Genomic DNA, 115,343 nt, shown 5'->3' with positions numbered 1-115,343 from the left:
TGGTAAAACAACTGTCAGCCAGTATTTGAAAGAACACTATAACATGCCACAAGTGATTACGCACACAACTCGCCTCCCAAGAGTTGGCGAACGCGATGGGGTCGACTATTATTTTGAGACGCCAGCCAGTTTTCGTACCAAGCATTATTTAGAACATGTGACCTATAGTGGTAACCAATACGGTTCATCGCGTGAAGGCTTAGCAGCAGGCTGGCGAAAGTCGCCGTTGATTAGTATTGTGTTGGATACGGCAGGCGCCGTGACTTATGCCCATGAACTTGGTGAACAGGCCGTCGTGATCTACTTAGAAGTCAGTGATCAACAGGCTTTGATTGAACGCCTAACCAAACGTGGTGATCAGCAAGTTCGGATCGAACGGCGCGTTGCGAGCAAAGAATATTTGCGGGATCAGCAGTTACCGGCAGGGTTAGTTGGTCACGCCCAAGTTATCGTCAATGATGACTGGGCGCAAACGCAACAAGAATTGGATCGGTTGATTGCCCAGTACCAGTCCGATCCACAGTCGGCGAATTAATTCACTTTCAGAAGCGGGTATGCTAAACTAAATAGTAATGATTATGATTTAGTAAACGGAGGCCGGCAAGATGGAAGCGACACTGGAACAAGCGGTATCAATATTACGGCGTAACCAATTAAAAATTACGAAGCAACGGCAGGCACTATTGGATTATCTAGTGACCTATCAGGATCACTATGTAGCGATTTCAGCCGTTGATGAGCATATGCGGACGTTGTTTGCCGGCATGAGTCATAATACGATTTATCGTAATATCAAAGAATTTGAGACACTTGGCTTGTTAGAAGTGAAGTCCGCTGACAATCAGACCTTGGTGAAATATCAGTGTGATTTTGAACACCAACATCACCATCATTTTGTTTGTTCGAATTGTGGTCGCGTTATTGAGTTACAGGCGTGTCCATTAGATGCCTATGAAGCACAGCTCCCTGGCTGTAAAATAACCGGTCATCGCATGGAAATATATGGCTTGTGTGAGGACTGCACCGCAAAAGCGGCCCAGAAAAACTAGTCGACACGCTGTCGGCTTTTTTCTTGCCCAAAAGGCGATTGAGACGTGGTAAGCTTGTCCTAAAGACTTTATTAATTTCGACCACTTTTAATGCATTTGACCCATAAGCATGGTTTAATTAGAGATTGAGAATATCGCATGGAAAGATTAGAAGGGAATGACATCGATGGCTTATCGAACACCACCATTTATTTCACCATTTGCAATTGTTTCGATCGTTTTAGCACTGGGCGCCACCAATGTGGTTGTCAATAAAACAACGAATACAGTTAATGGTGCCAAGGCTAGCAGTAGTCGCGTCGTCTCGACTTCTAGCAGCACAACTAGTGATAAAAATGCTAGTGATAAAAACAGTGATAGTAGTTCATCAGACTCGAGTAACGAGTCATCTAATTCAGATAATCAAAGTTCACAAGAAAGCAGCAGTTCAACGACTGATACGCAAACGACCAGCAGTTCTTCGGCTGAAAATACCAATTCTGCCAGTTCAACGACGGATACCAGTTCTAGCTCAGCCGCAAGCTCGTCGACCAATAGTGGGACGTCTGATGAGTCTTCGTCAAGTGCCACAAGTTCTGCCACGACGACGACGGACAATACGAACGATACCACAACAAACGGGGGCGACTAGGCAATGTTTAGTATTTTAGATATGATCAACCATGCCCTCGGCTACGTTAATGTCAATTTAAAAATCAAGAACCAAATCTATATCGCAATTGGGATTGCTGGGAACTTGTATCTCGGCTATGTTGCCATTCAGTTGATGCGCAATGGTGCCTGGTTACGGGGCTTGCTCTACATGCTAGTTTTCTTGGTGCTTATTTATTTCATTACGCTGAATGTGATTTATTATTTCACCGAGAAAAAGGCCAAGTATGATTTATCACCAAAAATTGAAAAGTTATTAGGAGGTAAGCCTAAAGAAGCGCTTGCCGCCGAAAAGCAAGCCCGCCAAGGTGCCCAACAGCCTTATATTCCGGCTAATGGTATTTTTGACGGCCAGGAGTTGTTACCAGCCGCGGTCAAAACGTCGCGTGAAGAACAACGAAATGTGCATCAAATTGTTGATCAACTGCAAGCTGCTAATATTGTACGCTTGGATTATGGTGGCATGAGTGATCAAGATATCATGCAACAAGTTAAGGCGACTGGTGATCCGGTTGCTGCGATTGGTCAGGGCATTCAGATTCCTTATTCGCAATTAAAGCTTGAGAATCATCGAATGACGGTGTACGCCGGCATTAATCAAATTGACCAATTACCAGTTGGACACATTACGCGCGTTGGGCTAACCGATGTCCACGATGCGCATGAAGATTATAAGTTATATCTGGCTTCCACAGTCATTACTGGCGGCATGGAAAAGATTGCGGGACGTTCAGCAACGATTGAACAGCCCGGCGATTATCAGATTACAGCGCAAGTTGCTTTTGAAGATCGTGAAAATTAGCCGTTAAAAAACAGGATTCTGGGTCGAAAAATCGACTTGGAATCCTGTTTTCTTTATAGACCATTTTTGATAAGTTGCCAAAGGCGTTCAAATCGTGGCTGATAGTCGGGCTCATTCCAAGTCTCTTTAAAATTGGGTAGTGTGAAAATTGAGAAAGCGGCCAGAATGAGCTCTGCCCGTTCATAATTTTCATCATGGTAGTTCATGAGTGTATCAATGATTCGATAGGCGTCTTTTAAGACTGTGCGCAGAGCCATTGGCTGGTTATCAATATATTGCGTGTTGAGTGTAAACATTTGAGGATTGGTGTTGTAAGTTCTTTTTTTAGCAGTCACGAAGGCCCACAGCCAATCATGCAGTTGTTCAGCTGGGGTCCCAGTTGCTGTAATTTGGATCTTATCAATGATTTCACGTTTAAACCAAGTGGCGGCGACCGCTTCCCAGAGCTCCTGTTTGTTGCGGAAGTGTTTATAGATAGCGGCGTGGGTCATGCCGAGTTGTTCAGCAATCTGGTTGAGTGTAATTCCGGCATTGCCAGTTTGGCTGATGAGCGCTTCGGCCGTTGCAATAATTTTGGCACGGGTGTTTTGAGCCATAAAACCCCTCCTTGACTAATTGATTAAACCTAGTCTAACACAAATCAATTCGTAAAGTTACTTTATTTGCTTTTTGTAACTTAGCTTGTTATACTGTGTCCAGTTACAAAATAGAGAAAAAGTTACTTAAGTCGGGTAAAAAAGGGGCTTATTAAAAATGCAAGCAGCGCAATTAATGAAATATGAAAAAGCGTTTAAATTGGTCGTACAGGACCTGCCCAAACCAGTTCCTAACAATAATGAAGTTCTTGTTCAGGTTAAAGTGGCGGCAGTCAATCCGTTGGAACATCTGATTGGGAGTGGCAGTGTGAAGTTGATTCAAAATTACGCCATGCCAGTCACAATGGGAAATGAGTTATCTGGCATTGTGACTGCAGTCGGTTCAAAAGTCCAGCGTTTTCACGTTGGTGATGAAATCTATTCACGGTTGCCATTGACTAAGATTGGTGCATTTGCGGAATTTGTGACGATTGATGAACAAGCAGTCGCCTTAAAACCTAAAAATTTGGACTTTGAACACGCTGCTGCGGTTGCTTTAACCGGTTTAACCGCCTATCAAGGTTTCAAAGAAGAGTTGGGGGCGCAACCTGGACAAAGTGTGATGATTCCAGGTGGCTCAGGTTCCTTTGGTCAGCTGGCCATCCCAATTGCTAAAGAATTAGGCTTGAAAGTGATGGTAAGTGGCAATGCTCGCGGAGAAGAAACTGCAACTGCCATGGGTATTTCACAATACTTTAACTATAAGAAAGAAAATTATTGGGAAAAACTCACGCCAGTTGACTATGTGATTGATACGATTGGCAAACGGGAATTGGTTCACGAGCTGTCGGTTTTGAAACCAGGTGGTCGCTTACTTTCACTACGGATGGGACCTAATCGGCGGTTTGCACAAGATCATCAGTTATCAGTGGCTAAAACACTGCTCTTTTCAATGGCTGGTGCGCAACTTGATCGCCAAGCGAAAAAAGCAGGTGTCCAATATCATTTTATTTTTGTCCGCAGTGATGGGACGCAATTGGCAAAAATTACTGAAATCGTTGAACGTGAGAACATTGTTCCTGCAATTGATCCAACTGAGTTTAAACTCGCACAAGTTAATGATGCGTTAGCCTTAGTTGCTAATGGCCGGACTAAAGGCAAAGTTCTGATTAAGTTTTAGGAAGGTGACGGATATGAAAAATTTTGATTACACTAAGGTACCAACTCAAAAAATTACGGGCGACAATGGTGTTACTTATGCTTATCGAGATTTAGGTGAAGCTGTTGGTGTACCATTGATTGCATTGACCCATCTTTCCGCCAATTTAGATAATTGGGATCCCGAGGTGATTGATGGTCTTGCCAAACATCAGCGGGTGATTACGTTTGATTATCAAGGGGTCGGGACTTCGACTGGAAAAGTGCCAGGTCGTATTCAAGGTATGGCTAAGGATGCTTGGCAGTTTATCGAGGCACTTAAACTTACTAAGGTTAATCTACTTGGTTTTTCAATGGGTGGAATGGTTGCTCAAGAAATGTTAGAGCAGCATCCTGAAGCCGTTCAGCGAGTAATTTTGGCTGGAACTGGCCCTCGAGGTGGCGAAGGAATTGAAAATGTCACTCGTATTTCAGATCTGGATTTAGTTCGGGCCTTGGTCACCTTCAAGGATATTAAAACAACATTATTCTTTACACGAACAGTCAATGGTAAAACCAGTGCTGCCCAGTTCTTGAAACGCTTAAAACGGCGTCAACAACAACGCGACAGTACGATTTCTTGGTTTGCCTATCGGCGTCAATTAAAGGCGATTAATCGTTGGGGATGCGCACAACCGGCTGATTTGTCGGAAATACGGCAACCAGTTTTGGTTGTGAATGGTGACAATGATCGAATGGTGCCAACTGAGCCCAATATGTATGACTTGCATCGGCAACTCGCTAATAGCGAATTGGTTATATATCCGGATGCCGGTCACGGCAGCATTTTTCAAAATGGTTCAGATTTTGTTGAAAGAGCAAACCGATTTTTGGCTTAACGGTCAAAAATTGAGATTAAGCATGGTTACTTGTTGATGTGACAGTATTTGCGACAGTTTTTAACTTTTTAGTCTTTGGTTGGCTAATCATACTTATGGCCCAAAAACTCGTTGACAGTGTTTCGTCAACGAGTTTTTTGCGTAAAAGAGTTTCAAAATATCTAAAGGTTGCACGTTTTGTTGATGGTTAGCATTCGGATTTGTTCTTTCGATTTTTTATACCAAGATTGTTAGTAAGCATTAATTTAATGATTGATGATTTGCTCGAAACCTTGCTGGCGGCATGCCGTTTTCACGTTTAAAAGTCCGAATAAAGTTTTCATCATTGTTGTAACCGACCTCGGCACTGATTATCTTAATCTTTTTATCGGTACTTTTTAATAATTCGGTCGCAATCTGCATACGACGCTGTAGTAAGAATTGGCTGAAAGACAATCCTGTTGCATGCTTAACACGTTGAGAAATATATTGAGTTGAGTAGTGAAATTGATGTGCGAGTTTTGATAAGGTAATTTGTTGATAGTTCTTTTGAATAGCAGTAATAATTTTGAAGTCAATCAGATCTTGTTTCTTATTAGGCTTTGGGATAATAGCCGTTTGCATGAAATGCCTCAGTAAATGACTAAAAAGCAATAGTAAATATGAATGAATCACTTGAGTGTAGTACTGTGGCTTATTTAAAATTTCTAAGTACATTTTAAGAATAAGATCTTGTGTTTCATGTTCACCTAGTGTTTTGAAAATAATATAAGTATTGAGCTCTTCTGAAAAAAAGTCATTCCGAAAGAAAGTAGAAAAAGTACTATCTCCGACTAAATCGTTGAAAAAAATAGATTCAAAGGTATGACGCTCAATCAAAATATTTAGCACGATGCTGTAGTTATCAACATCTAGTGAATGATAGACGCCTGGTTGAATTAAGCAGATTTCACCAGTATGCATGGTCATTGTTTCGTGATTGATATGTTGGATGAATTCGCCCTCATAAACATAAAACATTTCGTAAAAATCATGTTTATGCAGGATGGGGGTTGAGTAGCGCGTGTGTTGTGTCATTTTTACTTTTAACGGATCATCTTCGGAAAAGAAAAAGTCAGCCGGAAAGGTACTTGGTTCACTGGTGTCAGATTCATTAATGATTGGGACTAGCATCTTATCAGTTTCATCAGGATTTAAATGCTGATTAAAGTTGTTGATAAGTTGTTGATTATTCCGAATATCTCTGTGAGTCATTAAGTATTTTTCAATTTTAGTGTAATTGTGCATTTGAGCTAGCAATTCGGTTAAAGTCATTTGAACCACTTCTTTTACATATTTTTTGGTGAATTGTGTTTGCATTTTATCAATATATTGGCAAAATACACGCTGATATATGATATAAGATCAATAAAACCTAACCAGTACGTACATTGTATCCGATTTTGAAAGCGAATACAATTATTGGCGTGAGGAGGAAAGTTTATGAATGCAAATGATACTTCAGGTTGGATCTGGACACCGGATTGGACAGCTAAAGATCAACAAATCCCAAGGTTAGTCTTGTTTAGGCGTTCTCTTGAGATTACAAGTCCCATTGAATTGGCAAAAATTAAAGTGACCGCAGACTCGCGCTATAAATTTTATGTGAATGGAAAATTAGTTGAAGTTGGACCTTTAAAGGGCAATCAGAAAAAATGGTATGTTGATACATTAGACATTAGTAATTACTTACACGTTGGGCTTAATGTGATTGGGGTAAAAGTATTACGTTATCCAGATATTCATCTTGCCGGCAACTATGGTGTTGTGAGAACCGAAATGCCTGGGCTGTATGTTCAAGGCAAAGTTGTGACTGAACAGATGCGCTATGACTTAAAAACTGATCCTAACTGGCTTACATTTACTAATCGTCATTTTGAAATTGTAAGTGAAGCAAATGACTTTGCTCCCTTACAAATTTATGAAAAAAGCAGTAGCACACTGATTTTACAAAAATGGCTGGACACAGATGCTGATTTAACTGGCTGGCAACAAGCAAAATCGTATCGACAAAATGAAATACCAAACGTCTTGAAAGTGAAAAATTTAGTGGCTCGGACAGTCCCGTTTATGAAACGGAAGCTTGCTCGTTTTGGTGGCATAAAGCAGTTGGTTCAAACTAACAGTACTTTAACGAGTTGGAATGCATTTTTGTTGGATGACCAGCCGTTAACGATTCCGGCTAAGCAACATGCAATTGTCGAGATTACGGCCAATGCTGAACAAACGGGCTATTTACGATTATCAGTTGTTGAGGGGAAACAGGCACGGATTAAAATTTTACAATCCGAAGCTTATGTGAAGCCCGAAACTGAAATGGTGAATGGTTTGACCATCCATGTTAAAGCAGATCGAGAAGATGCCAAAAACGGTAATTTGGAAGGCTTTTTTGACACTTATACGGTTAACGGTATGGGAACCATTAGTAGCCCAGAAATGTATGTGCCGTTTTGGTTGCGGACATTTCGATTTATTCGATTAAAGATTGAAACCGGGCAGCAGCCGTTGACCCTGACACAATTTAATTATGAGTCCACTGGTTATCCACTTGAAGTCCAAACACAAGTTCAGACATCGGATTCAAGTTTGCAAGACATTTGGCAATTGAGTGAACGGACTTTGCGGCGGTGTATGCATGAAACTTATGAAGACTGTCCTTACTATGAACAACAACAATATTTAATGGACACGCGGGCACAGATTTTATACACATATGCGATTTCGGCTGACGACCGATTGGCCAGAAAAGCGATTGATGACTTTAAATGTTCACAAAATCCAGATGGAACCTTAAATGCATCCTCCCCAAGTTTTGAAGAAAATATCATCCCAACATTTTCGATTTATTATATTTGGATGATCTATGATCATATGATGTATTTTGATGATCATCAATTATTGCAAGACAACCTACCAACAATTGAACGGATTTTAGCCTATTTTGACAGGCATGTCACCGATCAAGGCTATTTGGATAACTTGGGTGGTTTAAATGGTATTTCTAGGTATTGGTCATTCATCGACTGGGCAGTGGAATGGAATCAAACCAGTGGCGTGCCAAGTGCTGTGAAAAAAGGTCCGGTTACCCTTGAAAGCTTGTTGTACTTGTACGGTTTACAAGCAGCAATTAAGATTGTTGCACATTTAGGATTTGACAAGCTTGCAGATAAATATCTCGATCAAGCAAGCAAACTGAGAATAGCTATTAAGAAATATTGCATGGGTAAGAATGGCATGATTCAAGATGGTCCCAACTTGGAAACCTATAGTCAGCATGCACAAGTTTTTGGCATTTTGACGCATGTTCTTTCATATGAGCAAGGTCAACGCAACTTGAAACGAACCATTGACCATCGACAGGAGTACGCCCAATGTTCGGTTGCAATGTCATTTTATTTATTTGCAGCTTTAAAACAAGTTGGCTTATATGCTGAAAGCAATCAGTACTGGGAGATTTGGCGGCGGATGATTGCCAAAAATTGTACTACTAGTGTTGAAGCTGAGGCTGGTGAACGAAGTGAGTGTCACGCGTGGGGCGCATTAGCTTTGTATGAGTTGCCAACCACGATTCTTGGAGTGTCACCGGCAGAGCCAGGTTATCGAACGGTGGCAATCAAACCAACACCAGGATATTTGCAGTGGGCGAAGGGCTCAGTCAAGACACCAGTGGGCATGGTCAATGTTGATTGGAAGGTTCAGAATGAGCGACTAGTGTTGAACTATACCGCACCAGTGGCGGTGGTGTTGGAGGAAAGTTAATTATGAGCGTTTCGTCTAAGATTAATAAACCAAACAGCAAAGATATTAAGCTCCCGGAAAAGGTTTCGTATGGACTGGGCAACTTTGCTGCTAATTTATTGTTAACGACTGCGAATACGTACATGGTATTTTATTATACTGATGTGGTTGGTATTACGGCGGCAGTTGTGGGAACACTGTTATTGGTTGCAAAAATCATTGATGGGCTGTTTGATCTGGGAGTGGGCGCGTTTTTAGACGAGCAGGATGACAATGGTCGTGAAAAAGCGCGACCATGGCTTAAACGCCTAGCCGTTCCATTCGGAATTGCGCTGATATTAATGTACAGTGTTCCTGATTTTAGCAGTGGTTTTAAAACTGTTTACGCTTTTGTAACTTATATTTTTGCCATGTTTATTTTTTCTGCAATCTCAGTTCCCTATAATACGATGATTTCATTATCTTCAACGAACCCAATTGAACGCAGTGAATTGAGCAGTTATCGGAATATGTTAGGCAGTGTTGGTGGCTGGGGGTTGACAGTTGTGACGTTACCACTAGTAGTATTTTTTGGTAATGGACGCCAGGGATGGTTTTTCTTAGCTGTGATCTACGGAATTATCGCGAGTCTGGCATATTTACTGTGTTATCGAAATACTAAAGAACGGGTGGTTGCAGTATCAAGGGTTACCGATACTGGAAAATTACGAGATAAAATTAAAGTTGTTTCCAAAAATAAATATTGGTGGATCGTGCTAGTAATCATGATCTTAACATTTATTACCGCTGGACTTGGTGGGGTCAACGTGTATTTTGCAAAATATATTATGGGAAGTGCGGACTATGTTGGTGCCCTAGGAACCGCAAACTATATTCCGATGATTCTAGGGTCAGTGGTGTTAATCCCGCTGGCTGCAAAATTCAGCAAAAAGACGATTGTGATGAGCGGATTAGGGTTAAACACTTTGGGGTGTTTAGTCATTTTAATTGGTAGTCATAATGTACCCTTGATTATTGCTGGTAATGTCTTAAAAGGAACTGGTTCCGCAGCAATTTTTGGCCTAATTTATGCGATGTTTGGGGATACAGTTGATTATGGCGAATGGAAGTTTGGCAAACGTGCAGAAGGGCTAACTTTTAGCGCGGGGAGCTTTTCCGAAAAAATCGGTTCTGGTATCGGTGTCATTATTTTAGGTTTTGCTTTAAATATTGGTGGCTACGTAGGTGGCAAAGCTGTTCAGACTGCCTCAGCCCTGCAGGCGATAAATTTCATCTTTATCTATTTGCCATTACTAATTGATATTATTTGTATTGTTTTACTAATGTTTTATGGCCTGGATAAAATGTATAACTCAATTCGGGCAGACCTAGATGAATCAGCTAAATATCAAGCCTAAGAATGTGATTTATTCAATCATTTGCGTCGCGACATAGCTTAGTTAAAGACGTATTGAGCGAAGTATAGGATTATGCGTCAAAAATTAATAGGAATGAGTGATTATGATGGCTTCAAAATCTAAAAATTTTCAGCAGTACCGGCCAGTTGCAATGGCGGCCGGATTGGGATCAATGCTAGGATCAGGAATTATTGTCGGGTTATCGGCAACTATTCCAGTGTGGCAACAGGGACTGAGTCTGACCAATTTACAAGTTGGGATAATTTCAGGGGCTTTAACATTTGCAATTGCTTTTGGGTCATTATTCGGTGGTCGTTTTGCAGAATCCTTCGGGCTGATAAAAACTTTTAATTGGACGAACTTATTTTATGGCATCGGGACGTTGGTGTGTGTATTTTCAACGAATTTTATCACGTTGCTCATTGGTGCAGTTATTGCAGGAATTACTTCCGGTTGTGATCTGCCAATTTCGCTAACGGTTGTTTCTCATGATGCGCCAGACAACAAAACATCATCAGAATTAGTCTCATTTACTCAAGTATTTTGGCAAGTTGGTATTTTTATCTCTTATTTCTGTTCATTTATTGTTTCAAAGATGGGCGGTTTACTGGGAGCAAGAGTGGTCTTTGTAATTTTATCAGCCATCGCCATCGGAACTTGGGCTTGGCGAACATTTTCATCAAAATTACAACAATTTCATGTTGAAGGTCAACAGCGATATGCAAAAATAGCTGCCAAAAAAGGTTCGATTAATACTAAATCAGTCTTTAAAGCGTTATTTGGTTCAGAAAATAGTGGCAAACTTTTTAAATTCTTCTTAGCAATTTTGGTGTTCTATGTTGGCTGGAATTTACTCGCTAATACTTGGGGGCAATTTCAAACATTCATGTTAGTCAAGGCGAACGCTTCACAGAGTTTAGCAACCGGTTATGGAATTATCACGCAATTGTTAGGTTTACCATTAGTTGCTTTATATGCCTGGATTGCTGGAAGTAAATATCGTAACTTGGCCTTTAGTATTGGGTCAATGGTCATGTTTATTGCCATCGCGGCGATGGCAATGGGCGGTAATATCCTTTGGGTTATCATGGGAGCTATTTTCTTGTATGGCCTTGGGAGTAACTTTAGTGGCGAGGCTTTGTATAAGGTCTGGACGCAAGAATCATTTCCAATAGAAATCAGGTCGTCGATTCAAGGAATCATTAATGGTATTTCGCGAATTTGTTGTGCATTATTTGCTTTTGTTACACCAAGTTTGGTTGTTCCGTCAGTTATTAAAACAACCATGTGGTGCTTTGCTGGTATCGTCTTAGTTGGTTGGGGTGCCGGATTACTAATGATTCATTGGCAAAAGAAATATGGCTTGGAATAGCTTATTGAGTTCAAAAATTGGGAATCAATGATGCGATGAGACCATATAGACAAGAAAACTCGTTGACAGTGTTTCGTCAACGAGTTTTTGTTTAAAACAACTTTAAAATATCTAACGGTTGTTCAAAACGATAAGCAGTCTGCTGATGGTCAGCATTAGGATCCATTCCCCAAACGGCCAAACCAAAATCAACGTTGGCGGCCGCGGCAGTTTGTTCATCACTTAGCGAGTCGCCAACAAATAGGGCGTTGCTTGGTTCAACATTAATTCGGTCGATTGCCGTCAATAATGGCAATGGATCGGGCTTCCGTTTGGGCGTATCATCGGCGCTAATGGTGACAGCCATCTTGGGCATGAAGTCATACTGAGCCATGCCACTGACCATTTCGTTACGGCGTTGCGAGGTCACAATGCCTAATTTTACTGACGCTGGTAATTGTTGCAACAAGTCTGTGATGCCTGGATAAAGGGTAATATCTTGGTAATGGTCGGCCATCACTGCTTCATAGCGGGCTTGAAAATGGTCGAAGTCCGTCGCGGCGATTCCTAGATGGGCCATGGCTTGCTCCGCGGCCATTGGGAAGGTTGCTTGGGCGTCCGCGGCCGTAAAAGATTTGTCGTATTCACTTAAAACTTGTCCCATCACTTTAGCGTAAGCTGGCTGGCTATTGGTGAGGGTACCATCAATATCAAACATAATTGCTTGATAAGTCATGGATCATCATCCTTTCAATTGCAATTTACTTTCAGTATATCAAATTAACCGTTGACAGTGATTATTTGGATTGTTATAGTTAGATTAATAATTGATGAGGAGCTAATGATATGTCATTACGATTGAATCGCCCAAAAACTTCAACTAGCTTTTACTTTTGGTATTTTCGCTAGTGTTTGTGCCCGCTGCATAGGTGCAAACACGAATCCGATGTTTGCATCGATGCGGCTTGCCAAAGGCTTTTTGCGATTCAATGGCGCCCATGGATGTTCGAAAATTCCTAGGGCGGCTATAAATAAGATTTTTTAAGCAACACACCCTTTGAATTTTTGACGGGTGTGTTTTTTGTTTTCACAGAAAACACGCATGGACACAGATCAAACCCCTAACCAACAAAAAATTCTGGGAGGAAACCCATATGTCAATTGATTCTGAAACTTTAGTACAACACATGAACAACCAGCTTAGTGCCATTCAACCATCCGATATTCTTGCTTTTAATGCCGAAATCGCTAATATTCCTGGAATTGTCCGGCTAACCTTAGGCGAACCGGACTTTAATACGCCGGAACATGTCAAAGACGCCGCCATTCAGAGTATCAAAAATAACGAAAGTCACTATGCCCCTTCAAATGGGACCATGGCACTGCGTCAAGCCGCAGCCAACTTCTTAGCGAAAAAGTACGATGTGCATTACGATCCTGAAAATGAAGTTATTATTACGGCCGGTGCGACTGGTGGGATTTACACCGCGTTGAGTTCAATTTTGAATCCTGGTGATGAAGTCTTGATTCCAACGCCAATTTTCCCATTGTACATTGCGATTGCTAAGCTTAATGGTGCGGTACCAGTGTTCATGGATACGTCGGAAAATGACTTCGTCTTGTCACCAGAACAATTGACGCAAACTTTAGCGGCGCATCCCAAGGCCAAAGCGGTCGTTTTAAACTTTCCATCGAATCCAACCGGTGTGACATACCGGCGTGATGACTTAAAGGCGCTGGCCGACGTTTTAGCTGACAAACCAATCTTTGTGTTATCCGATGAGATCTACAGCGAGTTGACTTATGGTGACGCCCACGTGTCAATTGCCCAATACTTGCCAGAACAAACGATTTTGCTGAATGGGGTCTCAAAGTCGCACGCGATGACCGGGTGGCGGATTGGGGTCATGTGTGCCCCTAAAGCAATTACTGCCCAGCTTGGCAAAATTCACCAATTCACTGTCACTACGACCACGGCCAACGCGCAAGCAGCGGCGGCGGAAGCCTTGAGCAACGGTATGGATGATGCACAAGTCATGAAGAAAGAATACTTGGCTCGGCGGGACTACTTATACGAAGCCTTAAATAAGCTTGGATTCAAGTCCGCGAAACCTGAAGGTGCATTCTACCTATTCAGCAAAATTCCAGCTGGCCTGCCACAAGATAGTATGGCATTCTGCCGTGAATTAGCTCATGAAGCCCGGGTTGCTTTAATTCCAGGGAGCTCATTTGGCCCTGGTGGTGAAGGCTATGTGCGGATTAGTTACGCCGCTTCCATGGCAAACTTGGAAACGGCCGTTAAACGGATTGGTGACTACGTCGCGAGCAAACAAACTGAAACGGAGACGAACTAATGAAAATTTTAATGTACAGTGTACGCGATGACGAAGAAGCAGCAATCAAAGATTGGGCCGCCAAAAATAAGGTACAGGTCGATACTAACGCTTTAGAATTCCATCCAGATACCGCTGAGTTAACTAAGGGTTACGATGGGGTGGTTATTCAACAACGGAGTGCGATTGGCGATGATCCGGCTGTTTACCAACAATTGGCAGACTATGGTTTGAAGCAGATTACCAGTCGGACGGCCGGTGTCGACACAATTGACATTCCAGCGGCCAAGGCTGCCGGACTCGCGGTTACCAATGTGCCAGCCTACTCGCCCAATTCTGTCGCTGAAATGGCCGTGACCCAAACGATGCGCTTGATTCGGAATCTGGAACTATTTGACAGTCGGATTAGTCAGCAAAACTTCCAGTGGGCCGGCTTACAAGCACGAGAAATCCGGTCGTTAACGGTCGGGGTCATCGGTGCTGGCCGAATTGGTGGGACCGTCGCGAGATTATTTCACGGCTTAGGCGCTAAAGTAATTGCTTACGACCTAGTCCATCATGATGAGTTGACGGATGTTTTGACATATGTTGATTCTAAGGAAGACTTGTTGAAACAAGCTGACGTGGTGACGTTACATGTAGACTTGAATGAGACTTCTAAAGCCTTGATTGATGGCCCTGCTTTGAAATTAATGAAGTCGGATGCTTTCATTATTAACGCCTCGCGTGGGCCGGTCATTGTGACCGAAGCCTTGGTTGCCGCCTTGAAAGCCGGCGAAATTGCAGGTGCGGCCTTGGATACCGTTGAAGGCGAAGCGGCATTATTCAACCAAGATCATCAAGGTGAAGTCTTGACGGATAGTTTGATTGCGCAGTTATTACAAATGCCAAATGTGATTTTGACACCACATGTCGGCTTCTACACGAACCTTGCTGTTAAGAATATGGTCGATATTAGTTTGGATGATGTGTTGACTATTCTGAATGGTGGGGAAACTGAGCATACTTTTTAGGGTTAGCTTAAAGTAGTAAAGCTGAAAAGCGGCACTAGTTTGGCTGTATTGCAAAGATTGTCTCAATTGAAAGGAAATGGTCGCTATTAATTTAGCGGGCGTTTCCTTTTTCATCTGGTGACAAAATTTAAGATTGACCGTGAAAGTGCGTTCGAGTTTTGAAAAGCGTGGTAACATTAAAGCTAGTGGCAGCGTTTTACAAAGATCAGATGGTTAAAAATAAGTGATTTAACGCGTTTTTCAGGTCGTTGATTGGAAAAATTTCAGGTCATCTTGGGAACAGACGACTGCTAAAAAACGAACATTTTCATGCGATGACACGGGTTTCAGTCGATAATCACGATTAATTCACCTGACTTTCGGTTAAATTAACTTAAAAACGCCGCATGAATTACCACTATTTTGGTTAATACGGCCAATATTTGACCGTTTTTTGACAGAATAGCTAATTATGTATTAAACTATTTAAATAGCATTAACGAAGAATAAGGATTTATTAACAAACAGATTAATGCGATTAAATAAAAATGTCAGAAGTTGAGCTGACAAAAGAAAGCGATGGTGACGCCATGTCAATGATCGAATTTCATAACGTGGAAAAGTATTATGGAGAATTTCACGCGCTTAAAAATATTAATTTAACGATTAACGAAGGCGAAAAAGTGGTCTTAATTGGACCGTCTGGTTCTGGTAAAAGTACGTTAATTCGAACGGTTAACGGTTTGGAACGGGTTCAATCTGGGCAGTTATTAGTAACCGGTTTTGATTTAGCTGATAAAAAAACTGATATGAATAAGATTCGTAAAAATGTTGGCATGGTGTTTCAACACTTTAATCTCTATGCGAATAAAACAGTCTTAGAAAATATCATGATTGCACCGCGACTGGTTTTAAAGCGACCGGAAGCTGAAAACAAAAAGTTAGCGATGGATTTGTTGGACAGTGTTGGTTTAGCCGATAAGGCCGGTAATTTACCGAGTCAACTCTCCGGTGGCCAATCACAACGAATTGCCATTGCACGGTCGTTGGCAATGAAACCAAAATGTTTGTTATTTGACGAACCAACCTCAGCGCTAGATCCAGAAATGATTGATGATGTGTTGAACGTCATGAAGAACGTCGCCGAAGATTCAAGTATGACGATGCTCGTTGTGACGCATGAAATGGGCTTTGCACGTGAAGTTGCCGACCGGGTTATCTTCATGGCCGACGGTGAAATCTTGGAAGATGATCGCAAAGAAAAATTCTTTGACGGTGAACCGACCAATGAGCGTGCCCGCCAATTCTTGAGTAAAATTTTGACACACTAGTCAGCCGGGGAGGGTCGTCTATGAAAAAGTTTACACGATATCTCGGGGTCATCGGCATGCTAGGCCTGCTGACAGTGTTTTTAACCGCTTGTGGCTCACGAAAATCCTTATCACAACAAGATGTTTTAACGAATGACCGGGCAAGCAATACGATTACTTGGGGTGTGAAGGCCGATACAAAATTATTTGGTTTGATGGATGTGAAAGATAACACCATTAAAGGCTTCGATGCTGATATTGCGACCGCGATTACGAAGAAAATCTTAGGTAAAAATGGCAAGGCCAAATTTGTCCAAGTCACGAGTCAAACGCGGATTCCGCTGCTGAAAAATGGGAATATTGATGCGATTATCGCGACGATGACGATTACGCCGGAACGTGAAAAACAAGTCAACTTCTCAAATTCTTATTTTGATGCTGGTCAATCGTTGCTCGTCAAGAAGGGAAGCTCAATCAAGTCGGTGAAAGACTTGAATAAGACTGGTACGAAAGTCATCGGTGTGACCGGTGCCAATTCAGTTGCGAACATTAAAAAATTCGCGCCCAAAGCACAAGTTTTGGAATTGTCCGATTATGCCCAAGCAATGACAGCTTTAAAGTCTGGTCAAGGGGTCGCTTTAACGACTGATAATGGGATTCTTTATGGGATGGCGTCACAAAATCCTGGTTACGAAGTTGTTGGTGGCGCCTTTACGAAGGAACCTTATGGGATCGCCATTAATAAGGGCCAGGGACCATTCAAAAAAGAAGTTAACCAAGCCCTGAAAGAAATTGAAGCAGATGGGACTTACAATCGTATTTTGAAGAAATGGTTCGGTAATGTTGCTGGTTTTGATTATAAGGAGGCGTCGCGCTAATGTGGTATATTCTAACGCACTACTGGTCAGAACTCGTTCAAGGGCTCGGCTATACCTTATTATCAAGCATTATTGCATTGGTTTTCAGTACGATCATCGGGACGATGTTTGCGATTTTTGAAGTCTTGCCAAATCGCGCCATGCGGATTATTGGCCGCGTTTACATTGAATTGTTCCGCAATATTCCACTCTTGGTTATTGCGATGTTCTTCTACGTGATCATTCCAATGTACGTGGCAAAAATTGATGGGTTCACTGCCGGGACGATTGGGCTGACGATTTACACCTCATCTTTCATCGCCGAAACGGTGCGTGCGGGAATTCTATCCGTGGATACCGGTCAGATGGAAGGCGCACGGTCAAATGGGCTAACTTATTGGCAAGCGATGCGTTATATCGTTTTACCGCAAGCCTTTAAAATCGTAATTCCACCGTTGGGTAACCAATTTATTAACTTGGTAAAAAATTCATCAGTTCTGGCCTTTGTGGCTGGGTTTGATTTGATGTACCAAGGAAATTCAATTGCGTCCTTGTCACTGGATACCATTAATAGCTACATGGTTGTCGGGGTCTTCTACTTGATTATCACGTTACCATTGAGCTATTACATGCGGCACTTAGAAAAACGGTTAGCGTAAAGGAGGCGGCCAAATATGCAAAATTTTATTGATGCTTATTCTTGGGTTAATATTCGATTCTTACTCGATGGCCTCTGGGTGACCGTTGAAGTGTCATTGATTTCGATTATTGCGAGTTTCATTATCGGGTCAATTTTAGGTGTTTTACGTTACGTTAAAATTAAGTACTTATCCGCAGTCGTTGGTTTCGTTGTCGATATCGTCCGGAACTTGCCACTGATTTTGATCATCTTCTTCACTTACTTCGGGTTGCCGCATCTTGGTTTCAAACCAGGGATCTTGTTTGCCGCGATGCTCGCCATGACGATTTTCGAATCGGCGATGTTGGCAGAAATCGTGCGATCAGGAATCTTAGCCGTGGACTATGGTCAGATGGAAGGCGCCCGTGCCAATGGGATGACCTATGTGCAAGCGCTCTGGCATATTGTCTTTCCACAAGCGATTAAGAAGACGATTCCAACTATCGTGAGTCAGTTTATCTCACTTATTAAGGATACGTCGTTAGCAACAATCATTGTCTTGCCGGAATTGTTGAACCATGCGCAAATTATCTACGGCCAAAATTCAGCGTTTATCATTCCAATGTTCTTGATGGTGGCATTTATGTACTTCGTCATCTGTTATGCATTGTCGGTATTGTCACGAATTTTGGATAAAAAATTAGCTTAATGGTTGTCGCTTCCGACTGATAACATGCGGTCGTGGGACCGGTCCAAGCCAGACACGTATTGGACCTCGCCCGCAACCCTTGCATAAATCGCAAGTGTCCCGGACCGTCCGTGGCGTAACGTCGGCAAAACCAGCCGATGTAACGCCACCATCACGACCGATGTTATCAGTCTCAACCTTCAGCTATTAAGCTTAGCGTAGGCAGGCGGAATTGTTGTGCCGTGTCGGTAAGATTGGCCGGCGTTTTTAGCCGCCTAATCTTACGGGGCGATTCAAAGACGTGGGTTATCGGCTTTGAATCGAAGTTCCAGACCGCGCTTTGGCTGGGGCTGTCCCGCATGGCACAACGATTCTGACTGTCGGAGCGGTCTAGTTTAGTAACAATCGTTGCTGATATGATATTGTTCACGATTCTTTTTGTACTTGCAGTTTTCAAAAATTAACATAGAAAATGGTACCCACAGTTGATCAGCTGTGGGTACCATTTTTTTGCAGTGCGTTCTTATAAGGTCAATAATTCTGCTTGTTGTTCGGGTTGCGCGGCTAATTCGGCGGCACTGAGGTCCGCTTGAATTTGGTGAGCAACGTTGAAGATCACGAAACGTGGTTCGATGGCTTGCACTTGTTTGAAATTATGACTTGCCATAACAATCGTTTTACCAGCTGCCCGCAGTGCTTGTAAGAGCGTCAGCATCTGTTGCTGAGCGGCAATGGTTAAGCCATTTAGTGGCTCGTCTAAAAGTAATACTTTCGGATTCAATGCGAGGACGCTAGCTAACGCGACGCGCTTTTTCTCACCACCGGATAACTGATAAGGGACACGCTCGCGTAAGTCTGAACTGTGGGTTAGGTCTAAACAATCCGTGACCCGCTGTGCAACCTCGGCATCGGATAAACCGAGCTGACGGGGACCAAAAGCGACCTCCTCGGCGACCGAAGTGTTGAAAAGTTGAACATCGGTATTTTGAAAGACGAGGCCGATTTGTTGATGCAATCGTTGCCGGTCTTGAGGGTTCGCTAAATAGTCAGCGGTGATGGCCTGACCATCGAAATGATAGTCGCCCTGACTGGCATTTTCGAGGCCACTTAAAATTCTTAACAAGGTGGATTTCCCAGAGCCATTCGGTCCCATTAAACAAACGAAATCACCACTGTTGATTTCAAGGTTGAGCTGGTCTAAGCCACGCGTATTCGGATAATCATAACTCAATGCTGTCAATTTAATTAATGCCATAATATCTCCCAAAGATAAACAAGGTGACCAAAACTAAGTAAGGCGTCAGCGTCAAAACGTCATGCCAACGATTGGTAGTGGTTGGCTGATTAACGTAATGACCATTAAAGCCGCGCGCTTCCATGGCGGCGTAAAGTTCTAGCGCATAGGCCTGACTTTTCAAAAATAGATTGCCAAAAAGGGTTCCAATTAAACGATAGGGATGCTTAGCCGGCGCAACCAGCCGCATGTCTAGTGCCTGCATCGTTTGCAATAAATAATGGCCAAGCATGCGTAAGTATGTGATGGCGATGGCCAAGGTCATAATTAGTATATTAGGACAGTGTAAGGCTTTTAAGCCGGATAACAGGGCTTGAAAGGTCGTCGTCAGACGATAATACTGCGTGCTGGCTAAAATCAAGCCAGTTTTAAATCCAAACAATAAAACTGTTGCTGATCCGACCAACCAGTAACTGGGTAAGACGATGAGTAAGGCGATTACGGTACTCATCAGCCAACTACGGCAAAAACGCCGGAACTGGGACGGGGATAGTAACAGTAAATGACCGGCGATCAGCAGTCCCAGTAGCCAAAGCCAGCCGGTATTGTTCGTTAACGCAATCAATAGCACTAAGATTCCTAAGCGCACTAAACTCATGGCCGGACTCAGTTGCCATTTTTTTGATTGCACTGCGGGTAGCGGTTGTGAAAGTCGGGCTAATAATTGCTGTAAATGTTGTTGATTATGCGCCAAAAAATTATGCCGTTGTCGCTGACTGCTAAGTTGATTGGGTTGTTCAAGCCAATCTGGTAGTTTATTTGGTTGTTTGAGTGTCATGTTGAAGCCCCCGCATTAAAAGCAAGAAGATTAGAACTGCCGTAACTGCTGACAAGATATAGCCAACACTAATTGGCAAATTACCAATCGTATAGTCTTGGAACAACGCCTTAAAATGTAAGCCTCGAACCATCCCTTGTGGGCCTTGCTGACTAAGATGTTGTGCCACCAAGCGTTGTTTTAATTCAGCGGGAGACCACTCGCCCCAAGCCGTGTTGCTAGCAAGCAATCCAAGTGGTGAAAGTAGGACCAGACCACCTAATAAGTAAGCCCATGGCCGCCGTGATTGGGTTGGCGTGGGGGTGTAGAGATTAGTTGGGGCAACTTTAGCGACAAATTGATAAACGAGTATTGTAAAAATAGCTTCCACCCAGCCGGCAACGAGTAAATGTGCCGCCAACATTGCTGGAACGGTCACATTTAACCCATATGGACAGTATAACGGCGCGCCACTAGCGGTGTGGGCGAGCAGCGGCTGGAGGCCGAGTTCGATTCCCGCGACTAAGGCGGCCACATTAATGCCTAAATAAGCGCCAACAAAGAGGCCAATTTTAGGATGACGCCATTTTTGTACCAGTCGATAGCAGGCATAGCCGACCATTGGCATGATAACGGCCATGTTAAGTGCATTGGCGCCAAAGGCCAAGATCCCACCATCACCAAATAATAGTGCTTGCAATAGTAAGGTGACGGTCAGCGCCAGAACAGCGGCCCAGGGCCCAATTAGGACTGCTAACAACGTGCCACCGACGGCATGGGCGGTCGTGCCTCCTGGAATTGGTAAGTTAAACATCATGATTAAGAAGGCTAACGACGCGGCAATGCCAAGCATCGGTAACGTTTCACGTTTGGCTTTGACCTGGGCTTTAACTTTAATGACGGCGACAGTCCAAACGGGCGCCACTGCTAAAACTAATGTGCCACAGGTGGCAGGACTTAAATAGTTATCCGGGATATGCACGGATGAGCACCTCTTCTAATTTGCGATTTGATCTAAGAGGTAACTGAGGTCCTGAATAATGAATTTATGATTTTTAACAAGTAAAACCCCATCGGCGCGGAGCTCAGATAACATGCGGTTGACACTGCTGCGAGAACTGATGCCGCAGAAGCCAGCAATATCATCATTAGTTACCACGAAATCAATCAAAAGGCCCCCCGTTGTTTTTCGGCCAAACAGATCCACGAGGCTATAAATAAAGGCACAAATTGCGCCCTTTTTACCATTCATGACCATCCGTTGTAGACGAGAAATATTTTCGGATAACTTTTTACGATAGTAGTTTTTAACATAATTTTGCAATTCATCGGTGCTGTTCACATATTTCCAAAAATCAACCCGATTAATCTGGTAAAAAGTCGCATAGTCAGATTCGATGCGCACATTGAAGGGCTGATCAGTTGAACGCGAGACTTCATCTCGTAATAAAGAGATGACATCTGGTTTCGCAATGTAGGAGAGGTTGAACTCGCGACCATCTTGCAAAATAATGCTATTTTTAATCACACCATCTTTTAAAACATAAGTATAATGTTCCGCTAATCCGTGATACGTCAAATAAGTATGGCGCTTTTTGCGAATCGTGGGGACGTGGTGGACTTCCAAATAACTCAATAAATATTCAATATCAGTTAAAACCATCTTAGGTCAGTTCTTTCATTAGTAAATTTGGGTGTCGCCCGGCACTAATTTTACTTAGTTGTCAGGTGCGGGCCAAATTACTTTAGAAAAGCATACTAATCTTTCGCAATCGTGGCTACCGCATTTAAAGTATACATTTGTTAATCGTTTTTGAAAACTTTAAATGTAACAGACAGCAATTAAAAGGACGTGTATAACAATGGTCATGCGCAAAAAATCATTATTTTGAAAGAGGATGCCCATAAACATGGTTAAAATTAAGTTACCCTATGACAAAAAGACCATCACGGTTGAAATTCCGGATGAAAACTTTGCCGGTAAGCTTGTTTCTGAAGCAGCAACATATCATAACAAGTTAACAGAAGCGGAAACGGTCGAGAAGTCATTAGATCATCCGATCGGTTCAGCGTCATTAGAAACGCTCGCTAAAGGAAAGCAGAATATTGTCATTATTAGTTCTGACCATACGCGGCCTGTCCCTTCACATATCATGACACCAATCTTATTACGGCGCTTGCGTTCGGTTGCGCCAGACGCACGCATTCGCATTTTGGTGGCAACCGGTTTTCATCGGCCATCAACCCATGAAGAATTAGTTAACAAATATGGCGAAGAAATCGTTGCTAATGAAGAAATCGTGATGCATGTGTCTACCGATGATGACGCCATGGTTAAAATTGGCCAGTTGCCTTCAGGTGGCGATTGTATTATTAACAAGGTTGCCGCAGAAGCCGACTTGTTGATTTCAGAAGGATTCATTGAATCCCATTTCTTCGCTGGTTTTTCCGGTGGACGGAAGTCTGTTTTACCTGGGGTTGCCTCATATCGGACCATTTTAGCCAATCATTCTGGCGAATTTATTAATTCATCTAAGGCTCGGACCGGGAATTTAATGCATAACCCAATTCATAAAGACATGGTTTATGCTGCCCGGACCGCCAATTTAGCCTTTATTTTGAACGTGGTTTTGGACGAAGATAAGAAAATCATCGGTTCTTTTGCTGGTGACATGGAAGCGGCCCATAAAGTGGGTTGTGACTTCGTTCAAGAGTTGTCGAGCGTTCCTGGTATCCAAAGTGATATTGCCATTTCAACGAATGGTGGCTACCCATTAGACCAAAATATTTACCAAGCCGTTAAAGGCATGACCGCTGCCGAAGCCACGAACAAAGAAGGCGGCACAATCGTTATGGTTGCCGGTGCACGTGACGGACACGGTGGTGAAGGCTTTTTCCACAACTTGGCCGATGTCGACGATCCTAAGGACTTTTTGGATCAAGCGGTTAATACGCCACGTTCAAAGACGATTCCTGATCAATGGACGGCTCAAATCTTCGCCCGGATTCTTGTACATCATCATGTTATTTTTGTGTCAGATTTAGTTGACCCAGCGTTGATTACTGGCATGCACATGGAATTAGCAACTTCAATTGAAGAAGCTATGGCCAAAGCCTATGCACGGGAAGGTCAATCGGCGAAGGTCACAGTTGTCCCTGACGGCTTAGGTGTCATCGTTAAGTAATGAAAACAACCCTGGAAATTTTAGAAGCAGTCGCCGCTGGAAAAGTTAGTCCAACGCTCGCGACCCAACAATTGGCCGGAACTCAAGTGGCTGATCTAGGTTTTGCCGCAGTTGACTTGGATCGACAACGTCGCAATGGTTTCCCAGAAGTCGTTTATGGTGCTGGGAAAACTGCTGAACAGATCATCGGGATCAATCGAGCCATGTCAGCGCAGAGCGCGCCGATTTTAACGACTAGACTGTCTGCTGAAAAATTTGCAGTGATTAAAGCCGCACTCCCGCAGGCCGTCTATGATGAAACTGCTCGCTGTATGATCGTTGGCGCGAGACCAACACCAGCCAGTGATGATTATATTGCAATTGTGACGGCTGGCACGTCGGATGTACCGGTTGCAGAAGAAGCAGCAATCACGGCCGAGACTTTTGGTAACCGCGTTGAACGGGTTTACGACGTTGGCGTTGCGGGTATTCAGCGGCTTTTTGCCCGGTTGGACGTGATTCGCGGCGCAAAAGTTGTGATTGTCATTGCCGGCATGGAAGGGGCGTTAGCAAGTGTGGTTGGGGGCTTAATTGACAAACCACTGATTGCTGTCCCAACCAGTATCGGCTATGGCACTAACTTTCAAGGCATGACGGCATTACTCACCATGTTAAATAGTTGTGCGTCGGGAATTACGGTGGTGAACATTGATAATGGGTTTGGTGCGGCCTATTCCGCTAGTATGATCAATCAATTGTAGAGGAGGACAACTAAAAAAATGAGAACACTTTATTTGGACGCCTTTTCTGGCATTAGTGGCGATATGTTTTTAGGCGCCATGTTAGATTTAGGACTCGACTTTGAAGCTTTGAAACAGGAACTCAAAAAATTGCCAGTGGCAGGTTACGAGTTAACTCAAGAACGGTTAGCCAAAAGTAGTATTTATGGGACTAGTTTTGATGTGGTTATCGCGGGTGGTAAAGACCACGGTTTCGTTGAAACCCATCATCATGCCGGTCATACCGTAGATGCTGGCCACCATCATCATGATGCGCGACATTTAAGCGATATTTTGGCCTTGATTGATGCTAGTGAGTTATCACCAGTTGTCATTAAACAGGCCAAAGACATCTTTACTGAAATTGCGCGGGCGGAAGCAACGGTTCACCAAATGCCACTAGCCGAAGTGCATTTTCATGAAGTTGGGGCACTGGATTCAATCGTAGACATCGTGGGTTGTTGTGTGGCGTTAGAACTGATGAAGATTGATCAGTTGATTGCGTCACCATTGACGGACGGCTCGGGATTTATCAACGTGGCGCATGGGCAAATGCCAGTACCAGTTCCTGCCGTGATGCAAATGCGCGTTGACAGCCAGGTGCCAATTAAGCAACGGTTAGATATTCAGACGGAACTGATTACCCCAACTGGGATGGGGCTAGTTAAAACCTTAGTGTCTGAATTTGGGCCACTCCCCACGGCGGCAACGCCAACCAAAATTGGTTATGGCTTTGGCAAACGTGATACCGGTGGCTTTAACGCCTTACGCGCAATCCTTTTTGAAAAAAAAAACTAAGTCAGCAAGTCGTCACGCAGACTAAAGACGCCGTTTTGTTGATTGAAGCTAATTTAGACGATCAAACTGGCGAGGGCTTGGGTTATGTGATGGCGAAACTATTAGATGTGGGCGCATTTGACGTGTACTTTACGCCGATTCAAATGAAGAAGAATCGGCCGGCAACTAAACTATCTGTGTTGGGCAATCCTCAGGCGCGAGAATTGTTAACAAAGATCATTTTGGCAGAGACGAGTACGGTTGGGGTCCGCTATCAAACTTGGCAACGGACCATTATGAAACGACATTTCATCGTTGTTCAAACGGCTTTTGGTCCCGTTCATCTGAAGGTTGCCAGTTATGGTGATCTTGAAAAAAAGACACCCGAATACGCTGATTGTGCCCGCTTGGCTCAAGCTGCGAATATCCCGTTGATGACCGTTTATCAGGCGGCCTTAGCCGCCGCTGGTCAGACAAGCAAGGAGAAATGAGTTTTGTTACATCAATTAATTGCAGAATTTATGGGGACGGCCCTCATGATTATTTTTGGAGTCGGGGTTCATTGTAGTACCGTGTTGAAAGGCACTAAGTATCGTGGCTCTGGACACATTTTTGCCATTACGACTTGGGGATTTGGGATCACCATTTCATTGTTCATCTTTGGAAATGTGTCAATTAATCCGGCCATGGTCTTGGCTCAGTGTTTATTAGGAAATCTTCCGTGGACGGTGTTTGTGCCGTATTCAGTGGCGGAAGTCTTAGGCGGTGTGGCCGGCGCTGTGATTGTTTGGTTCATGTATGCCGATCATTTTAAAACTTCGGCTGGTGAAATTTCACCGATTACGATTCGTAATTTATTCAGTACCTCACCGGCAATTCGCAACTTACCACGGAACTTTTTTGTGGAGTGTTTTGATACCTTTATTTTTATTGCGGGTATTTTAGCGATTTCAACCGTTAAGACGCCAGGGGTCGTGCCAATTGGGGTTGGGTTACTTGTTTGGGCAATCGGGATGGGACTCGGTGGCCCAACTGGATTTGCGATGAATTTGGCCCGGGATATGGGACCCAGAATTGCGCATGCGATCTTACCGATTACGAATAAAGCCGATAACGATTGGCAGTACGGTATTTTGGTGCCCGGGATTGCGCCATTTGTGGGCGCAGCATTAGCAGCATGGTTCATGCATGGCTTTTTCGGCATTAGTTAACGACTGCTGATTAGTCGGTTTAAGTTATTTGGCAATTATTTCAGCATTATTTTATAAATAAAATAGAAGAGGGTCAATTTATTATGACAGGATTAGCAACGAAAAAAGCAGCATTGAAAGACTCATTGAAACAATTAGCAAAGGTAACGGTCGCTTTCTCTGGTGGGATCGACAGTACCTTAGTTTTGAAAATGGCCTTAGAAACGCTAGGTCGCGACAATGTCACTGCAGTTATCGCCAATTCTGAATTATTTACGGATGAAGAATTCGATAAAGCCGTTAGTTTGGCTGAAGAATTAGGTGCCAACGTTAAAACCACAACTTTGGATTACTTAAGCGAAACGCACATTGAACATAACACGCCAGATAGCTGGTATTATGCGAAAAAGATGTTCTACGACCGTTTGAACGACATGGCCGCTGCTGAAGGCAGCCACGCGGTCTTAGATGGGTTGATCAAAAATGATGAACAAGATTACCGTCCCGGGATGAAAGCGCGGACCGAAGCTGGTGCACGGAGTTTGTTACAAGAAGCTGATTTTTACAAGGTAGACGTCCGAGCCTTATCACAAGAATTGGGCTTAACGAACTGGAACAAAGTTGCTTCATGTTCAGTTGCGTCACGCTTCCCTTATGGCACGACCTTAACGCATGAAAATGTCGCCCAAGTCATGGCAGCTGAAAAGTACTTACGCAGCCTTGGTTTCCCAACGGTGCGGGTTCGTTACCATGAAGACATCGCCCGGATCGAATTACCAGAAGCCCGGATTGGGGACTTCTTAGTCTTCAATGACCGCGTCAATCGTCAATTACAATCATTAGGCTTCCGCTATGTCACCTTAGATTTGGGTGGCTTCCGTAGTGGTCGTATGAACGAAACCTTGACGAAAAAGCAATTAGCAACTTTTGCCTAAAGTTTAAGCGTACCGAGTTCAAAAAGTCTGAGTGCAATCTCAGGCTTTTTTTGTGGCCCGATAAATCATCGCGCAGGGGTCATAGGTTATTCATATTCATTCGTTACAGTATAACTTGATTGTTAGGTGAACTTATTAACTATTGGGGCAATAACTGATGAATAGGAGTAATAACATGAGCCATAAGCGGAAACGGATAACTTTAGTGGCAATCATTGGACTCGTGCTAGTTGCGGTTGGCCTGACTTGGTTTCAACTGAACCGATCGACTAAAACTAGTGCGACGCAACTGCCCTTAACTGAAACACAGATCAAGAAGAACCTCGCCTCTAAGAAGGTGACGACGCGTGCGAATCAACAAAAATCAGCCACGGCAACTTATCAAAAGGCTACGACGAATCGGCGCTATACCCTAGCTAATCCTTATATCAAGGTGAACCCATATGGGACGTCACCGCTGACAGCGTTAGTTATTTTTAGAACTTCCCAGGCGGCCAAGGTTAGCTATACCGTTGTCGGGAAGTCGGCTAAAACGAGCATTACGAATACCGTCAATGGTGGTTATCAGACGACCCATCAAGTTCCAATCGTTGGGTTGTATGCCAATACGACCAATACGGTTAGATTAACCGTGACGTTGAAAAGTGGTGAGGTTATCAAAAAGACCATTCAGTTAAAGACTGGGGCGTTACCAAAATACGTGAAGAGCGCTACGGTCACAGTTTCAAAGTCAGATAAGACAAAAATGTCAATCGGTAATAACAAGTTAACCATTATTGATCGGACAACCAAGGAACCATTTGCCATTGATGCCGATGGTAATGTTCGTTGGTACAGTACAAATTATTCACAACATACGATTGAACAGTGGACCGGTGGCCATATCATGATGCTGACGAAGAAGAAACAAAGCTCCGATGTTTATAATGACCTCATTGAAACGGACTACTTAGGTCGTGTTTATCGAGAATATACGTTTAGCGGTAGCACGAGTAGTACGGATGGTGGGACCGAAACGACCGTGATTCACCATGACTTAATCGAGTTGCCTAATCATAACTCATTAGCAACGGTTTCGGATGGTTCTAAGTATAAAGAAGATACGATGGTGGAAATTTCGCATAAGACTGGGAAAATTGTAAAGGTTATTGATCTGAAAAAACTATTACCGAAATCAATGTGGTCGGCCTTTAAGGCGGGGTCTGACGGTAAAATTGATTGGTTCCATCAAAACTCGATCGAATATGATAAGACTGATAATAGCATCCTGATTTCCGGTCGTAATCAAGATATGATTATGAAAATTGATTATGCGACGAAGAAAATTAAGTGGATTTATAGTGGCAAAAAGAAAGCCAGCTGGCCGAAAGCTTATCGAAAATTAATTTTGACGCCAACGAGTGGCACGACCATCACCGGCGGGCAACATGGCTTGACCTTGCTAGCTGATTTAACGCGCAATGCCAGCAGTGAAAATATTATGTTGTATGACAATAATACTGCGGTCAGTAATGGTGATAAGTCGACGTCTGGTAAATATTCACAGGCGGTCAAGTATCATATTGATACGACTAAGATGACGATTACTCAGACTTGGGCCTATGGTAAATCGCTTGGCAAAACCAACTTCACGAATATTATTGGCTATGCCGAAGAAGAATCGAATGGCAATGTGTTGATTGACTTCGGGATGAAGAAAAATGGTCAAGAAAGTAATGTGATTGAAGTCGACAAAAATGGTAATCAGGTTTTCAACGCGACGATTAAGAATGCGTCTGCGAAAGCTTATGCTTATCGCGCTTACCGGGTCGCCTTTTATAATAATAATTATCAATTCGATGCAAATAAAGACTAAAGTTCGTAATACCACACGTCACAATTAATTTTGTGGCGTTTTTTTGATTAATTTGCTGAAAAATACGAACGATTCCGGTATAGTAGTCTTATTAAGATGAGATGGAGGTAGCAGTAGTGACGAACCCGGAAGTGATTTTACAGACAAGTATTGAAAAAGGTGTGAGCAAGGTCAACAAGCCTTGGTTGGCCAAGTGGCTATTAGGGTTTGTGGGTGGGGCAATGATTGCGCTTGGGTTCTTGGCGGATATTCGTGTCTCGGCCGCAATTCCGGCCAGCGGTGGTAGTACCTTGATTGGCGCCAGTGTGTTTCCGATTGGGCTAATCGTGATTTTGTTAGCCGGTGGTGAATTGGTGACGGGTAACATGATGGCGGTCAGTACCGCCGCTTTCGCTAAACGCCTTAAATGGCCGGCTTTCTGGAAGAACTTGGCGATTATTACAGTTGCAAATGTGATTGCTGCGGTTGCGGTGGCCTTTTTCTTCGGCCATTTTGTCGGACTCACACATAGTGCTGTCTTCAAAACGGCTGTCATCACCATGGCCCAAGCTAAAATTCAGGCTAGCTTTTGGCAGAGTCTGGTTTCAGGTATTGGTTGTAACTGGTTTGTGGGCTTGGCAGTTTGGTTGTCCTTTGGCGCCAAGGACGCTGCCGGTAAGCTGCTCGGCATTTGGTTTCCAATTATGATTTTTGTGGCGACCGGTTTTCAACATAGCATCGCCAATGCGTTTCTAATTCCAGCAGCTATTTTTGAGGGTGGCGCAACTTGGTCCCAGTTTGCGATGAATTTGGTTCCAGTTTACCTCGGAAATATTATCGGTGGCGCGATATTTGTTGGGGCGCTATATTACTATAGCTATCGGCAAGCCCTAAAATAATGGTTAAAGCGACAAGATAAAACTAAGAAGCGCAATCAGTCCAGCAAGGCTTATTGGGTTAAAGGTCGATTCTGTTTGGGGGCCGTTGGATTAACAAAAAATCAGTCAATCATTACTTGAAGAAGTGGACTCTCAAGTAATGATTGACTGATTTTTTTGGCACATGATTAACTTATTGTTCGGTTTTACCGTTTGACCGTTGTTTGTAATAGTAAACGGGAATTCCCAGTGCCACAATCACGAGTGATAGCAAGACGCCCGGTAAATCTGAGCCAATTTCACTGATGATGACGAAGAGTGCACCTAAGATGGCGATCAGTGGTGTAATCGGAAAGCCCGGCGTTGAGAAGGGCCGTTTTTCACCCGTATGCCGTTTACGCAGTAGAAATACGCCAATGAAGGTCGCCACATAGAAGCAGTAAACGGTAAAGATACATAAGTCTGACAGGCGATCTGGGTTGAAGAAAATGATCATAATACTGGCATAAACGAGAATGAACAAGGTCGCGATAATTGGTTCGTGTGACTTTGGATGTAAATAACTTAATTTATTTGAAAATGGCAACTGTTTTCGTTCCGCCATTGCGTAAATAATACGTGGAAAGGTCATGATCTTCCCATTCAAACAGCCGACCATGGAAACGATGATTCCGATGTTAAGTAATCGACCGCCGATCGTGCCAAAAGCGGCCTGAGCAAAGTAGATGGTCGTTTGCTGACCGAGCTTGTGGATCGTTTCAGCGGGAATAAAATGAAGAATACCATATGTAACTAGCGTGTATGCCACCAACACGAGCGAAATTCCTAGGATAATTGCGCGTGGCAATAATTTTTGTGGTTCTTTGATTTCGCCACCTAAATTTGCGACGAGAATCCAGCCATCATAAGCGAAAAGTGTCGCGAGGACCGCAACCCCAAAGTTCCCGGTCGACTGTTGAACTGTATGTAAGGTTTGACCGAAGGCGTTCTGATCACCGAAAAAGAGACCAAAGATGATAATTGCCCCAATCGGTAACAGTTTGCCAAGTGTGGTGACAATTTGAAATGCGGCACCCCAACGATTTTCTACCATATTTAGTAGGCCAATTAAGACGATCACGCCAATTGAGAGTGGCGCTTGCCAGCCATTACTCAGATGGAAAAAGCCGACGAGTAAAATACCTAAGTAAGCCGCAATTGAGGCAATGATGGCTGGACCATATACTGCGATTTGCATCCAGCCGGATAAAAATCCCCAGAGCTTGCCGTAGATATTTTCCATATAGACGTATAACCCGCCAGTATGTGGCATTTGTGCACCGACTTCGGCAATCGTTAAGCCAGCGGTTAAGGTGATGATCCCACCGAGAAGCCAAGCTAACAGTGCGTTTGACGTGGAGCCAGCACTATCTAGGACAGAAGATTGTTTGAAAAAAATACCAGAGCCGATGACGGTTCCGACGACTAGTGATAATGCGGACCAGAACCCTAACGAACGGTTAAGTTTGGTCTCAGTTTGTGCAGTTTGCATGGCAATTCTCACTTTCATTGGCGCACATAATTTTTAACTGTTTTTAGAATACCAGAGATTCTAGTGGCTCGCAATTGTAAAAGCCTGTTAAAATCGCAATTTCAATGCAATAGACGAACGAAAACGAAAAACTAATATTGGAAAGTTCGATAAATTGGCGTGTGTGTTTATTTTTCAAAAGTTGGCATCCTTTTTAATAAATATTCTAATATCTGGGACAATGGCGATTCTTTTGGCAGCCATGTAGAAGACGGGTATAATGCTAACAGGATGAGAGAGAGGAACAGAGATGGTAATTGCAATTGTAACGATCCTGACACTGAGTAGTGTGGGGTTATTTGTTTTGTTGGTCCGCGGTGCTCGAAAACAGCATTATCGCCCAACTTTGCGTCAATTTAGTGTTGGCCTATTAATTGGGGCCGTGACGGATTTTTTAGACACTTTGGGCATTGGCAGTTTTGTCACGTCAACCGCAATTTTTCAGGCGACCCATTATTTGAAAGATGAACGGCAACTACCCGGAACGTTGAATACCATGCATGCGATTCCGACGGCCTTTGAGGCGCTATTTTTTGTAACGGCCATTCGAGTTGAGTCTTGGACACTAATTAGTTTAGTGGTCGCAGCGGCAATTGGGGCCGTGCTGGGTAGTGAAGTGATGACCAAACTTAATCAGCAACGGATTCAGCGTTTGATGGCAGTTGCCTTGGTGATAACGGCAATTTTAATGGCTGCGAAATTAATTGGTTGGGTTAGCTTGTTAGGCATGGGCAATCAAGCCACCAGTCTTCGTGGTTGGCCCTTAGCTATCGGAATCGTTGGCAATTTCATTTTGGGGTTGTTGATGGCAGCCGGTGTTGGACTGTATGCGCCTTGCATGGTGATGGTGTACTTTTTAGGTTTGACGCCGATCGCAGCTTTTCCAATTATGATGTTATCTTGTGCGTTACTGATGCCAAGTTCGGCAGTCAACTTTATCCGACATGATCGGGTCGACTATCATGGTATCTTTGGCATTATTCTTGGCGGGATCGTGGGCGTGATTGTTGCGGCGACGTTGGTCAAATCATTATCCATGACGGCGATTAGCTGGCTAATTGTGTTAGTGAGTTTGTGGACCGCACAATCATTATGGCAGGCCGCAATTAGATCAAAACGGGCCGTTCGTTAAAATTTGTATAATTAAAAAGACCGCTGACATTAAGTCGGCGGTCTTTTAAGGTTGTATCATTATGGGATTTTTCAATAGGATCCACATGTTAAAACAACCAGGTCCCACAAAAAGGTTCATCACGCCTAATTGCTCCTTAAGTGTAATCGAACAGGGGTAACAATTGCAAGCGGTAACGACAAATTATGACGTTATTTAACCGAAAAGCTAAGAATTGTCCCCCTTAATGCGAGAGTTTTAGCTGCTTATCTAACCATTGATTCGAAAGACTAAGACTTGCAAAAGTAATGAGAACTGTCATCACGGCTAATGCCATTCCTTGCGACGCCTCACCTTGTTCGAATGATTGGTAAATAAATGAAGAGATTGTTGTCATGCCGGATGGCAGTAATAATAACGCCACCACTAATTCGCGACTAGTGGCAATGAATGACATTGCGAAGCTGTTGACGAGTGCCGGCATCAAGATTGGAACAACAATTTTAAAAATAATCCGACTGGAACTTGTCTCAAAAATTCGGGCACTATTGAGGTAGTTATCATTGAATTCCTGAAAGGCAGTCGTCATGTACTGAACGGTTGTCGGCAAGAATAAAACCACGTCAGCGATTAAAAGGACCGAAATCGTGCCATACAGTTTCGTAAAGGCAAACAGTTGTGAAAAGAAAATCATTAAACTTAAGGCTAAGACGACGTTAGGAATTGCCAGTGGTAAGGACCCCAATAGATGTAAACATTTTCGTAACCATCGTGGCAATCGTTTTGTCGTGCTTGCAACACTAATTAAAGTCCCAATGACCAGATTGGCGAAACTAATCACAATGGCCATGCCAAATGTATTAATAAGTGCCTGAAAGGCTGGGCTATCGAACCGGAGTAGTGCCAGATAGTGTTCTAACGTCAAGTTACTGCTTGTAAGACCGGCACTTCTTTGCTTTAACAATGACTGAAAAACTATCGAAACAGCCGGAATCCCGATTGCGGCCAACAATAAGACCGTGATTGCTAAACCGGCGGCTAATGTCACATGCCAATGCCTATTGATAACTGAGTGCTGATTGTGGGTCATTTGAATTTTCGGTTGTTTCAGTAAGGTCTGCTGGACAACCCAGGCACACAACGCAATACTCAACAAGATTGTTCCGGCAAGCACGCCACCTTTAAAATCGAGCGGCCATTGGCTCAAGTCTCTTTGAATGGTCGTGGTTAAGACGTCAAAGTGAATATTACGGCCAAACGTTGCCGGTGTCCCAAATTCGGCCAATGTTTTCGTGAAGACCAGTACCCACATTGCTAAGTAAGGTACCAATAAAATTGGCAGTGTCACGCGGGTCAAGATCCGCCACCGAGAGACTGCGTGAACTAATGCGGCCTGTGTCCAACGCTGGTTAAATTGGGCCAGCGCATTTCGCAATAATAAGTAGGCAAATGGATATAAATGTAAGCTCATAATTAGAATGATCCCCAATGGTGAAAACAGGCCTTTGAAACTTAAGGCACTGTTAGGGAAGACCTGTGCCCAGAGACCGTGTGGTTGGAAAAAGTAAATCCAACCCATGGCATTAATATAAGGTGGCGTCATGAATGGTACTAGTAACAACCAATGTAACCACGAATACTGGGCGAGTTTAGTTCGCGTCATGATGAAGGCCAATGGTGTAGTGATTAATGTGGTGCCAATAATTGTCCCAACCCCCAAGGTTAAACTATGGCGCAGGCTGGTTAAGATGGCAGGGGTCGTCAAGCGATGACCCAATTCGACCAGGTGGCTGCCAAAGAGCGTGCTGCTCAGTAAGGCAGCCAAGGGTCCCACAATAATTAAGGTTAATACGGTAGCAAAAACAATTGCAGGGACAACCCAGGAGCGACGCTTAGTCATGACCTAAGACCTGATTGAACTTTTTAATATTGGCTTCTAACGCTTGGTTAGCGTCATGCCAGTTCACGGTGTAACTCTTGATGACTTGATCATTCAATGGATTCGTTAATTTGTCAGTCGTTCCTGGAATTAAATAACTTTGTTTGATCTGTTTTTGAACCGTATCAGAAAGCAAGTAGTCAATGAATTTTTTTGCGGCTGTCGCATGTTTTGTTGATTTTAAAATCATGGCTGGTCGTGGATTGACAAGGGTGCCGCTTTTAGGATAAGCGAAGCCAATTTTTTCACCTTTTTTGATGGCTGCGATACTCATGTAGTCGACACCACCGACGACGGCTTTCTTTTGACCAGTGACGACGGCATCGAGAACTTCTTTATTAGCGCCACCAATTTCAGCGCCGTTTTGCTTGAGCTGTTTGAAGTAGCTTTGGCCATGCTGCATTTGGTAGACATTGACGAAGTCTAAACTTGAACCAGAAGTTTTGGGATCAGGAATAGTTAACCCATTTTTATAGCGTTCATCAGTTAAATCTGACCAATCAGTTGGCGGCGTCTTAACTTCTTGTGTGTTATAGGTGATCCCCACCGCGGATGCACTGTAATTGAAAAGTTGGTGCTGGTTGTCTTTAAACTGTGTGTTCAACTTAGTGCTGTTTTTAGCGTCATAAGTGAGTAATTTTTTGTGAGATTGTAAGTCAACTCCGGCGGCCATTGAGGCAAGGATGAGCACATCAGCCTGAGGATTACTTTCTTCGGCCTTAAGTTTGCTTAAGATTTTACCGGTTGTCCCATCGAAAGTTTTCACTTTGATACCAGAGTCCTTTTCGAAACCTTTAACGATTTTATCGGATAACTTCTTGGGACCGGCTGCGTAGACTGTCAGAGATTGTGTCGACGTTTTATCGTTGGTAGCCGCTTTTCCGTGGTGATTGGCAGCATAAATTGCACCACCTAAGGATAAAATAGCGATTGCTGAGATTGTCAGAACGATTTTTTTGTTTTTCATAGTTAAATAAACTCCTAATTAGTTAAGATGGCTTGAGGATCGACAAAGACATGGGTGGCCTGCGGTTGACAACATTTGATCGTATTCACATGCCACAATTGATTGGGTAATTGGACGATCGTATCGTAGTGACTACCGGCGAAGGTGGAGCTAAGAACGCGCCCCTCAAATGATTGCCAACCAGCTTGTGGCACTAAACTGACATGTTCTGGCCGAACCGCGGTTTGGGCATTAATAAAGTTCAACGGGCCAATAAAACTTGCAGCAAATAAATTGGCAGGGTCGTTGTATAGGGTCGTTGGCGTGCCGGTTTGAACGACTTTCCCGGCTTTAATTAACACGATGTTGTCCGAAATACGAAGGGCCTCATGGCGATCATGGGTCACAAAAATTGCGGTCAAGTGATTGCGATGAATCAGGTCACTGATTTCAAGTTGCAAGGACTCACGGAGCTGCGGATCTAAAGCACTTAGCGCCTCATCAAAAAGAATGATCTTTGGTTTGACGGCGAGTGCGCGGGCCAATGAGACGCGTTGCTGTTGTCCCCCGGAGAGTTCACCGGGATAGCGGTTGCTAAAGTCAACCAGACCGACTTGTTCGAGTGCCCATTGAACCCGCTCAGTCAGTTCACGCTTTTTAAGCTTGGGTTCTAGGGCGAATGAGACGTTTTTGAAAACGGTCATGTGTGGCCAGAGCGCAAAATCTTGAAAAACCATTGCCAAATGACGTTTGGCTGGTGCTAGATTGAGTTGCTTTTCAGCATCGAAGGCTACCGTTTCATCAAAGGTGATTCGGCCACCGGTTGGGAGTTGCAGCCCGGCAATCATATTGAGGATAGTTGATTTGCCAGAACCGGAAGGCCCAATTAAAGTGGTGATTTGTTGATCTGGCAAGACAAGATCAAGTTGATCAATCACCGTATTTTGTTCGTAACTTTTCCGAATATTGCTTAGCTTTATTTGAACCACAAGAAAACTCCTTTTATTAATCTGTTCGTATTGTAACGAAATTTCGGTTCGTAAAAGTATATTTCCGGTAAAAAGTGGGTAAAGCTTATGTATTTTTCCATGCAAAAAACGTGTGACAAAAGGCGTTGTTGCATTGCCTTTTGTCACACGTTGCGACGATGAAAAAAATTTAGAACCTTAGGCTGGGGTAACTTCGTAGTGGGCGTAACGTTGCGCGTCTACTGCGGTCAGTTCAACTTTAAGCTGAGTGCCGTCGGCTAAGTAATCAGTTTTCAAAATGTTGGCATGGTCATTCAAGTAGGCCACGACGTCACCATCACTGAATGGAATCAGCAAGGTTGTGGTGACATAATTTTTGAAGACTTTTTCTTTAATGATTTTGGTTAAAAGCTGTAAGGACTTTTCATCCTTGGCAGCGTAAATTAATTGATCATCTTGTAAATTTGGATAAGTGGCTTCCGTTAAATCAGCCTTGTTATACGCATAAATCATTGGGACATCATGGACGCCAATGGCTTTTAACGTCGTCTCGGTGGTTGCCATCATTTCTTTATAATGAGGGTCCGAATAGTCGATGACTTGAATCAGCAAGTCCGCATTGGCCGCTTCCGATAGTGTCGAACGGAAGGCATTGATCAGGTTATGTGGTAAGTTGCTGACAAACCCAACGGTATCACTCAATAACAATTGCTTGTTATCGGGGAAGGTGAGTTGGCGGATACTCGTATCCAAGGTCGCAAACAACATGTCTTTTTCGAAGACTTGCTTATCTTCACCTTTACCAAACAGGCGGACTAAGCCGTTCATCGTCGTTGATTTACCGGCGTTGGTGTAACCAACCAAGGCGACATTTGGCAAACCAGCTTTGTCACGTTGGGCGCGACGAACTTCTTCGTCTTTATCCAGTTCTTTGAGTTCATGTTTGGCATGACTAATCCGGTCTTGAATCGTTCGGCGATTCAATTCGATTTGTGTTTCACCAGAACCACGGTTAGTATAGCCACCGCCACCACCAGCGGCTGCCCCAGCTTGTTGGTCAAGTCGGTTAGCCATACTCGTTCGTAAGCGTGGCAATTGATATTGAAGTTGGGCAATTTTAACTTGCAGTTTGGCTTCTTTACTCCGCGCACGGTTACCAAAAATTTCAAGAATCAAACCGGTGCGATCAATAATTTGCAGGCCAGTTTCAGTTTCCAAGTTGCGGACCTGGCTAGGGGTTAGGTCGGCATTGATAATCATAATGTTGAGGTCATTTGCCTCGCCCATTTCTTTGATTTCAACGACTTTTCCTTTACCAAAGTAAGTTGCGGGATTAGGTTTTTCTAAGCCTTGATCAATTCGCAACGCGGCATGCATATTGTTGGCTTCAACTAAGGCTTCAAGTTCAGACATGGCATAGTCATAGTTGGTGACAGTTTTGGACATACCGGCGATAATAACATTTTGAACGCTTGGTTCGGACATTCAATCACTCCTGACGTGTTATAGTTATGTTAATTATAACATGCCTAATCAGATTATTATTGGTTGGGGGATTATGGAAGTGATCAGGATGGGATATGTCTTAGACCTACGAAAACAAGTTGGTCATCAAGCATTAGTGGTCGCTGGCGCTGCGGTGATTGCCACGAATGCAACTGATGAGCTCTTGTTGGTTAAACGAACCGACAATCAGCTCTGGGGATTACCGGCCGGCTCGACTGAACCCGGTGAAACAACTGTTCAAACGGCGCAGCGAGAATTAACAGAGGAGACTGGGCTAACGGTTGGTAAACTCACACTAGTGGACGTGCTCAGCGGGCCTAAGTTTCATTATGTTTATCCAAATGGCGATATCATTGATAGTGTCACGATCTTGTATCGGGGCGCCATTACGGGTGGTCAATTAGTGACAACCACGAATGAAACGAGTGCTGCCCAATTTTTCGCCAAGTCAGCATTACCAACGGCGCTGACGCCCATCACCAAGCAGCTGTTATTAGGCCAGTAAACTTGACCACAGCTATTAGATTTGCTATATTAGATGGCATTAATTAAACAGAACTGTCACCGGACAGCGTGTCGTTAACTTCCTTAGGTCATTGCGGAAGTTGATGGGACGCTGTCTTTTTATTTTGAGGAGGAAAATTAATATGACCTGGATTTATTTAGTGGTTGCTGGAATTTTTGAAGTGTTTTGGGCAACGATGATGAAGTTAAGCGATGGGTTCAGTCAGTTAGGCTATGCGGCGGCGACGGTCGTGGGGATGATTTTAAGTTTTGGATTTTTAGCCTTAGCAACCAAGCACTTGCCATTGAGCATTGCCTATCCGATTTGGACGGGAATTGGTGCAGTTGGGGCCATTTTAGTTGGCGTGATCTGCTTTAAAGATCAGATTGCACCTGTGACCTGGATTTTTATTGCGATGTTGATTGTGGGAATTATTGGGATTAAAGTGACGAGTTAAAAAAGCTGCCGCGCGAATTTGCGTGGCAGTTTTTGAAATTATTCAGTTAACTCTTCAGCGTAACTCAGCACTTTGACCTGATCACCGTCAATGTCTAAGCGGGTGACACTACCGTTTTTGGGGCCTTGTGAGATATCAAATTCTGGGCCGAAGTGTGACACAATACTGCGAATGGTGGTGCCGTGAGTCACAATGAGAATCTTTTCGTGGCTATCATGATGTGCTTTGAGATAGTCAAAGCCATGGTTCACGCGTTCCCAGTATGTTTGATTGTTTTCAGCTTCGTGAAACGGATCGAGTTCATGCATCAAATCTTTAGTACGTTCAATCGAGATATGATCGAGTAGCTCGTGCAAACTGGTGACACCGTATTCTTTGCCAACCAGCGACCAAGTTCGGCTGGAATCATCACCTTCATAATAACCATAGAACTCTTCTCGGAAACTTGGCAAAGTCGTTAACTCAGCATCCGCCTTACCCGCACCAGCCTTAATCAGCTGAGCAGTATCCATGGCACGTTTTGAATCACTTGAGTAATAGTGGGCAAAATCGACTTGGGCTAATGCCTGACCGACTTGTTTAGCCGTTTTTTTGCCTTGGTCAGTCAACGGGGAATCTGACCAGCCTTGCATCCGATTGAAGACATTAAAGATAGTCTGACCATGCCGGACGAAGTAAATTGAAAATTGTGACATCATAGTCCTCCTTAATTAGGCGATATGGTCCTTACGACCAAAATAGTCGACGTGGATCGACTCGTCAGAAATCGTGAACTTAGTGACACTCCCGTTTTGCGGGCGCGCAGGTGAAGTCAACTGCATATACTCAGCTGCAATACTGAAAATGGTATTGCCATGACTAACTAATAGGAGTTTATCCCCGTCGTGTGCTTGGGCACGTAGGTCGGCGATCCCGCCGTTCACACGTTGCCAGAATTCGTCATTATTTTCGGCCTGATGGAACGGATCAGCTTCTTTAGCAAAATCCTTGGCCTTATGAATACCATATTTTGCAATAATGTCTGATAGTGACGGTGCTTGATGCGGCGCCCCAATCATGTACCAAGTTTGCGAAGTGTCGTCGCCTTCAAAGTAGCCGTAAAATGCTTCACGGAAAGCGGACATTGGTGTTACCGCTAAATTGTCGTTACCACTGGCAGGTAAGATCAATTTGGCGGTGTCGATTGCACGGGTCATATCACTGGCGTAAGCAGCGTCGAAATGAATGCCGGCCAGCATTTTGCCAGCGTTACGCGCGTCTTGTTTGCCGGCCTCGGTTAGTGGCGAATCGCACCAACCTTGCATGCGGCGATATTTATTGAAGTAAGTTTGACCATGACGAATCATGTAAACTGAAAATGTAGACATAGTGGGCTCCCTTAAATTTAATGATAAGTCTATCTTAGCATATTAGTTCGCAGTCGCTAAAGCTTGCCGAATGCGGGGTGCATCTTGTTTGCTCCCAGTAAAAATTAATCGGTCGCCGTACTGAATCAAAGTACTCCCATTTGGCACGATAATTTTACGATTGCGAATGACTTGGCTGATCGTAATATCCTTAGCAAATTGAAGATTCTTAATCTGCACGTTGGTATACAAGTGATTGACGACACGAACTTCGTAAATACTGTTTTCGGTATCACGCAGCATCAGCAAGGTTGATGGTGATTCAATCAGCGACCGCAACAATGTGATGTTCGCTTCTGGCGTATTGTAAACTTCAATGCCGAGATCACGCAGTTCGTCTTCATGTTCGTTCAAGACGTTGCGGTCTTCGAAACGAACAATGATTCGTTTGACCCCATATTCCTTCGCCGCCTTGGCTAAAGTGTAGTTACGTTCGGCGTCAATATGGCCGAGTACCAAAATGTCGGCATCGAAAACACCTTGAGCTTCCAATTGTTCCGCAGAAAAGTTTTCCATCAATTGGACTGGGGCTTGGGCATGGTAAGTCTCGTAATTTTGCGGATGGTTCGTATACATTTTGACGTCGTACCAGCCTTTACGTAATTGTTGGGCGACTGGTACCGTGCTTAAATTAGCGCCGATAAAGTGAACGGCAGTTTTGACCAGGTCTTCTTTTTCGGCCGAGTAAAATTTGTTAAAAATCAATGGTGAAACGATACAAGTGAGTAGGGCGGCCAATAAGAAGGCCCCCGACTGATCACTCGTAATGGTCTTCATTGACTTGGCGACCCGTAAAACCGCTAGCACCATCGTCATAGTTGTGGCGGTCAGTGCGGTACCGGCAATCGCGTTAGCTTGCTTGAACCGCAACTTCAATACCCAGTAACCACCCAACTTGGCCAGCATATAGGCGAGGAAGAACAATGGAATTAAGAGTAATGTCTTACCACTAGTCAAAATCGTGCGTAAGTTTAAATCAACCCCGGTGGAAATGAAGAAGATTGGGATAAAGAAGCCATAGCCAATTGAATCCAGCCGTTCGCGCGTACTTTCGCTTGGTTGCAACAGTTTCAGCACGATGCCGGCAACGAATGCACCGAGAATGTTTTCCGCGCCGACCGTTTCCGCCACGGTAACCATGGTGACGATCAAGAAAAAGGCTAAGCGGATGTCTAGTTGTGTCGTTGATTTATTAATATTTTGATAGAAGTTAAAGAACGGTTTGAACCGTAATAAGAGCAAGGCTGCAACGGCCAGAATGAGTAATAACAACCATAAGCTTTGCGAATTATTGCCAAAGATTGAGGCATAGAGCGTTAAGCCCATCATTGGCACGATTTCACCAAAGACTGAGATCAACAGAATCGTTTGTCCAAAGGCTTTGCTGAGTAATTCTTTTTCTTTTAATGCGGCAATCACGATCCCCAGTGAAATGGTGCCGAAGAGAATCGTCGCGAGCCAAAAATCGCTGAACAGACCAGTCACTTTGAAGGCGGCCGCGAGTAGCAGCGATAGGATGATGATGGTGCTGTACGCGTAAACCGATAAGCGGACTGGCGAATATTTTGGTAAGTTGCCTGATTGCTTTTGTTCCAACGGTGTCAGCGCAGTTCGACGCTTTTTGAATAAACTAAAGTCGATTTCCAAACCACTCAAGAATAAGAGCACAATGACGCCGATGGTTGAAAGTTGTGAAATTGAGGCGTTCATTGTGACGATGTTGAGTAGACTCGGTCCAAGAATGATGCCGACGATGATTTCCATGACGGCAGTTGGGAGACTATTGATTTTGAATTTGGCCATCACTAACGGGATTAGTAAGGCGGCAAATAAAATGATGACTAATGAGACTTGATCCATGATAATTCCTCTCTCTTAGCTAATAAACATTAAGTTGATTGTCTTCAGCGCCCCAAAACGCTTCGTTGAGGTTAGGGTTGGTGAAGACTTTTAAGATTTGGTCGATGCCTGGTGCTAATTTTTCAGGAGTCAGGTCACTCAGCGGCCGCCATCCGATGGCGCCTTCATACGACCCAGCCAGCAGGTCACCGCGGTAATCGGTCGTGGTGTAGAGCGTACCCAGCGACACGTCGCCGGCGTCATTTTCGACCCAAGTGACCGTGCCGACTAATTTTAAATTGGTGACGGTTAGGCCGGTCTCTTCAAGCACTTCGCGTTTCATCGCATGCAGTTGTGATTCACCGGGATCGACGTGACCGCCGGGAAAAGTCAGGCCGGACCACTTTGCGTCAATTTTATTTTCCACGATGACTTCATGTGTCTCAGGGTTCATGATGAGGCACATGTTGACGAGTTCAGCGCGAACCATGCGGTCATGGGTCTCATGTGCATCTTTGTTGGCGAGCCAGTCACTGGCTTTACCGTTGAGACTGGTTACAAAATCGGTTTTAGCGGCATCATAGTTCTGGCTAGTCAACGCCATTTGCCGCACGGCCGTGTATTTGCGACCGTCCGTCCGGTGAGCGTTGAGATAGTCACGAAAGTTGATGAGTGTTTGATAGGCCGTGTCATCGTTAAACAGCATTAATTTAAATGGCTGATCTTGCCACATCAGTTGATAAGTTGTCGGTTGTGCTGACAAGGTGCTTAAGTCAAATTTAGCGCTTAAGTTGTTTTGAGCCGTCGACAAGTCGGTGACTAGTAGCGCCAAGTCAATCACGGGAATCGCTGGCACTTTTGGAATGGCCGTACTGCCAACATGACTACTACTAATGAGATTGGATCCTAAAATTGGTTTAAGTTCTTTTTGAAAATCAGCCGCCAGCGTTTGCCAAATCGGTTGGTAGCTGACGAGTGTTTTGGTTGTCATTTGGGTGACACCTCCATGAGTTTGCTTCTATGAAAGGATACACTTTTTGTTACTTTTATGAAAGAATTTGTTCAACACACAATGTTTGAAGGTGATTTTTATGTTAATCAATAAATTATATAGCAGACAGATAATCTTTGAAGATATAAGGGTTAGTATATATTGAATGATTTTGGATTACAGAATATAATAATTTACAACAATTGGAGGGTGTTGCATGATGGCTGAGTTTCAAGTGAGAGTTGCCAGTGAAGTGATATATTATTTTGAGCAACTAAAAAAAATCTATAATGATGATGAGAATTCTGAGATTACTAGAAGTCAAATTCTAATGAGGGCATACAAAGAAACCAATAGTATTGACGACTGGACTCCAATTATCGAAAAAAAAATGGTTTCACAAAATGATTTTGATTATTTGAGTGGGCATGGAACTAATATTAAAGTTCAGATAAGTGATGAAGCTGAAAAAGGTATTAGAAACTTAAAATATAGAATGCCAGCGTTTACGAATACGAGAAGTGTGACATTGGGCGTTACAGTTAAGTATGTGTTGAAGGGGGCATTAGTTTTAAATAAAACCGGGCAAGTTGTTGTACCACAAGTGGATTCTATAAACACACAAATTAAGCTTTTAGAAACTGATCTCAAGGAGATTGTTGCTAGTGCTAATTATGACCGATTGGAAACTATAATCTCAACCTTCAAAATTGGCATTATCAAAAAAAAATAATTTTTTCAAAAATAAAAGAGACATCCAGATTCTTATCAAACGGAATCTAGATGTCTCTTTTATGATAGTATTGTGCACTTGCTAGGACATTATATTAATTGGTATTTCACCCGCGAGGTTCTGTGATCTGAAATGAAATTGGCCGGGCGTGTTTCTGAACTTATTACGGGAAGGTCTGAAAAGATATGATCAAGACGTTTAGTTTTATACGTGGCATCACCGCTATTATCTTTCAGTAAGGTATTTAGAGTGCGAATGTCGGCAATACATTGTGTATTGTCTTTCCGTAGGTACGAGTCATTCAGGTCTCCAGCTAAAATTAACGGCACATTGCTATTGGTTGTGTATGCTAATATATCTTGCCAATAGGTCCTTTTTCCTTTCAAATCCTTAGAACTGAGGGGCAGGTAAACACTGTGAACAAGAACTTCTCTGCCAGCGACCAAGAACCGAGCACCGATGTGTCGATTGGGATATTGTGAACTGATAGTTTCCATGTTAAGAAGCTGGATATCATCCGTTCGTTTGTAGAATAGGCGAACGTTTACTGGGAATATGCCATCTTTGTGCGGTGAAAGCGTGCCGTATCCAATTTTAGCAAGAGCTTGTTCAATTTTTTCTCCGTCAAGATCGTGGCTGTAAGACATTCGACCAAATTCTTGCAGAGCGATGAAAGTATGGCTATCGCCTAACTCTTTCATTACATCTCCAAAAGTACGAGGAGATTTGTGTCCCCCGTTTTTATCGTAAAAATTCATGTTCAGAGACAGAACGTCAATATTAATGTGCTTGTTCGACATACGTTCATCCATATTGATTCCTCCATTCAAGTTTTAAACTATGAGTTTAGATTACTATTATGAGTTTAGGTTACAATATCAAGGTCAAATTGTCAAATAATATTCAACACTAAGTAAAATTGGAGTTATATTGATGATTAACGCGATGTGAGTCTGGCTGGCGAGAAGAACTTCAGCAATAATTGGGGCATCTAAGTGGATTGTTCAGGTTAGCTTTAACTACGGCCAATACAGATATTAGTGTAATGCTTTACGAACCTAATTTAAGCATAAACTCGTTACTCAAGCATTCGGATCAATGAATTATGCTGAACTCAATTAGTGAAACAGAGGTATATACCATGATGATGAAAATTTCTATGAGCCTAGCAAAACGCCAACGACCACATCATATTTTTGCTTGGTTCTAATGAGATATTAGTTGTTGGGTATTTCCGGTTGTCAATCAACAGGCATACTTAATTTGTTTTTTAAGGATCCGGAAATAGAGCTAGGTTGGAGTGTGCGTCAACATTTTATTTCTGAATCCGAAATTACTGAGATTGTTCTAAATATATTGAGTATCTTATGAATGTGCCTCAGTTATCGGTGATTGTTAGTCAGGCGCAACTGAAGGCTTGTTTGCCATGGCCTGAGCAGTTACTAGAAAATTGGATTAAATATAGTTAACCCCCTGTTAGTTACGTACTTTGTGACTAACGGGGGGTGTTTCAACACACAATCTTATTTACTGATTATCTTGTAGTGTTTCAAATAATAAGAGGTACGAAGCAAAATTCTGGTATTTGATACGTGATTCGCCTAAAAGAGACAGCCATTCTGAGTTATTATCTTTCTGTGGAAATGCAGTAGCCAGTTCCTGCAAGGCATCTTTAAACGTGTCCAGTGATGCAGCGGTTGCTGAGGTTTGGTTTTTAGAAACCAGCATTGCTTCGTTATGAGATACGGCGTAGGTAGTTGCTGCATTAATTACGGTTGCCCACAATGCCGAAAATTCTGGACTGTTTCTGTGTTCCAATGGTGCAATACGCGTATATATGGCTTGTGCTTGCACAATGGACAGTGAGACATGACTTCCCAAGGGTGGAAGGTTGGTAGCACTGGTTCTTATTTGTTTGCGCAAGCCAAATTGCTGATAACGTTTGGCAATAGCATGCAATAGAGCCAGCTCTTGAAGAGCGTATTGATATTCAAAGCCAGTAATGGAGAAGTGTTGGGGATCTTTAGCAAACGCAGAAAGAATTTCGTCAAAGCCGTGACAATGCCATAAGACGAGTTTTTCCTTTGATAACGTATGGTAATAGTAAGTTAGACCCGATGCATCATGCCCGGTAAATTCGTCCATCACCCACGACAGTTGCCCAGTTGTAGCACTTTCACCAAACCTGTACTTCCATCTTGCAGATTTAGGCTTATTGTCAGCCCTTTTTATTTGCCGCTGTTGCCGAGAAAATTCGGTGTCTACTACCCACGTGTCATAGGCAGGGAGATAGACTGGAATTGTTTGTCCTTCATATTCAAGGGAGATAGCTCTATCTGAGTAAGATATCCTGTCATACCAGTGATCCCTTCGATATCGGCCAATTCTTTTCTTTCCAGCTTTGTGCATGACTATCCTTGATTCATTTAGTGATAAGTTTCTGTATTTTTTTCCTAGTTCAATAGTAAATGATTGCTCAGCCATCTTATCGTCATCCACAGCTGAATTTGATTGTAATGAGTCGCAAAATAGGCAAAATCCAGCAAATTCTGTGCATTCTTGTCGATCAGGTGTCGAATCTTTATTTTTGAAAAGCCAGTTTATCTGAAACCATCGTTTGTCGTACTCATTTCTATTTTGTTGTGTAGCCTTCGCTAAGGTATCCAAAGTGACAATAAAAGTGTGTAGCGATGCAGATACATCAGATTCCTGATGTCTTGAGGACATCATCGATGCACTATAGAGATTAATGTATGATGCTGCAGCAGTAATGACGTTGTGCCACATGTTTGAAAATGAGGGTTCATACCGATTTCCAAATATGTGAGCATAGATTCCTTCGATAGCAGATCCGGTATTAATCATCGTAATTACGATTGAGTTATCAGTTTTTACGTGTGTGCCGTATCGTTGATAGCATTTTGAAATATCTTGTAGATAATTTAGTTCTTGAGAAGCATATTGTTGCTCAAAACCAGCAATTGAAAAATTCTGTGGATCTTTTGCAAAGGCTTCAATTATGCCATCGAAACCAGTTTTTCTTTCAACAAAAACTTGCATGACACCTTTTTTTGATAATGCCCAGTAGTTGTAGTATGGATCAGTGTTTGTGAATTGACTCATGATATACCAAGCTGAACCAATTTCGGCACCGCTCTCAATAGTTGACTTTCTAAAATTTCTCTTGCGGCCTGAAGTTTTTATTTCTTGTCGCAGCTTTTTTTTATAGGGTGTATCAACGACAAAAATGTCAAACTCTTCAAGTAATAATGGAAACATTTGGCCTTGATATTCGGTTGCGATTGTTTTGTATGGTATTCCTGTCAACAGTTTTCGCCATTTGCTCATTGGTTGTTGGCCAAGACGTTGGTCAAGTTTGCGCATTAGTTTTCCTCGATTCATTTAATTTATGATTTTGTTTCGAATGACGTTCCAACCAAGATTTGAAACTTTGTCATATTGGGGCTAATGGTGTGTTTAATCTTAGCAGTTAGGTGATGAATGTAGATTTGGTGGCATTTTACAGCTATAACTTAGGTTTCTAGCTTAGTAAAGCTATAGTACATCATCAATTTAAAATTGTATATTTTTTTATCTACTTTTTTTATAATGCATTGATATATGCTTAGTGATGTGAAATTGTATTAGGCTATTAATGATGATTTTGATTGATTAAATGTTGTAAAAAAGTATATTGTGACGGATGACATGGAATGCTTTTTATAGTAATTCTAAGAAATATGATTTTTATTCATTGATATGTACGGGGATTTAATGTAAGATAAATGCTAAATAAGTGTCTAAAAAGGAGATAAGAATGAGTATCGTAATTGCACTTGGCGATCTTCACGGTCAAATTGGCGTGATGTCACGCTTAAAGTATTTGAAAACAAAGTATCCGACGGCACTTACGGTTTTTATTGGTGATTATATTGACAGTTACGGTGAAAATTTTGGTTTTGAGTTATTGGATCAGATTCGAGCAATGCAATTAGCTGATCCTGATCATACAATTGTTTTGATGGGAAACCATGAACAAGCAGCAGTAGATTTTTTTGAAGATAAAAGCCAAGATGCGTGGCTAAGGTTTGGCGGTGATAACACGTTATGGACAGCAACGGTTGACTTGGGTGGTGCTGATGAAAGTGTTGGTCAGGAACGTCGTTATGTTTTAAAACGTAAACGCAACTTGATTAGTTGGATGAGCCAATTACCCTTAAGCTATACGCGAGACAAGCTCTATTTTGTACACGCGGGGTTAGACTTGTCTTTGCATGATCCGATTTCTGAAACTTCTGATCATGATCGTTTGTGGTTACGCGCTAAATATTGGTATAGTCCCAATGACTGGGGAACTTTTGCTCAAAACAAACTAGGGATGAGTATTATTACTGGTCATACAGCTAACGGAATGATTATGGGAAGTTATGATCAGAGATTGACACAAAAACCTGATAAATGTGAATCAGAGCATAGTCCGATATATACAATCAAGTATCCAGGTGAAATGCCACGCTATTTAATGGATGGCGGTGTGGGTGAAGGTAATCCAGATATATTAGGAAATATTGGTATTTTTGATAGTAAGACAGGATTGTTGATTGACGCCATAGAAGATTAAACTTTTTTGCGGATATCAGCACACTTGTTGAATTAGGACAATAAAAAACCGAAGATGACTAGTCAAGTTGACTAGTCCTTCGGTTTAAAGTGAAAATCAGTTGTTAATGGTGCAAATAAGGCAGCAATCTCACGTCCCTTATTTGTATAGGCATCGAATAGTTGTGTAACCTCTGAGTCAGTGTACGAGTAGTTACTTTTGTCTGATAGATTGACTAGTAGCCGCAAGTCACGCAATACCCGGCTCATCCGATTTTCTGCTAACCGTCGAAAGCGAGCATGCGCTGAAGTCAACTCGGGTGCAACCGTGACAGTGTTGGTGAACATGAAACTACTGGGCATTTCGTTGTATCGTGTGAGACCTTGAAAATAGGTTTGGGCCGCATTCCCCATTGTTTGATACATGTTGAATAGTTCCGTAATGTCTTCTGAAGTATAAACATATTGTGGAGCGCTGAGGTTTGCAATCAGATTCATGGTTTGTAAAATCCGACCTAGGCGCAATTCTGCAAGTCTTCTGAATTTTTCGTTTCTAGTCTCCATAAAAAACCTCCATATGACCTATTTTAGAGTTGACATGAAAGCCGGTCAATATTTTAAACAAATATTTGCCATTTGATTTTTTGATTGGAACTAATTATATGCAAAAAAATAACGATTACTTACGAAATCGTATTCGAATACCAGAATATGATGTGACGCACTCAGGTTTGGGACGGTCAATATCCACATCTCTCGATGTATTGGAGCATTTTAAAATTTCCTATAAAAATATTAAATGGGATTTTATTGAGTCATTTATCGAGTCATCTGCTGAAATTATTCCCATTGAAGGTGGTTGGGCAGCCGCCATCGATACATCCGGATATGACCAATTTCAGGTACCCCGTATCCTACTCACTGGGACTAGGGATTTTGATCTTGACTCACTATCAAGACTTATCGATAAGTTGACTCGTTCCGAACAATTGCCAAGGCACTTGGCTACCGCCTGGAGTGATTGCATTTACCGAGAATTTAGTAGCCTTAATATGAGTTTGATTCCAATTGTTGATCAAGCCAGTCGCCCTAAAAGTTTTATGATGCCGATATTTTTATACAACCTCAGTCGATACTATGAAGGAAAATCAAACCAGCTATTTGAGACATATATAGCTGTTGAAAAGACTATGCTGAGGGCATATTTGGACAGCGCTTTTGAGGAACCAACATTTGGAAATAAACTAAATCATCTTGAAAATTATTGTAGTCGGGTACTCTTCATAGAAGATCCACAGATAATAAATGCATTAATAAATTTTGGCGAGTTAGCTCAGAATAGATTAAATCATAGTGAAGAAATTATCCAAAGCGTTGATGAACTTGAAAGTTTCATCCATTTAGTACTTTGGTATTGGGCAGAAAAGGAAGTAAATATCCTTATGGTTACTTTGTAATAAATGTTTTTAAATCAAAAGTATGAGCAACAGACATTTTTGTCGAAATTTATTAAAAAGGAAGCTTGTGAAATGCATCCAGTAATAGCCTTATCTGATATACATGGTCAGCTATTAGTTTTTCCAGCATTAGCTAAGTTACGTCTCAAGTATCCAGAAGCAGAAGTTGTTTTTTTAGGCGATTATCAAGATTCATTTCATCATCATACTGGCGTTTCTGTGGCACAAAAGATTCAAGCGATGCAGGTAGCTAATCCAAATAAAATTTTTGCCATTCAAGGTAATCATGATGCTGCTGCCTGGGAGAGCCTGACAGGCCAAAATGAATATTGGTTAGAAATGGGTGGGGAGGATATTATTGCTGAAACGATGGCAATTGAGGGCCGTTCGCCAGCAGATATGACTGAAGCAATCACCATGTTTAAGCATGAGCATGTTGGGTTGTTTGACTGGATTGGGGCACTACCATTGAATATTCAAATTGGTAAGTTGTTTTTCGTGCACGCTGGGCTTGAATTGTCGTTGGCTGATCCAATTGAAGATACATTGCCACATAATAAATATTGGTTACGTGAAGACTATTGGTATGGTAAAAATGCGCCTAATTATGCCCATAATCCATTAGATTGTGCGATTGTTACTGGTCACACACCGACTGGCTTAATTACTGGATTGTATGATGGCTCTGCAGCTGCGACGACTTTGCGTAATCGTACAGTTAGTCCACGTGGTGTATTGACAGTCCAATATGAAAATGAATATGCTCGTTTTTTTATTGATGGTGGGAATCATTCCAGCACAGCGGCCCATATCGGTAATATTGCCGTTTTTGATGCTGATAATGGGACATTGCTTGAAGCTATTGAAGATAACTAGTTCAGTATCAAGATGGCAAAAGATACTTGGGACAGACTTGTAATTGATTTAATTGTCGGACTGAATTCGTTGCTTTCCAATGAGAAAGGATATTAAATGTCAAGTAGCAAGGTGATATATGCTTATCTTGGTTTACCCACGATGATGAACTGGTTGTATTCTAATCCAAGCTTAGAACCTTATATTTTGTCAGAACAAAGAATCCGCATGGCAGTGAGTAATCCAAGTTTGTTTCTGCAAGAAAATGGCACAATCATAACAGACGTTAAGCAATCTTCAGAGGCACTTGTGCGAAAATCTTTAGACTTGTTTATGCGACAGCGTGTTGATACACAAGATCCAATTATCCTAGTAGTTAACTTATTATCGCGGAAAACATTAAGTTGGTTTCGACGTTTAATAAAAGATGCCTGGGGTTATGAGGTTGTCATTGTGGATGCAATGGCTGTACCGTGCCAAGCGTCATTTTGGAAAAACTATGATGATCCTAAAGGACGGGACGCCAAGTATATCGCACGGTATATGTCGGTTAATTGGCCTAGCTTAGGACGAGTCATCAGCCCCGCTGAATTGTTAAATGAATTAGAACGACCAATAGTATTCACCAAGATTCGTCCTGAAGTTAAACGATTAGTAATATTCAGTGACGTTCATGGTGATTCGAAAAAATTAAGGTCGACTATGGCTGAATTTTCTACACCAGAGACAACGTTTGCGTTTTTAGGTGATGCTATTGATCGTGGCACAGACTCTGCCGGGGTTATCCGAACTTTATTGGCTAGTAATAATTGTTTGCAGCTTTTAGGGAATCATGAACACCGGTTAATTGCTTGGTATCAGCAGCAGCGAATCAGTCACCCAGAAGTAAGTGACTTTGCCAGAATGACTCTCCCGCAGTTAGAGATGGCAGGGGTGACTAAGTCAGAGATTAAGCAATTCATTAGTGAAATGGGAACTTATTTAGCACTTGAGTTTGGTAGGAAAAAACTGTTGCTTAGTCATGCTGGCCTTGAACCTGAACAAGTGGCTAGATGGCTGCATCCCGCGAAACTAACAGATAGTGTTGCACTTGCGCCATCAGATGCATTTGTTCACGGCTTAAGTAGTGGTAAAGACTCAGTATATTCACGTGACATTGATAAAGTATGGGCCAATTCGACTAAGTTTCAGGGCATTACCGCCATTCATGGCCACCGTAATCAGTTTGATCGTGATGTGATGGTCGGAAATAATCGCAGTTTCAATCTAACTGACAGCGATGATTCGACGTTTCGCTATTTGATCTTGAATTCGGAAAACCATGAATTTGAATTGCATATCGAGTGGCGTGATGGGAGTCGTCAGCAGGTGTTAAACGGTAACTTTTAGAATGTGAGGATGAAATTTTGAAATATTTCATTGCTGATACCCACTTTTACCATGCAGCGGTTATTAATTTTTGTCAGCGTCCGTTTCGAGATGTTGATGACATGAATGAACAGCTGATACGAAATTGGAATACGGTCGTAAGGTCACCTAAAGACGAAATTTATATTTTAGGTGACTTTGTTTACCATGGTACCGGTAAACAAGCAGAGACAATTTTAAAACAATTACGAGGAAAAAAGTATTTAATCAGAGGGAATCATGAAAAGTATTTGAAAGACCAAGATTTTAATGTTTCGCTGTTTGAATGGGTGAAAGATTACTATTCATTTAAATATGCCAAACGAAAATTTGTGTTATTTCACTATCCAATTTTAGAATGGGACGGCTATTATCATGATGCAATTCAACTATATGGGCATGTTCACAACACGCGGACTGAGTACTTTGAGCACGTGCTAGGGAATAACGCTTTAAATGTCGGTGTTGATGTGATTAATTATCAGCCAATCAGTATTGATGAAGTCATGGCCATTGTTAATAGTACTAAGCATCCACGATAAATTTTGAGGAGGAACTAATCATGACCTCGACTAACTTAGGACCAATGAAGTATCGTATTGGTGATCAAGTCCGTTTCAGTCCCCAGGGCAATTGCCAGGTTGGTGAGATTAAGGTTGCCGATTTTGGTGGGTCGCTTGAAATGTTAGGGAAATGTCATTCGTATGACATTATGGGTCAATTTAACGGTCGGGCGTGTTTATATAAACATAGTCCTGAAGCCGACATTGAGGAAGTATTGACCTCGAAGTAGCTCTGGTCAGAGCATCGTGACTGTCTAAAGTTGCGCAAAAAAATAACTGCCAACTGACAGTTATCAAATTAATCAAATTTAGTTTTAAGCGACCGGATGTCGGCGTACTGTCTTGACGAGTGTAATCATAACCGCTGGAATCAGTGCAAACGCCATGATACCTAAGAAAAAGAGGGACAAATGATCTTGCACGAAGCTGATTGAACCGAAGAAGTAACCTAATGAGCAACCAACGGTGACCCAAATTCCGACGCCGAGTAAATTCCACAAGGCAAAGGATTTCTGCGGCATCTTAGACGCGCCCGCACTCAACGGGACAAAGGTTCGAATTAATGGGACGAAACGGCCAAACATCACCGCTTTTGAGCCATACTTGGCGAAGAAGTGTTGTGCTTTGGCTTGTTTGTCTGGTGGTAAATGGCGTTGCAGCCAAGGAAGCTGAATTAAATGACGGCCGATTTCGAAGTTAACCGTATCGCCAATGACTGCGGCAGCGAAGAAAACTGGGACGAGCACTTGAATATTTAAGCTCGTGTGGGTCGCGGCCATGGTGCTGGCGAGAAAAATTAACGATTCGCCGGGGAGAAATGGAAAAATCACCATGCCCGTTTCGAGGAAGATGACGGCAAAGAGGGTAATGTAACTCCAATTGCCCAGAGTGGTCAAAATGGGGACAATGAAGTCCTCCAGATGGGTTAGAATTTCGATTAAATTGGCCAACGGCGCCACCTCCAATAAAGTTAAATCTAGTTTAGTCGGATTCATGCGCAAATACTAGTGTAAGCGATAACATTTTCATCGATTTAAACGAATCATAACTTTGATAATAGAATGTTCATACTTCCTTAATTAAACCGTTGAAATTGTCCGGCTTAACGTGTTATTGATTGAGTCAGGCCTTGGATAGTGATAAGATTGTTTATCGAGTTTTAGGAATGGAGGCCGCTGATGGCTAAGTCGATAAAAGCTTCAGAACAAGAACATCTTGATTATGTGGTTGATAAGATTCGGGTCGAGCAAACGAAACAGAGTGAAACGATTGAACGGTCCGAAAATGATCAAGCCGATATTAAACAGAACTTTTATAATGATGTCAATATTAAGACGGATAGTTATGAAGGCATGATGGAAACGGGTTTGTCCGTCCGGCAACAGCAACAAATGTTGGACGAGCGGCAGAACAGTTGGCAACATGCGACGAAACAACTGTCAACCTTAAAAAAGTTGGAAAAGAATGCTTATTTTGCGCGCCTTGATTTTCATGAAGCGGGTGAACCGGCCACTGAGACCATTTATATTGGCCTCAGCTCATTTTCTGATAGTCCAGATCACTTTTTGATTTATGATTGGCGGGCCCCAATTTCGAGTATTTACTACGACGGCGGTCTCGGCAATGTCACTTATCAAACGCCGGATGGCTTGCAGTCGGTGGATGTCCAACTTAAACGGCAATTAATGATTGAAGACGGCAAAATTGTGACGGTGTATGACACGGATGAAGCCGTGGGCGATTCGATGCTCCTTGAAGTGTTGGATGAAAAGTCCGATGTGAAGATGAAGAGCATCGTCACGACGATCCAAAAGGAACAAAACACGATTATTCGTGATACTAGCTCGGACCTCTTATTCGTTCAAGGGGCTGCGGGATCTGGGAAAACATCGTCGGTCTTGCAACGGGTGGCGTATCTTCTATACCGTTATCGGGGCAATTTAACGGCGGGACAAGTCATCTTGTTTTCACCAAACCAATTGTTCAACGATTATATTAACCAAGTGCTGCCTGAATTGGGTGAGCAAAATATGGTCCAGATGACCTATTACCAATATGCGTCTTATCGGTTGCCACGGATGCAAGTGGAAACGCTCCAACAGCGGTTTGAAACAGAAAACACCCCTGCGATGGCCAAGATTACTAAATTGGAAGGTAGTTTAGCCTTCTTCAACGCGGTTACGGCGTATGGTCGTCATCTGGAATCGGAAGACATGCGTTTTCGCAATATCATGTTGAATGATGAAGTGCTCATTCCACGGGACAAAATTAAAGAAATCTACTATTCATTTAATGAAAATTATCACTTAGGCAACCGGCTGTCCGCGACTAAGGAAGAATTAGTCAAAATTTTGAATCGTAAAGTTGCGGCTGAAATGCGGACGAAGTGGGTTGAAGAAGCCGTTCAAGATTTATCCAAAGAAGAATTGAACGACCTCTATGACAATCAACCGCGTGAATTCAAGAATGGTGATGAAGAATTCAAGTTCTTGGCACGCAAGATTGTCATGCAACGGTTAGGTACCGCGCGGACGCAAATCGGTCGCAACCGTTTCTTGAGCATCAACATGCAATACGCGCACTTTTTACGGGAAGTGCCCGCCATCTTGAATTTGGCGAAGTATGATATTACGCAAGCCGATTGGGATGCCGCGGTGGAAGCGAAGCTCGCGGCCATTAAAGAACGGCACATTTCGCTCACCACTGTTTCAGCTTACATGTATTTGCATGATTTGATGACCGGTAAAAAAGGCCAGCGTGAGATTCGCTTTGTCTTTTTAGATGAAATTCAAGATTACAATGCGTTCCAGTTAGCTTTCTTGAAATTCAGTTTCCCAAATGCGCGCTTTACCATGCTCGGAGACTTGAACCAGGCCATTTTCACTAAAGAAAATAGTCATACCTTAATCGGTGAGCTGGAAACGTTATTTGATCCAGAAAAGACGCGAGTGGTTCAATTGACGAAGTCTTATCGGTCGACGCAACAGATTACCGATTTCACCAAAGAAATTCTCGTCAATGGTGAAGCCGTCACGGCGTTTGATCGCCAAGGTGATTTACCAAACATCGCGGTTACGACCGATTTTGATCAAGCGGTTGATCAAGTGGTCCAGCAATTGGCTGCCAATGATTCAGATCGTGATACGACTGCCATTATTGGTAAGACGTTGGGCGAAAGTGAACGCTTAACCGAAGCGTTGCAAGCTCGCGGCGAACACGTCACCTTGATTCGGACCGAAAATCAGCGGCTAGCACCAGGAATTATTGTGGTGCCGTCGTTCCTAGCTAAGGGGTTGGAATTCGATGCGGTGATCGTGTGGAATGCGAATACTGTTAACTATCAGCGTGAAGATGAACGTCAGCTGCTCTATACAATTTGCTCACGGGCAATGCATGAATTGACCGTGATTGCGATTGGTGAGTTGTCACCATTATTCTCGCGGGTTAAACCAGAATTGTATACAATTAATGAAACAACTGTTTAAAAAAGTCCTGACATTTTCTGGAAAATTATGTTAGGCTAGTAATTACATTAATAAATCGTGCGTATAATTGATCAGCGCGACAACTGTTAACTCAGCTGTCGTGCTGATTTTTTTTCGCCGTAAAAAGGAAGAGGTTATTTGATGGATTTTGCTAAACGGTTACCACAGAACTTGAAAGAAACGCTGATTTTTATGGCGGTCGTATCGATTATTTCAGTTAATTTAATTGCCCCGGTGATTACTGGGTTGGAAGTTGGTTTTTCACTCAGTCATTGGCTGATGGTCTTGCGCCAATTACCGTTGTTGTGGGTCAGCGTGGTGATTTTGGTCGTGCTCACGCAACAGCCCGCCGCAAAACTAGCGGGATATTTCTTAGGTGAACAACCTAGTTTTCGGTCAGCAATGCTCGTTACGGCGATATGTAATGTCTTTTTAATGTCACTCGTCTTAACGATTTTGGGGACATGGATTGGTACCGGGCAAGTGACGCTTGAGCCAATCGTACACTTTGCCAGTAAATGGCCGCGGAATTATACGATTGCCTTAATTGTGGAAGCCTTTATTGCCCAGCCGATTGCGCGCAGTGTGATGGCGTGGTTGCATCGGGATTTAACAGTGACGACTGAGGATTAAAATCAGTGCCTTTTATGCTATAATTAGCCCATTAATTTAATGATGGTGGCAGATAAATTATGGAAGAGCAACTGAACTATTATCGCTTCTCACGGGAGCAATGGAAACGATTCTATCGGGGCGGACACGTGCCGTTGACCGCTGAAAATCTACATGAAATTAAGGCGTTCAATGATCAGATCAGTATTGATGATGTTCGCGAGATTTATTTACCGGTGGCGCATTTACTCCAAGCCAAGTTCGAGCACTACTTGTCGTGGCGGGAAACAGAATCGGTCTTCTTACAACGCAACAATAAGCAATCGCCGTTTATTATCGGCGTTTCCGGGAGCGTGGCAGTTGGCAAAACGACCACGGCCCGTTTACTAGAAATTCTATTTAAATATTTATATCCAGACCGTCGAACGCAACTCATTACGACGGATGGGTTCTTATATTCGAATGCCGAACTCAAGCAACGCCAATTAATGGAACGGAAAGGTTTTCCGGAAAGTTACGATATGCCGCGCTTGATTCAATTTTTGAATGATGTCAAAAGTGGCAAACCGATTGCAAAATCACCGGTGTACTCGCATCAGACTTACGATATTGTGCCAAATCGTTATAATGTGATCACCCATCCCGATATTTTGATTATCGAAGGGATTAACGTGCTGCAATTGCCGACGAATCAACGGATCTATATTAGTGACTTTACTGACTTTTCGGTGTATGTTGATGCGGAAGCTGACTTGATTGAAACTTGGTATCTGGATCGCTTTGAAGCGTTGATGAAGACGGCCTTTCAAGACCCGCAGAACTATTTTTATCCTTGGGCGATTGGGGATCATGCGGATGCGATTGCAATGGCCAAGCGCGTTTGGGAAGATGTTGATCTGAAAAACTTGAATGATTATATCTTGCCAACACGTAATCGTGCGGATTTGATTTTGCACAAAGTCGCGCATCATCTGATTGACGCCGTGTATTTTCGTAAGTATTAGCGCCTAAGAAATTTCTCATAGTCATTGACCGAACGTTTAGAAATCAGTATGATAGACCTATTGAACATTAATTAATCCAAAGGAGTGAACAACTTGGCAAAAACGGACACCGCGTCTTTCGACTCAATTCTTGTGTTGGATTTTGGGAGTCAATATAACCAATTGATTACCCGGCGCATTCGTGATTTCGGTATTTATTCGGAATTACTTCCAAATACGATTTCCGCTGAAGAAATCAAAGCCCGCCACCCTAAGGGAATTATTTTCTCCGGTGGCCCCAATAGTGTTTACGATGATGGCGCCTTTCGGGTTGATCCCGAGATTTTCAATTTAGGCTTACCTATCTTGGGGATCTGTTACGGGATGCAGTTGATGACTTACATGCTTCCGGGCGGTAAGGTTGAATCAGCTGATAACCGTGAATACGGTAAAGCTAATATTCAGATCACTAGTGACGCGTCAACCTTGTTTGATGGGACGCCTAAGGAACAGTCAGTTTGGATGAGCCATGGTGACTTGGTTACCCAAGCACCTGAGGGCTTTGACGTGGTGGCAACTTCGAAGAACTGCCCAATCGCAGCGATTCAAAACGTTGACAAAAAGTTTTATGGGATTCAATTGCACGCTGAAGTTCGGAATACGGACTACGGCGAAAACATCCTGAAGAACTTTGCGTTTAACGTCTGCCAAGCGGAAGCTAACTGGTCCATGGACGATTTTATCGACATGCAAATCGAAAAGATTCGGGCCGAAGTTGGCGATAAAAAGGTTCTACTCGGCTTGTCCGGTGGGGTCGACTCCAGCGTTGTTGGTGTCTTGTTGCACAAGGCGATTGGCACACAATTAACGAGCATTTTCGTGGACCACGGTCTGTTGCGTAAAGGCGAAGCAGATCAAGTCATGGCTAGTTTGGAAGGTAAATTCGGTTTGAACATCATTAAAGTTGATGCTAAAGACCGGTTTATGAGTAAATTAGCGGGTGTCAGTGATCCCGAACGTAAACGGAAGATTATTGGTAATGAATTCATCCAAGTCTTCGATGAAGAAGCCACGAAGTTAAATGGGATGGAATTCTTAGCGCAAGGGACGTTGTACACCGACGTCATCGAAAGTGGGACTTCCACGGCGCAAACGATTAAATCACATCATAACGTCGGCGGCTTGCCAGATGACATGCAATTCAAGTTGATTGAACCATTACGGACTTTATTTAAAGACGAAGCCCGTGAATTAGGCGAAAAGCTTGGCATGCCGTCAGCGCTTGTCTGGCGCCAACCATTCCCAGGTCCCGGTCTTGGGATTCGGGTGATTGGTGAGATTACCGAAGATAAGTTGGCAATCGTGCGTGATAGTGATTACATCTTACGTGATGAAATCAAGAAGGCCGGTTTAGACCGCGAAATCTGGCAATACTTCACCGTATTACCAGGCATCAAGTCCGTCGGTGTCATGGGTGATGGTCGGACTTACGACTACACCGTTGGTATCCGGGCCGTGACGTCAATTGACGGCATGACCGCCGACTTTGCGCGGATTCCTTGGGACGTCTTACAGAAGATTTCGGTGCGGATCGTCAATGAAGTCGATCATGTTAACCGCATCGTGTATGATGTTACGAGTAAGCCACCTTCGACTATTGAGTGGGAATAACAGGTATATTTAAATTGAAGCCGGAATGTTGATTTAACGGCATTTTCGGAAGATACAAAGGATACGATTGGCGGGGAAATGATTACATTTTCCGCCAGAATCCCCGCCAAGTTTGGGCCGAATGAGGACTGAGCTGGCGGGGATTTTGCGTCTAGTAGGATTGTGTAGCGGCCGACATTGGCTTCACCAATGCGTATACCGGTCACGAATTGCAACAGAGGATGAAGAAACAGAAGTGCTGATAGTACGCTTTGTTTTAAAATATTTTGCTGACCTTTTCGAATTCCTGCTTGCAAGGTCATGGGCTGGAAGGTTCCTGGTGAAGTATACCAAGGAAAAATGTTGCACTTAAATCTGACAAATCGTTATGTATGCAATTATGGTTTGTAGTGTACAATTGACGTTAGTATTTACACGAACTGATTCGTAAATGGGGGAGTTTCCATGAGTAGTAATTTTGAATTTTTAAAAGAAATTGAGGATGCTGAACAATTTGTTGGACCACTTGAAACAGCTGAACTTATGTACGCGAATCAAAAGTATCAGCAGGTACCAGGAATTGTGCGTAACGTACCCGAGGGTGTGGCCCGCTACGTTCTAAAGAAACGTAATCATGATTTTTCAGGGAGCTTTTTCGAGGCGCTCTCCTTAATTCGGCAAAATGGTTATGTTGCGCAGGACGTAATGGACATATTGGATGGTATTCGGCGCAAGGGTAACAAGGTTTTACATGACGCGAAGGCTCAAGTGTCCAAAGATGACGCATATGAAGCACTGTTTAATTTGCACAAACTAATGTATTGGTTTGTGTACTCTTACTGTGGTTTCCGACAAGGCGTTTCCAGCTTCAAGGAACCTGTCTTATACACTACATCAGCTAAGACATTGGTATACTCATTTACGGCGGATGATCTTGAACAGTGGCCACAGTATGCCGGACGGCAAAAAATTGGCAAAGCCACGTATCATGGTGAAATTGTTGACACTACGCCAAACAGCCAATTTCTACATACTGCAGCGTTAAAGCGTATCAAGTCGTACGCTGGAACGATGGGCGTTAAACCAAATATTGAATGGACCGAGGCAGCTTATCGGGAAGTCAATGGGCATGGTGAATGGTTTGACGACCACGCAGTCCATGATGTTCTTGATAACTCAAACATCAAGAAGGATTCTAAGTTGGTCGAAGGAGCTGCTCGTGAATGGTATGTTACGGATGTTGATACCGTTAAGAATGCCATTGCGGCGGTTCGGGCGGGAAAATCGTTTATAAACGCACCAACTGTTGTCGAATCAAAGATTAAACTACGTCCTGAACAACAAATCGCTATCGACAAGACTGAAAGGGTCTTCAAGACGAAAAAGAATGACGACAAGAAGATGCTTTGGAATGCCAAAATGCGTTTTGGTAAGACCCTTAGCGCCTTGCAGCTAATCAAGAACCAGCAATACGAACGTGTGCTTATCATGACACACCGCCCCGTTGTTCGTGATAGCTGGTTTGAAGATTTCGATAAGTTAAGTATGCCTGGATACCGCTATGGTTCGAAACAAAAGCATGACGCTTCTTTGGAACAATTAGTTGATGATGGTGGCAAGTTCCTTTACTTTGCTAGCATGCAGGATCTGCGTGGTTCCGAATGGGCCGGGGGCAAGGCCGGAGACAAAAATGAGCTCATTGCCAAATTGAATTGGAATCTAGTTATTATTGATGAAGCCCACGAAGGAACGCAGACAGGTTTAGCGCAGTCCGTGATTAAGGGCGTGGTGAAGGATACAACTCGTGTCCTCGAACTTTCGGGAACTCCGTTCAACTTGATTGACGAGTACGAACCTGATCAAGTTTTTACTTGGGACTACACGATGGAACAACAAGCCAAAGCACGTTGGAACGTTGAGAATCCCGATGAAGTAAATCCTTATGCTGTATTGCCGAAGGTCTCCATGTTCACGTTTGAAATGAAGGATAAGTTTGAAGATAATCGGTTCCTTGATTTTGACCAAAAGGCGTTCAATTTCCACGAATTTTTCAAGGTGGATGATAAAGGCCGCTTCGTATACGAAACAAAAGTCAACCAGTTTTTGAACAACATTACGTCACCATCTAAAGACACTAACTTCCCGTACTCAACTGAGCAATTTAGAAATGAATTGCGACACACATTGTGGTTGTTGCCATCTGTTGATTCAGCTAAGGCACTAAAGACACTGATGGAAAAGCACCCCGTATTTGGTATGGGCTACACCATCGTTAACGTGGTTGATGATGGCAAAGAAGACGGTGCTAGTGAGGGAGACTTGGAACGCGTTCGTGCCGCTATCACTAAGCACCCAGCGCAAACCAAGACCATTACCTTGACTGTGCGTAAATTGACAACCGGGGTTAATATTCCCCAATGGACTGGCGTTATGTTTCTGTCCAATACCAACAGTGCGATGCAATACCTACAGGCTGCATTCCGGGCTCAGACGCCATATGCAGATAAGGAATTGGGGATGAAGACGGATTGCTATATCTTTGATTTTGCCCCTGATCGTGCTTTGAATGTTATGGCTGCGTCGTCTCAATTGAATACTGGTGCGGGTAAACTGCAAACCGACGACCAAAAGGAGAAAATGGGAGAGCTGCTTAACTTCCTTCCAATTATTGGTGAACAGGATCAGGGAATGGCGCTGTATAATGTTGATAGTTTGATGACCCAGCTGAAGAAAGTGTATGCTGAAAGGGCGGTTCGTACCGGGTTCGATGATGATTCGCTGTACAATGATGAATTGTTGAAAATGGATGAGGCCGACCTTAAGGACTTTAACGATCTTAAGGCAGAAATTGGGACTACCAAGGCCCAAAAGAAGCCCAACACAATTAACGTTAATCATCAGGGACTTACCGATGAAGAGTATAACAAAGCCGAAAAGACAAAGAAAAAGAATAAAAAGGATTTAACTCCTAAGGAACAAGAACTTCTGGAAAAGGAACGTGCTCTCAAGAAGCAACGTAAGACAATGATTTCAATCTTACGGTCCATTTCTATTCGTATCCCGATGATGATTTATGGAATGGATATTCCAATCGAAAAGAATATTGATATCCAAACTTTTGTCGACAAAGTTGATGCTGAATCATGGGCGGAATTCATGCCAAAGGGTGTGGACAAGGCAAAGTTCAAGAAGTTTTCCAAGTATTATGATGCGAATATTTTCATTGAGGCCGGTCGAATTATTCGACAGCGAGTTAAGCGAATGGATCGCCTGGAGCCGTTGAAGCGCACTGCAGATATTGGTGAACTATTCGGAACCTTTAAGAACCCAGATAAAGAAACTGTGCTTACTCCATGGCGTGTTGTGAACATGCAATTAGGCAAGACTATTGGAGGGTATTCCTATTTTGACCCAACGTATAATTACACCTCAATAGACGGCGTCGATGCTACGCACTGGGTTGATACTGAAATGACGAAAGATATTTTTAAACGAGATACTCGAATACTTGAAATCAATTCTAAGACTGGGCTTTATCCGCTATATGTAGCTACCTCGTTGTACTATCAAGAACAGGCACGGCTGAACGAACGTACTGGTGGCAGATTTACTGCCAAAGATGAGGACGAAATATGGCGAAATATCTTGGCTAAAAACATCTTCGCCATTGCTAAAACTCCAATGGCCAAGCGCATTACAAACCGTACTTTGTGCGGATACCACGAATTCGGCACAAATGTTGTATATGTTGATGGCGTTGTTGAGAAGGCCAAAAATTCAAATGATGAAACCGTTCAGCACGTGCTTGATGCATTCAAAGAAAGGATTACTAATCAAATGAAATTTGATGTGGTTATTGGTAACCCACCATACCAGGAAACAGAACGTGGTGATAGCAAAAGTAAAAAATCAATTTATCAGTATTTCATGGAATTGTCATATCAACTTTCAGAAAAGTCAGTAATGATTACGCCTGCTCGATTTCTATTTAAGGCTGGGGATACGTCTTCAATCTGGAATGAGAAGATGTTAAACGATCCACATTTACGAGTGGTTATGTTCGAAAAACATAGTGGAAATATTTTCCCGAAAACTAGCATAAAAGGTGGAGTTGCAATTACTTTACGCGATACCACAAAAAAATTTGGTAAAATTGGCACATTTACGCAGTTTGACGAGTTACGTCCCATTTTGGATAAGGTTCGATCTAAACGAAGTGATACTTTGAATAGTATTGGCTTTTCTCGAACTATTTACAGATTAACTGATAAGCTGCATCAAGACTTTCCGGATGCTGTTGAACGATTAAGTAGTGGTCATAAATATGATATGTCATCAAATATAATGAAATTGCTTCCTGAAGTATTTTATGAGAACAAGCCTGATGACGGAAATCAGTATATTCGCATACTTGGCAAGCCAAAAGACGATAGAATAGAAGAATGGATTCGGCGGGATTATGTAACTGACCGTCTGGGGTTAGATAAGTACAATGTCTTTCTGGCAAGTGCTATTGGTAGTGGTGAATTTGGGGAGCCCTTAAGTGATATGTATATTGCCGAACCTGGCGTTGGACATACTGAAACGTTTATTAGCATTGGAGCATTCGATACTAGGCTTGAAGCAGAATCAGCTGAAAAATATCTGAAAACAAAATTTGCAAGGACCATGTTGGGAATATGGAAGGTTACGCAAAACGGACCAATATCAACGTATCGTGAAATACCTGTACAGAATTTTGCGCAGAACTCTGATATTGACTGGAAAGCTCCTATTAGTGATATAGACAATCAATTGTTTGCAAAGTATGAATTAAGTGACGATGAGGTCCAGTTTATTAATACCCATGTAGAGGAGATGAACTAATGGCTGACGAAAACCTCATAAAATCAAATAAACGAGTCAAGGAGCATGGTGAGGTTTTCACCCCTAAACGAATTGTAAATCAAATGCTCAATCAGCCGGAGCTAGTCGAATCCTTGAATTCCTTATCTACCACATTCATGGAACCGGCTGCTGGAGAAGGGGCGTTTTTAACTGAGTTGTTGAGAAGAAAGTTGATCTTGGCAAATAAGCTTAGCACAGACCTAAAGTCATATGAAGCAAATGCGGAAATTGTTCTTTCATCGCTGTATGGTATTGAGCTTTTAGAGGATAATGTCAAAGTTCTAGTGATGCGTATGTACAATATTTTTAGTCATCATTACTTTCAAGCTATTCAGAAATGGAGTGGCAAGAAAAATCCCAAGGTGACTAGTAGTGCCATGACAATCATTGAGGCAAACATGCGGCAAGGGGATGCATTAAAAAAGGCTACCAAAGATGGCAGATCGATAATTTTTAGCGAATGGAAATTGTTACCGGTTAGGAATGGCGTACAAAAGGTGCAGCGAATAGAATACACATTGGACGCTATTATAAATGATAAAGGGCCATTAGATGAATCGGTACCAAGCCGAAAGGTGGAACAGTTGGATCTGTTTGGATTTGATGATGAGGTTGATGAAGAACCAAAGAAACGGTTCAAGGCGTGCAAATTGGTCGATATTTACAAGGAAGAGATGGAGGAAGTCACGGATTAATCGGGTAAATAATTCGGAATTATCTTTCAATACCAAAAATTATAGACCCGAATGTTCTTGGGGCATAATTCTCACTTGCCTTTACTTTGGTTGGTACTGGTGGTGCATTTGAGGATGTGTCCTTTTATTTTACAAAAAAATTGGTATCACTGGAATTTCATAGTTATGAGCGCCGGTTTTCGAAACCGGCGCTTTTCTTTAGTGCGCCCGGCATGGGTGATAACTAGGCGGTGTAAGTCCGCTGTGGGCCGTAGTAGTCGGAACCACGAGTTGAGGGCAAGGGTGTCCGCCGTGAGACGGAATCTGAAGGAAGCCTAAAGCAAAGTACCGAACTGATGAACAAGAAGTGGCTATAAGGCTAGAACCATCTGGATAAGGTTGCTAAACAAATCGAAGTCCAATACTACTCGAAGATGATTAGAGTAAAGCCAACAGTTGCATGGTACGAAAGCTATCATTCTTACCCGGGGAGGCCTGATTTACAAGTTTCCGACTAGAACGCCGATATGGTGTACAGGAACAACCTAGCCAGTAATGGTTAATTGAGTATTTCAGGAGTCAGCCGAGTCATAGTAGTCCGCCAAACGGCGAACGAAGGACCGAACAATAATAATTTTCACTGATACTGGAGGTGTCGACAATGCAAAGATTGCAGAAAACAGAACAAGCTGACGATCGTCTGGAAGGCAAATCCTATCTTGAGGCGCATAGCATTGTTGGCGGTGAAAGTACGGTGCAGAATGGTATTCAATTTGTAGACTTGGTTCTTGCACGAGGTAACTTGAACCTCGCTTTTAAGCGAGCTAAAAGTAATAAAGGAGCAGCTGGAATTGATGGTATGACCGTTGAACAGTTGTCTGAATACCTCTATGAGAACCGAGATAAACTCTTAACGAGTTTAAGAAACGGAACTTACCGTCCGAAACCGGTCAAGCGTGTTGAAATTCCTAAGCCAGATGGTTCGACCAGAAAGCTAGGTGTGCCAACAGTAGTAGACCGACAACAGGCGGTGGTTCAAGTATTATCACCAATCTATGAGCGTGTATTTTCTGATAATAGCTATGGCTTTCGACCAAATCGAGGGGCACACGACGCCATCAAAAAGGTCACGAGTCTTTATAATCAAGGGTACCATTATGTGGTAGACCTAGACTTGAAGGCCTACTTTGGTATGGTCAACCATGACCTACTGATGAACTTCATTGAACAGCAAGTCCAAGATCCGTGGCTATTACATCTAATCCGTCAGTTTTTGACGAGTGGTGTCCTAAATGGTGGACTGTTTAAAAAAACTACGAAAGGTACCCCGCAAGGTGGTAACCTTTCTCCGCTACTGGCCAATATTTATCTAAATGAATTGGATAAATTGTTGACCAGTCGTGGCCATTCATTTGTGCGCTATGCCGATGATTGTAATATTTACGTCAAAAGCAAACGGGCTGGCGAGCGGGTTCTTCAAAATGTGACGAAGTTCCTAGAGAATAAGCTAAAAGTGACAGTCAACCAAAAGGAAACAACGGTCGGCTCGCCGCTGAAACTAAAATTTCTAGGATTTACACTTGGAGTAGACCGCAACGGCGCATATCCAAGGCCACATCAAGTAGCCAAGAAACGTGTTAAACAGTCCCTTAAACAAATGACAGGTCGAAGCCGTGGCATCAGTTGGCAACAGCTAATGAAGGAAATCAGTCAGAAAATGCAAGGGTGGCTACAATATTACGGTATCGGAAAGATGAAAAAGTTTGTCCAGCAATTAGACCAATGGCTAAGAAGTCGAATTAGACAATTGATTTGGAAACGCTGGAAGAAGTTGAGAACTCGGTATCGGCAACTAATAAAGCTGGAAATGACCCCAGAACAAGCCAAAACCAATGCCAATACCCGCAAGGGATACTGGCGAACTGCTCATAGTAAAACGATGTGTTATACCTATACAAATGAAAAGCTAGAACGCCTTGGACTGATGAATCTGTCCAAAACGCTCCAGCTTATTCAGAATACTTAAGTTATTGAACCGCCGTATACGGATCCGTACGTACGGTGGTGTGAGAGGTCGGTAATTGAAATAATCAATTACCTCCTACTCGATTCTGATTGATGTGTGAAATTTAAGATGTGATGATGAATCAATGTAGGTTCACGAAGAAGGTGGATTGAAAGCATGTTGTCATAATGGTATGTTTGATTCCACAGATTATATTGACATGACCAAGATGTTAATTGAACATAATAATCCTGGTACGTGTATATGCTAGCTAATAAAGAAAGGAACCCAAATGAGAATTTTAAATGTAATTGACCATATCCTAGATAAGGACTCCGGTAATGTTGTTCTGTCTCAAAAAGAGATTGCTAAGGACAACTTGGGAATTACCAAGTACGTTGAAAAGGCCATTGATAAATTTGAAAAAAGTGAATATGTTGAGCTAGAGTTATCTCGGATTTCCATGCTTGAACAGTTCTGGAATAGTCGCGGTGATTTTCAACAGCTGACGGAAAAGTTTGCATTGGATTATTTTGACAGTATCAAGGTTAACGAAAAGATTCCTGGTGGCGATCTATTATTCTTTAATGTCGAACTAGATGACTTAAGCCAAGTGATTGGTATTGCTAAGTTAGATTACACGCAACGCTACATCCATAACGTGGAGTATGACGAAGACGTGCTGGTTAATAATATCGTTCAAAATAACAGCATTTTGCCGTCGCCTGGGCAGGGAGTCAAAAACATGATCCTGATTGATGCCGATAAAGTTCAGTTACGTGAACAATCATATACCGGTGCTAGTGGGAAATGGCTGATGTCCAAGAATTTTCTACAAGTTGCGGCGGTACCGGTCAAAGTTTCAAATGACGTGAAACAAATCAAGAAGTCGATTCAGAAAATTTCTGAGAAGTATGATGATGAAGACGACTTCGCGGTCACATCGAAAACGCAGCAGGCGATACATGATAGCCTTGAGACGGATGGCGTTATTGATAATGACTATATTGCGAACATGGTGTTTGATAAGAAAGAAGAAGCCAAGGCAGAATTTAAAGATGAATTAGCCAAGAAGGCCATTGAATCAGTGGTTGCCGTGCCAAACGCTAACTATTTTGAAAAGAAGTACGAGCGTCAAAAGATTAAGCTGGATAACGGTATTGAAATCAATGTGCCGATTAGCTTGTTGAAAAATCGGGATGCCATTGAATTTGAGACGAATCCAGATGGCAGTACTTCGGTTGTGATTAAGAATGTTGGGAGTTTGAAGAGTAATTTTTAACAGAAGTTTCACAGAATGAATTGTATCTTGAAAAGTGGAAGGCTAAAAACGGACACGAAGTCTAAACTTGGCTTTGTGTCTATTTTGAATTATCAGAGAACATTTATAGCTGATGTGCAAAGATTTAATTGCACAGTTTTCGAGAAAAAGCTCAGAGTACCGATTTGTCAATGTAGCATTTGCTGTGTTAATTGACATGTTGTGGACAGTGTTGCTTTCAGTGTGATATGTGTTCCCTTGATTACAATATCAATTTTACCACTCGTAGCCTTACTGTTGTATTTTTTGCGTAATTAGTCGTGCTGTAACGTATGAGGTGCTAGCTCTAACAGGTTCATGCTACCTACTATCTGAGTTGAGATTAAGGATGATTTCTATTGATAATCGTTGAAGCTCCTACCATATTCACGATTAGAAATAGTATTAACTTTGTCAGGGGCAATTGTAGTTGTTTTTTGAGGTGCAAGAACTTTAGTACATCTTGCAGATTAGTCGGCAGTTGTTGAGACTGCACAAGTTTCGCTTGGTCTGCTTTAATCGTATTTTGAGTGTCAGTCCAACTCTGTTGTAACATGGTAACACCGGACTGTTCATTGGATAACTTTTTTTGCTTATCATCAGCAGTGCTTATGTTTATTGACAGTATCGTTATCGTAAGTAAAGCATTGCTGTAATCGGTTGTTTTATCAGTATCATTGTGAGGGCATTATCAATGAAGCCAATACTTTAGAGAGAACGGTATAGTTCTATGTATAATTGAGGTTCTTGATGCGAATAAGAGTATCAAGAACCGAACAAGTTTGATTTTAAAAAAAAGAACAAAAGTTCCCACCAAATATAGTGGGAACTTTTGTTCTTTAAGCACTCCATGTGGTATACTTGCTTTTGAATAATAGCATGGAGGAACAGAGATGAAAGATACTTCTTATATTTTAGAGCAGATTTGCCAAAAAATTGTATTGTCTGATACGGCGAAAGAAACGGTCGTACGTGAATATACTGCGTTAGGAAACTTGATTTCAAGTGACAATAGGGTGTCGAATGCTGTGGATATCAAACCACAAGGATCGTACAATCTTGGGACTGCTATCAAACCAATTAACGGCTCCGATGATGATTTTGATATTGATTTGGTTGCCATTGTTCATGGTGAATCATCGCCAAAGAAAATAAAACATTTAATTGGGAATATTCTTAAAACCAGCGATGCGTATGCGTCAAAATTGCAGCCAGAGAAAAATCGTGCTTGGACGATTAAGTATTTCAATTCACATGTAGACGTGGTTCCAGCAACTGATAGCCAGTATTCAGATGTTTTAATAACAAATCGCCTTAGTATCCAGAACTATGGGTTTCGACAAAGTAGTCCGTTCAAATTTAAAAAGTGGTTTGCACAAAAGGGACAGGATGTTTACCAATATTCGGATATTGTGAGTAATCGTTTTAGTGACGAAGTTGAAACGCCAGAAGAATATCATGAGTATACAATCCTTCAAGAGGTTGTTCAGCTACTCAAATATCATCGAAATAAGATGTTTGAAAAGCGCGACGATAAGAGTAAGCCGATTTCAATGATCATCACTATCTTGGCAGCAGAAGCCTATACTGGTCAAGATGATCTTTCTGAAGCGCTTGTGGCTGTGACAAATGGCTTGAGAAATCAGATTAAATATGATTCGCAAGGATTTCCACATATCCTGAATCCTACAAACAAGGATGAAGATTTTACTGATAAGTGGAGATTACATCCTGAAAGGAAAGATGCTTTTTTTGAATGGCTACAAGTGGTAGAGTCAAATCTTGGTACTACTAATCAAACTGAAATGATTCCGTGGAAGTCTACCTTAGCTGACATTTATGGGAAGACACGTGTTCAGGAGGTATTTGAATATCTGGGTAAAAAACGATCGGTTATGCAACTTCAGGGACAAGTTCCACTGAGCTCTGAAGGAGTTTTCGGGGGGGAAATCAGTGACAAGAAAGTTCGGCCACATACGTTCTGGGGGGATTAAAAAATCCAATATGACTTGGTTTAGGTATTATTATGAACTGTCAATTCTGTTTCCAAATAAATATAATTCAATGAAACAAAATGGTTGTTTTCATGTTTACGGCTTGCTTAGAGCAAATGAGCATAGTAGCGAATATAAGATAGAGTTTTGTTTAAAAAGAAACAGAATTATAATTTTATTACACGGCCTCAACGTTCCTGAACAAGATTTGAACCGAATCCCTCATATTTTTGTCAGTCAATCTGATGCGAATAGTGGGACGGTATCATTATGCTTGTTTAGAAATAAAAAAGAAAAGCGAGAATTCAAATTCGGAGACAATCTCCGGGAAACCATAATTCCTTGGATACAGGAGTGGCTTTATTTTTATGAACTTTATTTAATTACTGGAAAGTGGTATGGCAATGGTGAACATCCTGAAAAATCATGACAATCGAGTAATACGTAAATATAGATTTTTGATTACACGAATTATAGGACCTATCACGGTGCTAGTTATCTTGGCAGATGTGACAACAATTAGTATCCCTAGAAAAATAGTATTTGCTATTGGAGAACTTATTCCGATGATTAGTGATAAGTGGAAGTCCCTAATTGGACAGATCCCGTTAGCATATTTTCCATTCATTTTGTTGTGCTATTTTGTACTGTATCTAGTTGTTATTCACAAAATTTTAGGACAAAAGCAGATTCTTCCAGCTAATCATTATTTTCTTGTACCTTCTTGGATGATTAAGTGGGCATCTTTTATTAATCGGCAACATTCAGGAAGCGCGACAAGTATTCCAACTTGGCAATTTTGTGAGTATTTATACTATCAGTCAACCTTTGGTTGGAGAGAAATGACACTTGAAATTCCAGAAGTAATGCCTGCCGAATCAAATGTTGAGGTCACAATTACTGTAAGCAATCCAAGTCACTCAGAATTAGATACATCTGTACTCTCGCTAGTAGTTTCAGATACTTATCCGGCTGATCTCAAAAGTTTGCCATGTTTTGTTATTGATCATAGATATGAGGTTTTTCAGACTATGAAAGATGGTCAGGTAGATCGAGTTAGGAGATATAATTCTGACTTAGTATCCGTAATTGTTAAACGAGTACGGCGTGCAGAAACTGAAGGCGTCAAATCACTATACTTACTTTTGAATACCAATCCAAAACAAATAAGTGAAATATTTCGTGAATTATTTACTGATGCGGGAAGAAACCCAATCGAGCACTTGTATGTTTACGAAAGCCAAAGTAATCCACCATATCATTTCTTACATGCACACCGTATTTTTTGATTTGTGGATATGGAGATAGAAAAACATATAGTTTCTTGAGGTGAACTTTCTGAATGGATTCTTCCATCTTGGGAGGCTCATATTTTTGCGTTAATAGTTGTTATCTTAAAGATGTATTGGCATATGTGGCAAAGATTTTTATCAGGTTGAAACGTGACGGCATGAACAGTATTTTGATAAATGATGCCTGAATTATTCGGAAGGTCCTTTAAAAAAGTACAGTTGCTCAAGGGTGTCAGGACTAGTGAATTATAATCGTTGCTTGTAACAAAAATTAGAGTATTGTGTTTAGAAAAAGTCAATAGATTGTCTTGTTTTTCAATTGATGGATGTTTTTTAGTTTATATGAGGTGGGATTAGATGTTGAATTGAGAATACCGGTATCAATATTCTTTTCCCGGGATAATGAACTTTACTAAATAATACAACATTCCATATTGACATTCCCCCCAAAAATGAGTACCTTATAACACAAGAAGATAAAAGTCATCTCGACCTTTATCTTTTAAACTAATAAAAGTAAAAACTACTTTTATTGCAATTTGGGGGATTCTTATGCAATTATTGAAGGAATACCGGTTGTTAGCCATCATTGGCACAGCCTGGTTGTTTGACGCGATGGATGTCGCGATGTTGTCTTTTATCATGCCACTAATTAAGACGGAGTGGCATTTAGCTCCGGCACAATTAGGATTAGTTGGTGCAACGACCTCATTGGGGATGGTCGTGGGTGCGCTGATTTGTGGCGCTTTGGCTGACCGGATTGGGCGAAAAAATGTTTTGATTTTAACATTAGCCTTATTCTCAATTGGTAATTTGTTATTAACCGTAACGCCAAACATTGCGGCGTTTATCGCGGTCCGGTTCTTAACTGGGATTGGTCTTGGTGGTGAATTGCCAGTTGCAGCTACTTTAGTTGCAGATAGTTATCAGGGTACGAAACGGTCGAAGATGTTAGTACTCGCGGACAGTTTTTGGGCAATTGGTTGGATTGTGGCCTCATTGCTTGCATTCTGGGTCATGCCAGTGATTGGTTGGCGGTTAACCGTTTTAATCACGGCGTTGACGATTTTATACACGCTATTGTTACGGCGTCATTTGCCAGATACGCCGATCGAACCACAAACGCGGCCGTCATATAAGACATTATGGCGAACGCCAGTCTTTCGAAAGAAGACGTTATTGTTGGGAACACTTTGGTTCATTGTCATGTTAACGTATTACGGGATGTTTTTATGGTTACCGAGTCTCTTAGTCATGCGTGGCTTCTCAATTGTCCACAGTTTTAGTTATACCTTGTTGATGAGTTTGGCTCAATTACCAGGTTATTACTTAGCAGCTTATCTCATGGGTAAAATCAGTCGTAAGTCAGTATTAACGATTTATTTGAGCGGGACGATTGTGAGCGCTTTGGCATTTAGCTTAGCCAGCAGCAACTTTGCCGTCTTAATGAGTGGCGCTTGGTTATCATTCTTTGATTTAGGGGCATGGGGAACTTTGATTGCCTTGACACCTAGTCAATTTCCACAAGCCATTCGTGGCACGGGAATGGGGGCGGCGCAGTCGATTGGTCGCGTCGGCGCGATGATTGGACCGTATGCAGTCGGAGTTTTATTACAAATGAAGACGCCGTTAACTGGTATTTTTGGCAGCTTTGTTGTCCTACTGTTATTAGGAATTGCGATCCTAACTTGGGGGATTCAGGATGTCGATGCTCAGCGGAAAGAAGGCGTTTCTGGTGAAGCTAAGGCCTAGACAAATTCAACCAGCAATTACTAGTTTTCTAGTGGAAGATCTCGGACGCGGTGATATCAGCACATTAACTTTGCCAAACCGGCGAGTCACCGGTGAGATTGTCGCACGTGAAGCTGGGATAATTGCTGGACAAGTATTGCCGGCAGTCGTCTTGCAGACGGTAAGCAATGATAGCCATTATGAACAAGTTATCGCGGATGGTGCTTGGGTGCAGGCTGGAACGGTCATCGGTCGCGTCACGGCACCAGTCGTCGACCTATTAGCGGGTGAACGAGTGCTGCTTAATTTGATGCAACGGATGGGTGGAATTGCCACGGCTACGCATGCGGCGATTGAAACGTTGAATGACCCTAGTATTGCAGTACTGGATACCCGCAAAACATTGCCAGGTTTACGACAATTTGACAAAGCCGCTGTGGTTATTGGTGGTGGCCAGAATCATCGCTTTGGTCTGGATGACGCCGTGATGATTAAGGACAACCACTGGGCGTTGATTAGAGATTTACCAACCACCATTCGACAATTACGTCGGCAAATTGGGCCGACGAAGTTCATTGAAGTCGAAGTGGAGACAGAATCACAATTACAAGCTGCGGTGGCTAGCCAGGTGGATATGATTCTGATTGATAATCAAACCCCAACGACTGTTCAGGCGTGGCGACAATTGATTCCGACACCAATCAAAGTCGAGGTTTCGGGTGGCATTACGCCGGCAACGTTGGCACAGTATGCACATACTGGTGTTGATTACATTTCGCTGGGGTATTTAACACACAGTGTGAGGGCATTAGATTTGGCACTGGAAATTGAAGCTTAATAATCGGTTTTTCATGTGATAATCGAATACTGATTCGATGGTCAGGATAAATGATGCCGGCTATAGTTTGAAAATTCTAAAAGCGTCACTCACTTTTTTTCGTGAGTGACGCTTTTAGTAAGTTTAGGCGGATGCATTCAGCTTATCGGCCTGAGCCAACATGTGATAGGTGGCTTCAAATACTGGGCAAACGTCATCGGGAATCGCATAATCATGGGTTGTTTGACGTAATTTTGCAAAATTATGATCTAATCGGTGTCCTGCACTGGCATCAGCTCGCAGCTGAACGTACTGGTCACGGACCGTAAATACTTCTGGATGATTTTGACCATGGGCATTCGTGATAGCGTGAGTATAAAAATCTAATTTGTCGTAATGGGTTGCTAGATAAGCTTTAACAGTTGTCATATGAACCACCTCTTGTATTTGATGAGTCAAGTATAAGATGGCAGCCGGTTAAATAACTTGATGGCAGTCAAGCGGGATGATTAATCTTAATTTAGAAAAGTCAGTTGCGGCATTGTGGGGAAATCCGGACACGAGTAGAATAAAATTGTTGAAACTTTAGAATCTTGTATTTAATTTTCACAAAGGAGGGTGTACATATATTGACTGAAAATAATAATCATAGCGATAAAAACTATCCAATCGGCGAATTTGCGACCATTAATCATATCAGTGCCCGGATGCTGCGACACTATGACAAAATTGCGCTCTTTAAACCGAAAATAGTATTGGCGAATGGCTATCGTTACTACGCTTCTGACCAAATCCCAACGGTGGCACTAATTAAAAGGTACCAGGCTTGCGGCTTTACATTAGCGGAAATAAAAACGTTGCTCGATGCCAGTGATGCGAAAATTAAGGCTATGGCGAAGGCAAAGCAGCTGCAATTAGCGCAACAAGATATTGCCCAAGATAAGGCTGATGAGCTAATTTTAAAGTTGTTAGGATCCGATGATGATCATTTTCCAAACGAGTACGTGGTTGCCACAACCCAACAGCCGGAACGTCAGTTGGTCTGTAGCGAGCCATTAGCGGACGAAAGCAAAATTGATGCCGCGTTTGATCAGCTTTATCGCAGGATCGACAATGCGGACATTAAGCCGATGGGATTACCGATGTTACTCAGTGGTGCTGAAACGGCATTGTATCAAGCGGCTGTCCCAGTTCAGTCGAACGACCTGGCGACAAAATTAACGCCACGAGTATTGCCAAGTGGCAGTTATCTTTCAACGATGCATTATGGTGATTATGACAGCATCGGCGCAGCATATGATTGCTTATTGCGTGAGGCCGAGCAGCGACAACAAGTGCCAGTCTGGCCCTTTATTGAACGTTATTTCTTAGATCAAACTTACACGACGACTCCCAACGATTACATTACGGAAATTTCCATCAAAGTAACCCCTTGACCTTAACACAGTGTCAAGGGGTATTCTTTTTTTGAACCAGAAAGGAATACGATGATGAAACCGTTAAGAATCGTCTTATGCTTAGTTTTACTGTTGTTAAGTGGCTGTCAGATCAATCGAAAGGACGCAACAATGACAACTAATTATTTTCCACCAGAAACGGCCCAACATGAAGGAACTTGGTTGACTTGGCCGCACCGATACACCTATGGCCGTGGCTATCGAAATGAAATCGAACCGATTTGGATTGCGATGGTCAAAGCCTTGGCACCAGGCGAAAAAGTGCATATTGTGGCATATAACGAGAAGGAACAACGAAGAATTTCGAAATTATTAACGAGACAACATATTGAGATGCGCCGTGTAGATTTCACGATTGCCAAAAGTGATGATGTTTGGTCGCGTGATACCGGACCAATATTTATACGGAATGCTGCCGGTAAGCTTGCAATCGCCGACTTTGGCTTTAATGGTTGGGGTAAAAAGACGGCTTATCAGCATGACAACCAACTCCCAGAAGCTGTTGCTAAAAGTAAAAAGCTCCCGATCATACCGATTTCAAAATTTGTCCTAGAAGGGGGTGCGGTGGAACTTGATGGTCACGGGACCGCGATGTTATGTAAAAGTTCAGTATTGAATGATAATCGCAATCCCGAGATGAGCCAAAGCACGGCGGAAGCGAACCTGACAAAATATTTTGGCGTGACACATTTCATTTGGCTTACCGGAGTTACTGGTGAGGATATTACGGATGCCCATATTGATGGTATGGCTAGGTTTCTCGATGATCGGACTATCTTAACGGTGTCCAAGGCCGACTTCGCTGAGTTATATGATGGCATTAAAATGAAAGATTATCAGGCGTTACACACCGCTACGAATGCCCAAGGTAAGCCGTATCAAGTCGTGACGTTACCGATGACTGCTAAAAACGTGCGTGGCTTAGATTATAAAGGCAATTATCTTAATTATTATGTTGGTAATGACGTTGTGCTAGTTCCAACTTATCATGATAAAAATGATCAGGTTGCCATGAAACTTTTAGGGCGGCTTTATCCAACCCGAAAAATGGTAGGAATTGATGTGACCGAATTATATCAATACGGGGGCATGCTTCATTGTGTGACACAACAGCAGCCACAGAATTAGTAAGCAGTATGCTGATGCTATAAAAATAGCAGTGTGGGTTGCAATTTGTAAACGTTTGCAGTACGATTGTCCTTGTTGAAGGATCATTACTCCTCGGAGGTGTCACCTTCTAAAGAAAGTGTTGCAGCAATGCAGTAGCGTTCTTTGGATTTGGTGTAACACTTTCGGGAATTTTTTTTTGAAGGGATGATCCATGATGTTGAATATTTTTAAACGAGAAAAAAAGATTGAACTTTTTGCGCCAGTAAGTGGTACGTTCGTTGCACTGACTGCGGTACCAGATAAAGTTTTTGCGAGTGGCATGATGGGAAAAGGAATTGCGGTAAATCCAACCAGTGATATGGTAGTCGCACCTTGTGTCGGTAAAATAACGCTTTTGCCTGATTCAAAGCATGCATTTGGCATGAAGACAGCTAATGGTGCTGAAATCTTGGTTCATATTGGCCTTGATACAGTTAATCTAAAAGGTGAAGGATTTGAGGCAATGACTCAAGCCGGGACTAAAGTTGAAGCGGGAACGCCTATCATCAAATTTGATCGTGAGCTGATTGAACAAAAAGGTTATCCGTTGATCACAATGTTGTTAGTGACAAATAGTTCAGATTTTGAAGTAGACGTCAGTGAAATTACGGAGGTAACTGCTGGAAAGACCAGCGTCGTAACCGTAACCAAATAGTTAAAGGTGGAGGGGTTACCATGAAGGCTATCAAAAAGATTAATAACAACACTGCAGTTTGCCTTGATGCTGATAACCACGAGTTGATTGCAATTGGCCGAGGTGTTGGTTTTCCTGAGATGCCGTATGAAATTTCAGATATGAAGCAGGTTGAGCGGACATTTTATGATGTTGATTCAATGTACATCGATCTTGCGAGTCAAATTCCGGAAACTGTGTTGAATGTTGCTATTAAGATTGTTGATATGGTACGACTACAGATTACGGAACCGGTTAGTTCAAATCTGGTTTTTACACTAGCGGATCATGTTAATTTTGCGATTGAGCGTCGAAAGAAAGGTATCGTGATTACAGCGCCATTGCAGTATGACGTTCAGAATCTGTATACCGATGAATACAACTTGGGATTGCGAGCATTAAAAATTGTGAATCAGGATTTAAAGGTTCGTTTGCCAGAAGAGGAGGCCACCAATCTGGCGCTACACTTTATCAATGCTGAAACAGTGACTGTGAAACAACTTGAAAATCAAGATAATAATACATTAATTAATCGAATTACTGAAATTATTTCTGGTTATTTTAATCTATATATTGATAAACATAGTTTTAATTACTCTAGGTTCGCCACACATTTGCAATATTTACTGAAGCGTCAAAGTCGTGGGCAAGGAATTAAAACGGAAAATAACGTAATGTACCAGGAGATGGTTAAACAGTTTCCTGATACTGATAAATGTGTTCAAAAGATTTCATTGTTTTTGAATGACGAAGCGAACATGCAATTATCCGATGAAGAAAAATTATATTTAATGTTACATGTGAATAGACTTTGCTCACGCGAGGATTTGTAACCTATGCGGGCATCACCCTCTAGCAAAGATTAGACACACCATACGATTGACTGTTTGGTGAGAATGTCTAGTTTTTGTTAGGGGGATTTTTATTGGAATTTGGCCTATCTCAAAAAATTATATTGAAGTTATTAGTAACTGGGAGTTGATGATATGAAAAAATATGCTGAATTATCGAGTAATGTACTAGAACTGATTGGTGGTGCACAAAATGTCTCATTTTTAACTCATTGTGTTACTCGTGTCAGAATAAATGTAAAAGATAAAAGTTTGGTACAGGATAAAAAAGTCGAAAAATTGGATAAAGTTATTGGGACACAATGGTCTGGCGAGCAATTTCAAATAATTATTGGTCAAGGAGTCGAAACGGCATATGAAGAGATTTTAGCGGAAACAGGATTGCATGGAAATGATGCTTTAAATGATGCTGATGATACAGAAAAAAAGAGCGGAATAATTAATCAAATATTTGATGTTCTGTCTGGAACATTTGTGATGTTTATTCCCGTTTTAATTGCCGCAGGGATGATTTCGGCGTTATTGTCACTTTTAACTACTTTTGGTTTAGTGTCAGCTAAAGATCCAACGTATATTGTATTTTCAGCCGTTCAATCTGGAATATTCTTTTTCTTACCGATTTTTGCGGGCTATGCCGCCGGTACGAAAATGAAAATGAATCCGTTTGTTGGTATGGCTTTGGGGGCAATTCTTTGCTATTCAACGATTAATGGTGCAAAGGGCCTGGCAATTTTTGGCATTAAATTAATGTCAATTACGTACAGCTCAACGGTATTTCCGATTATTTTAGGTGTTTGGTTTATGGCTTACGTTGAAAGAGGATTGAAGCGAGTCATTCCAGATATGTTGAAAACAATTGTGGTACCGGCAGTGACATTACTCTGTGGGCTAATTGCGACATTATTAATATTAGGACCAATTGGTGCGATTGCTGGGATTTATCTCGGGAAATTTATTACCATGTTGAACACTTATGCAAGCTGGTTTGCGCCGGCGCTAATTGCGTTGATTTATCCAGTGATGGTGTTCACTGGTATGCACTATGCGTTGATACCGATGGTTGTTGCGGCGCTTGCTAATCCTGGCTATGACACACTCTTGATGGTTGCTGGTTTTATTAGCAATATGAGTGAGGCTGGAGCAGCGATGTCAAGCGCTGCGTTAGCAAAGAATGCTAGTAAACGTGCCGAATTGTTAACAATCGGTGTAACAGCGTTGGTTGGTGTTACTGAGCCTGCGTTATTCGGTATAACCTTACGAAACAAGAGAACGTTAGTAAGTGTTGGTGTTGGCGGTGCATTAGGGGCTTTATTTGCGGGATTATTTTCTTGTAAGGCGTATGGATTTGTAAGTGGTTTGCCATCTTTGCCTTTATTCTTGGGAAAGACTGGTTTTGTGAATTTAGTAGTGATTATCATTGCTATTTTGATTAGTTTTTCAGTTACTGCAATATTGAATTACTTACTTAATAAGAGGGGGACTACAAATGACGCAATTTCCTAAAAACTTCTTATGGGGTGGCGCAATTGCTGCAAATCAGGCAGAAGGTGCATTTGATCGTGATGGTAAGGGTGTCTCAATTCTTGATGTCATGTCAGTTGGTTCTAAAAATCAACCGCGCCAACGCCGTTCTTTAGATGATCAAACTGCTTTTTTCCCAAGTCATGATGCGATTGACTTTTTTGATAAATATGAATCAGATATTGCGTTATTAAAACAATTAGGTATTAAATGCTTGCGCACATCAATTAATTGGACACGTATTTATCCGACGGGTGTCGAATCTGTGCCAAATGAAAAAGGGCTGGCCTATTACGACAAATTGTTTGATTGTATGATTAGAAATGGAATTACGCCAGTTGTAACTTTACAACATTCAGACACGCCAATTTATTTAGCAGATCATTACGGTGGGTGGAAAAATCGGAAAGTAGTAGATTACTTTTTAAATTACGTCCGTACGATTTTTAAGCGTTTTAGAACTAAGGTAAAATACTGGATTGTGATTAATGAAATTAATTCTGTCAATTTTGTGACATGGTTTGGCGCAGCTGGTGAAAATCTTACTGAATCCGAGAAAGAGCAAGCGTCGTATCATTTATTATTGGCAAATGCGAGTGCAGTTAAAATTGGAAAATCAATTAATCCTAACTTTAAAATTGGTGGAATGGTGACTGATTGTTACAGTTATCCGTATTCATGCAGACCAGAAGATGTTTTGCTATCGGTTCGAGATAAGCATAAAAATATCTTTTTTGCTGATGTGATGGTCCGTGGTTATTATCCAAGCTATAAGATTCAAGAATTGAAAAGAAAAAGTATCAGTATTAAGCAGGAAGCTGGCGACGATGATATGTTACACGCGGGAACAATCGATTTTTTAGCGTTTAGCTATTATTCGTCACATGTTTCATCAACTCAAAAAGATGAAGTGATTCAAGGTAATCTATTGCAAAATATTATTGGAAAAACGAATCCTTATCTCCAAACATCCGACTGGGGGTGGCAAATTGATCCGTTAGGGTTGAGAACATCTTTAAATGATTTTTATGATCGATATCAGATTCCATTATTTATTGTTGAAAATGGCCTAGGGGCCGTTGATAATATTGACGATAATAATTATGTTGAGGATGATTACCGTATTGATTATTTAAAACAGCATATTCAGGCGGTTAAAGACGCGATTGATTATGATGGTGTGAATGTGATGGGATATTTAGTTTGGGGCATTATTGATATTATTTCTGGGACGACGGGTGAAATGGCTAAAAGATATGGGCTTGTTTATGTGGACCGAGATAATTATGGTAAAGGGACAGGCAGACGATATGTAAAAAAGTCTTTCGATTGGTATAAGCAAGTAATCAGAACAAACGGCGAAAATTTATAAAGTTCCAAAAAACGCTTAAACAAGTGATTTTAAAGGCACTTGTTTAAGCGTTTTTGATTACAAATCATCCCGATGCAGCAACGTAATCGCTTCGCCCTGTTCGCGCCGCAGATCAATATTCTCTTCGCCCCAAACGCAGAGCTGATGCAGTACCCCCGACAAACTGTGTCCGTAGTCCGTTAACCGATAGTCAACCCGTGGCGGCACTTCTTGATAAACGTGGCGTTGCACAATATTAGCGGCTTCTAACTCCCGTAATTGCTGTACTAACATTTTCTGAGAAATTTGTGGAATGGCACGCTCCAGCTCGCTAGTCCGCATTGGTTTTAAGCGTAAATGGCAAAGAATAATGGACTTCCATTTACCACCGATAACTTCCATTGTTGCTTCAACGCCAATCTGATAAGTTTTTTCAGGCATGTAATTTCACTCCTAATTCATACTTACTTTTTAGTGGGTATACCACTTTAAAGTCGGTACTTGTTCTTAAGTTACTTGCTAGTATAATCAATATTTATCACGTTAGCAAGTACAGGAGGAATTTTAAAATGAGTCAAAAAGTAAATCCAACCTGGACACTTTTAGCACTCGCGATTAGTGCGTTTGCGATTGGGTCCACGGAATTTATTAGTGTCGGCTTGATGCCGATGCTCGTTAGCAGTTTTCACATTGATTTGGCCCAAGCCGGGTTAACGGTTTCGGTCTATGCATTGGGTATTATGGTCGGTGCCCCGGTGATGACCTTATTAACTGGTCGTTTAAATCGTCACCGCTTGATGATGCTCATCATGGGATTATTTATTGTGGGCAACTTATTGGCGGCAGTGGCACCGACATTTAATGTGCTATTGCTAGGGCGGATTATAGCGGCGTTAGCGCACGGTATTTTCATGACGGTGGCGTCGGTGATTGCGGCCGATGTCGTCGCACCTGAAAAACGCGCGTCTGCGATTGCGGTCATGTTTACCGGCTTAACCGTCGCAACAGTAACTGGGGTGCCATTGGGAACGATGATTGGTCAACTCGGTGGTTGGCGTTGGTCGTTCATCTTTATTAGTGGCATTGGTGTCTTAGGCTTATTGGCGGACTACTGGTTGATTCCACGAAACTTGCCATTACCGACCAAAGCGACTGCCCGTGGGATTATTCGCGTGCTAACTAATCCACAATTGTTACTCGCTTTGTTAGTCACTGCACTAGGTTATGGTGGGACATTCGTGGCCTACACGTATTTATCACCTTTATTGGAACAATCAATGGGTTGGTCGGCCAGTGCGGTGGTCGTGATTCTCGTCGTCTATGGCTTGATGGTTGCGTTAGGCAATACATTGGGTGGTCGTTGGGCCAATCAACGGCCGTTAGTCGCACTGTTCAAAATGTTTGTTGGGTTATTGGTGACATTATTAGTCTTGGCAGTCACCGCGCACAGTCATTGGTTGGGACTACTGACCGTTCTAGTGATGGGAATCTTTGCTTTCATGAACGTGCCAGGCTTACAACTCTACATTGTGCAATTGGCGGAAATTCACACGCCACAAGATATTACGATGGCGTCGGCTTTGAACATTTCCGCTTTCAACGTTGGAATTGCTTTGGGATCAGGAATTGGCGGTCAAGTCACGACCCAATTTGGTTTAGCCTGGACGCCGGTCTTTGGGGCGTTGATGGTGGCCGTCAGTTTGATTCTGTTGGCCGGTTTGATCTGGTTAGCACGACCAGTTGAAAATGAGCTGCCTGAGGATTGCGAAGATTAAAGCAGAAAATTTCATTAAACGGGTGACTAAAATTGGCTCTGGCAAAACTGTCAGGGCCTTTTTATTTCCATGATAATTAAAAAAAGGTAAAGTTCAAAAAATAGTGTCATACCGCTACTGATAACGGTTGCAATCGCCAATATAAGGGCTAAAATTAAGTTAGGGACAATTAAAATGAGTAGGGGGGAAGAATACTCAGAATTGTGAGCATTCGTAGATTATGAAAAAATTATGGGCAGTTGCATTAGTTGGGGCATTATTGTTAACCGGATGTTCTGGAAACAAGCAGCAGCAAGCTTCTAGCAAATCAAGTGAATCAGTCAGAAGTGCTAAAAAGGTCACTAAGTCAACTAGTGTGAAAAAATTGACTAAGGCTGCGGCCGCTACCAAATCAGCCAACGCCGTTGAATCAAGTCGTCAGGTGGACTCAGTGACAAGTCAGTCAAAGGCAGTCAGTCAAGCACCAGCGAGTTCTCAGGCGTCGTCACAAGCTGCCACTCAGGCCAGTCAGTCGACAACGCGTGCGCGCCAAGCAACCACAACTTTGTGGAACGCGACTAAGACGCAGCAATTATCCGCATTTATGAAACAGTGGCAAACTGCCATGGGTCAAACTTATCAGGGCACTTATGATGGCGCTAATCCTAATCATCTCGGGTTTGTTTTCCCATATGCAATCACGAGTGGTGAGATGGCCGGCCGGGTCAGCTTGGGTAATCAACCAGTTAACTTAACCTGGTCAACTAATGGTGAAAATGGTCAGGCTTATCAGGTTGTTGCTGTCGCAACTGGCAATAAAACCAAATTAGGTTTCCCAACCACTTATCTATTCTGTTTACACAATCAACAGCCAGTGGTTTACATGTCACAAACGACTAACGGCAATATCTTCTACATTCAAAGTACTCAGAATGCCGAATTGCAAGCCGGTTTTGCAAACATTGTGAATGGTCAAAATTAGAAATTAAAACTGGTGCTAATTATCTTTTAAAACTGATCAGAATACCGTTATGTGTGATGACAACAACATAACGGTATTTTTTTGTCAAAACGCTTGTGCCACGCAACTGATAACGATTGCAAAAAATAGCACAAAGGTTAAACTGAATACAAGTCAATTAAATGAAGTAGGGGGGAGAATGCTCAAAGTGGGCGAGCATTCGCAATCAATATGAAAAAATTATGGCCGGCGGCACTAGTCGGGGCACTTTTATTAACGGGATGTTCAGGTAAGCTGACTAAACAAACTAGCAGCAGTAAAACGAGTGAGTCAACTAGCGTGGTGAAAAAGTCGGCGAAATCGACGTCATCAGCGACTAGTCAGGCAAAATCGACAAGTAAGGTCACCGTCCAATCGGCGACTAAATTGAAAAAGACCGCGACAACATTATGGAATGCTAGTAAAGAAAAGCAATTATCAATTTTCATGCAGTCATGGCAAACGAAGATGGGGCAAACTTATGAGGGAACTTATGATGGTAAGCAACCTAATCATCTCGGCTATATTTTTCCTAAAGCCATTACTAGCGGTGAGATGAACAATCGGGTGAGCTGGGGCAATCAACCGGTTGACTTGTCGTGGTCAACGAACGGCGAAAATGGCAAAGCGTTCCAGATTGTCGCAGTTGCGACTGGCAATAAGAATGGTAATGGTTACCCAACGTCTTACTTATTTTGCTTGCATAATCAGCGACCGGTCGTCTTTATGTCGGAAACGACGAATGGCGATACCTTCTATATTCAAGATACGCAAAACGCTGAACTTCAAGCGGGATTTGCTAAAATTGTCACTGGCGTCAAGCCAGCAATTAAAACGGATGCGAGCTTGAATGCAGATGTTGAATCGGCGGTTAACGCCTCACCACAACGGATGCCAGCTGGGTACAACGGGACATGGTACTATAAAGATGATTATGCGATTGAAACGATGCCCGCACTTAAGGAAAGTGAGATAAAGCTAACTGTTGTCGACAACATGACGCCCAAGATGCTGAATATTAGAGGAATCAATCAAACTGCCGGCGACGGGACTTTCGAATACTTGCGTTATAAGTATTATGATGGTCGACAAATTCCGGTTATGATGATTGCTGGTGGTGCCGGCGTCTGGTTTTATGGTAACGGGTATAATAGTCGCACAATCGCAACTCAACTGGATGGGTTAAAATACGGTGACGAAACTAAAACCCAAGATGAAGATACAGAATAATTGATTAAGTAACTCGAATTTATCAAAATTCGGGTTATTTTTGTTAAAGTGAGTTTGGTTAGTCAACCCAAGCGCATCCCGTGATAAAGTGTCGTATAATGAAACTAATCTAATAATGTAGGGGGAAACTCATGAGTGACTCAACGCGTCTTTTAAATAAATTCCAACCAAAGCACTACAATATCTATTTGGATATTAACCGTGCACAGAAGTTAATCACTGGTCAAACGACGATTACTGGTGATGCTAAAGTTAAAACCATTAGTATTAATCAAAAAGGGTTAACCGTTTCAGCGGTCAAAGCTGATGGTCAAGCGGTAAGCTTTAAAGATAATCCGGCCCAAGAAGCCATTGATATTGATTTAGCCAAAACTGGTGATGTGACCTTAGTCATTGATTACACCGCAGCGTTAACCGATTCAATGATGGGAATTTATCCTTCTTATTACGAAATTAATGGTGAAAAGAAACAAATTATCGGGACTCAGTTTGAAACGACCGCGGCCCGTCAAGCCTTCCCATGTGTTGATGAACCAGCGGCAAAAGCCACGTTTGACTTAGCCATCAAGTACGATGAACATGCTGGCGAAACGACAATTAGTAACATGCCAGAGCTTAAAGTTGAAGCTGGTGTGCACTACTTTGACACGACGGTTAAAATGTCGACTTACTTGATTGCCTTTGCTTTTGGTGAATTGCAAAGTAAGCTCACCACGACTAAGAGCGGGGTTAAAGTCGGCGTTTTCGGGACGAAGGCACATCAAGCTAACGAACTGGACTTTGCCTTAGATATTGCCAAACGTTCGATTGAATTTTATGAAGATTTTTATCAAAAGCCGTATCCATTACCACATTCATGGCAGTTGGCCTTGCCAGACTTTTCTGCCGGTGCAATGGAAAACTGGGGCTTAGTCACTTATCGGGAAGCATACTTGCTCCTTGATCCTGACAATACTGCTTTAGAGATGAAGCAACGCGTTGCGACCGTGATTGCCCATGAATTGGCGCATCAATGGTTTGGTGATTTAGTCACCATGAAGTGGTGGGACGATCTCTGGCTAAATGAAAGTTTTGCCAACATGATGGAATACGTGGCCATTGATGCGATTGAACCTGATTGGCACATTTGGGAAACGTTCCAAACGTCCGAAGCGCCGGCTGCATTGCAACGTGATGCGACTGATGGTGTTCAATCTGTCCACGTTCAAGTCGAAGACCCAGCGGAAATTGATTCCTTGTTTGACAGTGCCATTGTTTACGCGAAGGGTGCGCGGATGCTAGTGATGGTACGGGCACTAATTGGTGACGACGCGCTACGCAAGGGTTTGAAGCAGTATTTTGAGGCCCATCAATATGGTAACGCGGCGGGCGCCGATTTGTGGCAAGCACTGGGCGATGCTTCTGGGATTGATTTAGGTACCCTGATGAAGTTGTGGCTCGAACAACCCGGCTATCCAGTGGTGACGGCAGCGGTTGTGGATGGTCAACTGACCTTAGCGCAACGCCAGTTCTTCATTGGCGATGGTCATGACGCTAACCGTCAATGGCAGATTCCATTGAACAGTAATTATGATGCGGCCCCACAAATTTTGGCCGATGAACGGGTGACGCTTGGTGATTATGCCGAATTACGGCAAGCTGCGGGCAAACCGTTCCGCTTAAATGTTGGCAATAATTCGCATTTTATCGTTAAATACGATCAAACGTTACTTGACGATATTTTGGCCGATACCGAGAATTTAGATGCGATTTCACAATTACAAACGTTACAAGATTTGCGGCTCTTAGCTGAAGGTCGTCAAATTTCATACGCAGCTGTGGTACCGTTGTTAGCGCGGTTTGCGAATAGTGGTTCAACTGTCGTCAATGTCGCGTTATATCGGGTTGCCGGTGATTTGAAACGCTTCGTTGATCCTGATTCAGAAGCAGAACGCCAATTGAAAGCTTTGTATGATCAATTAAGTCAGGCTGAAGTGAAACGTTTAGGCTGGACTGCCAATGTGGACGATGCGATTGATGACCAATTGTCACGACCAGTGGTTTTAAATGCGGCCTTATACGCTGAAAATGCTGGGACGATTTTAGCGGCACATGAATTATTTGAAGGTCAAGCTGGTCAATGGGTAAGCTTGCCAGCCGATGTTCGAATTTTAATTTTGCGGAATGAAGTCCAACATTTTGGTAATACCGCTTTATTCGAAACGTTATTAAAGGCTTATCGACAAACCTCAGATGCCAGCTATAAAGCTGATATTTGCACGGCTTTAACTAGCACGACGGATACCAAGCTGATTGCTGAGTTGATCACGGCGTTTGAAGATGCTGATACCGTTAAGCCACAAGATTTACGGGCTTGGTATCGCGGTGTCTTGAGCAATCCGGCCGGTGAACAAGCTGCTTGGGATTGGATTCGAAATGATTGGGCTTGGCTTGAAAAGACAGTCGGTGGCGATATGGAATTCACGACTTATATTACCGTGACGGCCGGTGTTTTCCGGACTGCCCAACGTTTGGCCGAATTCAAAGCATTCTTTGAACCTAAATTGAACACACCAGGATTAACGCGTGAAATCACGATGGATACGAAAGTGATTGAAAGTCGGGTTAGCTTGATTGAAGCCGAACAAGTTGCTGTGAATGCCGCGGTGGCTAAAGCAGTTAAATAGCGATTGACTTAAAAGTTGTCTCATTAAATTGAGGCAACTTTTTTAGTGAGACACAAATTTTGAACGCGGCTGTTGGCAGAATTGTGATAACATCTAGGTAACTTTAGGATAGCTGTAAGAAAGCAGGGAAAATGACAATGAATTTTGATTTTTCAGACGAAACAACCATTAATTTAGGACAACCAACGGCGCCGCATACCTTAACCGCGATTCTCAATCTCGGTTGTAAAGACACGCAAGCGTGGTGGTTGCCCAATGTTGAGGCATTATTTAAAGCAGTCGATGCAGGTGAACTCTATGTACATCTGAAATTTTGGAACAAAATCAAGGAACCGCTTCGCAATGGTAATCTTGCTAATGGTTACATTGATTATCAACACCCAGAGCAAGCGCTGACTTATATTGAGGCCGTTTTCCAGGCACAAGCAGTGTTGCGTGACTTACCAAATGAGTCGGTGCCAGCATACTTGGAAAAGACATATGGCGTTAAAACCGCTGCAAACGCGGCTGTCGTGAAAGCAACCATCGACCGTGAAGTGGCTGATAATGGGATTACCAGCTTGCCAACCTTGATTTTTGATGGCCAGGTCTATTTTGATGAGCAACTTGTGCCACTTTCGACCTTAATTTAAGCAAAATTTAGTCACCTGATTATGGGTGGCTTTTTGTATGTCGTATAAATATATTTGTAGCGCGCTTTAATGGCAACTTTCAAGCCAGTTTCATATACTTAAAGCGAAATATGAAAACGCTAACAAGTTTGCGTGAGGACGGTGACAGTGATGGATTGGGAATTAATCAATGCGTTAGGCTATTTGGTGCTGGTGGGGCTAAGCATCCGGTCATTTATCTCATTCGTCGCGGTGGTGCTATGGTTGATCCGTCAATTGGGCGGTCGACTCATTGACGCCCCACAAGTGAACCGATTATGGTTAAAATTACCTTTGAGCGTGCGATTACAGCAACAACATTCAGAACTGCGACTTGCCAATTTGGTGAATGGTGTTGGTGGGTATGTGATTTTGATGGTTGGCACTAATTATTATTGGACTGCGGAACAGCTGGATGCCGGTGCTCTGGGCTGGTGGGCGTGGGGACTGATTGGCATTTTATTAGTTATCAATGGTTATCAGCGCTGGTATTTTCGCTTTTTTCGGCGACATCCGCTATCATGACAAGTTCCGAACGTGCGATTCGGTTTTGAATGCAAGTGTATAATGCTTATTATGACAAATTAATTTGGAGTGATTCAGTGTTAACACGGCTTTCGAAAAGGATTGTCTGGTATTTTGCTGCCAGCCTATTTTTGTTAATTAATTTTTGTAATTTAGTTTATTATGATCAGCATTATTGGCCATGGCCATTAACGCCCTTACGAGTGGTCGGCTTGAGTTTTGGTTTTATTTTGATAACGATTGCTGGTATTTGGCTATTAAGATTGTTATGGCCACATCTGACCGGTCACTGGGAGCCTTGGGTATTGGGATTGGCCTTAGTGCTTCGAGTTGGCTGGGTTTTAGTGGTTAGAACGCCCCCGGTGCAAGACTATTTATCATTACATCAAGCTAGTATCGCGTTTGCGCAGGGCGTGGCCAATTTTGCGACGAGCAACCGTTATCTCGCTAATTATCCCTATATGCTCGGATTTGTGCTCTATCAAGGCAGTGTCATCAAGCTATTTGGCAACTCGTTGTTGTTATTACAATTATTAAATAGTTTGTTTAGTGTCATTACGATTTATTTTGTAGGCAAAATCAGTCGGCAATTATACGGCGAACGCGCCCAAATTTTAGCGCTACTCATGATGACGGTGTATGTTCCTAATGTCGTGGCAACTTCGGTCTTAACTAATGATATTTTAGCCGTGATGTTTTTTATGGCGGCGATTTGGCTACTAATCGCCCGGCCATTAACGTGGCGAACTGGTCTCGCGATTGGCTTGTTAATGTTTCTCGGTAACTTCATTCGGCCACTGGCAACAATTATTTTGTTAGCGGTGACACTCTATGCCGTCTTGATTGCGTTACCAACCCATCGACATAAGTATCGTTATTTACTGGGATTAATCAGTCTATTATTAACCTTCGGCGTCGCCACCGTGGGAAGTAATATGGTGGTACAAGCGGCCAAATTAACGCCACAGTCGATTGTGACGACCAACACGGCCTGGAAGCTAGCGGTTGGGTTGAATTCAAAGACGGATGGCAAATGGAATGAAGCTGATTATGCCGTCGTGGCAGCGGGGAAGACGGCTGCCGAGCGGACTAAATTATCCCAGAAACTGTTAAAACAACGGCTGGCACAACCTGAAAAATTACCGGGATTAATGGCGAAAAAGTTTGCCATTATGTGGGCTGACATTGATACCATGACTTCATGGGGAACGAAACAGACGCGAATTCCCGCCATGATTGTTGATGCGCTCTGTATCAGCCAACGGGCGATGTATGTGATTCTAACCGCATTAGTCAGTTTGACACTGTTAAAACGGCCTCGTGGCGCGGCTAATTTGATTATGATCTTGCTAATTGGGTATATTTTAATTCATCTCGGAATTGAAATTCAGACGCGCTATCGGTATTTTGCGATGCCGTTGATGGTGATTTTGGCAAGTGGTGCGCCGGCATTATGGTCGGTTAACTGGTCGGATAAGTAATAAGTTGGCTCAGAATGGGAACCTTTCGACATGTAATCACTCGTGATTGCGACGGATTAGTTGCTGGGATGACGATGATATGTTACTTTTAAATAGTAATGGTTACTATTTAAAAAGTGAGGCGTTTAAGATGGAAAAACAAGATCTTGCAAGTGCTCGCCGGCGATTACGTAGTTCTAATTTAAAGTCGCGCAAGCGCGCTCTGAAAATTTTACACGATTATCGACGTAACTTGCGGAAAATAAACTAACACTCAAATAGTCGGCTAGCAGCGCGTTCCGTTGCTAGCCGACTATTTTGATGTGGTGCGAGATTAACGATTTCGCCGTCGTTTCTTAGTAATGGTCCAACCGATGACAATCATGATAATCATCAAACTAGCGCCAACTGTCGCGATAACGGGTGACTGAATTTCACCAGTTTGTGGTAAGCGGCTTGTGCTTAGGGCTGCTAAGCCGCGGGTTCGAAGCGTCTCAAGACGGGTGGCACGAACATTGTTGTTAGCTTGATGGGCGGCTGTAATTGCCGTATCAATTCGGCGCAAAACGAGTTTGACCGCTGCCGGTCGTTGCGAGGCTGGTAAGGCTAATGCCGCGTCTAAGTCAGATCCGAGTTGTGACGGTGACTCGGTGTCGGTCGTGGTCAATTCTTCAACTTCTGGACTAGGATCGGGCACTGCCGGCGTTTCGGGTTCAGGGTCTTCTTCACCGGGATCTGGTTTTTCAGGTTCATCCAGATCCTCTTCTTCACCAGGATCTGGCTTGTCAGGTTCCTCCAGATCTTCTTCCTCACCGGGATCTGGCTTTTCGGGTTCTTCCGGATCTTCTTCTTCATCAGGATCTGGCTTGTCAGGCTCTTCTAAATCTTCTTCCTCATCAGTTCCGGGCTTTTCCTCGTCTTCCTCCTCTTCGTCGGTACCTGGTTTTTCCTTCTCCTCATCCTCTTCTTCTGGTGCACTAGAATCTTGCAGGTCCCAACGATGAGATTCGGCATTGATCTGAACTCGATTAGCAATCAAATTGCCATCCATATTTTGGGTAGCAATCAAATTAGCACTTGGTGCCAGCACACTTCCTTGGAAGCAACCATTAAATTGAAGGGTACCAGTTAGTGGTTGTTGCTGATTGTGAAAGTTCCAAAGCAAGTGATTATCGCCGTAATCGTCGGCATCTTTGTTACTACGGGGCTCCTTGTCGTCTCCGTAGAAAACGATAATGGGACTGTTGCTATTGTAATTAGCTTGGCCTTCGGTATCGACATTAATCACAATGGTATTACCAGTGGCTTCGGTTGATAGACCACGAATGCGCAAGGGTTGAACAATACTTAAGACTTCTGCGGCGAGACTAATGACAATCTGACCGTTTTCGTCAGGTGTAAACTGCCGAATGTCGATTTCACGAGTGTTCATTTCAGGAAAGTCAGCGGCAGTATAATGCTTCTGTGGCGTTTGTTGACTGAGCGCCAAATTAGTTTGGGCTAACTTAGCGAATTCGCTATCAAAATCAATATAAACCTGCCCATCGCGATCTTGATAAACTTCATCAGCGTCTAGGTTACCCAAATGCACGCCATTAACCAGTGGCCGCTCCCGATTGCTAATATCAATCGAAATTCCTTCACCGAAAATCACTTTGTTATCACGGATATTTCCCGCGGACACGAAGGAACTGCTCGACAATTTGTCAATTTTTTGAATATAGGTGATATCACGATCGAGTAATTCTAGTACATTGGTCGTGCCGAAGTTGGCATTATCGTGTAACAGCGCAACCGCCAAATTGCCGGCTGTATGCGTGTGCAACGAGGCCTCACGCGCAAAAATGTGAAATTGTGAGGCAATCCCCAGAATGTTATTTAAATCGGGATGGTCGTCATAGACCGAACCGCCGGATGGAATCTCCTGGTTATCAGTTGGAGATGGTTCCGCTTCGGCTGTTGGTGTGACTGATTCAGCATCAGAAGGTGTTTCGGTATCAGTAGTCGTGTCAGTAGTTGTCTCATTCTCAGGGGCTGCCAGCGATTCAGTTGTCATTGAATCATTGGCTGGGGCGATGACAGTACTAGCTTGCTCATCGGTTCCTGTCGAAGTTTGGGCAATGATAGTGCCTTGCGTCGACAGACTCAAATAGCCGAAAGCGGTAATTGTCATCAGGGTTGTCGCTAATCCTTTTTTGACTTTAGGCCAATGCCAAATGCCTTTTCTGATTTTCATATAATTACTCCTCACTTATTAAAAACGGGGGGTGATGGTTAGCTGTCTGGACTTGAAAATTCCATAATGGTGCACCGCCTTTCGATTTAGTTTAAAGATAAACCAATGTGAACTCGCTCACATTAGTTATTGATTTTATAATATATATTGTTGATAAATATGTCAAATGTTATACTAACGATTAGAAATTTCATTTATCGCAGATACCTGATTGATCTAAAAAGGCACCCTCAAAAATTAATTTTGAGAGTGCCTCCTTAAGGTTTAAAGTAAGTGAATCTGGTGTGCTTCACATTGATCAATCATGGCTTGTGGCCAAAGTGCGGCTTGGACTTCGCCAACATGTGCCTTGCCGAGTAACAGCATGCAGAGTCGTGATTGTCCAATCCCACCACCGATCGTGAAGGGGAGCTCATCATGCAAAATGGCCTGATGATAAGGGTATTGGAGGCGATCTTCGGCATCGGCTAATTTCAATTGCTTAGCTAATGAGTCGGCATCCACCCGAATTCCCATGCTGGAAATTTCAAGGGCGAGTTGTAGTGGTTCATACCAGAACAAAATATCACCGTTTAATTGCCAGTCATCGTAGTCAGGGGCGCGACCATCATGACGCTTGCCACTATGAAGGGCGCCACCGATTTGCATTAAGAAGACGGCACCATACTTTTTAGTAATCGCATCTTCGCGTTCTTTAGGGGTCTTATCTGGATAAAGATCTTCCAATTCTTGCGTCGTAATAAAGTGAATTTCATCTGGTAAATGATGAACGGCTTTCGGGAACTTGTACCAAACTTCATGTTCCATATGCTTGATCACTTTAAAAATGGTTTTAACGGTTGCTTTGAGGGTATCAATGCTACGTTCGTCTTTGCTGATCACTTTTTCCCAATCCCACTGATCGACATAAGCGGAATGCAGGTTGTCTAAATCTTCGTCTTTACGAATGGCGTTCATGTTCGTGTACAGGCCGGTATGCATCTCAAAACCATAACGTTTTAGCGCAACACGCTTCCATTTTGCTAAAGAATGCACGATTTGAATCTGTTCATCAGGTAAGTCTTGCATGGTAAAGGAAACGGGGGTTTCGACACCGTTTAAGTTATCGTTTAAACCGGATGATTGGGTGACAAACATTGGCGCAGATAGTCGTGATAAGTTAAGTTCCTTGCCGAATTCAGTTTGGAAGGTTTCACGAATATAACGAATGGCTTGTTGCGTTTCTTTAACGGTTAACTTTGGATCATATGACTTGGGAATAATTAAATGCATAATAGTGTGCTCCTTTGGGTTTTGACTAAGATAAAACGAAAAAAGTCTTCCGTCTCTTGACATAATCAAGGGACGAAAGACTTTTTTCGCGGTACCACCCAAGTTGTTTATCTAAAATAAACCAGCTTTTAAATAGTGTACAAACATACACCACCGATGATAACGTACCGGTCGACGACTAATCCTACTTTAACAAAGTTATTTCAGTTAGCAACTAAGAAAGTGTTTTTCGGAACAATCAAGGTCTGATCAGGTTTCCACTAAATCCCGATTCACTGGCAGGTTGATTGAACGTACTCCTCTTTCCTACGTTTTTTATCTTGTGACATTTATATTAGCACTCATTCTTAAAAAGTAAACCCTAAAATTAAAATTTAAGTAGACCTTGATGAACAAGACTCTAATTAATCATTTAAATTATAACGAAGTTTCATTTGTTCAGAGCCAGCAATCACCATGTCACCGAGCAGCTTAGTTTGGCGTTGCATGGATTCGTCTGCTAATTTTTGGTTGGCGGCTTCCAAGTAGGTGTTGACGTCAGTTTGATTGCTTAAATCAGCATCAGTTTGGTTTTCGATTTGACGATAGGCACTCATGGCACCGAGTTCGAAACTGTTCCGCATGTCGACATAGAAGTCATAGTCGGTATCGCCGAGTAACGCCGTCGTGCAGCTCAACCAATACATGTTATTTAAGTTGAAAGTCCCATTGGCGTCTTTGTAGCTGGCAGGCGTGTCAGAAACATTGGCGTAAAATGGCACGACAGTATTGAACGTGTTGGCACCGAATGCTAACCAGTGAATCCCGGCAATTTCGGCTGGGACGTTATTACGAATTTGCAAAATGTGCACATCGTGATTTCGGTTGATCCCGATTGGCCGGAACAAGGTTTTATCGGCTTCGGAGCCACTCCCATAAACGTCATACTTGGTGTTTTCATAGTGAGAGCTCAAGACAAACTTCACATCTTCAATCGAGATTTTACGATTAGCATGACAGATGAATGGTAAATCTTGGCCCATCGGATCTTGATCAACGTCTGGTGTAAAGTATTTTTGACCGAACCAAGCGCGGGGATTGTTATAAACGGTATCTTTGATTGTGGCGCTGCCAAAAATGTGACGTAAGTTAACTTGATCGAAATCAGGATTCAAATTATTGTCAGCAATCAAGGCTTCCAGATCGTCAGACGCCATCGTATCATCAGCGGCAAAGTCGAAGTCGTCGATGTTCATCCGGTTAGGGGCAACGACGTAAGCATCATCCGGAATGCGTTTAGCGGCCCAATGATGACCACCAATGGTTTCTAACCACCAAATTTCATTGTTGTCTGAGAAAGCAATCCCGTTTGGTTCATACGTCCCATAGTCTTTTAAGAGGGCGCCTAAACGCGTCACGCCTTCTTTAGCTGAGTGAATGTATGGCAAGACTAAGGTGACCAAGTCTTCTTCACCAATCCCGGTGTCAACTAAAGGATCAACGCCCTGAATGCGGGAATTAGTCGTAATGGTTTCCGTTGCCGACATGGCGATATTTTCACTATTGATCCCGGCTGCAGGCCAAGTTCCGTTAGTTAAAATTGAGTTTGGAATTGACGTATAACGTAACGGGTTATCAGGTAATTCCACCTTAACTTTACTAATTACGGATTGATAGTGTTGTGGTTGGTCAGCAGGATTAACCACAACCAAGCGTTCTGGATCTAGGGCTTCATGCCCATCATCATTCCGAGAAATAATCGTTGAGCCATCAATTGAGGCCTTTTTACCAACGAGAATTGTAGTACAAGAACCTTGAATTCTTTTTGTCATTTTAAGCGACACTCCTTTGAAGTTATTAGTTTCATTATACGCTTTCCAAGGCGGGATTAGCAGGGGTGATCAGACTTGTACCGGTTTCGCTTTCTTGAGAATGTAGTTAACGCCGCTGATACTAATGCCAGCACTTACCGCGATCTCGCGATAAGTTTTGCCGGTTGCCCGTAATTGATGAACGAGTTGATATTTCGTTGGTTGCAAGGACGTTTCAGCTTTCTGAACGGCCGGCTGGGTTGGTAACGGTTGGGTGAGAATTTGTGGGGTGGCGGCTTGGATACGGGCCATTTGATTGACCACGTAATGTGTTGTTTGGGCATCCCACAAGGCATTATGTTGGTGAGGGTTGAAAATGTTCAGTAAACCGGCAACCCCATTTAATGGCAAATTGTGGTTGGTAGCTAGTGGCTTTTGATTGCTCCGATTGATAACCGTATTAGTGTATTTCTCCCCGTCGAAAACTTGTAATGGTTGACTGAGAATGGCTTGCTGGGTGGCGGACAGTTTTTGAAAATATTGTGCGCCGAGCCAATGTAAGGCCTTTAAGTCTTGTGACTGATCCCAGAATACAAGTGGTAAGGCCGCTGCGAGGACATGGTCAATAAAGTCTTTGAGGACTTGCTCAGGCGCTGCAGCTTGTTCGAATTCGCTCAGAGGTTGCCCACTGGCAGCAAGTGCGGCGAGCTTTTTCTCTGGTAGAAAGGCTGGAAAATCTAGCAACCGGTCGTAATACACACTCGTCTGCTGATTATCCTGATAACTGAGCGCGGCCAATTGAAAAATGGTACTTTCGGCGCCGTTAATCGTGGTCGGTGTCCAATGATAGCACCCTGCGTGAAATTGACGTTTGAAAAAGGGACCAAACTCGCAATCAATGACGATATAGTGTTGAGGAATCGTCTTGAGCTGTTTAATTGCTGGAAATACTTGTTGAAAATTAGCTTGAAAATGCGTCGTGGTTGTCGGCAGGTCTAGTTGATAACCAAATTGGGCTAATAATTCTGGCGCAGCCAAGGCATTCGGATTAGTGGCAACTTTGAGAATGTTTTTATGACTGATCTGTAAGGTTTCACCGATGTCAAAGTGGATGGCATAAAGCTTCTTGGTCGAATTGAGGGTGATCTGGGTGACTTTGCCTGCGACTGCTTGTTTTTGCGCCGGGGTCAACGAGCAATCGTCATTTAATTGTAAGGCCGGATAGCCCAGTATGTATAAATAAGTTGCCACGTTTTTTTGATTACGGACTAACATGACTAATGGTTCTACCATGATAAAGTTCCTCCTAAATTATTCTTTCGCTAGTGATCACCCAGTTTTAACTGGCCAAAGTTTGTACTGACTGACCAACCATGAATTTGGTAATGACAAATTGATGGCGCTGGTTGTAATGACCGTACAGGGCTAATTTGGCATTGGGCCGGAGTTGGTAATAGAGTGTCAACGCGTGTTTAACGATGATACAGTTAATCGGTTTTGCTTGGTTATCGTTGGGCTGTACCCGCACATAAAGCATAAAGGGATCTAATTTTAAAATTTTGACTTGATTATCATAGTGGCCTGCAATAGTTTTCATTTCCATGTCATTCACCTCACAATCATTATACGAACACATGTTCTAAAAAGCTAGTAAAAAGGTGTTAATCAAGTTATTTTTTTCAGATGAGCGTGCAATTCCCTTTTTTATGATAAAAAAACTACAAAAAAACGCCAAGACTTGGTATGATAAACCTTGGCGAATGAAAGGGGGCCCGACCATGGAACGAGGACGGCGAGCAACATATGAAGAACGAATTGAGATTGTAAAATACACCTTGGCACATCAAAATAATTATCAGGAAGCGGCTGATAAATTTAATGTGTCATATCCGCAAGTCTATACTTGGGTCCGTAAATATCGGCTAACGGGTGACGAGGGCTTAGTTGATCATCGCGGTCGGCCCAAGCAATCAAAATAGGCCTTTACATAAAGGGAGCGTAACTTGGGAGATAAAACCAAGTTGCGCTTTTTTTGCGCTAGTAAGTAGTTCTCAGCGTGTCACCAGATGTCCCCGACGCCGGCGTTAAAGTGCTATACTACCGACAATAGTTTAGATTGAGGATGGTGACTAAGGATGCAGGCAACGGTATTACTAGTAGAAGATGAAGTTGGCTTTCTGAAGCATTTTCAGGTAGTTTTGGCGGCTTGCCCCGTTGATTGAAAGTTAAAAATTAAGTTTCTTCAGTTAAGGCTAAGAGAACCTTGCTAGTTGTTGTGAGCCGATTTTTGTAAGCTAGACTCATCTTACAAACGAGGTGAGTCATCATGACGATTACAACAACGAACAAATTTGATTATTCAAAGGTGCCTGCCGTGACTGGTGTGTTCTGGCTAGCAAAGTTGATTACAACTGGGATGGGTGAATCAGTATCGGATGCGTTGTCTTCAATTATTTCAAAACCCGCGACCTTACTCGTTTCGGTGGTTGCTTTCTTAATTTTACTGACGATGCAATTACGCAGTGACCGTTATCGGCCCCAATTTTACTGGCCAACCGTCGCGACACTGGCGATTGCTGGGACCGCACTTGCAGATGAAACCCACGATGCTTTAGGGATTGGTTATCCAATCTCGGTCGCAATTTATCTCATTGCCATGATTGCCACGATGGTCGTCTCAATGGGTGCAAATGGTTTTTCGAAAAAATTTGAAGTCGCAACTTTCTGGTTTGCGTACATCTTGACGCGTCCAGTTGGTGCCAGCATTGCTGACTATTGTGGCTATGGCACGCCTAACTTAGGCAACGAAGTCATGAGTGTGGTTTGGATCGCGCTGTTTATTCCAGTGATGATTTACCTTGGTGTCAAATTTCATCAACAACTCGTTGCCGAAAAAGCGGCCTAGTTAATGTCGAATAAGAACTTGAATCGCTTATCTTTCTAAAATATCACTCAAATTTGACCGCTTTCGGTGACGGGTCATGCCATTAGCTGTGGGAGCCAGCCTAAAAAAACAAGTCTTGAAAGACGCCCGCGCTGTAAGCGCCACGCCCATGCACTAACGCCACCGACACAGTAAATTCCATGCCCCATCAACGAAAGTTTGATAGTGAACCACTCAAAATAACGCCAATACAATTGTACTGGCGCTTTTTGATGGGCTCACTTTTTAATGGCTTTTTTCGAATCAACCGATTCCCCGGGCTGTTTAAAAATCTTTCCCCGGAATCTATATGGATTTTCATTTAATTCAAGCGTAAGTTGCTCGAAATTCTGCCAAAATAGTTTGTTCGAACGCAGCAATTTGACTTGAATCGAGGGTAGCTTGTTGTTCAGGCTGGACTAAGCCATTGAGTTGCATGGTAAACGTGGCCTTGAGATAGGTCTCAGCGGTCAGTAATGGCAAGTTGTGCTGACGAACTTCGCTTAAAATTTGCGCAATTAAGGCTTGCGCTTGGAATAGCATAAATTCTGGCGTGAGATTTGTGACGAGAAAGTTGGCGGCCTGCGCTTGTTGCAAGTACGCTAATAACTGCTGCAAGTAGTCTTCAGTTGCCGTGGTTAAGGTAGATGCCAACGTTGGATAGTTGGTAGTTAGTTCGGTCATAAAAGTCGTAGTCGTCGAGCCAAGCAATAATAGGGCCTTTAACCAAGTGGATAAGAAGTTGGTTGGCTCGAAGGCTGGCAATTGGTTGTCTTTGATGAAAGTTAAGTGTCGCGTGACGACTGCTTCAACCAAGTCATCTTTATTTTTGAAATTTAAGTATAAGGTAGCCCGACTGACGCCAACTTGTTGCGCTAAAGTGCTCATGGATTGTGTTTGAAAGCCTTTAATTAAAATTAAGTGGTTAAGTTTAATGACTAGATCTTGCCGTTTGATCATTTGATCACCTCAAAAAATAGTATACAATAATTTTACAAATTAGACAATGTGATGTATTATTTGTCTAATTTAAAACTGAAATGAGGTTATTGAAATGAAAAAAGTTGTGGTCACAGGTGGTTCGGGATTTGTCGCAAGTTGGGTGATTGCGGAATTTTTGACTCATCATTATGAAGTTGCGGCAAGTTTACGGTCTTTGAACAAGGCGGCTGCCATCAAACAAGGGTTGCAACGGCTTGTACCAGCTGAAGATTTAGCACATCTAAGTTTTTTTGAGGCCGATTTAATCAAGCTGACTGGCTGGCAACAGGGATTAACGGCTGCGGATGGTGTCATACATGTGGCATCGCCATTAGGGCATGGGACAGAATCGACCGAAGAATTAGTGCGTGTCGCGAAGGCGGGCGTTCAAAATGTGTTCACAGCTGCGGCTGCTGCCGGGGTTAAACGGATTGTCATGACTAGTTCGCAGGCAGCTTCAACACCGGCCAGCACTGCACTTGGGACATTTGATGAAAGTTTCTGGACAGATCCTAAAAATCCAGAATTAGATCCGTATCGAGTTTCGAAAGTCCTCGCAGAACAGGCGGCTTGGGACATTGCTAAACAGGAACAACTGCAATTGACGACGATTTTACCCGGCGCTATTTTCGGTCCAGTGTTAACGACTAATCTCAGTTCAAATGGCATCTTACTCCAATTATTAAACGGATTGCCGGCAATCCCCAAAGTGTCATTGGAAGTTAGCGATGTCCGTGATTTGGCGCGTTTACATCGGTTAGCATTTGAAAATGAGCAAGCGATTGGGCAACGTTATTTGGCCGCGAATCAGACGATGACGATGCTAGCAATTGCGCAAGCTTACCAACAGGCCTTTCCACAATTAAGGATTGCGGCCCGGCCGTTGCCAAATTGGGCGACTCGCCAATTAGCCAGAGTGATGCCAAGCATGCGGACCTTAGTGCCAATGTTGAATCGGCGCTACCATCACACTGCTGCGGCAGCGATGACGCAACTCGGCTGGCAACAACATCAGCCCGTCGAAACAGTGGTCGCCGCGGGGCAACGGCTGATTTCGATGGGATTAGTCAAATAAACGCACATTAATCGCTGCATTTTAGCGACACGCTCAGTTGTAACTCGAGGGGTTTCTCGGTAGAATAGAAATACTGAATTAATCAAAGGAGTATTGGGCGATGGACTTAGCGGCGGCGCAACAAGTATTAAAAACAACGTTTGGTTACGATGAATTTCGACCTGGACAAAAAGCGGTCATTGAACAAGTCTTAGCGGGTCAAAATACGCTGGCGGTCATGCCGACTGGTGGGGGTAAGTCACTCTGTTATCAAATTCCAGCCTTATTATTTGAAGGGTTAACTGTAGTCGTATCACCTTTAATTTCTTTAATGAAGGATCAAGTCGATGCCTTAAACGATAATGGCATTGCCGCGACGTTTATCAACAGTTCGATGGCCTACCGTGAAATTAATTTGCGTTTACAAGAACTTCGTGCCGGCGATTATACGTTGTTATACATTGCGCCGGAACGGTTAGATTCGCCACAATTTATTCAATCGCTTGGAAATTTACCAATCAGACTGCTGGCGATTGATGAAGCCCACTGTATTTCACAATGGGGGCATGATTTTCGACCGAGTTATTTGGCGTTGAGCACAGCCATTGAACAATTGCCGACGCAGCCGCAAGTCTTGGCGTTGACTGCGACGGCCACTGAACAAGTTGCCCAAGATATTTGTCAACGCTTAAAGATTTCACCTGATAAGGAAGTTAATACCGGCTTTGCCCGTGACAATTTGGACCTGTCGGTTGTCAAAGATCAGGACACGGATCGTTATATTTTGGATTATTTATCGGCCAACGCGAATGAAGCCGGCATTATTTATGCCAGCACCCGCAAGGAAGTTACTCGGTTAGTCGCATTACTCAAACGGCATCACGTGCAAGCCACGATGTATCATGCTGGGTTGGATGATGACGTCCGGCGGCAGAATCAAGAAGATTTTCTGTACGATCGGGTGCAGGTCATGGTGGCGACCAATGCGTTTGGGATGGGCATTGATAAAAGTAATGTTCGATTCGTTATTCATGCGCAAGTGCCGGGAACACTGGAAGCTTACTATCAAGAGGCCGGTCGTGCGGGGCGAGACGGGTTACCAAGTCAGGCTATCCTGATTTATCGTGCCAAGGATATTCAAATTCAACATTTCTTCATTGATGAATCGGAAATGGACGATGAACATAAGCACCGATCTTATCATAAGCTGCAGTTAATGACGCAGTATGCGAATACGCAAGGTTGTTTGCAGCAGTTTATTTTGAATTATTTTGGTGAAGATTCCGAACCCTGTGGTCGTTGCAGTAACTGTCGTGATGACCGCACGGCCCAAGATATTACGACCGCAACGCAAAAAGTGCTGTCCTGTGTCGTTCGGCTACATTCGCGTTTTGGGAAAGGCGTGGTAGCCCAAGTGCTATGTGGAGCTAACAACCAACGCGTGCGTGAGCTGAATTTGAGTGAGCTGCCGACATACGGGATCATGGCCGGTCAACGGCAAAAAAGTGTGACTGAATTGATTGACTTTTTGACGGCAACCGGTTATTTGCAAACGATGGGCGGTCAATACCCCACGCTGACGGTTACGCAGGCGGGGGTCGCTGTCTTGAAGGGTGAATCTCAAGTGATGCGCAAAACGGCACAGACCGTTGAAAAGTCTGTGCCGGTGAATGATGCGTTATTTGAACAATTACGGACATTGCGTCATGGCTTGGCTGAGACGCAGCACGTGCCACCATTCGTGATTTTTTCTGATAAAACGTTACATTCCATGTGTGACTTATTGCCTGAAAATGATGACGCCTTTCTCAACGTCAAAGGGGTTGGGGCCAGCAAACTAGAAAAATATGGTGAGACCTTTATGGCAACGATTCGCGCCTATGTGCATCAGCCGGCTACTGCCGACTGACCGTTGCTGGTTTAGGCTGTTGCGTGGGTGATTGCGCCAAAAGGCCATAAATATCACTGGCAACTTTACCATAAGATTTCACGCCGTTTTGGACGTTGGACATGATGACGATCGTGGTATTACCGCTACGGCTAAAGTTATTGATAATGTTCCAGCCGGACAAAATGCCGTGATTACTGTAACTGGCAGGATTCACATAGAAACCCATGCCATAAGTCGAAGAACTGCCGGCCGTGAGCATGTCTTTGCGAGCGGCTTTGGAAATTAGTTTGTCGGTCATCAAGGCGCGATCAAAACGGTACATATCATCGACTGTCATGTAGAGATTACCACAACCAAATAATTGGGATAAATCTGGTAATTCAGGCGTGGTGTATTGCCCATTTTTGATTTTATAGCCGATTGAATGATTGGCGACTTGATTGAAGGTTTTGTAAGAACCAGAGGAATCCATGCCAGCTGGCTGAAAAATGTGTTTTTCCAAGTAGGGCAAAAGCTGCTGACCACTGATTTTTTCGACGAGATAAGCTAAGACCGTATAATTGCTATCTAAATAGCGCCATTGGCCAGGCTGTGCCCGAATCCCTTGTTTTTCAATATCTTTAACTAGCTCAGTTGGCGTAATGGCGTCGTTGGTTTCTGCATGACCAATGATGCCAGACGTATGCGTCAATAAATTGCGGAGTTTAATCGTGTGACCATTAGGAAAGTTTGGCAGATAGGTACTGATTGGGGCGTCAACTTTTAGTTTGCCCGCGTCTTGCAGTTGCAAGATGGCGGTGGCGATGATGGCTTTTTGGGCCGACCCAATGTAATACGGTGTTGTGACCTCATTTGGCAGATTTTTCTGGCGATCACGCAAGCCGTAGCCTTTACGGATCATGACTTGATTGTTTTGGACGACTAAGATGCTTCCTGAAAAGTTAAGCTTAGTCATATAGCGGTCAATGGCTTGATTAGTAACTACCGTTGGCAATGGCTGTTTGACTGCCGTTTTAGTCGTGGCTGGTTTTGCTTTGGCGACGACGGTCGTGGGTGCTGCTTTTTCTGGCACGACAGTTGGTTGCAAAAGATCATTAATCGTGACCCCAATAACGCCTAGTCCTACGGTGATTGTGGCTGCCAAGGCTAGCCGACGGACCCGGTTTTGATGGTGATAGTGCATAGTCAATTCCCCCAAAGTTATGATTCACTCAAATTAACCTAACTATACCACGCTTGTACAAACTTGAAAATTAGATTTTAAACTATTTTTAACCCTTCGGAGGTGTGATTGGATGCAAATTACTTGGCAAAATACAGCGGAACCAGTTTCAATGAAACGTTTTTTAACGACGCACGGGATTAGTATGCGCTTAATCAAAGAAATCAAACACGGTAGTGGTGAGTTCGTCGTCAATGGTGACGCGCGAACGGGCGAAATTACAGTTGCAACTGGCGATACTGCGGGCATTATTTTACCCGCGGAAGCGGCAGATGAGACTGTTGCTAGCAGTGATCAACCGATCGACGTTTTATATGAAGATGCGAATTGGTTGGTTGTGAATAAACCAGCCGGCTTAACGAGTGTCCCTGGCCCCAGTAATCAAACCGATACGTTAGTCAATCGGGTCAAGGGCCATCTGGTCCGTGAAGGGGCCGAAAACTTAAAGTCCCATTTGATTACCCGTTTAGATCGCGACACGAGTGGCTTGGTCTTAATTGCGAAGCATCGTGTCGCTCAAGGCATGTTAACGGTTGAACCAACCGCACATACCTTGCGGAAGACTTATCTGGCTTGGGTCAGTGGCGAAGTGACGCCCGCCAAAGGCACGATTAAAGCCCCAATTGGTCGACCGACGGAAAGCCCCCGGCGTGAAGTGATGGACACTGGTCAAAAGGCAATCACTAAGTATTGGGTTGAGCAAACCTTTGGTGATCAAGTCACCGAGGTCAAGTTGGGCTTGGTCACTGGCCGGACCCATCAAATTCGGGTACATCTCACTCATTTGGGCCATCCGTTATTGGGGGATCAACTTTATGGTGGTGATCAGCAGTTGATCAAGCGCCAAGCGCTACATGCGTCAACGTTGACATTTAAAGATCCATTCAGCGGTGAGCGGCGTGAATTTGAAGCGCCGTTACCAGCCGATTTACAAGCGTTGGTGCAGACGTTAACGGCTATGACTAACGCATAATTAAGCAAAAAAATAGTCACGTGCTAAAGGTCATTAAACTCATGACTTTCGGCCGTGACTATTTTAGTTACAATCAAGTTAATTACCAGCAACTGGCTCGGAATCCGCTGCCAGGGTGGCAAAGGTTGCCGTTAACTGGGCAAGCGGGTCAGTCAAAGTCAGGTAATAAATATGTTCAACCCCGTTACTGCGCATATCAATCACACCAGCCTCACGCATCAAGCGAAGATGATGCGAAACCGCTGGCCGTGAAATATTGACGAGGGCAGTAATGTCAGTCACATTTAAACCGTCGGCACTGTTCCCCAGAGCAATGATGATTTGACGGCGGACCTTTTCTGCAAAGATCCCAATAAGTTGGGCACTTGCTGCTAATGCTGTTTCAGATTTTTCATAATTAGCCATAACTGAACTAGTCCTTTCAGATTCTATTTGATTCACTTAGACCTGATTCCCCCACGGTGGCTTAAAAGACACTGAAACCGGCTTTGGAACGGGTTAAGCGAACAACTACGCCATTCGTGACGTTTGTGTCGCAAAGTTAATCGAGCACAATTTATGAGAATGCGTTAGTATTATCGGTAGATACTAACTGATTCAAATCGTTAAAGTCCGCAAGTTGTCGAGCGGACTGTGGGCTAACGATACAACGTTACTTATACTTCATTAAAACAAGTCCTCAATTAGTTGTCAATTGTTTTTATTGTAAGGATTCATTATTAGGCACTTAAATCATTAATGTTTGTTTTATATCCGTATATTTAAAAATAGGGTAAAATAGTTGTTTGTAAGGAGCGAGCGAGATGAAAGTATTAGGAATTTTAGGGGCCCATCAGCCTGACGGGGTGACTAGCAAAATGTTACAGGCGGTCTTAGCGGGCGCCAGTCAAACTGCCACGACGGATTGGATAAATTTGGCGGACTACGAGATTAAGCCGGATCACGATAACCAGTCTAACCCGGTACTTGACAAATTAGAAGCCAAGCTGTTAGCTGCGGATGTGTGGGTGCTAGCGGCGCCAGTCTATTTGGGTAGTCTATCAGGGGTGATGAAAAACTTTTTGGATTGTTTTCGCAGTCGAATTGCGCGTTACAATGCGGTTGGTGAGGCAGTGCCAGATCGCTTTAAAAACAAACATTATGTGACAATTACCGACTGTTATGCCGGTGGTATCGAAAATTATTTGACTGGTGTGACGGATGCCGCGTTTAAGACGATGGATAAGTTTCTCACCATGGGCGGCCTAATTAAGCTGCGTGAGATTGTCGTCACCCATACTTGGGGCATGAAAACATTGTCTGCCGCGAAACAGGCAGAAGGCGAACGAGTTGGTCGTAAAGCGGCGTTAAAAAAGGAGCGAGATGATAATACTGTGAAACGTTATATTGAATTATTCGGCATGATTGCCGTGATGGCGTTAGTAACGATGGGAATTGAAGCGGCAATTGGACTCGTGATACCACTACATAATTTCTGGGTCTACTATGGCGTGTTCGTGTTGATATTTTATGTTTTACTGGCATCAATTTTGCACTTTTTCACGGTTGTCAAACACCGCCGCCGCTAATTTGTGCTAACATAGAGCTGTGGGCGCCCTTAGTGTAAAGGATAGCACGCGAGATTTCGGTCCTTGCGATCCGAGTTCGATTCTCGGGGGGCGCATTTTTTCGATATGTGAATAGGCGTGTTGTGTTGGCCCGGTCTGTTTGCCAACGAATTGCTCAATGTGAAAAATAAACAGTGCACGCTAATGACTAATTTCAATAATTAGTCATTAGCGTGCACTGTTTTAGTTTCAATGACTACCGACCCGCCCAGAACATAGAAAAGAAGCCAAGCATAAAGATTACCACCAAAACAGCCCACCAATAACCGGATAAGAAGTCCCAAAAATTCATTTTGCCAAAGCGGCGAACATAGCGGTTACGTTTAGGATCAAAGACAAACTCTGAAGTATCAACCTTAGCTTCTTTTTCAGCGCCAAAGACCAAAGTATCTAGGCTAACGTTAAAAATATCCGTTAGTTTAATCAAGTTGTTCAAGTCGGGAGTGGAGTCACCAGATTCCCATTTGGAAACGGCCTGACGCGTCACGAATAGCTTGCTGGCTAAATCATCTTGGGTCGTGTGCTGTTCCTTGCGAAGCTTTTTTAATTGTTCGGGAAATTTGTTCATATGTGATTCCTCCTGATCGGTTAGAAGCGTTTTTTTCTAAAAATAAGGTAGCCAGCCACTACAAAGAGTAGTGTGTAACCGAGTGTTCCCAGTATTAATTGCTGATTAAGTAGATGACTCGTGTCGAAGTAAGTCGCATGGTTGTAATATTGGCGAGTGAGATTCGTCATGTTAAACGGATTCCAGCGCAAGACTTGCGTGAACTTTCCAGCGTTCAGCAGGTTAGCAGAGATAAACTGGCCCATGAAAACCATCAATAAGCTAACGCTGATCACAACCGCATTACTATTAATCAGACAGGAGAGCAGAAAGATCAGACTGATAATAAAGGTTGTGGTGAGAATATCCAGCGTCATGGTTTTTAACATGTTTTCCCACAGCGGTTGTTGATAGCGGTAGCGCACTGACCATGCCATGGATTGATTCATGGGAAGTGCGTGAAGTCCGACTGTGAAAAGTATGGCGATAAGATGCAGCCAGACATTGTAGGCCAGAATCACGAGATATTTGGCTAAATAAGCCAAGGCCTTATTTGGCGACTTATAGAGTAAAGTGAGAATTGCGTTATTTTGAAACTCCATCGAAAAAGTCGTTGCTCCCACCACAACTAGAATTAACATCATCCAGTCTGGTGCATCATAGCAAGTTGCCATGAGAAGTCTGCTTTCATTATATCCCATTGCCAGACCGGTTGAAATCATGAGTACAAGTAGCACGAGCGGAGCCAACCAGGCTAACTTTCGATGACTGAGCTTATAAAATTCTTGATAGAGACTAAAGGCCATTTTAACTGTTCCTTTCTTAATTAATTTAGCAGCACCGTTTCTTGAATAAGTCATATCCCAAGATCGTAAAAATTACGCTGTAAATTAAATTACCGACAATGATTTCACCGTTGCTAAGATGTGAAATTGCTGCAAATGATGGGTTTGCGAGTTGTTGTGTAATGAAAATCATGTTCAATGGGTTCCAGCGAAATAGGGGTATTAAAGTTATGAAAGATTTCATGAACGCGATTGAGAAGCCAGCACCAAGAAATCCCAGTGCCAAGCCCACACCGATTACTGCGGCGTTAAGTTTCAGTAGCATAATCAGCATGAACGAAAGGGTCACAATGAATAGGGCATAGATTAGAGTGCCCAGTACATTACCAATGAGCAAACTGAGTTGTGTCTGGCGATCAATGATCAATGCTGACCACGATAACTGATTGCTGCCCACCAGCCAGGACTTGAGGACGATCGTGAAAAAGGTGGCAATGAGGGTTAAGATGACGCTGTATAACCAAACAATCAACAGTTTTGCCAGATAGATTTGCCAGTGGTTGGTGTTTTTATAAAGGAGAATTAGAATTGTTCGGTTGCGATACTCCATGTCAAAGAACGCCGACGCAACTGCAATTATAATAATCGGAATCCACTGGACAGCACCGAATTCAAACACAACTTGTGTGGCGGTAGTGTTAGTGGTTAAAACACTATATATCATCAAAAGTAGTAGTGTCAGGATTCCGACACTAGCGGTCTTTTGATGGGTAAACTTGAATAGTTCTGCGCTTAAACTATGCTTCATGGTGATCACTCCGTTGTTGATCCAAAATATTGACGACGAGTTGTTCTAAATTACGAGCCACTGGCGTTAGTTCTCGTATGTGAATCTGTTGCGAACTAAGCATATCTTGGATTTCAAAACTGTTTTTGTGGTTAATTTGAAAGGCATTACCGTCTAGGACGTAATGGATGTGATGTTCTTTTAAAATTTTTGCAGTCAACGAGAAATCTTCTGTGAGCAACTTGTCGGCTTGATGATGAAGCTGTTCAAACGCGACGATAGGTTGGTCGACAATGATTTCACCGTGATTAATGAGCACAATTTTGGTCATCACTTTTTGAAGTTCACTCAGAATGTGGCTTGAAATTAAGAAGGCAGTCCCCTGTGCCGCGTATTGCTGAATAAGTCGGCGAACACCAATTGTGGCTGTGACGTCAAGACCATTCATCGGTTCATCAAGGATGACCAGTTGTGGATGATTTAGCAGCGCAATGGCAATACCCAATTTTTGTTTCATCCCTAAGGAATAGCCCTTGGATTTAGCCTGAATGTAGTCGGTCATGCCTAATTCAGAAATAAGTTGTTGTCGATCAGCCGCATCGTGTGCGTAGAGGGCCAAGTTCTGTTGGCCTGTTAAAAAGGGATAAATTGCAGGGTGTTCAATCAAGGCCCCAACGTTGGCTAACGCATCGTGTTGGTTTTCCGTCACCGGTTGTTGGTTGAATTGAATTTGGCCGTCAAATTTGGTGAGTCCCAGGATTGTTTTCATCAGCGTTGTTTTTCCAGCACCGTTAGGACCAATCAAACCAACGATGTCGCCTTGATGGATTGTAAAAGTCGCGCCTTTGATCAGTCGTTTCCGGCCAATATAAGTATTGACGTTTTGGACATTGAGCATGGATTCTTCCTCCTAAGTAGATCTTAATTAAGGCTACTATCGGTCACTTTGCTAGTTGCATACAAGCAAGCTTCGGCGACCATTCCGCAAATTGAGAGGAGCATTCGCGCAACTAGTCGGATTGCAATAGGCTAGAATAGTTGTGATATCAGTATTTGTCTGGGTTGCACAACAATTGCTAGTCTGGCTGCTGCTTTTTTATCGTCATAGTCTTGGTTGGCTGGTTTCGGCCGTAACGATTGGGAGATTCTAAAGCTCACTAGCATGTCTTGGGAAAATTAAGTTGCAAGTCTTGTGACAATATCGCCACGATTGTGACCTTAAAATGGTGACGCTGTGAGTATCTACGGTTTCGGCTCGTCCAAAAGTAACGTATAATTTAATTAATCATTAGTGTGACAAGGAGGCAGTTGTATGCAGGCAGTGGGACAATTTATTGCCACAGTTGGTTGGTTAGGGTTAGCACTGATTGTGAGCGAATTAGGCGCAACCTTAATTTATGAACTTGGCCAGTGGGTCAGTTTTCGCTTGATCGGCGCCCGGGTGGTCCAGTGGGCTGGATTTCGATATCAATTGACTAAGCGTGATGGTCATTGGCGCTTCAGCCATCCGATGAGCACTTATCCGCATTTAGTGGCGATGCCACCGGCGGATGCCCACAAATTCAATCATGCGGTCTATTGCTTTGGTGGTGGCCTGTTTAGTTTGATTACCGTGGTCATGAGTCTGGTCACATTGGGTCAATTTAAGCTAAGTTTCAATCTGTGGCTACTGGCATTTATCATTTGGATTTGGACCAACACGTTAAAAATTGGTCAGTTGTTACCGATGAACATACATGGACGGCCAACTGCGGCCAAAGATTTTCAGACTGCGCGGGAGTCGGACGCAGCGATGACGGCGGCCTACGTCACGGCAGTGGCAACGGCGTTGAAGGCCCAAACCGGTAGTGTAGCTGATTTGGATGCGGCGATGATTGTCATGCCTCGTGGTGGTGGCAATCAGAATTACTTTGTCGTTCGCCAAGCTTACCTGACGCTCGCCTGGGGGTTGCAACATGGTCTGAGTACCCCTGACTTATTGGCAGGCTTAGCCCGTTTGGAACCGAGCTTTAATACGTTGCCACCGGCTGATTTAGCCAAGTACCTCGATGCCACAATTTATTGGAATTTATTGGCGAATCGAACGGAGCCACAAATTGTCGGTTGGTATCAAGATACTGGGGTTAAGCAGGTGTTACAGCGTTATGAACCACTAGCTAATTTTAAATTACAGGCGGTCTATAATTGGCGAGTCGCTAACCAACCAGCATTAGCATTGACGCAAGTTGAACGGGGGTTGAAGTTGGCGAAACGCAGTCGCGATGTCACAGAAGTGGCTTGGTTGCAAGCCCTAAAGGTCATGATTGAAACTGCTTAGGTTCTGGTAAAGATTGGTCAGGAAGGCATCAGTGGGTCGTTGGTAGTGCTAAGCTGGAAGTAGCTTAAGTGAGAAGGGTGAAAAAAGTGATGCAACGGATACAACAACATTGGGGTTTGTGGCTGACGCTTCTAGTCATTACTGTCGGTCTAATTGGTGTCGGCTTAACGCGGGTCAATGCCGGCCTTTATCAGCAGACGGTGGCTAAGGTGACCGCCATTAAAAAGATTAATCATACCGCCACGACGGATGAATTTAATAACAAGGATGCGACTTATACACAGTGGGTCACGGTGAAAGTGCTCAATAACCGACATCAGGGACACAGTTATCGACTGAAGAATACGTATACGAAATCGCAAGCCATGGACCAAGATTACCGGATTGGCAACCAAGTTTTTTTACGTATTCCAAGCGAGAAAGATGCGGCGATTACGATCCAAGGCTTGAAGCGGGATACGACGCTAGCATTTGTTGCCTGGCTGACGTTGGCCTTACTGCTACTGATTATGCGGTTTAGTGGGCTGATGGCCTTACTCAGCGTGACCTTGAACGCCGTGTTATTTTACGGTGCCATTCAGATTGATTTAGCGACGAATGGTGGTCATCTCTATACTTTATTTGGCATTTTGGCGGTCCTCTTTGCCGTCCTAACATTATGGTTGGTACTCGGCTTTTCGCGTAAAATGCTGGTCACACTTGGCGCCACCATCGCCGGAACCGGGTTAGCGGTTATTATTAGTCTAATCGTCTTTAGTGTGACACACGAGCGTGGTGTGACCTATGAGGCGATGCAGTACGTGACCCAAGTCCCCAAGCCGTTGTTCTTAGTGGAAACGATTCTGGGATCACTAGGTGCCGTGATGGATGAATCAACGGACATTGTCGCCTCCTTATTCCAATTACAAGAAGAACGACCAGACATTTCCCCGAACCAAGTTTTCAAATCTGGCTTGCAAATCGGCCATTCAATTATGGGACCGTTAATTAATGTGCTATTTTTAATTTTTATGGCGGATACTTTTTCAATGACCTTGCTTTATTTACGAAATGGCAATAATTGGGGCTATACCTTTACGATGAATATGTCACTCGGCATGGTTCAAAGTTTGATTTCCGGCATTGGGATTGTTTTAGCAATTCCGGTTGCAAGCTGGCTGGCGAGTCGTCTGATGCCACGGGAGGTGACGACCGCATGAGTACGATAACTGTTTTAGGACTAGTGTTATTTGCATTAATGACGATTATCGGCGGCAAAACTGGGGCAACAGCCTTTTTAAGTCTAATTTTTAATTTTGCCTTACTGTTTTTGTCGATCGTCCTGATTTCGTGGGGCTTTCCAGCGATGGGGGTCTCCTTAGTGATTGGCACGGTGATTCTGGCATTTACAATTTTCTTTGGTGAAGATAACGAGTTAGCGGCGAAAACCGCGTATATTGCGTCTTTAATTATTATGGTGGCATTGATTTTGCTGATTTTTCCAGTCGAACACTGGATTATGGCACAAGGTTTCAGTTTGGAAGATAGTGAAGATCTAGAAGGCATGTCGTTAACGATTGGCGTCTCGTTTGTGGGTGTTGCAGTGACGGAAGCGATTCTAAGCACATTGGGTGCCATTGCTGAGGCTAGCATTGCGATTGCCGCTGGATTGAGCGAGATCATTGAACAACATCCACATGTCGCGACTAAACGTCTGTATATTGATGGGATTAGCATTGGAAAGCAAATCATTGGGACGACGTTTAACACGCTGTTCTTTGGCTTCTTCGGGGGATTTTTGGCGTTATTCATCTGGTTCTCGGGGCTCCATTACTCATTCGGGAGTGTGATCAACAATAAAATTTTTGTGGGTGAAGTTTTAATGGTGATGTTTTCTTTGATCGGTGTGATTTTGGCCGTACCGATTACAACTTGGGTGATGACGCTGGAACACCGACGCGCGGCTAAGCTGAAAGATTGACGTCCTGCCGGTTAATCTGGTAGGGTGAAGTGAAACTTAGTTGTGGGAGGCTATGATGGAAATTAGAAAAGCACAACCGCAAGACAGCGCCCAGATCGCAGCACTGATTGCGATGATTTATCGCGATATGGAAATGCCCGTGTTGAAAAACGTGAGTGATGCCGGCTTGCTGGCGATGTTAACCAAGCTGTATGCCATGCCTGAAAACTTGGCGGGTTTGGCACAAACGTTTGTCGCGGTGAACGACGACCACGTATTAGGGGTGGCATTTGGCCATCCAGCTGAAAATGAAGTGGCTGTTAATGAGATCTTAGCGAAAGTTTCCGCGGCACAGCCCGGTTTTACTGGGCCATTAGAACTCGGTGGTGAAGCTCGTCCTGGCGAATGGTATTTGAGTATGCTGGCGGTTGATCCGCAGACACAAGGTCAAGGTATCGGTAGTCAGTTACTGACGGCATTGCCAAAACTAGTTGCAGACTTGGGTGAGACTAAGCTCAGTTTAAATGTGGATGATGGTAATCCCCGAGCAGCCAAATTATACCGTCGCCAAGGGTTTACTGTAGATGGTCAATTGATGATTGGCGTGTATCCCTATGCGCATATGGTCAAAAAGATTTAATGAGATGGGAAGCCCAGACAAGCTCTGAGGCTTTTTTTATTGTCTCAAGATAGGTAAAATGAAGCCATGAGTGTCATTAGGAGGAAGATAGCGATGCAACTTTATTTTGTGCGGCATGGTCGAACACAGTATAACGTGGAACAACGATTCCAAGGTGGTTCGGCGGATTCACCACTAGTTGAGAGTGGAATTACCGGTGCCAAAGCCGCTGGAAAATATTTGCAGCGGACGCAATTTTCGCATGTGTATAGTAGTCCACAAGGCCGCGCCTTGGATACGGCCAAGTTGATCACGGCGGAAAATCAGTGGCAACCAGCCATCACGATTGACCAGCGTTTCAGTGAGCTAGACTTTGGGAGTTGGGACGGTCAATTGGAGCAGGACGTAACGCCCAAAGACCAACTGGAAAACGTGATTCATCATCCCGCGGCCTATCAACCGGAACTGGCCAACGGTGGGGAGACCTATGCCGAATTTGTTGCACGCACAACTGCTGCGGTCCATGATGCAGTGGCTAAGGCTGGTGTGGCTAATCCACAACCGGTGTTGATTGTGTCACACGGTCTAGTGACGACAATGACACTGAAAACCTTGATGGGCGTACCAGTTTCTGGGCTACGGGCACCATTTGTCGTGGACGGGAAGGTTTTGAACACGGTCGGTCATGGGATTGTGGATAACGATAGTTTAACGATTGTCGAAACTCATGATAACGTTAATTTTCAGCTGGTGACTTGGAATCAAACGAGTTATTTGACCGAGTAGCGAGTGAAAAAGTTACTGAAGGTTGAAAGTAAGCCGTAGTGTGTCAACTATCAGTTCAGACAGACTTTACTTCCGGTTGGGACTGATAACATGCGGCCGTGGGACCGGTCCAAGCCTGAGGAACGTCTTGGACCTCGCCCGGAACCCTTGCCAAAAGCGCAAGTGTCCCGGACCGTCCGTGGCGTAACGTCGGCAAAAAAACAGCCGATGTAACGCCACCATCACGACCGATTCCATCAGTCTCAACCTTCAGTTTATTTAGCTTAGTGGAGACAGGTAGAATCGAAGCTCCAGATCGTCCTTTGGCTGGAATTGTCCCACATAGCACAACGATTCTGCCTGCTGGAGCGGAATTTCCATTGATTTGGAAGTACCTGTTGCCTATATGAACGCAGCTAATCAACAGCGAACTAGGCATCATACAACGATTCTGAATAGCTTTTCTTCGAACAATAAAATGGCCGACAAGCAATAATTGCTCGTCGACCATTTTTTTTAGCTCACATCAAACTGACTAAGCGTTCCGTCATGATTTGTGCGACATCCCGTGCTTGCCAGAAACGGTCAATTAGTGGGGCGAAGGCGTGGTTCTGACCTTGATACTGGACAAAGGGGCTCTATAATATCTGTTGTTGGTAATCAAGACCAATCTTGGTTACTGGCAACGGATTTTTTATGCACTTTTTATGCCGTACAGTATAAATAAATATGTATGGTAAACTAATAATTGCGTAAAAAAATAGACATAGTCACTAGGCTTTGTCTATCCACACCACATTTCAAGAAGAAAGAAAGCGACTATATCCATGGATAATGATACTAGAACTTTACTCGGAATAGAAGACCAAAATATTAAAAAGTTTCGAATTACCAGAGAACCACATCAACTCCTCGTTGATGCCGTTTTAGACTACCGTCCAAAAGCGTGCCCACAATGTGGGATTGTTAACCCTAAAAAGCATGCCAAGATCATTAACTATGGCTGGCGTATGGCCAATGTGAAGCTCCCACGAAGTGGTGA

The 115,343-nt window shown here is 43.0% G+C and carries 105 protein-coding genes, 1 tRNA gene and 1 pseudogene (1 of these 107 running past the window's edge); 73 read left to right on the top strand and 34 right to left on the bottom strand.

Translation table 11 applies throughout. From position 1 onward, the window contains the following. From FFM74_RS02915 to FFM74_RS02900, 4 genes are all read left to right on the top strand, one after another. A protein-coding gene (locus FFM74_RS02915; protein WP_137625131.1) for a guanylate kinase crosses the window boundary here: on the top strand, positions 1 to 535 show its 3' portion. The gene continues 44 nt to the left of window position 1, outside the view; the window shows 535 of its 579 coding nt (coding positions 45-579); the start codon falls outside the window, past its left edge; its stop codon occupies positions 533 to 535. A gap of 70 nt (positions 536 to 605) precedes the next feature. Further along, positions 606 to 1,049 (top strand): Fur family transcriptional regulator, encoded by a 444-nt coding sequence (locus tag FFM74_RS02910; RefSeq protein ID WP_137625130.1) that lies wholly within the window; start codon positions 606 to 608, stop codon positions 1,047 to 1,049. Positions 1,050 to 1,215: 166 nt separating this feature from the next. Beyond that, positions 1,216 to 1,680, top strand: coding sequence for a hypothetical protein (locus tag FFM74_RS02905; RefSeq protein WP_137625173.1), 465 nt, complete (start codon positions 1,216 to 1,218; stop codon positions 1,678 to 1,680). Positions 1,681 to 1,683: 3 nt separating this feature from the next. Continuing rightward, complete coding sequence (locus tag FFM74_RS02900) at positions 1,684 to 2,502, top strand: DUF6681 family protein (RefSeq protein ID WP_137625129.1); 819 nt, start codon at positions 1,684 to 1,686, stop codon at positions 2,500 to 2,502. A gap of 53 nt (positions 2,503 to 2,555) precedes the next feature. Here FFM74_RS02900 and FFM74_RS02895 read toward each other — a convergent pair whose 3' ends face one another. Next, on the bottom strand, positions 2,556 to 3,098 hold the full coding sequence (locus FFM74_RS02895; RefSeq protein WP_137625128.1) for a TetR/AcrR family transcriptional regulator: 543 nt from the start codon (positions 3,096 to 3,098) through the stop codon (positions 2,556 to 2,558). Positions 3,099 to 3,255: 157 nt separating this feature from the next. On the opposite strand from FFM74_RS02895, the gene FFM74_RS02890 reads away from it, so the two are divergent. Together FFM74_RS02890 and FFM74_RS02885 are read left to right on the top strand one after the other, a co-directional pair. Then, positions 3,256 to 4,257 carry an NADP-dependent oxidoreductase gene (locus tag FFM74_RS02890; RefSeq protein ID WP_137625127.1) on the top strand — a complete coding sequence of 334 codons (1,002 nt, stop codon included), beginning with the start codon at positions 3,256 to 3,258 and terminating at the stop codon, positions 4,255 to 4,257. Between the two features lie 13 nt (positions 4,258 to 4,270). Then, complete coding sequence (locus tag FFM74_RS02885; RefSeq protein ID WP_137625126.1) at positions 4,271 to 5,113, top strand: alpha/beta fold hydrolase; 843 nt, start codon at positions 4,271 to 4,273, stop codon at positions 5,111 to 5,113. 240 nt (positions 5,114 to 5,353) lie between these two features. Here the strand turns inward: FFM74_RS02885 and FFM74_RS02880 are convergent, their stop codons facing one another. Further along, positions 5,354 to 6,451, bottom strand: a complete 1,098-nt coding sequence (locus FFM74_RS02880) for a helix-turn-helix domain-containing protein (protein ID WP_137625125.1) — start codon at positions 6,449 to 6,451, stop codon at positions 5,354 to 5,356. A gap of 123 nt (positions 6,452 to 6,574) precedes the next feature. Between FFM74_RS02880 and FFM74_RS02875 the strand changes: the two genes are divergently transcribed. The 3 genes from FFM74_RS02875 (at position 6,575) to FFM74_RS02865 (ending at position 11,638) form a co-directional block, all read left to right on the top strand. Then, positions 6,575 to 8,890: an alpha-L-rhamnosidase-related protein gene (locus tag FFM74_RS02875; RefSeq protein WP_223877145.1), complete on the top strand. Its 2,316-nt coding sequence runs from the start codon at positions 6,575 to 6,577 to the stop codon at positions 8,888 to 8,890. Between the two features lie 2 nt (positions 8,891 to 8,892). After that, positions 8,893 to 10,266, top strand: coding sequence for an MFS transporter (locus tag FFM74_RS02870; protein ID WP_137625124.1), 1,374 nt, complete (start codon positions 8,893 to 8,895; stop codon positions 10,264 to 10,266). Positions 10,267 to 10,372: 106 nt separating this feature from the next. After that, positions 10,373 to 11,638 carry an MFS transporter gene (locus FFM74_RS02865; RefSeq protein WP_137625171.1) on the top strand — a complete coding sequence of 422 codons (1,266 nt, stop codon included), beginning with the start codon at positions 10,373 to 10,375 and terminating at the stop codon, positions 11,636 to 11,638. Positions 11,639 to 11,729: 91 nt separating this feature from the next. Here the strand turns inward: FFM74_RS02865 and FFM74_RS02860 are convergent, their stop codons facing one another. Next, positions 11,730 to 12,353, bottom strand: a complete 624-nt coding sequence (locus tag FFM74_RS02860) for an HAD family hydrolase (protein ID WP_137625123.1) — start codon at positions 12,351 to 12,353, stop codon at positions 11,730 to 11,732. A 418-nt stretch (positions 12,354 to 12,771) separates the two neighbouring features. Here FFM74_RS02860 and FFM74_RS02855 point away from each other — a divergent pair, with 418 nt between their 5' ends. The 6 genes from FFM74_RS02855 (at position 12,772) to FFM74_RS02830 (ending at position 18,437) form a co-directional block, all read left to right on the top strand. Next, on the top strand, positions 12,772 to 13,971 hold the full coding sequence (locus tag FFM74_RS02855; protein WP_137625122.1) for a pyridoxal phosphate-dependent aminotransferase: 1,200 nt from the start codon (positions 12,772 to 12,774) through the stop codon (positions 13,969 to 13,971). Further along, positions 13,971 to 14,963 carry a D-2-hydroxyacid dehydrogenase gene (locus FFM74_RS02850; protein WP_137625121.1) on the top strand — a complete coding sequence of 331 codons (993 nt, stop codon included), beginning with the start codon at positions 13,971 to 13,973 and terminating at the stop codon, positions 14,961 to 14,963. Before FFM74_RS02855 ends, FFM74_RS02850 begins: the two co-directional genes overlap by 1 nt. A 569-nt stretch (positions 14,964 to 15,532) precedes the next feature. Continuing rightward, positions 15,533 to 16,273 (top strand): amino acid ABC transporter ATP-binding protein, encoded by a 741-nt coding sequence (locus tag FFM74_RS02845; protein ID WP_137625170.1) that lies wholly within the window; start codon positions 15,533 to 15,535, stop codon positions 16,271 to 16,273. Between the two features lie 20 nt (positions 16,274 to 16,293). After that, on the top strand, positions 16,294 to 17,130 hold the full coding sequence (locus FFM74_RS02840) for a glutamate ABC transporter substrate-binding protein (RefSeq protein WP_137625120.1): 837 nt from the start codon (positions 16,294 to 16,296) through the stop codon (positions 17,128 to 17,130). Further along, positions 17,130 to 17,768: an amino acid ABC transporter permease gene (locus tag FFM74_RS02835; RefSeq protein WP_137625119.1), complete on the top strand. Its 639-nt coding sequence runs from the start codon at positions 17,130 to 17,132 to the stop codon at positions 17,766 to 17,768. Before FFM74_RS02840 ends, FFM74_RS02835 begins: the two co-directional genes overlap by 1 nt. 15 nt (positions 17,769 to 17,783) lie before the next feature. After that, on the top strand, positions 17,784 to 18,437 hold the full coding sequence (locus tag FFM74_RS02830) for an amino acid ABC transporter permease (RefSeq protein WP_137625118.1): 654 nt from the start codon (positions 17,784 to 17,786) through the stop codon (positions 18,435 to 18,437). A gap of 502 nt (positions 18,438 to 18,939) precedes the next feature. Here FFM74_RS02830 and FFM74_RS02825 read toward each other — a convergent pair. Genes FFM74_RS02825 through FFM74_RS02810 form a run of 4 tightly spaced genes read right to left on the bottom strand, consistent with a single transcriptional unit; the run spans position 18,940 to position 22,130 of the window. Continuing rightward, positions 18,940 to 19,671: an energy-coupling factor ABC transporter ATP-binding protein gene (locus tag FFM74_RS02825; RefSeq protein ID WP_137625117.1), complete on the bottom strand. Its 732-nt coding sequence runs from the start codon at positions 19,669 to 19,671 to the stop codon at positions 18,940 to 18,942. Then, on the bottom strand, positions 19,658 to 20,488 hold the full coding sequence (locus FFM74_RS02820; RefSeq protein ID WP_137625116.1) for an energy-coupling factor transporter transmembrane component T: 831 nt from the start codon (positions 20,486 to 20,488) through the stop codon (positions 19,658 to 19,660). Before FFM74_RS02820 ends, FFM74_RS02825 begins: the two co-directional genes overlap by 14 nt. Beyond that, positions 20,466 to 21,449 carry a cobalt transporter CbiM gene (gene cbiM, locus FFM74_RS02815; protein ID WP_137625115.1) on the bottom strand — a complete coding sequence of 328 codons (984 nt, stop codon included), beginning with the start codon at positions 21,447 to 21,449 and terminating at the stop codon, positions 20,466 to 20,468. Before cbiM ends, FFM74_RS02820 begins: the two co-directional genes overlap by 23 nt. A gap of 15 nt (positions 21,450 to 21,464) precedes the next feature. Then, a complete protein-coding gene (locus FFM74_RS02810) occupies positions 21,465 to 22,130 on the bottom strand; it encodes a Crp/Fnr family transcriptional regulator (RefSeq protein WP_137625114.1) in 666 nt (221 codons plus the stop codon). 247 nt (positions 22,131 to 22,377) lie between these two features. On the opposite strand from FFM74_RS02810, the gene larA reads away from it, so the two are divergent. The 8 genes from larA to FFM74_RS02770 all read left to right on the top strand — a co-directional run bounded on the left by larA (position 22,378) and on the right by FFM74_RS02770 (position 30,045). Next, positions 22,378 to 23,652, top strand: a complete 1,275-nt coding sequence (gene larA, locus FFM74_RS02805) for a nickel-dependent lactate racemase (protein WP_137625113.1) — start codon at positions 22,378 to 22,380, stop codon at positions 23,650 to 23,652. Further along, positions 23,652 to 24,392, top strand: a complete 741-nt coding sequence (larB, locus tag FFM74_RS02800) for a nickel pincer cofactor biosynthesis protein LarB (protein ID WP_137625112.1) — start codon at positions 23,652 to 23,654, stop codon at positions 24,390 to 24,392. The genes larA and larB overlap by 1 nt, the downstream gene beginning before the upstream one ends. Before the next feature lie 18 nt (positions 24,393 to 24,410). Continuing rightward, on the top strand, positions 24,411 to 25,208 hold the full coding sequence (larC, locus tag FFM74_RS13825; protein WP_137625111.1) for a nickel pincer cofactor biosynthesis protein LarC: 798 nt from the start codon (positions 24,411 to 24,413) through the stop codon (positions 25,206 to 25,208). A gap of 38 nt (positions 25,209 to 25,246) precedes the next feature. After that, positions 25,247 to 25,678: a nickel pincer cofactor biosynthesis protein LarC2 gene (larC2, locus tag FFM74_RS13820; RefSeq protein WP_137625110.1), complete on the top strand. Its 432-nt coding sequence runs from the start codon at positions 25,247 to 25,249 to the stop codon at positions 25,676 to 25,678. Between the two features lie 3 nt (positions 25,679 to 25,681). Next, complete coding sequence (gene larD / locus FFM74_RS02785) at positions 25,682 to 26,398, top strand: D/L-lactic acid transporter LarD (RefSeq protein WP_137625109.1); 717 nt, start codon at positions 25,682 to 25,684, stop codon at positions 26,396 to 26,398. Between the two features lie 83 nt (positions 26,399 to 26,481). Next, the gene (larE, locus tag FFM74_RS02780; protein ID WP_137625108.1) at positions 26,482 to 27,312 is read left to right on the top strand and encodes an ATP-dependent sacrificial sulfur transferase LarE; all 831 of its coding nucleotides are present in this window, start codon (positions 26,482 to 26,484) and stop codon (positions 27,310 to 27,312) included. Positions 27,313 to 27,487: 175 nt separating this feature from the next. After that, positions 27,488 to 29,167 carry an aryl-sulfate sulfotransferase gene (locus tag FFM74_RS02775; RefSeq protein WP_137625107.1) on the top strand — a complete coding sequence of 560 codons (1,680 nt, stop codon included), beginning with the start codon at positions 27,488 to 27,490 and terminating at the stop codon, positions 29,165 to 29,167. 116 nt (positions 29,168 to 29,283) lie between these two features. Continuing rightward, the gene (locus FFM74_RS02770) at positions 29,284 to 30,045 is read left to right on the top strand and encodes a formate/nitrite transporter family protein (RefSeq protein ID WP_137625106.1); all 762 of its coding nucleotides are present in this window, start codon (positions 29,284 to 29,286) and stop codon (positions 30,043 to 30,045) included. Positions 30,046 to 30,217: 172 nt separating this feature from the next. Here the strand turns inward: FFM74_RS02770 and FFM74_RS02765 are convergent, their stop codons facing one another. After that, complete coding sequence (locus FFM74_RS02765) at positions 30,218 to 31,573, bottom strand: APC family permease (protein WP_414672067.1); 1,356 nt, start codon at positions 31,571 to 31,573, stop codon at positions 30,218 to 30,220. Between the two features lie 271 nt (positions 31,574 to 31,844). Between FFM74_RS02765 and FFM74_RS02760 the strand changes: the two genes are divergently transcribed. Then, on the top strand, positions 31,845 to 32,726 hold the full coding sequence (locus tag FFM74_RS02760) for a TSUP family transporter (protein WP_137625105.1): 882 nt from the start codon (positions 31,845 to 31,847) through the stop codon (positions 32,724 to 32,726). Between the two features lie 223 nt (positions 32,727 to 32,949). Here the strand turns inward: FFM74_RS02760 and FFM74_RS02755 are convergent, their stop codons facing one another. The 4 genes from FFM74_RS02755 to hflX all read right to left on the bottom strand — a co-directional run bounded on the left by FFM74_RS02755 (position 32,950) and on the right by hflX (position 38,043). After that, a complete protein-coding gene (locus FFM74_RS02755; protein ID WP_137625104.1) occupies positions 32,950 to 34,605 on the bottom strand; it encodes an ABC transporter permease in 1,656 nt (551 codons plus the stop codon). Continuing rightward, positions 34,598 to 35,611 (bottom strand): extracellular solute-binding protein, encoded by a 1,014-nt coding sequence (locus tag FFM74_RS02750; protein WP_137625103.1) that lies wholly within the window; start codon positions 35,609 to 35,611, stop codon positions 34,598 to 34,600. Before FFM74_RS02750 ends, FFM74_RS02755 begins: the two co-directional genes overlap by 8 nt. Before the next feature lie 14 nt (positions 35,612 to 35,625). Continuing rightward, the gene (locus tag FFM74_RS02745; RefSeq protein ID WP_137625102.1) at positions 35,626 to 36,579 is read right to left on the bottom strand and encodes an ABC transporter ATP-binding protein; all 954 of its coding nucleotides are present in this window, start codon (positions 36,577 to 36,579) and stop codon (positions 35,626 to 35,628) included. A gap of 177 nt (positions 36,580 to 36,756) precedes the next feature. Beyond that, complete coding sequence (gene hflX / locus FFM74_RS02740) at positions 36,757 to 38,043, bottom strand: GTPase HflX (RefSeq protein ID WP_137625101.1); 1,287 nt, start codon at positions 38,041 to 38,043, stop codon at positions 36,757 to 36,759. 88 nt (positions 38,044 to 38,131) lie between these two features. Here hflX and FFM74_RS02735 point away from each other — a divergent pair, with 88 nt between their 5' ends. Further along, on the top strand, positions 38,132 to 38,569 hold the full coding sequence (locus tag FFM74_RS02735) for an NUDIX hydrolase (RefSeq protein ID WP_137625168.1): 438 nt from the start codon (positions 38,132 to 38,134) through the stop codon (positions 38,567 to 38,569). 142 nt (positions 38,570 to 38,711) lie between these two features. Continuing rightward, the gene (locus FFM74_RS02730) at positions 38,712 to 39,026 is read left to right on the top strand and encodes a DMT family transporter (RefSeq protein ID WP_137625100.1); all 315 of its coding nucleotides are present in this window, start codon (positions 38,712 to 38,714) and stop codon (positions 39,024 to 39,026) included. A 38-nt stretch (positions 39,027 to 39,064) separates the two neighbouring features. Here the strand turns inward: FFM74_RS02730 and FFM74_RS02725 are convergent, their stop codons facing one another. The 4 genes from FFM74_RS02725 to FFM74_RS02710 are packed head-to-tail and all read right to left on the bottom strand — an operon-like array spanning position 39,065 to position 43,262. Beyond that, positions 39,065 to 39,721 (bottom strand): histidine phosphatase family protein, encoded by a 657-nt coding sequence (locus tag FFM74_RS02725; protein WP_137625099.1) that lies wholly within the window; start codon positions 39,719 to 39,721, stop codon positions 39,065 to 39,067. A gap of 15 nt (positions 39,722 to 39,736) precedes the next feature. Next, a complete protein-coding gene (locus tag FFM74_RS02720; protein ID WP_137625098.1) occupies positions 39,737 to 40,393 on the bottom strand; it encodes a histidine phosphatase family protein in 657 nt (218 codons plus the stop codon). Positions 40,394 to 40,435: 42 nt separating this feature from the next. After that, positions 40,436 to 42,292 carry a monovalent cation:proton antiporter family protein gene (locus FFM74_RS02715; protein ID WP_137625097.1) on the bottom strand — a complete coding sequence of 619 codons (1,857 nt, stop codon included), beginning with the start codon at positions 42,290 to 42,292 and terminating at the stop codon, positions 40,436 to 40,438. A gap of 19 nt (positions 42,293 to 42,311) precedes the next feature. Continuing rightward, entirely contained in the window at positions 42,312 to 43,262 is a 951-nt protein-coding gene (locus tag FFM74_RS02710) for a GrpB family protein (RefSeq protein ID WP_137625096.1), read from the bottom strand. 217 nt (positions 43,263 to 43,479) lie between these two features. Here FFM74_RS02710 and FFM74_RS02705 point away from each other — a divergent pair, with 217 nt between their 5' ends. Next, a complete protein-coding gene (locus tag FFM74_RS02705) occupies positions 43,480 to 43,995 on the top strand; it encodes a hypothetical protein (RefSeq protein WP_223877144.1) in 516 nt (171 codons plus the stop codon). An 89-nt stretch (positions 43,996 to 44,084) separates the two neighbouring features. Here FFM74_RS02705 and FFM74_RS02700 read toward each other — a convergent pair whose 3' ends face one another. Beyond that, positions 44,085 to 44,807, bottom strand: coding sequence for an exonuclease/endonuclease/phosphatase family protein (locus tag FFM74_RS02700; RefSeq protein ID WP_137625095.1), 723 nt, complete (start codon positions 44,805 to 44,807; stop codon positions 44,085 to 44,087). 715 nt (positions 44,808 to 45,522) lie between these two features. Beyond that, positions 45,523 to 47,379: a hypothetical protein gene (locus FFM74_RS02695; RefSeq protein ID WP_171000640.1), complete on the bottom strand. Its 1,857-nt coding sequence runs from the start codon at positions 47,377 to 47,379 to the stop codon at positions 45,523 to 45,525. A gap of 433 nt (positions 47,380 to 47,812) precedes the next feature. On the opposite strand from FFM74_RS02695, the gene FFM74_RS02690 reads away from it, so the two are divergent. Next, entirely contained in the window at positions 47,813 to 48,616 is an 804-nt protein-coding gene (locus FFM74_RS02690) for a metallophosphoesterase (RefSeq protein ID WP_137625093.1), read from the top strand. A 71-nt stretch (positions 48,617 to 48,687) separates the two neighbouring features. On the opposite strand, the gene FFM74_RS02685 is transcribed toward FFM74_RS02690, so the two are convergent. Then, a complete protein-coding gene (locus tag FFM74_RS02685) occupies positions 48,688 to 49,158 on the bottom strand; it encodes a hypothetical protein (RefSeq protein WP_137625092.1) in 471 nt (156 codons plus the stop codon). Between the two features lie 65 nt (positions 49,159 to 49,223). Between FFM74_RS02685 and FFM74_RS02680 the strand changes: the two genes are divergently transcribed. From FFM74_RS02680 to FFM74_RS02660, 5 genes are all read left to right on the top strand, one after another. Beyond that, positions 49,224 to 50,051 (top strand): hypothetical protein, encoded by an 828-nt coding sequence (locus tag FFM74_RS02680; RefSeq protein ID WP_137625091.1) that lies wholly within the window; start codon positions 49,224 to 49,226, stop codon positions 50,049 to 50,051. A gap of 72 nt (positions 50,052 to 50,123) precedes the next feature. Then, complete coding sequence (locus tag FFM74_RS02675) at positions 50,124 to 50,927, top strand: metallophosphoesterase (RefSeq protein WP_171000639.1); 804 nt, start codon at positions 50,124 to 50,126, stop codon at positions 50,925 to 50,927. A 144-nt stretch (positions 50,928 to 51,071) separates the two neighbouring features. Beyond that, positions 51,072 to 52,295: a metallophosphoesterase family protein gene (locus FFM74_RS02670; RefSeq protein WP_171000638.1), complete on the top strand. Its 1,224-nt coding sequence runs from the start codon at positions 51,072 to 51,074 to the stop codon at positions 52,293 to 52,295. Positions 52,296 to 52,312: 17 nt separating this feature from the next. Continuing rightward, positions 52,313 to 52,855: a metallophosphoesterase gene (locus FFM74_RS02665; RefSeq protein WP_137625088.1), complete on the top strand. Its 543-nt coding sequence runs from the start codon at positions 52,313 to 52,315 to the stop codon at positions 52,853 to 52,855. Positions 52,856 to 52,875: 20 nt separating this feature from the next. Beyond that, the gene (locus tag FFM74_RS02660) at positions 52,876 to 53,106 is read left to right on the top strand and encodes a hypothetical protein (protein WP_137625087.1); all 231 of its coding nucleotides are present in this window, start codon (positions 52,876 to 52,878) and stop codon (positions 53,104 to 53,106) included. Between the two features lie 84 nt (positions 53,107 to 53,190). Here FFM74_RS02660 and FFM74_RS02655 read toward each other — a convergent pair whose 3' ends face one another. Beyond that, positions 53,191 to 53,871, bottom strand: coding sequence for a DedA family protein (locus tag FFM74_RS02655; RefSeq protein WP_171000637.1), 681 nt, complete (start codon positions 53,869 to 53,871; stop codon positions 53,191 to 53,193). A gap of 183 nt (positions 53,872 to 54,054) precedes the next feature. Here FFM74_RS02655 and helD point away from each other — a divergent pair, with 183 nt between their 5' ends. The 13 genes from helD (at position 54,055) to nadC (ending at position 74,327) form a co-directional block, all read left to right on the top strand. Then, positions 54,055 to 56,361 carry an RNA polymerase recycling motor HelD gene (gene helD, locus FFM74_RS02650; protein ID WP_137625085.1) on the top strand — a complete coding sequence of 769 codons (2,307 nt, stop codon included), beginning with the start codon at positions 54,055 to 54,057 and terminating at the stop codon, positions 56,359 to 56,361. Between the two features lie 141 nt (positions 56,362 to 56,502). After that, positions 56,503 to 56,994 (top strand): DUF2798 domain-containing protein, encoded by a 492-nt coding sequence (locus FFM74_RS02645; RefSeq protein ID WP_137625084.1) that lies wholly within the window; start codon positions 56,503 to 56,505, stop codon positions 56,992 to 56,994. Positions 56,995 to 57,053: 59 nt separating this feature from the next. Continuing rightward, on the top strand, positions 57,054 to 57,977 hold the full coding sequence (gene coaA, locus FFM74_RS02640) for a type I pantothenate kinase (protein WP_137625083.1): 924 nt from the start codon (positions 57,054 to 57,056) through the stop codon (positions 57,975 to 57,977). A 93-nt stretch (positions 57,978 to 58,070) separates the two neighbouring features. After that, a complete protein-coding gene (guaA, locus tag FFM74_RS02635; protein ID WP_137625082.1) occupies positions 58,071 to 59,627 on the top strand; it encodes a glutamine-hydrolyzing GMP synthase in 1,557 nt (518 codons plus the stop codon). 444 nt (positions 59,628 to 60,071) lie between these two features. After that, positions 60,072 to 64,472, top strand: a complete 4,401-nt coding sequence (locus tag FFM74_RS02630; protein WP_137625081.1) for an Eco57I restriction-modification methylase domain-containing protein — start codon at positions 60,072 to 60,074, stop codon at positions 64,470 to 64,472. Next, positions 64,472 to 65,188, top strand: a complete 717-nt coding sequence (locus tag FFM74_RS02625) for a DNA methyltransferase family protein (RefSeq protein WP_137625080.1) — start codon at positions 64,472 to 64,474, stop codon at positions 65,186 to 65,188. Before FFM74_RS02630 ends, FFM74_RS02625 begins: the two co-directional genes overlap by 1 nt. Before the next feature lie 640 nt (positions 65,189 to 65,828). Then, positions 65,829 to 67,193: a group II intron reverse transcriptase/maturase gene (ltrA, locus tag FFM74_RS02620; protein WP_137625079.1), complete on the top strand. Its 1,365-nt coding sequence runs from the start codon at positions 65,829 to 65,831 to the stop codon at positions 67,191 to 67,193. 271 nt (positions 67,194 to 67,464) lie between these two features. Next, entirely contained in the window at positions 67,465 to 68,454 is a 990-nt protein-coding gene (locus tag FFM74_RS02615) for a nucleoid-associated protein (RefSeq protein WP_137625078.1), read from the top strand. Positions 68,455 to 69,365: 911 nt separating this feature from the next. Next, the gene (locus FFM74_RS02610) at positions 69,366 to 70,466 is read left to right on the top strand and encodes a nucleotidyltransferase domain-containing protein (protein ID WP_137625077.1); all 1,101 of its coding nucleotides are present in this window, start codon (positions 69,366 to 69,368) and stop codon (positions 70,464 to 70,466) included. 70 nt (positions 70,467 to 70,536) lie between these two features. Further along, positions 70,537 to 70,896: a type II CBASS E2 protein gene (locus FFM74_RS02605; protein WP_171000636.1), complete on the top strand. Its 360-nt coding sequence runs from the start codon at positions 70,537 to 70,539 to the stop codon at positions 70,894 to 70,896. Beyond that, positions 70,865 to 71,755, top strand: a complete 891-nt coding sequence (locus FFM74_RS02600) for a hypothetical protein (protein ID WP_171000635.1) — start codon at positions 70,865 to 70,867, stop codon at positions 71,753 to 71,755. Before FFM74_RS02605 ends, FFM74_RS02600 begins: the two co-directional genes overlap by 32 nt. 555 nt (positions 71,756 to 72,310) lie before the next feature. Continuing rightward, the gene (locus FFM74_RS02595) at positions 72,311 to 73,510 is read left to right on the top strand and encodes an MFS transporter (RefSeq protein WP_137625074.1); all 1,200 of its coding nucleotides are present in this window, start codon (positions 72,311 to 72,313) and stop codon (positions 73,508 to 73,510) included. After that, positions 73,494 to 74,327, top strand: coding sequence for a carboxylating nicotinate-nucleotide diphosphorylase (gene nadC, locus FFM74_RS02590; RefSeq protein ID WP_223877143.1), 834 nt, complete (start codon positions 73,494 to 73,496; stop codon positions 74,325 to 74,327). The genes FFM74_RS02595 and nadC overlap by 17 nt, the downstream gene beginning before the upstream one ends. Before the next feature lie 123 nt (positions 74,328 to 74,450). Here nadC and FFM74_RS02585 read toward each other — a convergent pair whose 3' ends face one another. Next, on the bottom strand, positions 74,451 to 74,735 hold the full coding sequence (locus FFM74_RS02585) for an iron-sulfur cluster repair di-iron protein, ric (protein ID WP_137625073.1): 285 nt from the start codon (positions 74,733 to 74,735) through the stop codon (positions 74,451 to 74,453). A 200-nt stretch (positions 74,736 to 74,935) separates the two neighbouring features. Here FFM74_RS02585 and FFM74_RS02580 point away from each other — a divergent pair, with 200 nt between their 5' ends. From FFM74_RS02580 to FFM74_RS02555, 6 genes are all read left to right on the top strand, one after another. Then, positions 74,936 to 75,742 carry a MerR family transcriptional regulator gene (locus FFM74_RS02580; protein WP_137625072.1) on the top strand — a complete coding sequence of 269 codons (807 nt, stop codon included), beginning with the start codon at positions 74,936 to 74,938 and terminating at the stop codon, positions 75,740 to 75,742. Positions 75,743 to 75,874: 132 nt separating this feature from the next. Then, positions 75,875 to 76,891: an agmatine deiminase family protein gene (locus FFM74_RS02575; protein WP_223877142.1), complete on the top strand. Its 1,017-nt coding sequence runs from the start codon at positions 75,875 to 75,877 to the stop codon at positions 76,889 to 76,891. Between the two features lie 199 nt (positions 76,892 to 77,090). Beyond that, on the top strand, positions 77,091 to 77,567 hold the full coding sequence (locus FFM74_RS02570) for a PTS sugar transporter subunit IIA (RefSeq protein WP_223877141.1): 477 nt from the start codon (positions 77,091 to 77,093) through the stop codon (positions 77,565 to 77,567). Between the two features lie 20 nt (positions 77,568 to 77,587). Further along, positions 77,588 to 78,418: a PRD domain-containing protein gene (locus tag FFM74_RS02565; protein ID WP_137625070.1), complete on the top strand. Its 831-nt coding sequence runs from the start codon at positions 77,588 to 77,590 to the stop codon at positions 78,416 to 78,418. 153 nt (positions 78,419 to 78,571) lie between these two features. Next, entirely contained in the window at positions 78,572 to 79,939 is a 1,368-nt protein-coding gene (locus FFM74_RS02560) for a PTS transporter subunit EIIC (protein WP_137625069.1), read from the top strand. Further along, positions 79,923 to 81,329 (top strand): glycoside hydrolase family 1 protein, encoded by a 1,407-nt coding sequence (locus FFM74_RS02555; protein WP_137625068.1) that lies wholly within the window; start codon positions 79,923 to 79,925, stop codon positions 81,327 to 81,329. The genes FFM74_RS02560 and FFM74_RS02555 overlap by 17 nt, the downstream gene beginning before the upstream one ends. Before the next feature lie 57 nt (positions 81,330 to 81,386). Here FFM74_RS02555 and FFM74_RS02550 read toward each other — a convergent pair whose 3' ends face one another. Beyond that, entirely contained in the window at positions 81,387 to 81,749 is a 363-nt protein-coding gene (locus FFM74_RS02550) for a winged helix-turn-helix transcriptional regulator (RefSeq protein WP_137625067.1), read from the bottom strand. A 128-nt stretch (positions 81,750 to 81,877) separates the two neighbouring features. Between FFM74_RS02550 and FFM74_RS02545 the strand changes: the two genes are divergently transcribed. The 8 genes from FFM74_RS02545 to FFM74_RS02510 all read left to right on the top strand — a co-directional run bounded on the left by FFM74_RS02545 (position 81,878) and on the right by FFM74_RS02510 (position 90,864). Beyond that, positions 81,878 to 83,083, top strand: coding sequence for an MFS transporter (locus tag FFM74_RS02545; RefSeq protein ID WP_137625066.1), 1,206 nt, complete (start codon positions 81,878 to 81,880; stop codon positions 83,081 to 83,083). Between the two features lie 220 nt (positions 83,084 to 83,303). Beyond that, positions 83,304 to 84,044, top strand: a complete 741-nt coding sequence (locus tag FFM74_RS02540) for a DUF4767 domain-containing protein (RefSeq protein WP_137625065.1) — start codon at positions 83,304 to 83,306, stop codon at positions 84,042 to 84,044. A 210-nt stretch (positions 84,045 to 84,254) separates the two neighbouring features. Beyond that, the gene (locus FFM74_RS02535) at positions 84,255 to 85,292 is read left to right on the top strand and encodes a DUF4767 domain-containing protein (RefSeq protein WP_137625064.1); all 1,038 of its coding nucleotides are present in this window, start codon (positions 84,255 to 84,257) and stop codon (positions 85,290 to 85,292) included. 131 nt (positions 85,293 to 85,423) lie between these two features. Next, positions 85,424 to 87,958: a M1 family metallopeptidase gene (locus tag FFM74_RS02530; protein WP_137625063.1), complete on the top strand. Its 2,535-nt coding sequence runs from the start codon at positions 85,424 to 85,426 to the stop codon at positions 87,956 to 87,958. A 131-nt stretch (positions 87,959 to 88,089) separates the two neighbouring features. Further along, positions 88,090 to 88,590, top strand: coding sequence for a thioredoxin domain-containing protein (locus tag FFM74_RS02525; protein WP_137625062.1), 501 nt, complete (start codon positions 88,090 to 88,092; stop codon positions 88,588 to 88,590). A 150-nt stretch (positions 88,591 to 88,740) separates the two neighbouring features. After that, positions 88,741 to 89,133 carry a hypothetical protein gene (locus tag FFM74_RS02520; protein ID WP_137625061.1) on the top strand — a complete coding sequence of 131 codons (393 nt, stop codon included), beginning with the start codon at positions 88,741 to 88,743 and terminating at the stop codon, positions 89,131 to 89,133. A 77-nt stretch (positions 89,134 to 89,210) separates the two neighbouring features. After that, positions 89,211 to 90,614 carry a glycosyltransferase family 39 protein gene (locus FFM74_RS02515; RefSeq protein WP_171000633.1) on the top strand — a complete coding sequence of 468 codons (1,404 nt, stop codon included), beginning with the start codon at positions 89,211 to 89,213 and terminating at the stop codon, positions 90,612 to 90,614. A gap of 130 nt (positions 90,615 to 90,744) precedes the next feature. Then, positions 90,745 to 90,864 (top strand): putative metal homeostasis protein, encoded by a 120-nt coding sequence (locus FFM74_RS02510; RefSeq protein WP_137625059.1) that lies wholly within the window; start codon positions 90,745 to 90,747, stop codon positions 90,862 to 90,864. Positions 90,865 to 90,927: 63 nt separating this feature from the next. Here the strand turns inward: FFM74_RS02510 and FFM74_RS02505 are convergent, their stop codons facing one another. The 5 genes from FFM74_RS02505 to FFM74_RS02485 all read right to left on the bottom strand — a co-directional run bounded on the left by FFM74_RS02505 (position 90,928) and on the right by FFM74_RS02485 (position 97,494). Next, a complete protein-coding gene (locus FFM74_RS02505; protein ID WP_137625058.1) occupies positions 90,928 to 92,829 on the bottom strand; it encodes a collagen-binding domain-containing protein in 1,902 nt (633 codons plus the stop codon). 264 nt (positions 92,830 to 93,093) lie between these two features. Further along, complete coding sequence (asnA, locus tag FFM74_RS02500; RefSeq protein WP_137625057.1) at positions 93,094 to 94,101, bottom strand: aspartate--ammonia ligase; 1,008 nt, start codon at positions 94,099 to 94,101, stop codon at positions 93,094 to 93,096. 404 nt (positions 94,102 to 94,505) lie between these two features. Continuing rightward, the gene (locus tag FFM74_RS02495) at positions 94,506 to 95,912 is read right to left on the bottom strand and encodes a C69 family dipeptidase (protein WP_137625056.1); all 1,407 of its coding nucleotides are present in this window, start codon (positions 95,910 to 95,912) and stop codon (positions 94,506 to 94,508) included. A 69-nt stretch (positions 95,913 to 95,981) separates the two neighbouring features. Next, the gene (locus FFM74_RS02490) at positions 95,982 to 97,184 is read right to left on the bottom strand and encodes a hypothetical protein (protein ID WP_137625055.1); all 1,203 of its coding nucleotides are present in this window, start codon (positions 97,182 to 97,184) and stop codon (positions 95,982 to 95,984) included. Between the two features lie 46 nt (positions 97,185 to 97,230). Further along, a complete protein-coding gene (locus FFM74_RS02485) occupies positions 97,231 to 97,494 on the bottom strand; it encodes a hypothetical protein (RefSeq protein ID WP_137625054.1) in 264 nt (87 codons plus the stop codon). A gap of 175 nt (positions 97,495 to 97,669) precedes the next feature. Between FFM74_RS02485 and FFM74_RS02480 the strand changes: the two genes are divergently transcribed. After that, positions 97,670 to 97,870 carry a helix-turn-helix domain-containing protein gene (locus FFM74_RS02480; protein ID WP_171000632.1) on the top strand — a complete coding sequence of 67 codons (201 nt, stop codon included), beginning with the start codon at positions 97,670 to 97,672 and terminating at the stop codon, positions 97,868 to 97,870. Between the two features lie 347 nt (positions 97,871 to 98,217). Further along, positions 98,218 to 98,796 carry a COG4705 family protein gene (locus FFM74_RS02475; protein ID WP_137625052.1) on the top strand — a complete coding sequence of 193 codons (579 nt, stop codon included), beginning with the start codon at positions 98,218 to 98,220 and terminating at the stop codon, positions 98,794 to 98,796. Positions 98,797 to 99,141: 345 nt separating this feature from the next. On the opposite strand, the gene FFM74_RS02470 is transcribed toward FFM74_RS02475, so the two are convergent. Further along, positions 99,142 to 99,774, bottom strand: coding sequence for a TetR/AcrR family transcriptional regulator (locus tag FFM74_RS02470; RefSeq protein ID WP_137625051.1), 633 nt, complete (start codon positions 99,772 to 99,774; stop codon positions 99,142 to 99,144). 94 nt (positions 99,775 to 99,868) lie between these two features. Between FFM74_RS02470 and FFM74_RS02465 the strand changes: the two genes are divergently transcribed. Both FFM74_RS02465 and recQ read left to right on the top strand, forming a co-directional pair. Further along, on the top strand, positions 99,869 to 100,870 hold the full coding sequence (locus FFM74_RS02465; RefSeq protein WP_137625050.1) for an NAD-dependent epimerase/dehydratase family protein: 1,002 nt from the start codon (positions 99,869 to 99,871) through the stop codon (positions 100,868 to 100,870). Positions 100,871 to 100,970: 100 nt separating this feature from the next. Continuing rightward, a complete protein-coding gene (recQ, locus tag FFM74_RS02460) occupies positions 100,971 to 102,758 on the top strand; it encodes a DNA helicase RecQ (protein WP_137625049.1) in 1,788 nt (595 codons plus the stop codon). Here recQ and FFM74_RS02455 read toward each other — a convergent pair. After that, positions 102,745 to 103,923: a serine hydrolase domain-containing protein gene (locus FFM74_RS02455; RefSeq protein WP_137625048.1), complete on the bottom strand. Its 1,179-nt coding sequence runs from the start codon at positions 103,921 to 103,923 to the stop codon at positions 102,745 to 102,747. The genes recQ and FFM74_RS02455 overlap by 14 nt on opposite strands. 112 nt (positions 103,924 to 104,035) lie before the next feature. Here FFM74_RS02455 and FFM74_RS02450 point away from each other — a divergent pair, with 112 nt between their 5' ends. After that, positions 104,036 to 104,935, top strand: coding sequence for an RluA family pseudouridine synthase (locus tag FFM74_RS02450; protein ID WP_137625047.1), 900 nt, complete (start codon positions 104,036 to 104,038; stop codon positions 104,933 to 104,935). 78 nt (positions 104,936 to 105,013) lie between these two features. Here FFM74_RS02450 and FFM74_RS02445 read toward each other — a convergent pair whose 3' ends face one another. Beyond that, positions 105,014 to 105,340, bottom strand: a complete 327-nt coding sequence (locus tag FFM74_RS02445; protein WP_137625046.1) for an ArsR/SmtB family transcription factor — start codon at positions 105,338 to 105,340, stop codon at positions 105,014 to 105,016. A 398-nt stretch (positions 105,341 to 105,738) separates the two neighbouring features. On the opposite strand from FFM74_RS02445, the gene FFM74_RS02440 reads away from it, so the two are divergent. Beyond that, the gene (locus FFM74_RS02440) at positions 105,739 to 106,503 is read left to right on the top strand and encodes a flavodoxin family protein (protein ID WP_137625045.1); all 765 of its coding nucleotides are present in this window, start codon (positions 105,739 to 105,741) and stop codon (positions 106,501 to 106,503) included. A 23-nt stretch (positions 106,504 to 106,526) separates the two neighbouring features. Next, a tRNA-Arg gene (locus FFM74_RS02435) sits at positions 106,527 to 106,598 on the top strand. Positions 106,599 to 106,738: 140 nt separating this feature from the next. Here FFM74_RS02435 and FFM74_RS02430 read toward each other — a convergent pair. From FFM74_RS02430 to FFM74_RS02415, 4 genes are read right to left on the bottom strand one after another with little or no spacing between them, the layout of a single operon-like run. Then, positions 106,739 to 107,110 carry a helix-turn-helix domain-containing protein gene (locus tag FFM74_RS02430; protein ID WP_137625044.1) on the bottom strand — a complete coding sequence of 124 codons (372 nt, stop codon included), beginning with the start codon at positions 107,108 to 107,110 and terminating at the stop codon, positions 106,739 to 106,741. Between the two features lie 20 nt (positions 107,111 to 107,130). Beyond that, complete coding sequence (locus FFM74_RS02425; RefSeq protein WP_137625164.1) at positions 107,131 to 107,895, bottom strand: ABC transporter permease; 765 nt, start codon at positions 107,893 to 107,895, stop codon at positions 107,131 to 107,133. Positions 107,896 to 107,920: 25 nt separating this feature from the next. Continuing rightward, positions 107,921 to 108,682, bottom strand: a complete 762-nt coding sequence (locus tag FFM74_RS02420) for an ABC transporter permease (RefSeq protein WP_137625043.1) — start codon at positions 108,680 to 108,682, stop codon at positions 107,921 to 107,923. Next, positions 108,672 to 109,559 carry an ABC transporter ATP-binding protein gene (locus tag FFM74_RS02415; RefSeq protein WP_137625042.1) on the bottom strand — a complete coding sequence of 296 codons (888 nt, stop codon included), beginning with the start codon at positions 109,557 to 109,559 and terminating at the stop codon, positions 108,672 to 108,674. Before FFM74_RS02415 ends, FFM74_RS02420 begins: the two co-directional genes overlap by 11 nt. Positions 109,560 to 109,973: 414 nt before the next feature. Between FFM74_RS02415 and FFM74_RS02410 the strand changes: the two genes are divergently transcribed. From FFM74_RS02410 to FFM74_RS13625, 6 genes and pseudogenes are all read left to right on the top strand, one after another. Next, entirely contained in the window at positions 109,974 to 110,978 is a 1,005-nt protein-coding gene (locus FFM74_RS02410; RefSeq protein WP_137625041.1) for a hypothetical protein, read from the top strand. Positions 110,979 to 111,067: 89 nt separating this feature from the next. Further along, the gene (locus FFM74_RS02405; RefSeq protein ID WP_137625040.1) at positions 111,068 to 112,177 is read left to right on the top strand and encodes a YibE/F family protein; all 1,110 of its coding nucleotides are present in this window, start codon (positions 111,068 to 111,070) and stop codon (positions 112,175 to 112,177) included. After that, the gene (locus tag FFM74_RS02400; protein WP_137625039.1) at positions 112,174 to 112,938 is read left to right on the top strand and encodes a YibE/F family protein; all 765 of its coding nucleotides are present in this window, start codon (positions 112,174 to 112,176) and stop codon (positions 112,936 to 112,938) included. The genes FFM74_RS02405 and FFM74_RS02400 overlap by 4 nt, the downstream gene beginning before the upstream one ends. A 52-nt stretch (positions 112,939 to 112,990) precedes the next feature. Further along, positions 112,991 to 113,557, top strand: a complete 567-nt coding sequence (locus FFM74_RS02395) for a GNAT family N-acetyltransferase (protein ID WP_137625038.1) — start codon at positions 112,991 to 112,993, stop codon at positions 113,555 to 113,557. A 93-nt stretch (positions 113,558 to 113,650) separates the two neighbouring features. Then, entirely contained in the window at positions 113,651 to 114,322 is a 672-nt protein-coding gene (locus FFM74_RS02390) for a histidine phosphatase family protein (RefSeq protein ID WP_137625037.1), read from the top strand. Between the two features lie 806 nt (positions 114,323 to 115,128). After that, positions 115,129 to 115,343, top strand: a pseudogene (locus tag FFM74_RS13625) (hypothetical protein); the annotation flags it as partial.

Source organism: Lactiplantibacillus pingfangensis (assembly GCF_005404945.1).
Taxonomy (GTDB): Bacteria; Bacillota; Bacilli; order Lactobacillales; family Lactobacillaceae; genus Lactiplantibacillus; species Lactiplantibacillus pingfangensis.
Note: the sequence above shows the minus strand (reverse complement) of the source record. Positions and strands in the feature narration are given on the sequence as shown.

Coding starts and splice junctions, on each gene's coding strand:
- FFM74_RS02725 (WP_137625099.1), bottom strand. CDS start 39,721: ATGTCACAATTTTCAATTTACTTCGTCCGGCATGGTCAGACTATCTTT.
- FFM74_RS02440 (WP_137625045.1), top strand. CDS start 105,739: ATGAAAGTATTAGGAATTTTAGGGGCCCATCAGCCTGACGGGGTGACT.
- FFM74_RS02820 (WP_137625116.1), bottom strand. CDS start 20,488: ATGACACTCAAACAACCAAATAAACTACCAGATTGGCTTGAACAACCC.
- FFM74_RS02420 (WP_137625043.1), bottom strand. CDS start 108,682: ATGAAGCATAGTTTAAGCGCAGAACTATTCAAGTTTACCCATCAAAAG.
- FFM74_RS02610 (WP_137625077.1), top strand. CDS start 69,366: ATGAAAGATACTTCTTATATTTTAGAGCAGATTTGCCAAAAAATTGTA.
- FFM74_RS02870 (WP_137625124.1), top strand. CDS start 8,893: ATGAGCGTTTCGTCTAAGATTAATAAACCAAACAGCAAAGATATTAAG.
- FFM74_RS02880 (WP_137625125.1), bottom strand. CDS start 6,451: ATGCAAACACAATTCACCAAAAAATATGTAAAAGAAGTGGTTCAAATG.
- FFM74_RS02550 (WP_137625067.1), bottom strand. CDS start 81,749: ATGCCTGAAAAAACTTATCAGATTGGCGTTGAAGCAACAATGGAAGTT.
- FFM74_RS02560 (WP_137625069.1), top strand. CDS start 78,572: ATGAAAAAATATGCTGAATTATCGAGTAATGTACTAGAACTGATTGGT.
- FFM74_RS02675 (WP_171000639.1), top strand. CDS start 50,124: ATGCATCCAGTAATAGCCTTATCTGATATACATGGTCAGCTATTAGTT.
- FFM74_RS02660 (WP_137625087.1), top strand. CDS start 52,876: ATGACCTCGACTAACTTAGGACCAATGAAGTATCGTATTGGTGATCAA.
- FFM74_RS02510 (WP_137625059.1), top strand. CDS start 90,745: ATGGAAAAACAAGATCTTGCAAGTGCTCGCCGGCGATTACGTAGTTCT.
- FFM74_RS02810 (WP_137625114.1), bottom strand. CDS start 22,130: ATGGTTTTAACTGATATTGAATATTTATTGAGTTATTTGGAAGTCCAC.
- FFM74_RS02715 (WP_137625097.1), bottom strand. CDS start 42,292: ATGGATCAAGTCTCATTAGTCATCATTTTATTTGCCGCCTTACTAATC.
- FFM74_RS02455 (WP_137625048.1), bottom strand. CDS start 103,923: ATGCACTATCACCATCAAAACCGGGTCCGTCGGCTAGCCTTGGCAGCC.
- FFM74_RS02410 (WP_137625041.1), top strand. CDS start 109,974: ATGCAGGCAGTGGGACAATTTATTGCCACAGTTGGTTGGTTAGGGTTA.
- FFM74_RS02475 (WP_137625052.1), top strand. CDS start 98,218: ATGACGATTACAACAACGAACAAATTTGATTATTCAAAGGTGCCTGCC.
- FFM74_RS02400 (WP_137625039.1), top strand. CDS start 112,174: ATGAGTACGATAACTGTTTTAGGACTAGTGTTATTTGCATTAATGACG.
- FFM74_RS02905 (WP_137625173.1), top strand. CDS start 1,216: ATGGCTTATCGAACACCACCATTTATTTCACCATTTGCAATTGTTTCG.
- FFM74_RS02535 (WP_137625064.1), top strand. CDS start 84,255: ATGAAAAAATTATGGCCGGCGGCACTAGTCGGGGCACTTTTATTAACG.
- FFM74_RS02885 (WP_137625126.1), top strand. CDS start 4,271: ATGAAAAATTTTGATTACACTAAGGTACCAACTCAAAAAATTACGGGC.
- FFM74_RS02895 (WP_137625128.1), bottom strand. CDS start 3,098: ATGGCTCAAAACACCCGTGCCAAAATTATTGCAACGGCCGAAGCGCTC.
- larC (WP_137625111.1), top strand. CDS start 24,411: ATGAGAACACTTTATTTGGACGCCTTTTCTGGCATTAGTGGCGATATG.
- FFM74_RS02595 (WP_137625074.1), top strand. CDS start 72,311: ATGCAATTATTGAAGGAATACCGGTTGTTAGCCATCATTGGCACAGCC.
- FFM74_RS02855 (WP_137625122.1), top strand. CDS start 12,772: ATGTCAATTGATTCTGAAACTTTAGTACAACACATGAACAACCAGCTT.
- FFM74_RS02555 (WP_137625068.1), top strand. CDS start 79,923: ATGACGCAATTTCCTAAAAACTTCTTATGGGGTGGCGCAATTGCTGCA.
- FFM74_RS02900 (WP_137625129.1), top strand. CDS start 1,684: ATGTTTAGTATTTTAGATATGATCAACCATGCCCTCGGCTACGTTAAT.
- FFM74_RS02605 (WP_171000636.1), top strand. CDS start 70,537: ATGAAACAAAATGGTTGTTTTCATGTTTACGGCTTGCTTAGAGCAAAT.
- FFM74_RS02530 (WP_137625063.1), top strand. CDS start 85,424: ATGAGTGACTCAACGCGTCTTTTAAATAAATTCCAACCAAAGCACTAC.
- FFM74_RS02630 (WP_137625081.1), top strand. CDS start 60,072: ATGAGTAGTAATTTTGAATTTTTAAAAGAAATTGAGGATGCTGAACAA.
- FFM74_RS02480 (WP_171000632.1), top strand. CDS start 97,670: ATGGAACGAGGACGGCGAGCAACATATGAAGAACGAATTGAGATTGTA.
- FFM74_RS02485 (WP_137625054.1), bottom strand. CDS start 97,494: ATGGAAATGAAAACTATTGCAGGCCACTATGATAATCAAGTCAAAATT.
- FFM74_RS02585 (WP_137625073.1), bottom strand. CDS start 74,735: ATGACAACTGTTAAAGCTTATCTAGCAACCCATTACGACAAATTAGAT.
- FFM74_RS02860 (WP_137625123.1), bottom strand. CDS start 12,353: ATGACTTATCAAGCAATTATGTTTGATATTGATGGTACCCTCACCAAT.
- FFM74_RS02430 (WP_137625044.1), bottom strand. CDS start 107,110: ATGAACAAATTTCCCGAACAATTAAAAAAGCTTCGCAAGGAACAGCAC.
- ltrA (WP_137625079.1), top strand. CDS start 65,829: ATGCAAAGATTGCAGAAAACAGAACAAGCTGACGATCGTCTGGAAGGC.
- FFM74_RS02470 (WP_137625051.1), bottom strand. CDS start 99,774: ATGATCAAACGGCAAGATCTAGTCATTAAACTTAACCACTTAATTTTA.
- FFM74_RS02540 (WP_137625065.1), top strand. CDS start 83,304: ATGAAAAAATTATGGGCAGTTGCATTAGTTGGGGCATTATTGTTAACC.
- FFM74_RS02425 (WP_137625164.1), bottom strand. CDS start 107,895: ATGGCCTTTAGTCTCTATCAAGAATTTTATAAGCTCAGTCATCGAAAG.
- FFM74_RS02505 (WP_137625058.1), bottom strand. CDS start 92,829: ATGAAAATCAGAAAAGGCATTTGGCATTGGCCTAAAGTCAAAAAAGGA.
- FFM74_RS02685 (WP_137625092.1), bottom strand. CDS start 49,158: ATGGAGACTAGAAACGAAAAATTCAGAAGACTTGCAGAATTGCGCCTA.
- FFM74_RS02845 (WP_137625170.1), top strand. CDS start 15,533: ATGTCAATGATCGAATTTCATAACGTGGAAAAGTATTATGGAGAATTT.
- FFM74_RS02390 (WP_137625037.1), top strand. CDS start 113,651: ATGCAACTTTATTTTGTGCGGCATGGTCGAACACAGTATAACGTGGAA.
- FFM74_RS02835 (WP_137625119.1), top strand. CDS start 17,130: ATGTGGTATATTCTAACGCACTACTGGTCAGAACTCGTTCAAGGGCTC.
- FFM74_RS02825 (WP_137625117.1), bottom strand. CDS start 19,671: ATGGCATTAATTAAATTGACAGCATTGAGTTATGATTATCCGAATACG.
- FFM74_RS02700 (WP_137625095.1), bottom strand. CDS start 44,807: ATGGATGAACGTATGTCGAACAAGCACATTAATATTGACGTTCTGTCT.
- FFM74_RS02765 (WP_414672067.1), bottom strand. CDS start 31,573: ATGAAAGTGAGAATTGCCATGCAAACTGCACAAACTGAGACCAAACTT.
- FFM74_RS02575 (WP_223877142.1), top strand. CDS start 75,875: ATGACAACTAATTATTTTCCACCAGAAACGGCCCAACATGAAGGAACT.
- FFM74_RS02615 (WP_137625078.1), top strand. CDS start 67,465: ATGAGAATTTTAAATGTAATTGACCATATCCTAGATAAGGACTCCGGT.
- recQ (WP_137625049.1), top strand. CDS start 100,971: ATGGACTTAGCGGCGGCGCAACAAGTATTAAAAACAACGTTTGGTTAC.
- helD (WP_137625085.1), top strand. CDS start 54,055: ATGGCTAAGTCGATAAAAGCTTCAGAACAAGAACATCTTGATTATGTG.
- FFM74_RS02415 (WP_137625042.1), bottom strand. CDS start 109,559: ATGCTCAATGTCCAAAACGTCAATACTTATATTGGCCGGAAACGACTG.
- larA (WP_137625113.1), top strand. CDS start 22,378: ATGGTTAAAATTAAGTTACCCTATGACAAAAAGACCATCACGGTTGAA.
- FFM74_RS02850 (WP_137625121.1), top strand. CDS start 13,971: ATGAAAATTTTAATGTACAGTGTACGCGATGACGAAGAAGCAGCAATC.
- FFM74_RS02690 (WP_137625093.1), top strand. CDS start 47,813: ATGAGTATCGTAATTGCACTTGGCGATCTTCACGGTCAAATTGGCGTG.
- FFM74_RS02520 (WP_137625061.1), top strand. CDS start 88,741: ATGGATTGGGAATTAATCAATGCGTTAGGCTATTTGGTGCTGGTGGGG.
- FFM74_RS02655 (WP_171000637.1), bottom strand. CDS start 53,871: ATGAATCCGACTAAACTAGATTTAACTTTATTGGAGGTGGCGCCGTTG.
- FFM74_RS02865 (WP_137625171.1), top strand. CDS start 10,373: ATGGCTTCAAAATCTAAAAATTTTCAGCAGTACCGGCCAGTTGCAATG.
- FFM74_RS02445 (WP_137625046.1), bottom strand. CDS start 105,340: ATGGCTAATTATGAAAAATCTGAAACAGCATTAGCAGCAAGTGCCCAA.
- larE (WP_137625108.1), top strand. CDS start 26,482: ATGACAGGATTAGCAACGAAAAAAGCAGCATTGAAAGACTCATTGAAA.
- FFM74_RS02760 (WP_137625105.1), top strand. CDS start 31,845: ATGGTAATTGCAATTGTAACGATCCTGACACTGAGTAGTGTGGGGTTA.
- FFM74_RS02705 (WP_223877144.1), top strand. CDS start 43,480: ATGATGGCTGAGTTTCAAGTGAGAGTTGCCAGTGAAGTGATATATTAT.
- FFM74_RS02775 (WP_137625107.1), top strand. CDS start 27,488: ATGAGCCATAAGCGGAAACGGATAACTTTAGTGGCAATCATTGGACTC.
- FFM74_RS02565 (WP_137625070.1), top strand. CDS start 77,588: ATGAAGGCTATCAAAAAGATTAATAACAACACTGCAGTTTGCCTTGAT.
- FFM74_RS02490 (WP_137625055.1), bottom strand. CDS start 97,184: ATGGTAGAACCATTAGTCATGTTAGTCCGTAATCAAAAAAACGTGGCA.
- FFM74_RS02840 (WP_137625120.1), top strand. CDS start 16,294: ATGAAAAAGTTTACACGATATCTCGGGGTCATCGGCATGCTAGGCCTG.
- FFM74_RS02545 (WP_137625066.1), top strand. CDS start 81,878: ATGAGTCAAAAAGTAAATCCAACCTGGACACTTTTAGCACTCGCGATT.
- FFM74_RS02890 (WP_137625127.1), top strand. CDS start 3,256: ATGCAAGCAGCGCAATTAATGAAATATGAAAAAGCGTTTAAATTGGTC.
- FFM74_RS02755 (WP_137625104.1), bottom strand. CDS start 34,605: ATGACTAAGCGTCGCTCCTGGGTTGTCCCTGCAATTGTTTTTGCTACC.
- FFM74_RS02525 (WP_137625062.1), top strand. CDS start 88,090: ATGACAATGAATTTTGATTTTTCAGACGAAACAACCATTAATTTAGGA.
- FFM74_RS02600 (WP_171000635.1), top strand. CDS start 70,865: ATGGCAATGGTGAACATCCTGAAAAATCATGACAATCGAGTAATACGT.
- FFM74_RS02625 (WP_137625080.1), top strand. CDS start 64,472: ATGGCTGACGAAAACCTCATAAAATCAAATAAACGAGTCAAGGAGCAT.
- FFM74_RS02730 (WP_137625100.1), top strand. CDS start 38,712: ATGACCTGGATTTATTTAGTGGTTGCTGGAATTTTTGAAGTGTTTTGG.
- FFM74_RS02695 (WP_171000640.1), bottom strand. CDS start 47,379: ATGCGCAAACTTGACCAACGTCTTGGCCAACAACCAATGAGCAAATGG.
- FFM74_RS02450 (WP_137625047.1), top strand. CDS start 104,036: ATGCAAATTACTTGGCAAAATACAGCGGAACCAGTTTCAATGAAACGT.
- FFM74_RS02395 (WP_137625038.1), top strand. CDS start 112,991: ATGATGGAAATTAGAAAAGCACAACCGCAAGACAGCGCCCAGATCGCA.
- hflX (WP_137625101.1), bottom strand. CDS start 38,043: ATGTCCGAACCAAGCGTTCAAAATGTTATTATCGCCGGTATGTCCAAA.
- FFM74_RS02750 (WP_137625103.1), bottom strand. CDS start 35,611: ATGAAAAACAAAAAAATCGTTCTGACAATCTCAGCAATCGCTATTTTA.
- FFM74_RS02910 (WP_137625130.1), top strand. CDS start 606: ATGGAAGCGACACTGGAACAAGCGGTATCAATATTACGGCGTAACCAA.
- FFM74_RS02710 (WP_137625096.1), bottom strand. CDS start 43,262: ATGACAACCAAAACACTCGTCAGCTACCAACCGATTTGGCAAACGCTG.
- FFM74_RS02720 (WP_137625098.1), bottom strand. CDS start 40,393: ATGTCTACATTTTCAGTTTACATGATTCGTCATGGTCAAACTTACTTC.
- FFM74_RS02405 (WP_137625040.1), top strand. CDS start 111,068: ATGCAACGGATACAACAACATTGGGGTTTGTGGCTGACGCTTCTAGTC.
- larB (WP_137625112.1), top strand. CDS start 23,652: ATGAAAACAACCCTGGAAATTTTAGAAGCAGTCGCCGCTGGAAAAGTT.
- coaA (WP_137625083.1), top strand. CDS start 57,054: ATGGAAGAGCAACTGAACTATTATCGCTTCTCACGGGAGCAATGGAAA.
- asnA (WP_137625057.1), bottom strand. CDS start 94,101: ATGCATTTAATTATTCCCAAGTCATATGATCCAAAGTTAACCGTTAAA.
- FFM74_RS02670 (WP_171000638.1), top strand. CDS start 51,072: ATGAACTGGTTGTATTCTAATCCAAGCTTAGAACCTTATATTTTGTCA.
- FFM74_RS02830 (WP_137625118.1), top strand. CDS start 17,784: ATGCAAAATTTTATTGATGCTTATTCTTGGGTTAATATTCGATTCTTA.
- FFM74_RS02465 (WP_137625050.1), top strand. CDS start 99,869: ATGAAAAAAGTTGTGGTCACAGGTGGTTCGGGATTTGTCGCAAGTTGG.
- FFM74_RS02735 (WP_137625168.1), top strand. CDS start 38,132: ATGGGATATGTCTTAGACCTACGAAAACAAGTTGGTCATCAAGCATTA.
- FFM74_RS02645 (WP_137625084.1), top strand. CDS start 56,503: ATGGATTTTGCTAAACGGTTACCACAGAACTTGAAAGAAACGCTGATT.
- FFM74_RS02495 (WP_137625056.1), bottom strand. CDS start 95,912: ATGACAAAAAGAATTCAAGGTTCTTGTACTACAATTCTCGTTGGTAAA.
- FFM74_RS02875 (WP_223877145.1), top strand. CDS start 6,575: ATGAATGCAAATGATACTTCAGGTTGGATCTGGACACCGGATTGGACA.